Source organism: Actinosynnema sp. ALI-1.44 (genome assembly GCF_001984155.1).
Lineage (GTDB): Bacteria > Actinomycetota > Actinomycetes > Mycobacteriales > Pseudonocardiaceae > Kibdelosporangium.
On sequence record NZ_MTQO01000042.1, the window covers coordinates 1 to 115,343 of the forward strand.

Here is a 115,343-nt window from a genome sequence, read left to right on the forward strand (position 1 = left end):
GTGTGGTTGGGCTTCGCCCAGGCCATACGGAAGGAAGAAACCCCGAAGCACCAGTCTGTGTTCGCACACAAGCCGCCGAACCTCCTGTGCCTGCTGCACAGCCCAAAGCCGGACCCGAACCACCAAGCTGGGACACAGTGGACCGGAACCTGGAGACACCACCAACAGGCGGGGATCGATCAGGTTCCGGCCAAGCTCACGACGCCGCGCTCACGACGAGTAGCGGATCACGTGCAGTGCCATGGGTTCCTCGTCGAAGGACGGGTAGCCCTTTTCGGCCATGGAGTCGATCAGTCGCACACCGCTGTTCTCGTTGATCGCGATCAGCAGGTTGCCCACCGACTCCCGGCCGCGGAAGTCGTTGCGGCGGACCCACACCAACGCCCTGGCTCCCTGCGGGGCCGCTGCCACCTCGGTCAGCACCTCGCCCCAGCTCCCGTGCACTGTCGAGCCCAGTGGCGTGCCGAGTTCTCGCATCGTGGGCTCGAACCAGGCGGCTGCGCCGGGTGCGGGCGGGTCACCGATGCCCTCCTGCTCGACCTCCCACTGGGTCAGATAGGTCCACGGGTCGTTGTTCGGCAGGCCGAACGGGATCAGGCCCGCTTCTTTGGGCACGACGAGCGCGGCGTCCAGCATCTGATCACGCCAGTCGCCCGACTCCTGGAACCGCTGGGTGGTGCACGCGAACAGCCAGCCCCGGTTGGTCTCGTCCGCCGCGTCCGGCTGCACCACGACAACCGGTTCCTTGTAGGTGTGCTCCAGCCAACTGGTCGCCTTGTCCAAGGCGGCCTCCAGCGTCGGCGCGGGGTTTTCCCACGGCAGCGGCAGGAACTCGTGCCGCTCCCCCGCCTCCCGGTGGAAACGGGCCACGACTAGCTGCCCGACCTCCTCGTCGTTCAACCGCGCGAACGAACCCTTCTGGCCGTCGAGGAAGATCGCCTGGTCGCCGTCGTTGAAGGCATAGATCAGATGGCCGGTGAGATCTTTCCCGGCGTGCTGCCGTCGCAGCCACACCACCGTGCGCGTACCCGGCCCACCCTCCAGCAGGATCGACGTGACGTCCGCCCATGTCGAGCAGGTGGAGACCTCGGCGTCCGGGAAGTGCGCGGCCAGCATCCGGTCCCACCAGCCCGGCGCCTCGTCCATCGGTGTCCACGGCAACGCCGACGACGGACGGTGGTCGACAGCAGCGTCCGTGGCGACCACGCAGCCGCGTGCGTTGACCCGCCAGCGCCACGCCAACGGGTCGAAGTCCGCCGATGGCGCCCCGTTCAGCTCCTCGTCCAGTGGGTCGGCATTGGACACCGGGAACGGCTCGCCACCGTTCTTCGGTACGGCGATGGTCGCCGCCAGCATCGGCTCGTCCGACCCACCGGCATAGCCACAGCCGAACAACTGGGTCCGGTCGCCGTCGACCAGTGGCTGGTCGTCGGTGAGGGTGACCAGGCCCCCGTAGGTGCGGTCCAGCCAGTCGGCAGCCCTGCTCGAAAGAGTGTCGTTCATCGTCTACCTCGGTCAGTTGCTCGTCCGACGGACCCGTTGCCACCGCCATCACACGGACTCCACATCGGAGTCCTCCCGCACGTTCACAGCGTAGTCGAACTGGGCCTTGGCCAACTCCTCGCTGATGCCGAAGTGCACGACAAGGGCAGCCGGACTGCACGGTTCGCCACTGTCCAGTGCCGCACGCACGTACGCCAGCACATGGGGCATCACCGCGACTTCGACTGGGGTGAGCGCTGCCATTTCCGCCGTGAGCACCTCGGTTTCGGCTGTACCCCTGCTGACGTCGAACCGCGCGACGAGGTCATCGACCGAGCACCTGTCGCCACGCCGGAGGACCTCCGACAGTTCGGTCTGCACGGCGTTCATGATCGCCAGTCCCGCCAATACGGGCTCAAGGAAGTGGTTGTCCTCCGTCATGCCGTACCGCCGAGCCAGGGCCGCCCTGGGATAGCGCTCGCCGCGCGCCGCCGCTTCAAGCACATCGGCCTCGGCAGCAGCGACAATCGCGGACACGGCCTCCCTGGTTTCGTTGTCGTCGAAGCCACCTTCGTCCGGAAAATACCTCTCCTCGACGCCGCGGACGGAATACGGGCTGCGCAGATCGGCCGCGCTGCGCGCGTCCCGCATGGCAGCGGTGCGCTTCAAGTCCACAGCTCGCTCGAACGTCACGGTGAACATCTCAGTCAACTCCCGTGTGCCGGGTGGTCGTTTGGCGTCCGCCGCGTCAGCCAGGTACTCGAACACCGCAGCTTCGATCTGCTCAACCGCCCGTGTGCCCGGTACGCCGTAGTCCGCCGCCAGTTCCTCGACCGGGTACAGCTCGAATCGCTCCGCCCGCGCGCGGACATCGGCCCGGATGACAGCGTCGAGATGGCGGTTCACCGTTTCGGGATCGACACCGTGACGCTGAGCGAATGTCTGGACGTCCCGCGGTTCGTCCGGGTCCTTCGCGGCGACGAACGCGGCTTCGACCACCACTCGCTCGGCCGTCTCCCGATCGATGCCGTACTCGCGTGCGACGTTGTCGACACTGAGCGGCTTGTCCTGTGTCAGCACGTCCTCGCGGGCGGTGGCGACGATCTGATCGGCCGCCCATCGAACGGCGAGGTGGTACCGGTCACCCAGTTCCTTTGCCGTGTACGGTTCACCGCGATCGGCCGCCGCACGCACATCAGCCTTGGCTGCGGCGTTGACGACGTCCATACCTCGCTGGCGCGTCAGCCCGCGTCTACCCGCCACGCTCGCCACGTCGGCGGCTGTGTACAGCAATGTGGGGATCGACTCGGACTTCGTGCCTTCGTGGCGCAGGTGGTTGACGACCGCGGCTTCCACCTGGACGACGACCCACTCCGGCGTCCTGCTGTAGGTCCTGGCGAGCGTTTCGGACGTGATACCGAGGGACATTCCCGTCGGCCGCCCCATCCGTATCCGCGCTGCCGCGTCGACCACGATGTCGGCCTCTGCCTCGCTGAGCCCAGTCCGCCTGGCAATGACCGCGACGGGCGTGGCCAGGTCGATGAGCCCCTTCTCCATGGCCGAGACCACGAGGTGCGCGACCTGGAAGACCGCCCGTTCACGGCTGAGACCACGCTCGATCAGTCCATCGACGGTGCCCCAGCCCTGCCGCAGCGCATCGACGTCGATTCCTTCGTGGGGCGTGGATTCCAGACTTCCCGCGTGGGTGATCGAATCGTGCGCGGCCCGCGCGTGAGCCACACCCGCGGCGCGGATCTGGGCCTCGGCCTCCGCGACTCCGATGTGGTGCTCGTCGGCGAGATCCACGGCATCAGGGGTCTCGCCACGGTCTTGCGCCTCACGCGCGTGTACGAACGCAGCGTCCGGACCTGTCCGGTACTCGACAGCCTCCCTGGTGATGCCGTACCGCTGAGCCACTTCGTCAGCGGTGAACAGCCCGCTCGCCATGGCGGCACGCACCTGAACACCGATCTGCTCGAACGCCCACCGCCGGTTCTTCTTGAACTTCGTGGCCAGCTCGCCCGGGGTGCGCACACCGCCCGGCGTTCGCAGCTCGTCGATCGCGGCCGACCTGATCTCGTGCTCGGCCTCCACGAGACTTATCCCGAACATCCTGGCGATGTCGTCCGCGGTGAACGGCGCGCCCTGGTCGACAACCAGGCGCACAGCGTCTCGCGCGGCAGCGCGGACCGCGCTGCGAGCCGCTTCGGGGCTGATCCCGTACGTCTTGGCCAGTTCCTCGTCTGTGGGGCGTGGTTTGTGCGTGAGTCCGATCTGGTAGACGAAGGCCTTGGCGGCCGCGACAATCTGATCGCCCGCTTTCGCACGGCTGATCCCGTACATGCCCGCCAGCACCTTCGTCGACAGGGGCTGCCCCCTGCCTGCGGACTTGAAAGCGTCGGAGAACGCGTATCGCTTCAACTGGTGTTCGATGACAAGCGCGTTGGCGATCTGCAGTTGCGCCCACCGGAGGTTCATACCGTACTTCGCAGCCAACACCGCCGCGTCATACCGCCTGCCACGCCCCGCGGCCTCGACCACATCAGCATGCGCCGCGGCACTGATTTGGTCGAAAGCCCACCCAAGACTCTTGTTCTTGAACCTCGCCACCAAACCCTGCGCAGTCCGCGGCCGCCCAACCGCCGCCTTCTCACGCACCCACGCCCTCGCCCGCACCTCAGTCTCACCAGCGACACCGGGAACCATCTCCGACAGGGGTGCGAAAGCAGGGGAGATCGCCGGGTCCTTCAGCGGCCCCATCCAGTGCGGCTCCTCGGTGATCACGTCGTACGCCCACTGGACATCCATGCCGTACTCGGCGGCGAGCTCACCGGCGGTGATGGAACCACCACCCGCCACGACCTCGCGCACGTCCGCGATCGCGGCGACACGCACCAGCCGCTGCACCTCAGCCTGGTCGATCGAGTACTTCTCCGCCAGCATCTCCTGAACGAACGGCTGACGGGCGGCCGCGGCCACACGCGCGTCCAGGACCACCGCGGCGGACAAGCCACCGCTGACCCTGGCGGCCAGTCCGGCCCGCCGCTCCGGCGGAACACCACCCATGCGGATCGCGGCGATCGCCGCGACGACGACCAGTTCCCGGAACCGCCTGTCGCCCGATTCCTCGAACCAGCCCCGCAAGGCGCGGATGGTCTCGTCCAGATCGGCTTGCTCCGCCGTTCGCAGCCGCTCGGCTGCCGCGCGAATCGTCACATCCCGTGCCCACTCACGGTTCCTGTCGTGGTCACGGGCCAGCTTCGCGACGGGGTAAGGCCGCCCGCCCGCCATGGCCTCGACGACCTGCGCCAGAGCCGACGTATCCCCGGCGGACGACCGCGAGCCGCCCACGACACTGTCCTCACCGGACTGTTCGCGGCGACTCACCCGCTTGGCCGACGGCCCGCCCGAAACAGTGCCGGGTCGCTTCCGGTCGCCTGCGGCAAGCAGGTGTGCCCCCAACGGCAAGGTGCCAGTCAGCTTCGCCGTACCAGTCCTGCGGAAGTTCACGAACCCCACGACACCGTCCGGACCAACCCGGGGAATCCGCTCGTCCTGCGGATCCCCGAACACCACACGCCCACCAACCGACTTGACAACGACACCATGCAACAAATTGCCCGAACCAGGCAGGAACACCGCTCCATAAGTGTTCTCGTCCTGACCGGCCATATGATCGACCACCTGGCTGAACGAAGCAGCCACCGCGTCCCCGCGCGACGACTCCGCCAAGTGACCGATCGCCATCGGGCCACCCTTGCCGCCCCGCACCATCTCGCCCTCGACGATGGCCAACTCAGCCACGATCAACAACAGCAGGCAGTTCTCGGTGCTGCCCGGCCGCCCAGCCAGAAATGCCTCCCTGTTCCCACCCACGAACAACGGGAACTCATCCCGGAACGCCGCCTCGTTCTCCTCATCGCTCGAGAAAGACGCAGCCGTGACCACCAGGTCAGCGGACAGCGACGGCCACGAGCCGACGTGCGTCGCGTCCTGCTCGGCCTGCTGGGCCCGCGCGTCCCGCAGGATCCGCTGAGTCTGGTTCACAGCCTGGTAATCGGCCTCATCCATGACGGAATCGTCGTCGCTGTCCACATCGACGTCCCGGGTGTCCTCGATGTACGAGTCGGCCGTCACCGGGTCGACGCCGAACACACGGACGAGTTCGTCAGCGGTGAGCGGGTCGCCAGTCTCGTGGGCGGCCCGCGCCGCCGCACGGGCCGCCATCTGGATCTCCTCGGCCAGCGGGTAGGACAGGTCACCCGTGTCCGGGTTCCTCACCGCCGGAACGTTGTACCGCGTGTGAAGTGCCTCCGGGGTGGGCGGCGGAGCACCGGTTTCCAACGCCGCGAGCACATCGGCCCGTGCGAGAGCTCGGACCAGGTTCGTCGCCTCAGCGTCTTCGCCGGGGAAGTAGCGGACCTCGATCTGACCCAGCGAGTGCGGCTTGCCGCGATCCGCCGCCGCGCGCACGTCGAGACGAGCGGCAAGGCGTTTCACGGCCATGGCCTCGGCTTGTTCGAAGCCGAACTTCGCCCGCAGCACGGCCACCGGCTCCGGGGTCTCCGCCCGCGCCGCATCGTGTTGCTGTTCGACCGCGGCGCCCACGATCTGGTTGTACGCCCGGCCGAGGTCCACCCCGTACTTCGCTGCCAATTGCTCCTTGGTGTACGGCGCGTTCCGATCTGCCGCTGCGCGCACATCGGTTCGCATGATGGCGTCGACGTGACGATCCACTGCCTCAACGCTGATGCCATATCGCTGGGCGTGCGGTCCGATGACAAGCGGCTCCCCGGGCGCGCGAGCCGCGTCAGCGTCTGCCGACACGGCCGAGACAATCGCCTGCTCGGCCGTCGCGTGGCTGATGCCGTACTTGCGAGCAGCTTCGGCGACGGTCAACGGTGTGCCACCGTTGACCGCCGCACGCGCCTCAGCGCTTACGACGACGATGATCCGGTCTGTCGCCCACCGAGTGACAAGGAAGTACCTCGTGGACAGTTCGCCGGTGGTGTACGGCTGCGCGCGCTTCGCAGCCGCACGCACGTCCGCCTCGGCAGCGGCGTTGACCACGTCCACCAACTGGTCGGCGGGCAGCCAGGTTTCCCCCGCCTGCGTGCCCAGGTAGGCCACCGTCGTCGGCTCCAGATTTGCCCATGGCGTGAGCAAGCCGCGGCGTACGCCGCTGATCGCCTGGGCTTCGATCCGTCCGCGTGCCCACTCCGTTGTCCTGCCGTAGTTCCGGGCGGTCTCTTCGACCAACCCGGCAGCGTCGATCCAGTTCCTCCGGCCGCGAGCCAGAGCCTCCGTGACATCGAACTCCGCGATGAGGTCGACGAGGGCGTCGGCCTCCGCCTCGCTGATCCCGAACCTGCTGACGAAGTCCGCGGCGCGCGGCCAGTCGGCTTCGTCGTTGCCCGTGAAGTACTCCAGTTCGGCGTGCGCCATGTGGAGTATCGCCCGTTCGCGACTGAGGCCGAACTTCTTCATCAGGGCACCGACGTCGCGTCCGCCGCGGGTGATCTCTTCGCCAATGGCGATCCACGAGGCGGGTCCGTAGATCAACTTTTCCCGCGCGACGCGCATGTACGCCACGTCAGCCTCACCGATCTGAGCCGTGGCCTCCGCGACCGTGATGCCGAAGATACGGGCGAGATCCGCGGCGAGAGGTGTCTCGCCGCGGTCGAGCGCCTCGCGAGCGTGTACGAACGCCGCGGCCGGGCCTGTCAGATACTCGACTGCCTCGCGGCTGATCCCGTACAGCTCGGCCAGTTCATCCTTGGTGGACACACCACTGCGCGCATCCGCACGCACCAGAACACCGATCGGTCCGAACGCCCACCGACGGCTCGCGCCGAACGTTTTGGCCAGTGTGTCCGGGGTGTGGGGACCGCCGGTGGTGCGGGCGACCACGACCGCGAGCGCGGCGAACTCGTGCTCGGCCTCCACGATGCTGATCCTGACGCTCTCGGCGATGTGACGGAAGATGATCCGCTTGCCCTTGCCGAGGTCGTAGTCCATAAGGTCACGTGCGGCGTCCCGCTTGGCCTCCCTGGCCGATTCGAGACTGATCCCGTATCGCTCGCGGAGATCCTTGTCCGTGTACGGCGGCTCCTTGTCCACTGCCGTGGCGTACACATCGTGTTTGGCGGCTTGGACGAGCTGCCCGGCCGCCTTGTCGCGGCTGATCCCGCGCCGGTTCGCCAGTTGCTCCGGTGAGTAGGGCCGATCACCGGCCGCGGCCCTGGCGTCCTGCCGGGCAAGCTCCATCAACTTCTGTTCGATGGCAACCGCGTTGGCGATCTGCCGTTGCGCCCACCGGAGGTTCATACCGTACTTCGCAGCCAACACCGCCGCGTCATACCGCCTGCCACGCCCCGCGGCCTCGACCACATCAGCATGCGCCGCGGCACTGATTTGGTCGAAAGCCCACCCAAGACTCTTGTTCTTGAACCTCGCCACCAAATCCTGCGCAGTCCGCGGCCGCCCAACCGCCGCCTTCTCACGCACCCACGCCCTCGCCCGCACTTCGGTCTCACCAGCGACACCGGGAACCATGTCGTCCAGTGCGGTGAACGCGTAGGCGATCCCCGGCTCGTTCAGCGGCCCCGACCAGTGCGGTTCCTCGGCGACCACCCCATGCGCCCACCGGCGGCTGTGACCGAACCGCCCGGCCAACACGTCGATCGAGAGGGTCCCTCCGCTTTCACGCACGTCCGCGAGCGCAGCGACACGGATCAGCCACTTCGCCACCTCCAGGTCGATCAGCGGGTTCGCCTGATCATCGGGATGCTGGTACCTCGCGACCAGCGACTCCGGAGTGAGCGGCCGGTCCGTCCCCGCTGCCGCCCGCACGTCCAATACCGCCGCGGCGTGCAGCTTGTTCGTCGAACCGTGGAACCTGGCCTCCACTTCCGCACGGCTGAGGGGCTGCCCGGTAGCGGCTACCCGGCGGATCTCGGCGACTTCCGCGGCGGTGATCAGACCCGCGGCGGTTTTCGTGTCGATGTCCTGTTTTCTGAGCAGCCGGTACAGCGATCGGCTGGTGTCGTCGGACTCGCGTCGCGTGGCTGTCCGCAACAGCTCAGTTGCAGCGCGGATCACCACGTCCCTTGCCCACTCGCCATTCATGCCGAAGTCACGGGCCAGTTGCTTGATCGGGTAGTCCTGGCCGTCGGCCATGGCCTTGCGCACAACGTCCACAGCGGCGGCGTCGATCCGGTCCGAAGCCCATGCGCGGTCCTTGTGGTACTTGCCCGCAAGTGCCTGCACACCAATCGGCTGTGACTTGCGCGCCGCACGGCGGATCTCCGTCTGCACGTCCTCATCGACCGGCCCGGCGGCTGCCCGCCGCCGGTTCGAGCTGCTGGAACTGACCTGACTGGACCGCTCGGTCGACTGCCCGCCCAACAACCGGCGGACGAAGCTGGTTTGTTTGCCGCCGCCGGCCGCGAGGAGGTGCGATCCCAACGGTGAAGTGCCGGACAACGGCGCCGTACCAGTCCTGCGGAAGTTCACGAACCCCACGACATCGTCCGGACCAACCCGCGGAATCCGCTCGTCCTGCGGATCCCCGAACACCACACGCCCGCCGACCGACTTGACGACAACACCGTGCAAATGACCATTCGAACCAGGCAGGAACACCGCTCCATAAGAGTTCTCGTCCTGACCGGCCATGTGATGGACCACTTGGCCGTAAGACGCCGCCACCGCGTCTCCACGCGACGGCTCCGCCAAGTGACCGATCGCCATCGGGCCACCCTTGCCACCCCGCAACACCAACTGCTGGGACACGGCCAGCTCAGCCCCGACCAACAACAGCAGGCAGTTCTCGGTGCTGCCCGGCCGCCCAGCCAGAAATGCCTCCCTGTTCCCACCCACGAACAACGGGAACTCATCCCGGAACGCCGCCTCGTTCTCCTCATCGCTCGAGAAAGACGCAGCCGTGACCACCAGATCAGCGGACACCGACGGCCCTGGACCGGCGTCCTGCTGCGCAACGACAGTCGCGTTGTTGGCCGGCGGCGGCACGAACTCATCCAGGTCGGGCGCGATGTCGCTGTCCGGACCGTCGGCGGTGTCGTCGACAAGGGAGTTGGCCAGCCACGGCGAGATGCCGGTCGACTCGGCGAGCTGGTCACCGGTGAGCGGATCGCCGGCCTCGTGGGCCGCGCGTGCGGCTTCGCGAGCAGCTTCGAGGACCTCGTCCTTCGCCTCGTCCAGGTTCAGGTTGAATCGCTTGGCGAGTTGCCGTGGAGTGGTGGTGTGTGTGCCGAGCTCGACAGCCGCACGCGCATCGGCCCGCGCGGCGGCCTTGATCAATGTGTGCGCCACCCCGGCCGGGAACCGGAACTCTCCGTCCGTCGACCGGCTGGCCTGCAGGCCGTACTTCGCGGTCAGCGCTTCCGTTGTGTAACGCTCACCACGCCCCGCCGCTTCACGCACATCGTCCCGCACGGTGTCGTAGATCGCGGCCACTGCCTCACGGAGGTCGTGGTTGTTGACGGCGGCGACGTCGTCGTCGTCCCTGCGGAAGTGCCGTTCGTAGACCTTGAATACCGTGTGCGGGCTGCCGCGATCCGCTGCCGCACGAACGTCGGCACGCGCAGCGGAACGCTTCAGCTGCCAGGCCTCGCCAAGCTGGAGAGCGAACATCGCCTCCAGCTCATGCGCTGTGTACGGATGCTGGGATCCTGCCGAGTCGGTGATGTACTGCTGCGCGGCAGCCAGAACCTGCTTGACGGCACGCGCAAGCGGTACCCCGTGCTTCTCGGCGAAGGCCTCCTTCGTGTACGGCTCAAAGTGTTCCGCCGCCTGGCGCACGTCAGCCCGCATGATGGCATCGATGTGGTGGTCCACCAGTTCGACGCTGATGCCGTACCGGCGGGCATGCGTCTCGATGTCGAGCAGTTCACCGGGGACTCGGGCCGCCCGCGCGTCGACCAACGCGGTCGAGACCACTGCCATCTCGGCCAGCTTGGGCTTGACGTTGTACTTCCGGGCGATCTCGTCGACCGTGTACGGCGCGCGCGTGGCGCTGTTGGCCGCCGCGTGCACATCGGCGCGGATGACGGTGGCGATTCGCTCGGCGCCCCACCGCTTGCCGAAGAAGTACCTGGCGGACAGTTCCTCGGCGGTGTACGGCTCCCCGCGTTCCGCGGCCGCGAACACCTCGGCTTCGGCTGCTTCGTTGATCAGTTCGATCCCTCGCTGCCGGGGTATCCCGTAGTGAGAGGCCAGCTCGGCCAGATACGAGTCGGCAGGGGTTATCGGCTCGCTTCTGTCCTTGTTGCTGTACGTGTGTTCGTTCGGAGAGGCCGCTTGGCGCAACAGTGCGACGTATGCGGCGTCGATGCGTTCGCGTGCCCACTCCGGTGTCCTGTTGTGCCGCTTGGCGAACTCCTCGGCGGATACGCGTGGGCCCCAGCCCCTCTCCGTGAGCCGCAGGTAGTCGACCACCCCGGCTGTGTTGACCAGCACCTCTGCTTCCGCCCTGCTGATCCCGAACCGCTGGACGTAAGCCGCGGGCAGGCGAAGTGTGGTGTCGCCGCTGATGAGGTGCGCGATGAGGAAAATCGCGCGTTCCCGGCTGCCGCCGAGTTTCTCGGTCAGGACATCGACGTCGAGGTCGCCGCCTTGGATCTGCTCACCATTGCTCGTCAGCGAGCTTTCCTCGACGAGGATCGCTTCGCTCGCTGCGAGCGCGTGCACGTACTGCGCGTCTTCGCGCGCTCCGACCGGATCTGTCCGATGCTCGACGGCCTCGCGGCTGATTCCGTACCACGCGGCCAGCTCGTCGTTGGTGAACAGACCGGTTCGCGCGTCTTCGCACACCAGAACACCGATCTGCTGGAACGCCCACCGCCTGCTCCTGCCGAACAGCTTGGCCAACGCGTGCGGAGTACGTGGACCGCCCGCCTTACGCGCCTCGGCGAGAGCCGTGTCCCTGACCGCGTGCTCGGCCTCCACACGGCTTATCCCGAAGTCTGTGACGATTTCGGTGATGCTCAGCAGTTCGCCGTTGTCGGCGTGGCGGCGCACGACATCACGCACGGCTGCCAGTTTGGCTTGCCGCGCCGCCACGGGGTTCATCCCGAACTGGCGAGCGAGTTCCTTGCCGGAGTACCGGCCAAGGTGGGTACTCGCTCGTTCGTGCACGGCCGCGACGGCGGCGGCGAGGATCAGTTGGTTCGCCCTGGCGACACTGATCCCATGCCTGTCCGACAGTTCCCTCGCCGAGTACGGCCGACCGTCGAGCCCGGCGTCGAGTGCGTCGGACAAGGCACGAGCTGTCAGCTGTTCTTCGATGGCAACCGCGTGGGCGATCTGGCTGTGTGCCCATCGCGTGTCCATGCCGTACTTCGCAGCCAACGCCGCCGCGTCGTACCGCTCGCCGCGCCCCGCGGCTTCCATCACATCGACGTGCGCGACGGCCTGGATCTGGTCGTAGGCCCAAGCAAGGCGCTGTTCGAACTCCTTCGCCAGTTTCTCCGGCGACAGCGGCCGCGGGGTGCCCGCCGCCGCGCGCACCAGGGCCCGTGCCCGCGACTCGGTCGCCCCAGCAGGATCGGGAACCACATTCCCCACTGCCGCATGAGCCCTCGAGACGACCGGGTCCTTCAGCGGTCCGGACCAGCCTGGCTCCTCGTTGATCACCCGGTACGCCACCTGAGGTGTCAGGTTGTACCGGTCAGCCAAGTCGGCAGCGTTGACGGTTCCGCCACCTCGGACAACCTCACGCACGTGGACGAGCGCGGCGAGACGAACCATCCGCTCCACGTGTGCCGGGTCGATGTCGTACTCGCGGCCCACCACGTCCGGGATGAGCGGCCGACCGGCCGCCACGGCCTCGCGCACGTCCTGGAGCACCGCGGTGTCCACCTTGGACGCGTCGTCGAACCTGATGGACAGTTCCCGTTGTCCGTAGGGATGTCCCGTGGCCGCAGCGGCACGGATCGCGGCGACTTCGGCGGCGACCACAAGCCCCGCGGCGGTTTCGCTGTCAGCGCCCGAACTCGTGAACCAGTGGAGCAGCGATTCGGCTGTGTCCGCTGAATCGTCCCGGTCGGCGGCCTGCAACCGCTCGGCCGCCACGCGGATGACCAAGTCACGCGCCCACTCGCCGTGCTTCCCGTGGTCGGCTGCCAGTTTCCCGAGGGGATACGACCGACCGGTCGCCATGGCTTGGAGCACGTTGTCCCGTGCGGTGGCGTCGGTCCGGGCAGGGGGGTGACCGGCTCTCCCTCGCTGAGTCGGCTTGCCGAGGACGCGTCGCAAACCAGTGCCCATGCGGTTCGCGTCCGGCGCCCCGACAAGAAGATCCCAGTCCAGCAGCGGACCGCCCAGCCTGCCCGTACCAGTCCTCGCCATCTCGACGTAACCGACGACACCCTTCGGATCGACATCGGCGATCTTCTCGCTCTGCAGGTCCGAGAACACGATGGCGCCGTCGGGGCCGTGCTCGACGAGCACACCGTGCACCATGGTCTTGGAGACGTGCAGGAACGCCACTCCCCAGGCGCCTGGTGACTGGTTGCGGGTGTGCGCGACGATCTGCTCGTAAGTCGCCTTGACAGGATCTCGGCCCAGCACCTCTCTGAACCGGCCAACGGTCAACGGTTCGTCACCATCGACACCCACGATGATGCCCTCGGAGTCAGCCAAGTAGGAAGGATGCGGAAGGCTGCCGGGTTCGGCGCTCGGCTGGCTGCCCGAGGCCTCACGACGATACGGCGGCGGGACGTCCAAGTCCGCGTACGACGGTGGTGGCACCTCGGACTCATCAGGTTCATCGGACTGTTGTGCGGTCGCTGTCAGCGCGGCAGCGACTCTGCCGTCCTGTCGAGTGAGTGTCCGAGGCACTGCACCGCCACGCCCAGTCCGAGTGCGCCGGGGGTTGCCCTCCGGCGGTACCCCGACGAGAAGTTTCGGGTTCAACGCGGGAGCTCGCAACGGCGTCGAACCCAGCCTCGGCATGTTCATGTAGCCGACGACGTCCTCCGGACGCGGATGCAGCATCATGCCGCGCTGCGGATCGACGAAGCTGAGGCGCCCGTTGTCGTTGCGCACCAACACGCCGTGCAGCAAACCGCCAGGGCCACGCAGGAACGCCGCGCCCCACGCCCCCTCCGGCTGGGCTCGGACGTGCGCGGCGACCTGGTCGTAGGACGCGCGGACCGGCGTTCCCCCGGTTTCCCGCGCCAACGAACGGACAGACACCGGGACACCGGCGTCGGCGGGCACCGTGACACCGCCGGTCAGGGTCTTCTCGGCCGCGATCAACGACGGCCCGCAGTTCTGCGTGTGGCCCAGTTCGCGCTGCTGGTACTTCGCCGCGTTGACGCCCCATAGCTGCGGGTAACGCTTCCGGAACTCGGTACGAGCCGGGTTGTCGACCCAGATCTCCACCTCGGTCGGGCCGTCGGAGTGCACGAAGTGCGGCACCGCGTCGAACCCGAGGTGGCCGCGGGTCAGCCGGTCTGCGACCGGGACCTGGGACTGCACCAGCCCGAGGACCTTGTCCACTTCCCGCACGGTCGCGGCGAAGTCATCCCCGACCCGGGAGGAGTCCAGGTTGCCGTGCACCCGGTAGCGCACGGTCGGCCGTGCACCGGCGTCGCTGGTGTCCAGCGCCTCCCGCACGAGCGAGTACAGCTTGACCCGCTGGTCCACCGGCAGCCGCTGCATGTCGGTGGAGTACGTCACGCGCGTGGTGGGCCGGGTTCCGTTCAGGCCCGGGTCGCGGCGGGCATGCTCCAGCGCACTGAAGTACCCGCGCGCCGCCTGCCAGTAGGCTGCCGCGGCCGACTGCTCGGCTGTCGCCGACCGACCGTCGACAGCACCCGCCTCGGCGGCTTGCACGGCACGGAGCTTGCCGCGGGCGGTCTGCCAATCCTTGTTCCGCGTCGCCAACTCCCTGGTCGCGTTGACCAGTGACTCGGGCAGACGGTCAGTCCGGTCCGTGCGCCGGATGACGTAACCGCTGTCGAAGTCGACGTCCACCACGGCGGTGCGCTTGAAGCTGAGCTTGGACGTGGGCTCGGCGACGAACCGGAACCGGGCACCGTGTGCCCAGACACTCGTCATACCGTCCGTGTCCGGCTTCTTGGCGGACGCCGGGAGCTGGTCCTGTTCGGCCCCAGTCCGGTTCCCCCGTTCGTGTTCGGACTCCTGCCCGCCGAGCGGCCGCACCGGCATCGTCCACGTGGCCAGTGAGCCGAACGGGTTGCGGAAGGGGTAGTCGGTCGCGTTCGGCGCCTGCGGGACGCCCGCGGCGACAAGCGGCACCGCCTCCGCCTCGTACGTGTGGCCGGACTGGAGCGTCGTCGCCGACTCCCCAGGCGTCTTCCTGTCCCCGTCCAGCTCTGTCCGCGCGCTCGCACCGCGCAGTTCACCGTGCCCACTCGGCACCGAGTGCACGCCCAGCTTGATCCCGAGCTCCGGCGGCAACTCCAGCGGCACCGCGTCGGTGCCGTGCGTGCCAAGGCTTCCAGCGACGCGGCTGCTGGCCAGCTCGGCACGCAGCATCGCGCGCGTCATCACGTCCACCGACCCGCCCGCGGCCGTGATGGCCTGTTCCGCGGCGAGGACCAGGTCGTCGACATCGCCATGGAAATCGACGACCCGGTAGTTCTTCTGGTCCTCCGGCAGCTTCTCGGTGATGTCGGCGGCCCGCCACTGCGCGATCGCCCGCTCGTCCGCCGCCACCGCTGACCGCTGGGCGATCTCACCGCGCCGGGAGGCCCCTCCGGTGGCGGCGATCGACGTGTCCTCGATCGGGGTGTGCGTGATGACGGTGCGGGTGACCGGCGCCGCCGCGACACGTTCGCCGTGCCGTTCGATGCGCACGTCGAAGAGCATCTCCGTGCTGTGCTCGACCATCGCACCACGCACCGTCTCGGTGCGCGTCTGCTCGACGGTCCGGTCGTGCTTGGTGCTCAGGGTCTGCTTGAGGAACTGGAACATGTTCCCGACACCGAGACCCACGTTGCTGTACGGCGCGCCGTGTGCGCCGGGGTGCGCCTTCGCGTTGTCGACGGCCGAGTCGTTCTGGAACATCCCCGCCGGGATGAAGATGGACGCCACCTGTGCCACCACCCGGCTGAACTTGCGCTCGGTGCCCGCGAGGAACGTCGCCTTGGTGGTCTTGACCAGATCGCCGTGTCTGATTCCCGTCGGCACGGGTGCGCTCAGCGGCTGGGCGCTCATCCGCAGCTCGTAGGTTTCCCCGTCGATCCGGTACAGCCTGCGCAGCAGAGTCACGGTGCCCCTGTCGCGCAGGTCTCCCTGCGACGCGTGTACGTCGACCAGTGCTCGCTCGCTCTCGCGGGGATTGTCGTGCTCGGTGTCCAACGACGAAGCGGGCAGCAGCTTGTCGGCCGTCTCCTGGCCGACGGTGCGCACAAGGTGCTCGTACAACGGCTGGATGCGATCGGTGAGGTCGATCGCCTCGATGACGTCGTCGGACGACATCGGGGCACCGATGGGCACGCTGTCCGGCACCGGGCTGAGGTCGTCCGGCCCCGTCGGCAGGTTCAAGTCCGGCACCGGCTGCGGTGCGTGTGCGCGGCGCGCGTCCTCCTGCGCCTGCCTGGCGCGGATCTCCTGCAGTTCCTTGTCGTCGACCAGGACCCGCACCGCTCGCGGCAACTCGAACCGCTCCGCGGCCCGGCTGACCGGCTTCGAGGAGAACAACTGCCACGGGTCGAAGTTGCCGCGGCGCTTGACCTCGACGGCCTGCGTGACTTCCAGCGTGGCGCGCACGAGGTGCATCCGACGTGGCTCCCCGGACAGCTCAAGGCCGTGGGAGAACGTGGTCCGGTGCCCCTGCTTGTGGCTGAAGCTGCTCACCCACAGGCCGAACTGGTGGATGATCGCCCCGAGGCCACGGGTGACCGTGCCGGGCGTGTGGTTGACGGTGTCGCTGGGGAACACGATGACCGGTTCGACCGCGGGCTGGGCGCTCCACGTGCTGCCGCGCTCGCTGCTCGTGGTGTCCTCGCCGATGACCGACTGGTTCGGCCGAACCCACATGGTGTCGAGCACTTCGAGGTCACGCAGCATGTACGACCTCGCGGCAGCGGCCTCCGAGTCGGCTCGCCTGCGGTGCCAGCGCAACCGGCTCCGCTCCCGCGAGGCTGCCTCGTCGATCACAGCGGCCACGTCTCCACCCTCGAACTGCCAGATCGGATCACCGCCCGACGCCTGGTCGAGCAGCGAACGCAGTGAGGCGCTGACGTGCTTGAGCCCGTGAACGCGCCCGACGATCCGCAGGTCGCTGAGCCTGCGGAACGGGCCGTGACCGAGTTCGGCGCTCCGGTTGGTCGAGACGTTCTCCAACCTCGTGCGGTTGACCGGTCGCACGTCGGCGTCCAGGTCACCGTGTGAGGCGGGCAGTTCGATGACGACGTCGACGGTGACCTTGCCCGCCTCACGCCCCTCCGCGGCGGCTGTCTCGTCCACGATCGTCAGCGGGTGCAGGTCCGGCGCGTGCCTGCCGGGGCGACCGATTGTCACGGCTTTGACCAGGTCGTTGTGCTGTCGCCAGTGAGTGCCGGACGCGGTGAGCTCGATCTTGGCCCGGTACCGGCGCATCGGCTCGGGCAGCACGTCACCGGACTCGTCCAGTTCCTTGCCGCGGACATCGCCGCTGGACCGTTCCGTCCCGTGGGCGAATCCGGGCTTGGACAACCTCTCGTGGTTGACCTTGAGGATGCCGCTGAGCTGTGCGGAACCGCCCAGCATCGCGTACACGCGGCCGATGATGCCGCCGCCGAACAACCAGGCGCGGCTGCGGCTGAACGTCCCGGTCGCCTTGTCGGTACGGGAGTCGGCCGTGATCGGCACGTCTGCGGGCCCCAGGTCGACGAGGTCGCCGACGAGCCGCGCGGTCACCTCGGTCGTGACGTGGTAGTCGTGGGCGCGCCCGTGTTCCGGTTCGAGCTCCTCCACCAGTGGTTCACCCGCGACGAGATCAGGCGCCCCGCCCGCCAGCCGACCTGCGGAGATCCCGTCGCGGACCTGCGCCTCCCTGGCGAGTTTGCGCTCGTCCTTGCCCGAGATGCCATCGGCGAGGGCCTCGTCGCCGAAATCGGTGACGAACTTGGTGTCCCGCCACTTCCACCGCTTGTGACCGGGCAGTTCCGCCGTGGAGTCCCGCAGGATCCTGCCCAGCTGCTCCGCGGCCTCGTCCAGCTGCAACGCCGCCGAAGCCGCCGCCTCGACCACTTCCTGACGGGTCGGGGCTGTGTCCAGCACCGCGGCGGCGTCGATTCCGGCGCGGGCGGCGTCATCGGACCTCGACCACTGGTAGGCCTCGAACGCGCTGGGGAAGGTGACCGGCGAGTGCCCTGGCTTGCGGAACTCCAAGTCGTAGACGACGCGGTTGCGTACCACCGAGACGGTGCCGGAGCGGGTGGTCTCCGCTCCCGTCTCGTGGCCGTAGCCCTGCTCGTGGCCCCGGTCGTGCCCGGCGGTCACGATGCCGCCGCCGCCGACCGTGATCATGCCGATGTCGAACCCGGGTCCGGCGGCGATCGAGAAACTCGTGCTGTGTGTGGCCTTGTTGACGCTTTCGACAGTGTCGAGCTTCGACGTCACCTCCTCGTACGGCACGCCGTCGATCGTCTCGACGTAGGTGACCCGCCGGGCGACAGCGCGCATCTGCACGCGCCTGCTCTTGGTGCTCAGCAGCCGCTTGAGCGGATTCCCCTTGGGCAGCAGCTCGTTCGAGTCCACCCAGCCCGCGCCCTTCGCGGCCTGTGCCGGTGTCACAGCCATCTCCGGCAGCAGTCGCTCGACGTTGCCGGGGCTCGTGAAGTCCCGCAGGACGCGGCGCGATTCCTTGTCCAGCCCGCCGACGTGCGCCAGCAGTTGACCGAACAGGTCACGTGCCCGGGAACCGCGCTGACGCAACGGTTTTCCGTGATAACGGCCATGCACGGCGTCGCGGACGTCGCCGTGCTCGACCACGAACGTGGGCAGCGCCGACGGCACCGCGACCGCACGCCCGGTGTTGCGCAGCCCGACGGGCACGCTCACGTTGACGGAGACCGGGGTGTCCGCCGGGCCGATGGCCTGGCCGACCTTGATCTCGTGGCTGTTCGGCTTTCCCGAGCTGTCGAGCAGCACCAGGGTGAACGTGACCGGAGCGCGCACCACCCGCATCCCCTGGAAGCCGATCTCACTCGTCGGCTCGGTCGGGAGCGAGTAGCTGACCCGCACCTTCCGCGAGTTCGTGCGCGAGTCGCTGCTGGAGACGCCGGGCGCCGTCGAAGCGGCGCCGTGGCCGCTGATGAAGACACCGGGGATCATCGGAACCACGAACAGCAGCTTCGCCAAGGGGTTGCGGCTGCTCGACGTACCGGCCTTGACCTCGCGCTCGTGCTCGGTCGTCGCCGACGCTGCCGGTGCGTCCGCCTCGACGGGCGCGGCGGCGGACATGTCGACGTCGGCGCGGATCAGGATGTGCTTGCCGCCGAGGCTGATCTCCCTGCCCGCGCCGCGGAACGACTCGACGTCGTTCGCCACGGCATTGCGCAGGGCTTCGATCTCCTCCGGCGTTCCTGTCGCCAGGCTCGTGGCCACGTCGACGACCCGCTCGACGCCCCGGGTCTGGGCAAGCTGTTTGCCCACGCCGAAACCACCGCGGTTGCGCAGCGAGTAGCGCGGCAGCCGCTGCCACCAGTGGCGCGGGGCGGGGCCGGTGCTGGTGTTCTCGGCAACCGCGACCTGGACCTGGTGCTGGTTCCCGACGGGCGGCTCGGCTCGCTCACCGTCTACTTCGGACTCGAAAGGCTCCGTCACCTGCGGCAGGATCGCGTCCGACGTCTTCGGCCAGAACCGTACTTCCTCAAGAGACCGGATCGGCACGAAATCGTGTACCTGCGAGCTGTAGACGACCGCCTGCCCGTCGATGTTGTGCACGGTGAAGAAGTCCGCACCGAACGCACCGTAGCCGCCGAACACCAGGCCATGCGCACGACCGGGTTCCCGAGCGGTGACATACGCCTTCAGGTCGTCGAGGCTCATCTCAACCTCGCCCGACAAACGCGCTTCCGCCACCCGGTCCCGGTGCACCGGCCCACTCGGCGCCGCGGCGAACTCGGCCGCCCGATCACGATGCGCATCGGCGTTCAACATCTGGATCGACGACGACAGGCAGTTCGTGGAGTGCCCGGGACGGCCCGCGACGAAGTTCGCCCGGTTGATCCCACGCCCGTGCGCGAAGTGCTTGTCCAGGAACTCCTGCTTGCGAACAGGGTCGTCTACAAAGGTCTCCGCCGACACCACACCCGGCACCGCGTTGGTAGCCGACACCGGCACACCCACCGGCGCGGCGCCGTAACCGCCCGTGCGGCGTGACCTGGCACGACCCGGGGGCTCGGGCTGCGGCGGGCGCGAGGACTCCTGCTGGGACACCCGCTGGGTGATGCGCTGGACCTCGCGCTGCGTGAAGCGGGTGTTCGCCCAGCTCTCCACCTGCACGCTGTCGTCGCCGGGTGCCAGAGTGGCGGTCACCAGTCCGCCGTTGTCCAGAACGGCGAGGTGCCCGTCCGCCAAGGTCACCATCGGCCCGTCGCCCGTGGTCACCGCGAGTCCCGGCACGCTCTCAGCGAACTGCCGGGCAAGGCGAAGACCGGCGCCGGGTGGCGGATCGCCCTGCACCAGCAGGAAAAGCGATCCTTCGCTCGCGTCGATCAAGCCACGCATGGCCCGCGCCATCGTCGCGCCGTCCACCCAGATCCGTTGACGTCCACCGACACCGAGGTTCAACCCGAACCTGCCGTCCGCCCGGACGTTGACGCCCCAGATCGGCGCGTCGACGACAACGGGCGTCTCGGACCGCGGCCGGCCCTCCCGGTGCCGCACGGCATCGGCGGCCGACTCACCCGGCACCGTGAACACCAGCTTGATCTCGTGGTCGGCCACACCTGCCAACCAGCCCCGCACATCGCCCAAGATGGCGTCGTCCGGAAGATAGCATTCCCTGTCCGAGTTGTCCGGGACGAACCCGGTCACCGACACACCGCTCCCCCCGGATTCGACCGCGTTCCCTGCGTCGTCCAGCCCCGAGTAGGAGCGCTTCCCCTGCGACTCCGCGCCCTGACCAGCGGGCTGCTCCGAGCTGTCGACGTTCACCGACGGACGCGAAGCAGTCGATTGACGGAGCTGCTGGGCGGCGGCCCGCGAGAGACGGGTGCTCTCCACGCTGCGCACCACGATGGACTTCTTGTCGTGTGCCCACCGGACCGCGAGCATTCCGTGGTTGTCCGCCACAGCGATGGACCCACCGGCCAACGTGGCGATCCAGCCTTCGCTGGTGTACACGGTGAGTTTGTGGTTCCGGCGCACCATTTCCTTGGCGAGGCGCACGCCCGCGCCGCCTGGGTCCCGCACCGCCAGCAGCAGCACGTTCTTCGTGCCGTGCGCGATGCTTTCGGTGTCCGTGAGCACCTTCCCCGCTCTGTCGGCGTCGACCAGGATCGGGCCCGGCCTGTGTTGCTCGGTCGGCAGCGAGTACGTGTCACGCCCGGCGGCTTCGACCGCGACGACCATGGTGGAACCGGGGAGCGGCCAGGTCCGCACCACCCCCTCCACCGTCGCGGCTCGCTCCGACGCTTCGAGCACCGACTCCCCCGGCAGCGTGAGCAATACCTCGACCGACCGGTCATGAATGCTGCTCAACCAGGCCTGCAACCGGTGCCTGACACCCCGGTCCTCGAGGAAGGTCAGCGCGCGCAGCTCGGCTTGGACGAGAGTCCGTCGATAGAGGTCGTTGCGAATGAACCGAACCGGCTTGCCATGGGAGTCCGTTCCGGAGTACTTCGACGGACCCCCACCCCATCCTGTCGGCTGGCCGATCCCCACCGTGCCACGCCGCGCCACCGCCCCACCGGAGAGATCCACCGGTGCGGTCACTTGCGTAAGCAGCGAGTCCGACGTCTTCGCGGAGAACCACACCTGGAGCGGAGATCCCACCGCGGCCATCCGGTGGGACTGGGAGTCGTAGTAGGCGACATCCCCGTCGATGTTGTGCGCGGTGAAGAAGTGACCACCGGCGTCGCCGTAGTCCGCGTACACCAACCCGTGCGCACGACCGGGTTCCCGGCCTCGCACGTAGTTCTCCACGTCGCTGTAGCCGTTCTCCTGCTTCGCCATGGGCGGCAGTCCGGATTTCGCGATCTGGTCACGGTGCACAGGACCGCTCGGAGCGGCGGCGAACTCGTTGGCTCGGCCACGGTTCGCGTCCGCGTTCAGCGTCTGGACCGCTGAGGGAGCGCAGTTCGAGGTGTATCCGGGAATGCCCGCGGCGTACCTGTGGTGGTTGACGCCTTTGCCGTATGCGAAGTGCTTGTCGAGGTACTCACGCTCGCCTGCCGGGTCATCCGCGAACGTCTCCGCCGACACCACACCCGGCCGCGCGTTGGCGGCCGACAGCGGCACTTCCGCTGGCGCGGCACCAAAACCGTACCCGCCATACGGATACGAGTCCGTGCGATGTGGCCTCCGATCAGGTTGATCGCCACGAGTCTGCCCCAACCCGTCGAACGGGTTCTGCGTGCGGAACCGCTTCCGCAGTTCCTCCAGTTCGCGCTGGTGGTCGTACCGCCGCCGCGCTTGCTCGTCCGACAGCACCTCGTACGCGGCCTGGACGCGCTGGAACTCCTCTTGGCGTTTCGCCTTGAGATGCTGGTCCTGCACCTTGTCCGGGTGGGTTCGCAAAGCCAGCTTCCGGTACGCCGTCCTGATCTGCTCGGTCGTCGCGTCGGTTGCGACACCAAGCACTTTGTAGTGGTCATCGGGGCCGCTGGAAGGCTCCTTCGCCGCTGTGTCGCTCTGTCCCGACGGCTCCGGCCTGGGACCAGGTCCGGCGTCGCCGGGCCGGTTCGACGGCCCTGCCTCGGGGTTCTCCGGCCGCGGCGGTGACGGAGCCGGTCGCGGATGAGCAGCCCTCGGCGGTGCTTGGGGACGTGGCGCTTCCTGTGCACGGATCTGCGCGATCTCGTTCAGTGTGAACCGCGTGTCAGCCAAAGACTCGTTGTGGAGGAACTCGGCGCCGCGCGTGTCGCGCGTCATGTAGACCTGCGATATTCCACCGTTGTCCAGCACGACGATGCTTCCGCCTGCCCCCATCGCCATGTGGCCGTTCCCGGTGAGCACCCGGAGTTTCGAGTTCAACTCGACTATCTGCGTGGCCAACCGCCCACGGGGGTCGCCGGACAACAGCAGCACGTTCTGGACTCCGTGGACGGCCACCGCGTCCACCACGATGCTCGCGGCCGTCGGCCGGTCCACGTCGACGCGAACCATCCGCTCCCCGACGGCGACGAACACCGAGGGACGTTCCGAGGTGTTGTCGATCGACACGACCAGCGTCGACTCGGGCAAGGTCCACACCGTCGACGCGCCGGGCCACACGTCAGCTCTGGCCATGGCGCTTCGCACAGTGTCCTCGGGCAGCGTGCGCACCACGCGAATGGTGCGGTTGGGAACTTCGGCCAGCCAGTCCCGCACGTCCCGCACACCGCGTCCGACCAGATAGGTGATCGCCTTCAGGTCGGCCTCGCCGAGGAACGCCTTGACGATGTCGTCGTACCCGAAGACAACCTGCCCCTCGGCATCCGTAGCCGTGTACAACGGCGAGCTGCTCGGCCGCGGCGCGCGACTCGACGCCCTCGCAGTCGCGCGACGCGACGGGCCCGCCTCCGGCCGCGACCGGCCACCGCGATCACGTTCCGGCCTCGGCGCAGGCTGGGGACCGGACTCGGACCGCCTGTGCCGCCGGGGCGCCTCCTGCGGCCCGGAGTCCGCCGCCCACGGCCGGGGCGCGCCACCGGAACGACCGGACGGACCGGCTTCGGCACGCGGCGGAGGCGGTGTCCTCTCGAACTGGTTGATCGCCGCCACTTCAGCCGGGGTGAAGCGACTCGCCTTCCAGGTGAAAGCTTCCAGTCGCTCCCGTCCGCTCCTGCTACCCGGGACAGGCACCATGCTCACGGTCATCATCCCGGCGTTGCCGAGCACGGCGACGTACCCTCCGGGTTCCCGGATGGCCACCATCGGCCCCTTGCCGGTGTGCACCGTGAGGGTGGGATTGGCCTTGACCAACTGCTCGGCGAGGTGACTCGCGGCCCTCCCGCCACGGTCGCCCGTCACCAGGAGGAAGAGGCTCTTGCCGTCCATGCCCCTCGATCCGCCCACCAGCCGCGTGACCGCCTCCAAGTTCACCCAGACCCGGCGTGAACCACCCTTGGAGTCGACCTGCACCGCGTACCGCGCGTGCCGCTCGGTGCTCCTGCCTTCGATCACCACTATCTGCGTGTCACCGAGATCCCAGTCCACGACGGCGTTCTGCCGCGTGGTCCGGCCGTCCAGCGCGGAGGACACGCCCTCGGTGGGGATCGTGCGGACGATGCGGACCTTGCCGTCGCGAAGTCCCTGGATCCACTCGTCCGCCGTGGAGTCCGCGGTCCGGTATGAGATCCCCTTCACCTTGAACGCACCGGTCTGGCGAGTGGTCTGCACGAAGCTCACGTCATCGCGCGTGAAGTTCACCACGACCTTGTCGTCGTCCTTGCCGCTGTAGACGTGCGGGGCCTTCGGCGGACGTCCCACCAGGTCCGGTCGCTGTTCGCCGGTGGTGTCACCGGGTACCCGGGCCGCCCGCGTGTCATCGGCCGGAAGTGCGACGATCTTGTCCTGGTGCGGTGTGAACCACACCTGCACGTCCGACCCGCGCGGATCGAGCCACTGCCCAGTCGTGCCGTCGAAGAACTCGACCAGGTCCGTCCGCGGGTCGTGCACCACGTTGATCGTGTGGCCGACGCTGTCCTCGTCCGGCCCTGTCAGCACCGAACCCTGACCGCCGCGCAACTCGGTTCGCATGTAGTGCCGGACACCGTCGTACCCGCCGCGCATCGGCAGGTACATCCCGCCGACGGCTTTCTCGACTCTGGCCGTCCGCACCGGGCCGGGTGACGGTTGTGCCTCGACCGGCCGTGGCACACCGTCCGACGAGGCCTTCCACGTGTTGTGCGTCGCCACCAGCGCGGGACCGCAGTTCTGCGTACGACCGGGTTGGCCGTAGCCGAAGTTCACGTGCACCAGTGCGGGGAACACGAGGTCCCGGTACCCGGTCTCGGCGAACTCGGCGGCGAACGGCTTGCCCGCTGCGAGGCGCGCGGCGTCCGCTGCCAGCAGGTCCCGGACGGGGTCGAGCACCGACGCCGCGTCGTCGTCGTCGGTGATCCGGTCGAGATCGGCGAACGTCTGGCCGCCGGTCTGCATGTGATCGAACACCAGGGCCAGCGCCCCACGCTCGGGCAACCTCAGCCGGTCGCGCTGACGAGCCGCCCACCCCGGATACCGCTCGACCACGTCCGCGAGGTCGACCTTGCCCTGCTCGTCCCGCACGACAGCGACCGAACGCACGAAAGCCGCGATCTCCCGGGGATCCGCCACCAGCCGGACCGAACCCGCGAACAACTTGTACGGGTCCATGCCGATCTCGGTCGCGAGGCTGCCCACATCACTGGGTACCCGGCGGATCACTTGGGACAGTCCCAGAACCGTCCGCACGTGCACCCGGCCGACCGCGTCCAACGCGCTGGTCAGGTCGGCCGGTTTGAACCACGGCTCGGTCCTCAGGTGTGAGAACCTGCCACCGTCCTTGACCAGGTAGTCCGGCGGCAGCTTGTTCTTGCTCGCCCAGTCCCGCACCCGCGTGTCCGAAGCCTTCAGCCGAGCCAGTTCGGCTGGCGACAGCTGCTGGTCGGCGAGGAAGCGGAACACGTCGGCACGCGTCCACCCGAGTCCGTCCGCCACCCGGTCGGCTCGCCGTTTGATGTCCTTGATCACCTGCCTCAGCGCTCGCGACGGGTGGCCGTCGACGATGAGATCCTCACTGCTCCCGGCACCGATGAGGTCCTCGAAGGACACCAGCGCACGCGAGTCCGCTTTCAACTGGACAGTCAGGTGATACCCGACGTCCCAATCGAAGCCGTGGTCAGTCGCCCACTGCGCCAGATCCACCGGGACGCGACCGATGGCCACGCTCGCCGCGCGGAAGTCCCGGAAGTCCTCCGGCGTGAGCGAGATGTGCAGCTGGGACAGGCCATCCAACACCTCGGCGTAGTCCAGCCACGGTGTCTCGCTCACGTCCTTCGTGATCAGCTCGTCGGTCAAGCCCATCCTGGTGCCCCACCGCTGCCGGACCAGTTCCACCAACTCCGACCGCAGGGGAACGACGAGCGCACGCGCGTCGTCCTCCGACATCGCGGTCAGGTCCGCGAAAGTCCGGCCCTGCTCACGCATGCGCTCGTCGACGTGCGCGATCGAATCGTTCGCCGACAACCCCAGGTGGTCCCGGATCTGCCCAACCCACCGCGGGTACTCGCGCTGCACCTCGTCGACGTCAACACGGCCCTGGTGGTCCAGCACCGCATCGCCCGCGGAACGCACGTACGCCGCGACGTCCGCCGGGTCCGCGTTCCACCCGAGTGCGACGTTGAACAGGTCCGCCGGACGCATGTCGACCGCTGTGGCCAGCTCGGTGATGTCGCCGGGTATCCGCCCTGTCAACCGGCCGAGTCGCAACACGTTTTCCAACTGCTTGACGTCCAGTGTGTCGACCGCCTGCGCCAACTGGGCGCTGTCGACCCACCACTGGCCCCGCAGGTCCTTGAAGTCAGTCGAGATCGCCGCGACAGCGAGGTAGTCCGGCTGGACGTCGTTGTGCTTCGCCCACTGCTGGGCGTCCTTCACCAGCGCGGGTATCCTCCCCGTTCGCCGTCCCTCCGGCTGTGCCCAAGGCCGCACCGAATCGACGTAGCCCTTGGCGGCCGTCATCTCCGCCGACGACGGCCGCTTCTGGTCGAGGTACTCGTAGACGTCGTTCTCCCGCCAACCCAGCCACCTGGCGAGGGCGGCGACCAGCTTCTGTACGCGTTCCTGTTCTTGTTCCTGGCTCGAAGGGCCCACCGGGTTGAAGCTCGCGATCAGGCCGGGGAACGCGCGCACGTGCTCCGGCCGGATGCCCATCGCGGTGACCAGCCGGTACAGCCGGGCGGGATCGACGCGCAGTTCCGAACCCACTTCACGCAGTCGCGGCAGCTGCCCGATGCCTGCGGTGTAAGCACGCATCCGGCGGACGATGCTCGGCTTCGTCGACAGTCCCACTGTGGGCAGGTAGGCACGGACCTCGGCGGCGGTCGGCGCCGAGGCGTGGACATCCGCCAGTTCGCCCTTGCTCCTCGCCAGTGCGATGAACTTCCGCGCGTAGCTCGGTGTCATGCGGCGCAACGAGTCCAAGGTCACCGGTGACTGCCGCTTGCGCAGGAGCGCGGCGACCGCGCCGATCGACTCGTCCGGCAGCAGGGCCAGGTGCTCCCGCAGCCGCTGCTCCCAGGCCGGGTACTCGTCGACCACCTCGAAGAAGTCGACTTCGTCGTTCTCGTCCCGTACCAGTGAACCGTTCGAGCTCACGAACGCCGCCAGGTCCGCCGGATCGGTGTTCAGCTGGGCCGCCGCACCGAACAGTTCGATGAGCGGCATCCCGCTGTCGCGCACCAGCCGGCCGCCGTGGGCCATCCACGTCGCCACGCGTTGCGGCGTCGGTCGCAGCGTGGAAAGAAAGCTGTGCACGTCCAGGTGGTCGTCCCAGACCAACCACTTGCGCAACACCTGGACCCGGTCGCGGATGGCGCTCTTGAGTTCGGCGTACCGGGACGTGGTACCGCCGTCGCTGCCGAAGGTGCCGTGTGCCGTGCGCAACAGGTCACTGAACGCCACCAGCCCGCGCGCGTCGATCCTCAGGTCGAACGTCAGGCGTTTGACCAGCCGTACCGGCACTCCCAGCCGGGCTGCCTCTTCGCCGACGTCGCCGGGATTCACTCGCATCGACCGCGCGATTTCTCGCTGATCCTGGAAAGCCACCGCGGTGAGTTCCGAATCCGCTGTGACGAGCGCACCGACGATCCGTCGGTAGTCGACGAACGGCCTCTGGGTCTGGTCGGCTTCGATCATGTCGGCGGTCAGCCCGAAGCGTCCCTCCCACCGCTGGTTCACCAGCGTGCGCAGTCTCGGCCGGACGCCGTCGACTTCCTGCCGCGCCTGGCTTTCGGGCATCGCGTCCAGTGCCGCGAACGTCTGCGGGCCGCCCGCGCGCCGCAGGTGGCGCGACACCTCCGCGATCGAGTCGTTGCCCCCGAGACCCAGCCGCCTGCGCTGACGCGTCTCCCACTTCCGATGCCCGGCGACGACCTTCGCCTTGTCCAGGCTGCCGTCCGTGCGCCGCACCGAATCACCGGCCGACTGCACGAAGGCCACCACGTCGCCGGGGTCCACCTCCAGTTGCGCCGAGACGTCGAACAGTTCGGCGGCGTCCACCGCGATCTCGCCGGCGAGTGCACCGATCTCGCCGCGCACCACGCCGGTCGTGCGTGCCAGCGTCAGGATGTCCGGCAGCCGGCTGATCCCGAGCGAGTCGACGGCCTGGCGCAACTGGTCCGGGTCGACCGCCGGGTCGCGACGCATGGCCATGAACTCGTCGGGGCTCACCACCGCGGCCATGAACCGGTAATCCGGCCGCACGTCGTGGGTCGTCGCCCACGCCCGCGCCTCCTGGAAGAACGCGCTGCCGTCGCGGTCCCACGGCCGCCAGGTCCTGGCGAATCGCCTTGCCTCCGCCAACTCCTGCACGGTGGGGCGGCGATCGGCGATGTACCGGAACACCTCGGACGCGGTCCACCCCAGCCGCCCGGCGAGCAGCCGGACGTGTGTCTCGGTCTCCTCCTTGTGGTACTCGACGGCGTCGCCGTCGGAATCGTCATCGGAACTGTCGTGGCCGGAGCTGTCCGACTTGAGCGCGTCGACCAGTCCGGGGAACATCAGCAGCGCGCGCGGGTCGGCGCCCATCCGCTGTGCGACGCGGTAGAGGTCGTAGACGACGGTGATCCCGGCCGACGCGGCCAACTGCGGCAGGTCATCGGGCATCCGACCGATCCGTCGGCTGAAGTCCCGCGCCTCGCGCATGTCGTCGGGCGTCTGCGCAAGGCGCAGCGTGGGCAGCAGACGGTACAGCGCGACGTGATCCAGCCACGGCGCGTCCCGTTCGTCCGCCTCGATCAGTGCCGGGTCCAGCCCGACCTGCTCGGCGGTCCGCTGTCGCCGCATCCACCGCGCCGCAGCGGCGTCGTCGCCGGGCAGGTCGGCGAACGTCTGGCCGTGGTCGGTCAGATGTCTGAAGACCCGCGCGATCGACTCGCCTTGCACCATCCCGAGTCGGTCTCGCTGCCGTTGCTCCCACTTCGGGTACTGCGCCACAACCGCGTCCGCCAGGCCTTGCGTCCCGGACTTGACTGTCACGTACTGCGAGAGCAGGAACGCGCGGATATCCCATGGATCCGTCTTGAGCCGCAGGGCCACGTCGAGCATCTGCGGTGGGGTCAGCGGCTGGGTCCGCATGCTGCCCGCGTCGGCCGCCCGGGCGAGGTTGCGCGGGATCCGGTTGAGCGCAAGGCTCAGCTCGATGGCCGCCCGCTCGTGCTCACGCCCGACACTCTCCACCAACACGTCGAAGTCGGACTGGTCGAACCAGTTCTTCTCCCGCAGCGTCTCGAATGCCGCCATCTGCTCCCACGACGCCTGCGACGCTGACGAGGACGACCGGCCGGACTCGGTGGTCTGGCCGCTCCACTCCCTGGCCGCGCGCAGCAGACCGGCCCGGTCACCCAGCTCACGCGAGGACGGCATCCGCTCGCCGAGGAACCGGAACACCCTGGTGTAGTCCCAGTCCGGTCCCAGAGCCACCGCCAGGTCGGCGACCAGCTGCTCGGTCGCGTCACGGGTCCTGCGTTCCGCGCGCAGGCTCCTGACCAATTTCTCGGCCGCCTCACGGCTGCGGCGCCCGGATCTCCTCTCGTCGCGGTCGAGCGACGCCACGAGCTTGTCGACCGCCTCGCGGCTCTCCCGGTCGAGCCCCACCCGCGCCTCGCCCTGGCTGAGGTGCTCGATCAGCTCGTCGATCGCCTGGCGGCTGCTGGTGTCGAGCCCATCGTTCGGGCCGAGGCGGTTGAGCCGCCTCGCCACCTTCTCCACCGCCTCGCGGCTCTCGCGATCGAGCCCCGACCACGTCCCGCCGTCCTTGAGGCTGCGGATCAGGCTCTTGAACGGCAACAGCCCGCGCGGGTCGGCGTGCAGCCGCGCCGTCAGCTTGAAGAACTTGTCGGCGGGGACACCGGCCTGCCTGGCGATGTCCGGGATCTCGTTCGGCAGTCTGCCCAACCGGACGGCCAGGTCCCGCACCGTGCGGAAGTTGTCCCCGTCGACCTCGACATCCACATCGGACAGCAGCTTCACCGCGCTGCCGTAGTCGAACCACGACGTCCGTCCGGCGTCGCGCACCACAGTGGCTGGTTCGATGCCGGGGATCTGCTTCGCCCACCAGCCGTTCATCCACTGGTCCGCCTCACGCGGCCCCAGTTCGTGCGCCGCATGGCTGAACAACCACATGACCCACCGCGGGCGCACGACTTCGTCCTCGTGCACCTGGAAATGAGTCCTGGCATGGTCGCGCAGCTGCTTGGCGAGATCCCGCGGACTGATCTTCTCCTGGCCGTAGTCCGCCGAGTGCAGGAGACCCGACAGCCAGTCCAGGTGACGCGGATCGACCTGCAACTCGTTGGCGAGGTCGGCCAAGTACCGCGGGCTGACTCCGAGTTGGACGGCCAAACCCGGCACCTCCGCCGGAACCCTGCCGTGGCGCTCGCTCATCCGCAGCACGTCGTCCACCGGCACACCCGCACGGACCAGCTTCTCGACATCACCGGGCACGAACCAGGGTGACCTCGCCAGCTCGGCAACCGTTCGCTTGCTGATCTCCAGCCGCTTCGACCAGCGCTCGACCATGTTCGAGGACTGGTACGGCAGGTCCGTCCAACTGACGGCGGCCAGCCGGTTCGGCTCGAGCGGAGCGTTCGTCGTTTCCGCGTAGCTGGGCAGCCGGTCGTTGCCCTGTGCCGTGAGCAGTTGCCTGACCACCGTGTGAGTTTCGGCGTCGCCGTGCAGGATGAACCGGCCTGGCCGGTTGTCATGCCATTCCTGCAACTGCCTGATGGTCGGGTTGGCGCTGCTCACCTGCGATCCGGGTCGGTAGGGGCGGACCTGGCTGCTCAGTGCTCGCGCAGCGCGGTACTCGCGCAACAGCCCCGCGTACTCGATCGCGCTGTCGCTGACCTTGAAGTGCTGCGTCTCCGTGAGGAACCGCTCGGCCAGCGACCGGAAATGCGCACTGCCGCGCACCAGTTTCGCCAGCGCCAGCACCGGGAAACCCAACCGGGTGCTCAACTGCACGTAACGATCGCGGTCGATGCCCAGCTGGGCCAGTACCATTTCGAGCTCGCCGACGATCCGCCGCGCCTCTCCGCGTGCGTCACCGGTGACGAAGCCCGGCGGCGCCGCGATCTGCTGGAAGTCGTCGCGCAACGCCACCAACGACTCCGGCCGGTCCACTCGCAGCAGCCTGGCCACCTCGTGCACGACGTGACCGTTGGGCAGTCCGATGTCGTGCGCGAAATGCTGCAGGTAACGAGGGTTCTGCCACATGGCGGTGGCAACGGACCGTGCGACCCGATCCGCGTTCGCGGGATCGCGCATGTGGGCGACGCGCTCACTCAGACGGCCGTCGGCGTTCATCCGTGCGATGACCGCCGTCGCGTAGTCCGCGTCGCCCGCTTCCCCGTCGTAGTGTTCGACCCCCGCCGTCGCACGACCGATTTCCTCACGCAGCAGCGCCAACGTCTCCGGCCGCTCGATCCGCAACTGCGCGGCCACCTCACGCAGCATGTCGCTGTCCGGCAGCCCCAGATCCCGAGCCAGCGCGTTGAGGTACAGGTCGGTGTCCCGGGAGCGCGCGACCACATCCCGCACCCGGCCGAAGTGCTCGCGTGCGAAGTCGTTCGGCAGGTCGTGCACCAACTCCAGCGGCACACCGGCTCGGTTCAAAGCGCTGAACGCAGGCAGATCCCGTGAGCTCCAACCCATGCGGTCGGCGAAACCGGTCAGATAACCGAGGTCGTGGTTCGTCCGTACCCCGTACGGGTGCAGGTTCTCCCGCAGCCTGTCGGCGAGATCCGTTCCGGTCAACTCGGTGGCGTCGTTGTCGGCCTGACGCAGGACCTCCACCAGGTGCGGGCCCAGCACACGCACCTGGCGCGGGTGACCGAACACCCCTGGCATCGCCCGCACGAGCCGATACACCGGCTTCGGGTCGGACAACCCTATGTCCCGCGCCGCGTCGATGAACGCCGCAGGTGTTACTCCCAGCGCCACCGACAGCCGCACCAGACGCCGCGGCTCCTCCCCGAGGCCTTCCGCCATGCTGCGCACGACCGCCGGATGCGACTGCCCGTCCGGCACAAGCTTGGTGAACTGCGCGTACCGTTCCGTGCTGACCCCGAGCGACCGCGCGTCGTGCTCCAGCGCCCGCTCTTGCCTGCTTTTCGACGACGAAGCCGGATGCCGCCGCGGGTCCGGCCGCGGGTCCCGCGACTTGCCCGTACCCCACCCGGTGGGGTCCGAACTGCCGTTGCCGGTCAGGTCGGGCCTGCTGCCCACCGGCGTGTACACCGGCGTGAGGACCTCATCTGACGCGTGCGGCGAGAACCACACCTCGACGGGCGAATCCGGCCAGAGCTCACTGCCCTCCTGGTCGTCGTCGCCCAGCAGTTTCCCGTCGCGTTCGACGACGGCGAAGAAGTGCCCCCTCCCACCGCCGAGGTCCGCGTACACAAGCCCACGACGGCCTTTCCCGCCGTTGAGGTACGCCTGAACGTCCTGGTAGCCGCCAGCCTGCTTGGCCATCAGCGGCAGGCCGGTCTTCGCCACCTGGTCGCGGTGCACCGGACCACTCGGTCCGGCCACGAACTCGCTCGCCCGGCCGGGATGCGCGGCCGCATTCAGCGTCCGGATGGCGCGCGGCAGGCAGTTCGTGTCGTAACCGGCGGTGAACCTGGGCTGGTTGACACCCTGCACGCGTGCGACGTAGTCGTCGGCAGTCGAACCACTGAGCTGATCACTCGTCGGCTGGTGCGGGCGGAAGCTGAGCTTGCCGTTCTCGACGACCTGGTCGACGTGCACGTCATCGGTGACGGGATCGCCGAACGGTGTCAACGTGACCGTCTTGCCGTCCGGTGTGTGCACCACCAGGTTGGCACCGATGTGGGCGGCGACGAACTTCCCGACCGTGTGCACGGCGTTGGTCGCTTCGCTGCTGCCCGCGTCCGTGCGGTCGCGTTGCACGAACGCGTTGAACAGGTCGCCGTCGTGCGAGGGGTTCGTCGCGATGTGCACGCCGATGCCGTGCGGGTCCCTGCGGTCGTTGGCGTTGCCCTTCTTGTCCACAGTGGGCAGAGCGGAGCGCATCGCGGTGTCGATGACGTCCTGCCGCAACCGGTTCGCGTCCGTCCCGTCACCGATGGCGTCGGCGACACCGTGGTAGAGGCTGCCGACTGCCACGTCGGTGCCCGCCGTGCCGAGAACCTCGTTCTTGACGTAACCGAGGATCCGGTTCACGACGATGTCTTGACGCGCGGTAGCCATGTTGTGCGCGGCGACCACCTTGTGCTGATCGGGCACACCCGCGGTGACATCGGCGACACCAGTCGGGGCGGACAACGCCATGCTCAGGTTGTTGTGTTCCTGATCGCCCAGCCAATGTCCGTGCTCGTCGGACGCGGGCCGCCAGTTCGCCGCCGTGGCGTCGGACGGCCGGAACGGCTCACGGTCCACGTGGTCCAGAGCGGGGAACTCCGCACGGTAGGCCGAGGGCTTGGTGCCCTCCTTGTCGGCCCTCAGCCCGTAGAACCGGTTGGGCACCGTGTTGAGCGCGACATGCGACTGGAGAACGGTCTTTGTCTTCTTGAACTCCTTGGCCAGGCGAGCCAGGTCCGTTTCGACCGCGGCACCCACGTAGTCGGCGTCGAACGACTTGCCCCGGATCGGGTGGGCGAGGTTCTCCGCGTTGGTCCGCAGCGATTCCGTACGCGATTCCGCGAAAGCGAACAACTGCTCCGCGTTGGTGACATTGGCGGCGACGTCAACGCGTGCCATGGGGACCAGATCGTCGTGCGCGTCCGTGGCATCTGAGGTGTCACCGCCACGTGCGTACTCACGAGCGGCCATTTCCTTCAGCCGGTCACCGGCCAGGTGGAACATGTCACCGCGACGCGGATCCGGATGGCCGTTGGCCACGTCCAACGCGTGGATCCGGACCTGGGCGGCCAACTGGGCACCGGCATTGTCCAACAGCTCGTCGAGGATGGTGTTCGAGCTGACGTCGTTGCCGTCGAGGAAGTCCTCCAACGACTCGTTGAGCTCCCCGGCCAGTTCCTGGCGTTGCTCCGGTGACAGGTCATTGATGAACTCGGTGACCGTCGGCTGATGGGTGGCGGCCAACTCCTTGGCGTTCCAGAAGGCGATCGCGTCCACGAGGTTCGCGGCTTCACCGCTGGTCGCGCTGAACCAGATTCCGCCGACTTCCCTGAAGTCCTTCTTCCTGGTGTCCTTGTTGCCGATCTTGTTGTCGTCGTTGTTGTCGGCGAGCACAGGGAGCGCGTCGAAGAAGAGGTTCGGTTCCGGCGTGTACGGCAGCAGCGGGTGCGTCGACGCCAACCGGTCCCTGACGCGCATGTCCTCCGCGATCTTGCCGGTGAGCTCCGGACTGCCGTCGACAGTCCGGTAGCCGCCCGCGAACAGCAACGGCCGCGTCGGCCGACCCTCAGGCGCCTCGGGCTTGAACTTGTTCTCGAAGTGGTTGAAGACGTGCGCACCGGACGGAACCGCGCGTCCCCCGATGTCGAAGTCCTGGACGGAGATGTACGGGTGCATGCCCTGTCCGACGAAGGCCTCGGACAGCGTTCGGGTCGGCACGCTCCCGAGCGTGTCGTTGCGCACCGCCCCGAACGGGAAACCGCCCTTGCCGTCGAAGGTGAGACCCACCACGGCCACCGGGTGTTCGATACCGCCGATGAGCGTCTTCGCCTTGGCCAGCGCGGTGTCGATCTGGTCCGCGCTCTTCTTGCCGTCCTTCGCGTTGATCCCGAACACGAACCCGACCCGGCCGTCGAACCCGCGAGCCCCGCGCATGATCGACTCGACCACAGCGGGAATCTGCTCGACCTTGCCGTGCGGCAGGATCGCGTTCACCACGAACGCCATCGGCCGGTTGTCGTCCACCAGTTCCGTCAGCGTCTCGATGTAGTTGTCCGCCGTCACCGACGTCGCCGGGCCTGCGGTGAACTCGTCGAACGCGCTGTTGGTGTGGCCGAAGTCGAGCCGGAGCTTCTTCAGCTGGGTGCTCGGCGGGGTGTCGTCGATCGGATCGTCGACGCGCCGCCGTTTCCTGGACGACGCCTCCGGATCCGTGCCGGGCGGTGCGCTGGGCGGCGGTACCTCGGCTTCCGGCGGCGAGGGGTAGTTGTCGGCAGCCGACAAGTCGGTGTCGGAGGTGCTCCAGAACTCCTTGCTCCGGTTCTCGATGAGCCACAGGTTGCGGGGCTTGAACGTCATGTCGTGCTGCTCGAGGCCCTCCGTCATCGGGCCGTTGTCCGGCACGACACGGCCTTTGCCGTCCTGGTGCTGGAAGACGGGCCTGACGTCGTCCTTGGACAGGTACTCGTCGAACATGCCCTGGAAGTGGCCTGCCTCGTGGCCCAACTGCCGCACGGTGGCGTCCACCGGCCAATGCAGCTGGTTCACCCGAGTGCCCGGTTCGCCGACCTCGACCACGCCGTGCGCCTCGGCCCGGTTGGTCACGAACTCGACGGACACGTGGAACTGGCGGCCGTTGGCCATCCGGTAGCCGTGGTTGTACAGCTCGTCGACGCCGGTCTTCGCGCGCTCCCGCAGCGCCTGGATCTGCTCGGGCGTGGCATTGCCCTGTTCGAGGTACAGCTTCGTGGTGTGGTGCTCCACCGGCACCTTCACCCGCACGCCTGGCTGCACCTCGTGCTCCACCTCGAACCGGCGGACGTCGTAACCGATCGGTCCTCGCCACGACGGCGTGCCAGCCGTGTTCAGTGCGCCCTGCTCACCACGCACGTGCCCCGAGATCGGCTGCGTCTTCGCGGCCTCTTCGATCACCGTGGACGGAGCCGCGTCCTTCTTCGCGTCGAACCAGGACGCACTCGTCGCGGTGCTGTGCCGCCACGACTGGTCGTTCAGGATCACCTCGGACGGGTGACTGGCAGGCCGATCGAGGGTCCAGTCGACGTACACGTCGGCGCCATCACCGCGACCCGGCTCGGCCGTCGCGGCGATGCCGTGCTTGAAGAGCTCGTCGGCGACCACATGCGCGTCGGCACCCGTCACCATCACGACCGGTGGCAGGTAGCCGTCCTCACGGCGCGTCTCCATCGAGCTGGTGAGCACCTCGACCAACGAGTCCATCTTGGCCCGCTGATCCACGTCCGACGTGAAGTCGAAACGCGCCTCCGGTGCCGGGGACTCGAGCCGGGTCGACCCGACAGGTGGTGTGTTGCCGGACGGCGGGCTCCCGGCAGGCGGTGCCGAGACCGAAGACGGCCCAGCGGGCTGCGCGGGCAGAGGCGGCGGCACAGGCGGGGGTGCCGAAACCGAGGTGTTCCCCGACAGCACAGCCCCAGACGGCGGGGCGGCGGGCGGTGAGGCGGCGGGCGGTGGCACTGAAACCGACGTGTTCCCCGACAGCACAGCCCCAGACGGCGGCGACGAACCCACAGGCGACGTCGACCCGGAGGGCGGCGCAGCAGCAGGCGGAGCGGACACAGGAGGCGGCGCCGAGACAGGCGCGACGGGAGGCGGAGCAGCAGGAGGAGGCGGAGCAGCAATGGGAGGCAACGCCGAGGCAGGCCCAGCCGCGGGAGGTGGCGCGGCAGCGGGCGGTGAACCGATCGGCGAAACCGATCCAGGCGGCGGAGCCGAACCCTGAGGAGACCCCACAGGCGGCACGGCAGCAGGAGGCGGCGCCGAAACCGGTGTCACCGCAGGGGGTGAGGCCGCAGGCGGTGTCGGCACCTGAGGTGTGGACCCCACGGGAGGCTGCGAAACCGGGGGCGGTGAACCGACGGGCGTCGATTGGACAGGTGGTACCGGAGCAGGTGAGGACACTGGCGGCTGACCGGCCACCGGAGGCGGCGAGCCCACAGGTGGCTGCCCTACCGGAGGCTGTGCGGCCGGAGGCTGTGCGGCCGGAGGCTGTGCGGCCGGAGGCTGTGCGGGCGGTGATCCAGCCGGTGGTTGGACGGGCGGCGGTTGCTGGCCGTTCCACACCTGCTTGGGTGGTGCTTCGCCACGCGGTGAGTACGGCGGCGGTGCCTCGACAGGCTGGTACGGAGGTGGTGGGGCCTCTTGCCGATCCGGTGTGTCGCCGCCGACGGGCCCCTTCGAACCTGGCACCTTCGACTCGGTGACGAGCGGCGGCACCTTCGAATCCGGCCCCGGCCCCGGCTGCGCCTTCGAATCCGGTCCGGGCTGCACCTTCGAGTCCGGCTTACCACCGGTGATCCTCGTGTCCGGCCCGCCCTGCACCTTCGACTCGCCACCGGGGACCTTCGAGTCCGTCTGGCCGGGCGTCTCCGGGCGCGGCATGTTCGGTCCGGGGCCACCGTGCTTGTTCATCATCCACGGCGGTGGCGCGCCGTGCTTGTCGATGTACCGGTTCACCGCGTCGATCTGGACTTTGCGCTCGATCGAGCTCGTCGCGGAGCTGGACACCCACGTCTGGAGCATGTCGAGGTTGGCAAGGCCCTCGGCACCGTAGAACATGCCGATGCCGATCACTTCGGCGGGCATCTCCGTGAGCGCGTCGAGTTGTCCCGTCCCGATCGGCTTCTTCACGAAGTTGTCGAGATCCTTGTTCAACTTGATCAGCCTGTACGCCGGACCGTGCAGGAGCCTGGTCAGCCCGCCGACGACGGCCTCGGCGAAGATGGCCTTCACGTCCCAGCCGTCCTTGCGTCTGCCGTTCAGCGTGGTGATCCCCTGCGGCAATGAGGCTTCGGCTCCTTCCTGGAGGGCCTCGTTGAGGGGACCCCATGCCTTCTTCAGCAACCCGCTGAGCGTCCGCGCTTGCTGGTTGGCGATGTTCGCGAGCTTGCTGACCGCATCCCGCCCGGAGGCGATCCACTCGGGGATCAACTGCGGCCACCCCAACGCCAGGCACGCGGCGATCCCGGCCGCGAAGATCGCGAGCGCGGTGAGGATGCCGTACTCGGCTTCCTCACCGTTCAGCCCGAACTCGTCGACCAGGTCGGCCGTGTAGGCCGCCGCCAGGTTCAGCGCCTCGACCGGGTCGGTGATTCCCTTGATGTGGTTGGCGAACGCGTCCGCGGTCTGGCCGTTGATGGTGCCCCAGACGCGGCCGCTCAGTTCGTTGACGCCGCCCGTGATCCCGCTGAGGTTGCCCGCGTCGTCCCGCATCTCCTGGGCGAGGGCGTACATGTGCTGCGAGATCACCAACGGCGGCTTCTCGGCCAGGACGTACATCGAATAGTAAATGGGCGCCCAGAAGCCGTCCCGGGGGATCTGGATCTCACCCATCGTTCACCACACCATTCGATTCGCCGAACCCGGCCGGATCACTCGCCTACTTGTCGTAGCGGTAGTAACTCGGTTTCTCGTTGCCCCGGATTTCCATGAAGACCTGTTCGTTGTACGGCCTGTCCGTCGCTTCCGGATTCACCGTGACGAGGAAGAGCCGTTGTTTGCCGTCCACCGGGTACGGCGACGACACGTTCGGGTCGTTCGGGTCCTGGAGCGTCAGGCTGTCGGGGCCCAACGGGGTGATGCTGGAGTAACGGTCGATGCCGATCCACACCACACCGCCCGGCAGCTCGGTCGCGCTGACGATGCGCTGTCCCGGCTCCAAGGGACGACCACCGACCATGGGCTGCTCGTTCTCGCGCAGCGCGTGCAGGCCCAGCGCGGAAATCATCTCCGGTGACCGGAACTGCAGGCTCTCCCTGTCGATTCCGCGCAACGGGTAGGACCCGGGAAATGGCCGCTGTGACTTCACGAAGTTCTTGTTCGGTTCCACGCCGAGGTTCGGTTTCTGCGGTGGTATGCCCTTTTTGGACGGTACCGCGCCGCCGCCGTCCCGCGCCACGGCTATCTTGTTCGACACCGCCTTGTTGAACGGTGTCTTCTGTCCGTCGGGCGCGTCCCCGTCGCTGCGCATCGTCATCCCGACAGGCGGCTTGCCGTCCACATAGTGTTTCTTGGTGCTGTCCGCCGGGCCGTTCTCCGCCGCGGTCCTGAACCTGTGCGCCGCTATCTCGGCATCGTCGCGGGCGGCGCCGTAGATCCGCCCGTTCTCGTTGAGGCCGTCGCCGACGTAGCCGATCCGCTTGGCCTGGCTGTCGACGCCGTCGACGAAGATCTTCTGGCCGTCCTGGAAGTTCGTGAAGAACTCCCTGCCCACGTCGTCGTCACCGAAGCTCGCCTGGTACCGGTAGCCGAGGTCGCCCGACGTGCGCTTGAGCGAGGTCAGCCGGTCCTTCACGTAGTTGTAGCCCTCGCCTGTGCGCGACAGGCTCTCCGGGTCGACCCAGAACTGGTTCATCTCGTCCTCCGCTCAGCCTCGGTTCAGGCGTTCCCGCAGCAGTGGTGGCAGCCTGGACTCGTCCGGCGCCAGGTCCTTGGCGCTGACCTTGCCCTCCAGCGCGGCTTTCAGGTCCAGGCCGGGCGGCATCATCGGTGTCATGATCTCGGCGAGCTGGTCGTTGAGCTTGGCCCGCGCGTCGGCGATCGTCTTCATCACCAGTGCGGACAACTCGTTCTTGGCCAACCGGCGGTACGCGGTGGACAGGAAGTTCAGCTCCGTCAACACGCCCTGCGGGCCGACCGTGACCGACAGCTCGCGGCGCGGGGACACCGCGGTCGCCGAAACCTCGCTGATCCGCTTCTGCATCTCCGCGAGGTTCGTCACCTGGCGCTCGTACTCGTCGCGCAACATCTCCACGTTGCGGCGATCCACTCCGGACATGCGACCTCCTGACAGTGTTCCGATCAAGTCAACGCCAAACCGGCGCCATCTCGCTGGGCGAGGGCGCAACGGGAGTTGTCCGGGCAGCGCAACTGCCCGGACCGTCATCTCAGCCGACCGAGGCGAACCCTTCGACGGCCGGAACGAGCCCGGCCAGCCCGGTGACGTCGGCGACGGCTAGCGTGCGCGACGCGGCCAGCCTGGCCAGGTGCCGGGCGAACTGGTGGACGCCGTGCACCGTGCACTCGCCGGACTGCTCGATGTGGCCACGGATCGCGCCGCGCACGTCGTCGGGCACCTCGTGGCCGCGGTCGCGCAGGTACCGGACAGCGATCGTGGCAAGGTCGAGTGAGGTGTACGCCTCGATCTCCCACCATTGCCCGAAGCTGTCGCGTACCTGCGGCACCCTCCCGAACAAGCGCTCCACACCCGCGCGGGTTCCGGTCAGCACCACCACCGGGTCCGCTGTGTGCTCGCGCAGTGCGGCCAGCAGCGCCTCTGCCTCCTCCTGCTGCGGCTCTCCCATGGCGTCGACGTCCACGACGATGACTCCGCCTCGCGCGTCCTGAAATGCCTTGCGAGTCAACGTCTCTGCCTGCCCGGGCCATTCGGGCCGCAGGTCCTCGGTGAGTGAGGTGTACGCCACCTGACCGATGCCGACCAGCCCCAGCTCGGACAGTCCCTGTGCGTAGAACCGGGCCAACTCGCGTCTGCCGCTGCCTTTCGGGCCGGTCAGCACCGCGTTGCCGTACTGCCCCAGCGCCCAGCGCTGGTTGCGGCGCTCGCACAACGACACGAGCGCCGCGATCGCCGACTGGCGAGGCCGGTCCATCCCGATCAGTCCGGACAACCGCCGTCCCGCCAGGCTGTCCCGCACGGCCGAGGTGGGATCGTCCGAGGGGTCGGACGAAGCCGTCTGCTCGACTGGCATCTGTTCCAGCATCGCGATCTGCGGCGCCAGGTCCTCAGCGGTCAACCTGCTGAAGTCCGCGCCTCGCGTAGGCGGGGCCACTGCGAGCCTCGACGCCTGGGTCGAGATCATCGCCTCGAACAACTTCCGCGCCACGCGGCCGTTTCCGAACGTCTCACCCTTGGGCACGCGGGTGAAGTACTCGACGAGCGCGTCCACCGCGTCGTCGGTCAGCTCGTAGTAGTGCTTGCCGCAGAGGTTGCTGGTGATCGTCACCAACTCGTCCACGCTGTAGTTCGGGAACTCGATCGTGCGGGTGAACCGGGAGGCCAGACCGGGGTTGGACTGGAGGAACTTCTCCATCAATTCCGAATAACCCGCGACGATGACCACCAGCTCGTCGCGGTGGTCCTCCATCATCTTCATCAGTGCGTCGACGGCTTCCTGACCGAAGTCCGGACCGACACCACCGGTCGCCGCGGTCAGGGTGTACGCCTCGTCGATGAACAGCACCCCACCGAGCGCCTTGGTGACCAGCTCGGTCGTCTTGATCGCGGTCGAGCCGATGTACTGGCCGACGAGGTCCGCACGGGCGGCCTCGATCATGTGCCCGCTCTTGAGGATGCCCAGTTCACCGAGCACCGCGCCGTAGAGCCGGGCGACCGTGGTCTTACCGGTACCAGGAGGACCTGCGAACACCAGGTGCCTGCTCATCGGCGGCATCGGCAAACCCATCGCCTGCCGCATCTGCGACGTCCTGATCAGGTTGATCAGGCTACGCACTTCCTGTTTCACACCATCGAGCCCGATCAACGAGTCCAGCTCGGCCAACGGACCGTCCAGCACGGCACCACCAGCCTCACGCAAACTCGTTTCCACAGGTACCGGTTCGTCCCGAATGGACGGTGATACCGTAGTGGCGCCGTCGGTGACCAGGTTCTCGACCACCGCCCGGTCCTCGACGGACGGACGCCGGACCGCCTCGCCACCGCTGTTCTTCACCACGCACTGGCTCAGCCGCACCGGTTGCGTGGTCTCCAGGTGCACACCGTTCTCGGCGCTGTCCAGCACCTCGCACTCCACCAGCTCCGCCTTGCCGCCGTCGGCGATGCGGATGCCGTGCCTGCCCGCGCCGCGAACCCGGCAACGGGTACCGACGAGCCTGCCGCCATTGGCGACACTGATGCCGTCGACTGTCGCGTCGACGATCTCGCTGTCCCGCAACGAAACCTCACCGGCGCCGACGTCCAGACCGCCGCCCCGCAGGAGCGCCGAGGTCAGCTCGGCGAACCCTGTGCCGGTGAGCACGACGGCCGCGTCGGCGCCCGCGGCGATCCGCACGTCGGTGAGTGTCGCGCGGGCCGATCCGGCCAGTTCCAGCGCGGCCGCCGGGCCTGTTTCGATGGAGGTGTCGTCGAACGCGACCGAGCCGTCATGGACCAGCACGCCCGCACCCGTCGTCGCGGATGCCCGGAAACGGGCGAAGCGAGCGGTCGACGTGGTGGCCACGGTCCCGATCGCCTCGGTGGAGCCACGCACCGCGGTGTTCTCGAAGTACGGCGAGGCTTCGGCGTCCACGACGAACCCGAGCGGTGAATCCTCGATCGTGCACTCGATCAACCGAGGCGACGCCTGACCCGTCACCTGCACGCCGCAACGACCGGCCGAGGTGAAGGTGCAGCCGCGCAGCGACGGCTTCGTGGTCCCCGCGATGTGCGCGGACTGCGCGGCGGCACCGGCGAAAGTGGACTCGGTGATCGTGATCGAACCGGTGCTGGTCAGGTAGAGGTCGACGTTCGCGCCGTCCCGCACGGTCAGATCGTTGATCGTGAGCCTGCCCTGCTGCTCGGCGACGATCGCGGGCTTGGCCGACTCCGTGATCGTGCCCTGTTCGACCACGCACAGACCGCGGCCGTTGACACAGATACCGTTGCCACCCGGCCGCCGTACCTCGACCCGCCGCAGCGTCAGGAAACCGTCCTCACCGACCACCGCGGCGGAGGAGGCCACGTCGGTCACGACCGTGTCCTCAACAGTGCTCGGGGCGGCGGACGTGATCACGATGCCCGCGCCGCCCGCGTTGCTCACCTCGCAACCACGAGCGGCCAGCGAACCAGTCCCCCGGGTCAGCAGCGCCGCCCACGACGACCCGGTGACCCGGCAGCCGTCCAGCGCGACCTCCCCACGCCGGACGTCGATCGCGGCGACCTCGCCGTCCCCGCAGGACAGCCACAGGTCGCGCAGTTGCACGCCTTCCGAGTCGACGATCAGCACGCTGTCCGTGGCCGCGTGCACCTCGACCGTGCCCGCGCCCTCGTCGGCGGTGATGCTGACCGTCCGGGAGACGACCAGGTTCTCCTCATACCGACCGGGCCGGACGCTGATCGTCGCGCCGTCGCGGGCCGCCGCGAGCGCGGCACCGATCGTGGGGTACGCCCCCGCCCGGTCGCCGCCCACTACCAGCAGATTCATCACCCGTCACCCTCTCCGACCAGTCCCGGCATGGCGCCGAAGCGGGACGCGGCCGACTCGCCGACAGCGCCCTTGAGCGGTGCGCTCGCCCAACGTTCGACGCACTGCCGCAACGAGGTCAGCCCCAGTTCGTCCAGCGATGCCCGCGTGTCGACGCGGCCGTTCTCGTCGATCTCGGACGCGGCGAGCTCACGCAGCAGGATCCGCCCGCGTGTGCCGTCCGCCTGCGGCCCGGCCAACTCCAGGATTTTGAAGCTGGTGCCGGGCACGAACACCACGCGGTTGTCGACCTGGTCGGCGCCGCCGGGTTCCAGCAACCTGGTCCGGCGGGCGGTCATCGACCACACCAGTACGTCGGTGTCGCCCTGTTGGTCCGGACCCGGTTCGGTGAGCGCGTGGATGAAGCTCCAGTCGGTCACCAGGTTGCGCTGGCGGTAGAGCTGCCACTGCGCCTCGGCCGGTGACGCGGTGAAGATCGTCGCGCCGCGGTGCGACGGCAGCCTCGTCAACCCCGACACCACGCAGCGGGCGAACGGCACGTGCGGCCCGTTGGCAGCCGTGCGCAAAGCCTGGTCGATCGACTCGCCACGGGCCGAGAGGTAGAGCTGCACGGCCACCGTGTCGGCCAGCACGTCGGCGGACGAGCGGGCGTCGCCCTGGAACCCCGGGTGCTCGGAGAGGATCCGGGACACCGAGTGCGCCATCGTGTCGAAGTCGCGGCTCAACGTCTTGCGCAACCACGCACGCTCCTGCGTGAGGTCGTGGCTCGCCAGCGCGGAGGCCGCCCGCTCGGGCGTCGGCTGGCGTCGCACGGGTTGCTTGCGCTGTGCCGCAGGGGCTTCGTTCTTCGGTGGTGCCGCAGGCGGTTGCGGCGCGACGGGTTCGGCGGTGGTCGCTTCGCCGACCGGTGCGGGAGGTGCCGGTTCGTCGAAGCTCGCCCCGACCGAGCTCTCCAACCGGATCGCCATCGCCGACGCCGGTCCGGTCACCGCGGGCGGTTCCGGCACCGCAGCGGCCTTGTCAGCGGCGGCCTTGTCGGCAGGGGGTGGGGACGGGGCCACTGTCGTCATCGCGACCGTGCGCTCGGCCGGGCCCTCGTCCAGTGCCACCTCGGGAACCTGGCTCTCCACTGCGGTGCTGACAGTCACCGACCTTTCGGCCAACGGGCTCTCTGCCGACGAGTCCGCGAGGACGGCCGCCAGGCGGACGGTCTCGGTCGACGACCACACCGGCTGGTCCGACGTCGGTTCCAGCTCACCCCGCGCGGGACCGATGACGCGGACCACGCCCCGGCCCAGGTCCGAAGCGGGCACGAGTCGGCACCGGACGCGGGTCGCGGGATCCAACCGGGCCAGGACGTCCTGCGCCAACAGCCGCATCCGCTCGGACATCGCGCTGTCGGTGGCGTCGAAGGCGAGCAGCGCGACCTCGTTCTGCCATGGTTCGGCACGCACCGCGTCCGCGTTCTGCGGGTCCTGCCGTGGCCGCATCCACAGTCCCGACTGGACGACCTCGAGAACCGCGTCCGGGGTGTACCAGTAGACCCCGGGGGTGACCTGCTCGACGCCTTCGACGGGAACGCGGTGGCTCAGCAACTTCGGCATGGAGCGGAACTCGGCGTCGGATTTGGGCGTGTACGCGAGCTCACGGGCAAACGGTTGCCACCCCAGTCCGCCGTCCTCGCACACGGTGTAGACGGCCGGGACCGCGGGCGAACCGACCGGCATGCCCGGGTAGCAGACCACTCGCGCGCCCAGCAGGTCCGCGAGCGCCTGCCCGAGCGTGTCGCCGTCCGACACGCGGACAGGTCCATATTGGACGAAGCGCACCTTGTCGCGGACGCCCTCGTCAAGGCGCTGCCAGAACCGGGACACGTCGTCGAGCGACAGCGCGGGCAGGCCAGGGCAGCCGAGCACGATGGTGAGCGAGTCCGGCTGGCACGGCATCCCGCGCACCAACTGCGACCAGTGCCCGCTCAGGTCCGCGTCACTGGCCGCCGGGTGGATCCACACCCCACCGGGAATCGGGTCGGCCATGCCCGCCGAACTGGTCGCCCACGCGTCGACCGCGCCGGAATCCCACGACGGGCGGGGGAACCGCTTCGCGTCCCACTCCGGGGCGCGGCCCGGCCGGAACTTGACCCAGCCGCTGCCCTTGCCCGAGTGCACGAACAACGTCCCGCCGGTACCGCGGAATATCGCACCGTCCGGCGCGACGACCGTGCGGCCGATCCGTTCCGACAGCCACTGGCCGGTCAGCGCGGTGGCTTCCCGCGACCGCCCGCCGATGATCAACCGGACCCCTCGCCGGTGTCTTGGCAGCAGTTGCGCGACCGAGTCCCACGCCGCGACCGGCATCCCGGCAGGCAGGTCGACGACGACCATCTCGTGTTCGGTGTCCGGTGCCACGGACATCGCCAACTGCTGCGCCTCGGCGGACATCCGGTCCTCCGGGCACACCACGAGCGCGTTGCCAACCGTGTGCTTGGCAAGCGAGAACCCCGCGTCGCCACGGCGACGCCTGCGCAACGAGGCCAATGAGGACCGTGCCGACATCAGTTCATCCCTTCTCGCTGGCGGCCGCCGCCGCCTTGCTGAGCACCGGACCACTCGGCACCCCGGCGAGCATGTCGCCAGCCATCGGCCGAACCGGTGCCCCGGCCAGCCCCAGCGCCTTGATCGATTCGTCGTCCGGCATCAGGTACTTGCGGCCCTCGTCGGTGATCAGGTACCGGTCCGGCACCTTCCGGCCCGCCGGGACGGGCAGCGCCCCGACGATCACGCCTGCCCCGGGTCGCACCTGGACGCTGTTGCCCGCGAGCGCACCGCCCGCGGCGATCGCGATCTGGCTTTCCACCTGCGCGCCGACGGGAGTCTGCCGCAGGCACAGCGCGTTCTGGCCGTGGTCGAGCCACCGCGAGCGGCTCAGGTCGGGCAGCCGCTTGAGCAGCGACTGGTCGCTGGAACGCGGGGCCGAGGCGATGGCCGCGGTGTCGACGCGGACCGGCTGCGAGCCGGTGGACGCGGCCAGCAACGCGAACTCGGTCGCGCTCACCGGCGCGATGCCGTCCGCGCGCAGGACGAACCACTCCGTGTCGCCGTTGCCGGCCTGGTGCTCGAACAGCTGGCCGACCTTGCGTGGCTGACCGCCGACCGGGCTTCCAGGCGTGCCCGCCCGGTCGATCGCGGCCGGGGCCAGAGCCGGGCCGTCCACCAGCGCGTTCAGCCACGCCTGCGGGGCGGGCACGGGCCGCGCGGTGGCCATGCCGAGCGCGACGGTGACGATCGGATCGTCCACTTTGAACTTCATACCGCGCCAGACCACGTACTGGCTCCCGGCAGCGGACTTCACGAGCAGGTAGCGCTCGTCGGGCAGCGGCACGGACGGGACGACCGGGTCGAAGAGGACGTTCGGCGCGCGGTCGGCGGACACCGAGTCGTCCCACGAACCCGGCAGGCAGGTCAGCCAGCTCGACCCGCCGATGTCCTGTGCCGACGGCAACGCCTGCGGCGCGTTCGGGATCCCCAGCACACTGCCGCGTGGCGCGTCCTTCATCGACGCCTTCGACACCATCGCGACCTTGGAGTTGTTGCCCAGCAGCTTCGCCGACGCGTAGTTCAGCGTCGGGTGCAGCCTGCCGTCGACGTTGACCAGCATGATGCCGGTCTCCTTCTCCACGACGGTCGCACCCTTGGCCTGCCAGTCCCTGTTGCCACCGGGCACGATCGCGCCGTAGGCGACGAAGCCGATGGCGATCAGCACCGCCAGCAGCACACCGACGATCATGCCCACGATCGCCCGCCGCGCGGGGATCTCGGGGCTGGCCGGGTCGGCGAGGACGAGCGCGGAGCTCATCCGGCCCATCATGAACTGGTAGGCGTTGAGGTGGTCACGCTGTGTCTGCATGGCCCGCCCTCACCCGAACAGTCCGCGTGCCCACGCGTACACCCCGAGCAGCTGCAACAACAGCGGGACGATCGCGAGTGCCGTGCAGGTGTCGAAGATGTTCGCCAGGTGGCCCCAGACCGGCAGCATCCGGCGGCCCACCGGCCGCAGCGCCGCCTGCATCAGTCCGTAGAGGACGAGCAGGAGGCCGACGAGCAGGACGATCCGCCAGCCCGGCGTGAACATCTGGGCCAGGTCCAGCGCCACCAGCGCCAACCCGATCGTTCCGGCCGCGGTGAGCGCCAGCCGCTGCCATACGCCGAGGAAGTTGCGCGCCCGCAGCAGAATCGCGCTGGACACCACGGTCACGAGCGTCCACCCGATCCATCCGGGCACAGCCAGGATGAAAGGGAAGGCCGCGGCGAACACCACGCTCGCGCAGACCATGGTGACGCTGACGTACCGGTCGGCCGTCGCGGTCCGTACAGCCACCTCGTGCGCGGGAGCTGGGTCGACGTCCTGCTGGAGGTCCTCGGCGTTGCGCGGCAACTGCGGCCCACGGAGGTAGGCGATCCGGATCGTCGTCTTCGGCGACCAGATCACCACACCGAACATCACGGTGGCCAGCACTCCGGCGACCTGCCCGACCGTCCACTCGAAACCGAGGCCCATCCACACGCCGCAGATCGTCGCCACCGCGACCAGCAGGACCGTGGCGAACGGGGCGAACGGGATCCCGTTCGCGGCGAACTTCCGCAACGCCAGCAACACGACCGCCACCAGAGCGGCGCCCGCGGCGCCGACGAGGATGCCCATGGGGGTCGGCGACGCCGCGTCCGGCACGCCGTCAGCCGCGATCACCCCGGTCAGCCCGGCGAAAACGCACCCGGCCAGCCCCCACAACCGCGACAGCGCCAGGTCGTCGAGCGTACGGGCGACCACCGTGGAGATGATGACGAACAACCCGCTCAGGCCACCGGCGAAGCCCGCGTGCAACGCGGTCGGCCCGTCGTCGAGCAGGGCCAGTCCGACCACCGCGACCAGAGCACCGGACAGCACCTGGAACAGCACGCGGTTGTACTCGGGCTTCCACCGGTCACCGCGCTGCACGACGGAGGTCGCGATACCGTCGGCGAGGTCGTCGAAGTCCAGCTCCGGCAACGGGTTGTCGGCCGGGCGCAGGTACAGCTGCTCGCCTTCGAGCCAGTCGAGCGTCTCCGGTGTGCCGTCATGGTCGAACGCGGGCTCGCCCAGCCGTTGCAGCACCCAGGAACCCTGCTGGTCGGCGGGACCCGGCTGGTGCTTGCGGGTGTGGCTCAGCAGCACCGGGACCAGGTCGGCCACGGTCGTCGAGACCGGCACCGCCAGGTCGACCTTGCCGTCCGGCCCGAAGACCGTGATCCGGCACAGCTCCGCGACACGCACGCTGGTCACGAGCCACTCCTCTCATACGCGTCGACCGTCACCAGTCCGGTCTGGATCAGTCCGATTCCCCGCCGGGTGACGAGCTGGGCACGGCCGGGCGGCAGCTTGCGCGGCGGCGCCTCCCCGAGGAACTTCCCCTCCTCCTTGGGGTACGACAGCAGCACGCCGGGTGTGCCCAGCTCCCACAGCCTGCGGATCACCGGGTCCAGCATGGCGCGCATCGCGCCGGACGTGCTCCTGGCGATCACCAGATGCAGTCCGATGTGGACGCCCTGGGGGATCATCGACAGCAACGGTTCCAGCGGTGAACTGGCGCCGCCTCGGCCGAGCAGTTCGTAGTCGTCCACGACGAGGAACACCTCGGGACCGCTCCACCAGTCCCGCTTGCGCATGCGCTCGGACGTGATGTCCTGTCCCGGTACCCGTTTCGCCATCGACCCGACAGTCTGGTTGGCCAGCTCGAACAACGAGTCGGCGCTGAACCCGTAGCCGACGCCGTACTCCGCGGGCACCTCCTGGTCCAGGTCGCGGCGGGTGTCGCCGAGCACGATCTTGGCCTCGTCCGGGCTGTAGCGGCTGCGGATCGAGCGCAGCACCAGGCGGAGCAGGTTCGTCTTGCCGGTCGCGCTGTCGCCGAACACCATCAGATGCGGTGTGGTGAAGAAATCGTGCCACACCGGCTGCAACCGCTGTTCGTCGTAGCCGATGCACACCTGGAATTCCCGCTGCGGCGCCGGGAGTTCCGTGGCGGGCAACTGGGTCGGCAACATCCGCACCGGCGGCGCGCCACGTCCCGGCCAGAACGCCCGCGACTCACCGCAGATCGCTTTCGTCGCCTCGGCCAGGTCATCGACCTCGGACGACCCGTCCAACCGCGGCAGAGCGCCGATGAAGTGGAACCCCTCGGCCGTCATCCCGCGACCGGGCTGGGTGGGCACGGTCGCGGCCTTGCGCGAGCCGACCTCGGACTCCATCGAGTCGCCCAGCCGCAGCTCGAACTTCGTGCCGAGCAGGTCACGCAGCCACGGCCGGATCTCCGACCACCTGGTCGCGCTCAACACCACGTGGATGCCGAAGGACAGGCCACGCGAGGCCAGCTCGCCGATCTTGGTCTCCACGTCCATGAAGTCCTGCTTGACGGTGAACCAGCCGTCCACGACGAGGAACACGTGCCCGAACGGGTCCTCCACGTCGCCACGGGCCCTGGCCGCGAGGTAGGCCGTGATCGACTCGAACCCGTGCTCGGCGAACAGTGCTTCCCTGCGCTCCAGCAACTGGTCCAGCTCGGCGATGGTGCGCACGACGCGGTCGTGTTCCATCCGGGTCGCCACCGAGCCGACGTGCGGCAACCCGGAGACCGACATCAGGCCACCGCCGCCGAAGTCCAGGCAGTAGAACTGGACCTCCTCGGGGGTGTGCAGCAGCGCGAGTCCCAGCATCAGCGTCCGCAGCAGTGTCGACTTGCCGCTCTGCGGCGCGCCCGCGACCCCGACGTGTCCGTCGGCGCCCGACAGGTCGGCGACCAGCAGGTCCCGCAACTGTTCGTAAGGCCGGTCGACGACACCGACCGGGACGCGCAAGGCACCCCGGCTGCTCGGGTCGTCCGCCGTCATACCGCGCACCGGGTCCGGCACCACCGAAGGCAGCAACCCGTCCAGGCTGGGTGCTTCCGACAGCGGCGGCAGCCAGATCTGCCGCGCGGGCGGACCGGCTCCCTTCAACCGGCTGATCAGGACGTCCGCGAGGGAGGGCGCGTCCGACGGCGTCTCCTTCTCCGGCTTGCCCTCCGGCTGCTCCTCTTCGTCCTCGGTGGACCGCAGGGCGTGCAGGGTCGGGTACGGCTGCGTCCGGAACGGCACGACTTCGGCGTGCGCCTTGCTTTCCCCGGTGGCGACCGGCCCGCCGCTCGGCGCGCAGGGCCCGGAGACGTAGGCACCCTTGAACCGCACCAGGTTCGTGTTGTCGAACTTCAGATAACCGTTGCCGGGAGCGGACGGCAGCTCGTACGCCAGCGCGGCACCGATGACAGCACGCGACTCCATCGACGAGAACGTCCGCAGCGCGATCCGGTACGACAGGTGCCCCTCGACGCGGTGGATCCGGCCTTCCTCCAGCCGCTGGGAGGCGAGCAGCAGGTGCACACCGAGGCTGCGGCCGAGACGGCCGATCGACACGAACAAGTCCATGAACTCCGACTTGCTGGCCAGCAGCTCGCTGAACTCGTCGACCACGACCAGCAGATCGGGGAACGGCACCAGCGTCGCGCCACCCGCACGCGCCTTCTCGTACTCGAACGACGACGGGAAACCGCTGGCTCGCAACAGCTCCTGCCGTCGCACCAGCTCACCGTTCAACGCGTCCTGCATCCGGTCGACCAACGGCAGCTCGTCGGCCAGGTTCGTGATCAACGCGGAGGTGTGCGGCAACTTGTCCATACCCAGGAAAGTCGCGCCACCCTTGAAGTCGACCAGGACCATGTTCAGGATCTCGGACGAATGGGTGGCGGCGAGCGCACACACCAGCGTGCGCAGCAACTCGCTCTTGCCGGACCCGGTCGCCCCGATCAGCATCCCGTGCGGACCCATCCCGGCCTGCGCGGACTCCTTCAGGTCGAGGTCGACGACCTCGCCGTCCTCGGTCACGCCGATCGGCACCGACAGCCGCGACCGCTGAGCCGCGCGGGTACGCCACTTCGCGGCCACGTCGAACGTGTGCGGGTCGCGGATACCGAGCAGGGTGGTCAACTCGAAGTCGTTCTCCAACGGCTGGTCCACGATGTCGACCGCGCCGCTCGTCCGCTTCGGCGCCATCAGCCTGGCCAACGCCTCCGCCTGCACCAGGCTCAGCTCGTCGCGTTGGGCGGTCCCGGTGTCCTCACCGGCGGGGAACCGCACGTCGTCGCCGTCGACAGTGAGGCGGAGAACCTTGGGACCACCGGGCATGTTGCCGGTCGCGTCCAGCAGCACGAGGTTGCGCAGACCACCGTTGAGCAACCGCGACGACTCGGGGATCTCCACCCCGTGCGCCACGATCACGATGAACGGCTCGACCACACCGGGTTTGCTGCCCGGTTCGTGGTCGCCGCGGTCGGTGATGTCGTCGCCGAGCACGTCCATCAGCTCGTCGTGGTCGCAGGCGAGCATCCGCAGCGGCCCGGCCGCGTCCATCGACGTCGGGTGGGCGTTGTGGGGCAACCACTTGATCCAGTCCCACTCCGGCTGACCCGCCTCGCTGGTCAACACCGCCACCCGCAACTCGTCCGGCGAGTGGAACGTCACCAACTGCCCGACCACCGCACGAACCAACGCCACGGCCCCGTCGCGGTCACCCGCGAACTCGACGCTGGTGAAGCTCCGCAGCCCCACCGAGATCGGGATGCCCGACACTGTGCGGTACGCCTCACGGAAGCGTCGCAACGAAATCGCCGACAACGGCTCCAAGTCCTCGATCGGCTTGGTCGACGGCGCCGTGTACTCGACGGCCGCCGCCTGCGTGCCCAGACCGATCCGGGCACGGCCGAAGTCCTCGTCGTTGGCCCGGCGTTCCCACAACCGCGTACTGTCCACAACCGACCACAGCCACGACGGCGACGGGTGGTTCCACACCACCGACTGCCGCTGCTGATCCGCGGCCTGCCGTGCCTTCACCCGCAGCTGCGCGATGTAGCGGAGGAAGTCGCGGCGTTCCGACTTCATCTTCCGCTTACGCTCGGCACCAGCACGGCCGATCTGACTCAGGCCCATGGCCAGCAGCCCCACACCCATGGCGCCACCGATCATGTACATCACCGACGACCGTGTCGACGACGCGAACAACATCACCATGGCCATCGAGCCGATGCCCATCGGCAGGAACATCGCGGCCGACCGGAAATCCATCGCCGCGGGCTCCGCCATCACCGGCGGTTCCTGCAACTCCACTTCGCCGTCGGGCATCTGCGGCCCGGCGGCCCGCGGGGGCCGCTTGACCGTGACGGTGCTCATTCCGGTGCCTCACTCGTGTGCAAGTGCCTTGTCATCCGATCACTCCGGACGGTGGCACGGCAGGCCCGCTGCCCCATGCGGCATCGTCCCGGACCAGCAGGTCCGCGCTCGATCGTTCCTTCTTGTTCTCGTCGTCGTCCTCGGCCTCGGCGGCCTTGGCTTCGGCCTCGGCCTTGGCTCGCGCCGCTTCCCGCTCGGCCAACTCCTCCGGTGTCATCTCGGGGCCGCCACACATGAGTGGTCTCGGCTCCTGCTCCATCGCGCTGTTCTCAGCCCATTTGGCCTTGCGCCAGGTGTCGTAGCCGGGATCAGGTGCGGGACGGCCTTCCCACGGTTCGCTGTCGCGCAACGCGTAGTCGGGAGCCTTTCGGTCCCCTTCCCGCTCACCGTCGGCAGCCGTGGTGACCGGGAACGGCACGAGCCACGGCAGACCGCCCGCGGGCACGTCCCACGCGCTGGTGTCCTCCCCGCCGTCCGGCCGGATGACCGGAACGTGGTCCTCCGGTGGCTCAGGGATTTCGTCGGGTTCGTCGGGTTCAACGGCGGGAACGGACGGCACGACCGGCACAGCGGCAAGGGGCAGCCAGTCCCGCTGGCCTGCCGCTGACTGGTCCGCGGTGGACGGTGTGCTGTCCGGCCACGGTCCACCCGCGACGGTGCCCTTGGGGGCGTCGGGGTCACCGGTGTTGGTGTCGTTGGTGTCCCAGGGGTGGTCGCCCGTCTCGATCAGGTCGGCGGTGTTCGTGCGCTTGGCGTCCGGACCACCCGTGCTGACCGGGACCACGGGCATTCCACCCGGCACGGGCACAGCGCCCCCAGGCGCCTCCGGCCCGCTCGTCTCGGAACCGTTGCTCAGCCACGGCTTGTCACCGCCGTGGAGCAACCCGGAGGCGTCCGAACGCTCATTCCCCTGGTTGTTGCCACCCGCGGGCGGCTGCACCGGGGGAACCATCGGCATCCCACCAGGCAGCGCCACAGCACCGTCAGGTGCCTTCGGCTCACCCAAGTCGGGACCGCTGCTCAACCACGGCTGGTCGCCGCCGTCCAGCAACCCTGAGGCGTCCGAACGTTCCGAGTTCGAACCCTGACCGGCAGGCGGCTGCACCGGCGGCACCATCGGCATCCCACCAGGCGGCACCTGCGGCACACCAACCTCGGGACCATCGCTCTGCCACGGCTTGTCGCCACCGTCCAGCAGACCGGAGGCATCCGAACGCTCGTTACCGGAGCCTTGACCACCAGCAGGCGGCTGCACCGGCGGCATCATCGGCATCCCACCGGGCGGTGCCTTCGGCTCGCCAGTCTCAGGACCATCGCTCAACCAAGGCTTGTCGCCACCATCCAGCAACCCAGAAGCATCCGAACGCTCGTTACCGGAGCCTTGACCACCAGCAGGCGGCTGCACCGGCGGCATCATCGGCATCCCACCAGGGGGTGCTTGTGGCCCACCGATCTCGGGCTTGTTGCTCTGCCACGGCTTGTCGCCGCCGTCCAGCAGACCGGACGAATCCGAACGCTCATTGCCCTGGTTGTTGCCGCCCGCAGGCGGCTGCACCGGCGGCATCATCGGCATTCCGCCGCCGCGGTCCTGGTTACCTCCTGGCGTCGGGCCGCCGCCGGGTGGCGACCACTGGTTCGGGTTCGATCCGGGCGGTGGCTGGCTGCCAGGTCCCTGACCGACCGGAGGTGGCGGCGCGCTGCCACCGGGCGGCGGCACACTCCCCCCAGGCGGTGGAACCTTGCCCCCAGGCGGCGGCACGCTGCCACCGGGTGGCGGCACCTTGCCCGGTGGTGGGACGTTGCCCGGCCCTTTGCCGTCCCCACCTGGGTTCTGCTGCTTGTTGCCGCCAGGGGGCGGCGGCACAGGCGGGGGCACGGGTGGCGGCGCCTTGGGCGGCGGCGCGATGGGTCCGGGGCCTCCCGGACCGCCACCAGGCGGCGGCACGCTGCCCGGTGGTGGGACATTGCCCGGCGGCTTGCCACCGGGAGGCGGCGGAGCGGGTGGCGGCTTGCCACCGGGTGGCTGCTCCATCTGGTTCTTCATCTGGGGTGGCGGCTTGCCACCGGGCGGCTGCTCCGTCTGTGTTTTCACCTGCGGCGGCGGCTTTCCACCACCGGGTGGTGGCGGCGCCCCGACGGGCGGCGGCACCGGCGGCGGCTTGGACCCACCGGGCGGTGGCTGGGTCTTGTTGTTCGGCGGTGGCGGCGCGTTCTGCTTGTTGACCGGCGGAGGCGGCCCTTGTTTCCTGTCAGGCGGTGGCGGCCCCTGCTTCTTGTCCGGTGGAGGTGGTCCGTTCTTCTTGTCCGGCGGGGGTGGCCCGTTCTTCTTGTCCGGTGGCTGGGGTTGCGGTTTCGGTTGGGGCTGCGGCTCCGGTTTCGGTTTCGGCGGCGGGGGACCACCCATGCCCGGCGTGATCGGCGTGATCTGCTTGACCGGGTCCGGTTCGAAACCGTGGTACTTGGCGGAAAGGGGCTTGATGATGTTCCGCATCGCGGTGTTCATCGACTCGACGAGTTCCTTGTCGTCGCTGATCCGCACCAGGTTGTTGTCCATGAGGAGGTCGGACCCCTGTTGCGCCCGCCACTGGGCGACCTGGGCGTAGTAGCGGTCGATCTTGTCCACCTCGTTGCGAGCCCAGTCCAGCCACTCGCCGTCGTTGTAGAGTTCGTTGACGGCATGGAACTTGGCGTCGGAGCCACCGAACCGGTCACCGTTCGCTTTGATGTTCTGGGCGAGGGTCTGCATCTTCGCCAGGAACTCGTCGGCGGCCTTGCCCTTCCACGAGCCGTTCTCACCAGCCACGGCCTTCGCCTGGGCGACCAGGTTGTCGGCGACCGAGTGCAGCGTCTGCTCGACGTTCGAGAAGATGTAACTCGCCTGGTAGAGCGTGCGCGGATCGACGATCTTGTACGCTTTCGCCCACAGCGCGTCGGTGGACAGCGCGGCGCCACCCCACAGCGCGGCCTTGATCTGCTTCCAGTGCCAGGTGCCGACGTCCTCGTTCTCCGAGGAAGCCTTCCCGTCAGCCTTGGCGAAAATGGCGTGCTCGTCGACCGGATCGGACTCGAAGATGCCGTTGTCGAAGCCCTTCGCGCCGCCCTCTTCAACCTTGTTGCCTTCGGGCATCGGCCGTCACAACTCCCCTGGAGAACACATCTGGACGAAAGCAGCCGGACTGGAGAAACCGGCTGGACTACTTCGGCTTGCCCGTGTTGTTGTTGATGTAGCTGAACGGCTCGTTCATCACAGCGGTGAGCTTGTCCGCGGTGAGGTTGTTCAGCTTCTCGACGGAGTCGTACTCCTTCACGAGCTTCAACACCGTTTCCTGGATCTGCCGGAACTCGATCTCGAGACCGTGCAGGTAGCTGTCGGTCTCACCCTTCAGGCCCGTCGCAGGCGACGTGCCATTCACCCTTTCACGCAATTGAAAACCCTTGGGAAAAGCACCAGGAAGAATGTTCACATCCTTCAGGTGTCCCCGCGAATGAGAGATCATGTCACGCAGGGCGAGCATGTTCGCCGCGAACTTCTGCAACGCCGCCGTGTTGACGCTGACCGCGTCCTTGCCGACGTTCTTCCCGTCAGCGCCACCGGGCACCGGCGGCGGATCTTCCTTCTTGTACTTGCTCGGATCCTTGTGCTTGTCGTGCGGCCCCTTGCCATCCGGCTCCGGAGAGTGCTTCGGCCCTTCGACCTCACCCTTCGCGTCCCTGGAGAACAGCGGGTCGTCCTTGTGCTCCTCGGTGACCTTGTCGAGCTTCGTCCGCGTCGTGAAGACATCCTTGAAAGCCGGGTCGTCCTTGGGCTGGAACCCGGCCTTCGCCATGCTGCCGAGCGCGTGCAGCAGATCCCGGTCCCGCTCCGTCAGCCAGCCCTTCTCGACGAAGACATCGACCTTCTCCCAGTTGATGTTGTTGTTCTGCTTGTAGAGATCGCTGGCTATCCAGTAGTCGAGTCCAGCCTTGCCTTCAGTAGCCACGAGCACACCTCCCTGTGGATGTCAGTGCGGCACGGGGGCCACCGGGGGCCGCGCCGCCCGGTGGCCCGGCCGCGTACGCCGGATCGGCGGGTCAGCGCCCCGCGCCGTTCCAGATCTGCTGGGCGCGCTGCTCGGTCGTGCCGTAGTTGTCCGAGATGGACAACAGGGTCTGCCGACCGGCCTCGAGGTAGATCGGCATCTGCTGGGCCTGCTGGTTCCACTCCGCCTTCGCGGCGTAGTAGGCCTGCTGCGCGGCACCGGTCCACTCCGCCAGCGTCTTCTCGACCTGGGCTTCCATTTCGGTGAGGGCGGTCTTCACGCGGTTGTTGATCGCGTTCATCTCGTCGAGGGTCATGTCCGCGACGTTGAAGTCGAACCTGTAGTCGGACAACCTTCATTCCTTTCCAACCGACCCGGAACCGGGCGACGGCATTGGGAGTCCTGTGCGGAGGGAGATCAGACGCCGGGCAGGGTCGAGGCGAAGGACTTGGCCGAGTCGGCGGCGTGACCTTCGGCGCTCACGTAGTCCTTGGTGTTGACCCCCATGACCTCCATCATGTTGATCAGCTTGTTGATGATCGCCTGGAAGGACTTCTCCCAGTTGTCCATCGCCGCGTTGAAGCTGGTCGACGCCTGTCCGGTCCAGCTCGTCTGGAGGGTCGACATCATCGAGTTGACCCGGTTGAGGTCCTGGGTGAACTCCGTGGCGCGGTCGCTGAAGATCTGCGCAGCCTGCTGCATCCCCGGCTGCGTCGTCTGAACCTTTGGGAAGCCTGCCATTAGGGAACTCCTCCGGTTGTTGGCGGACCCGCGTGCATGGCCGTACGACCAACCCCCTGGGTGCGGGCGATCACCAATCTGACAGCGGAGCAGTCCATCGCCCAGTCCAACCGCCTTCCTCTGCCCGAACGGATCTCGCGGTTGCCCGTTCTGACACGTCACGCTTCCCCACGAGCAACCCGATGCCTGAACAGGCGTTATACATAGGGAAGGTTCTGCCCGAATGGAGCGAGAGGTGTCGAGGGCACATGACCCTGAGTGCCGGTCGCGACTCGGTGCGGGTCCAGATCGAGAACAAGGTCGTGTCCCTGGTCAACGTCGAGCGGGCCAGGCGCGGGCTCGGCCGGTTGCGGATCGACGAACGGCTGCGCCGCTCGGCGCGGGGGCACAGCGAGGACATGGCGGAACGGGACTACTTCGCACACCAGGGCCCACGGGGCTTGTCGCCGTTCGAACGGATGCTGGCCGCGGGCGTCGAAGAACCCGCCGGGGAGAACATCGCCTGCGGGCAGGACACCCCGGCACAGGTCGTGCACGCCTGGATGCAGAGCGTCCCGCACCGCCGCAACATCCTGCACAAGGACTTCGGCACGATCGGGGTCGGCCTCTACGTCCACGCGGGGATCCCCTGGTGGACCCAGAACTTCGGCTATTAGGGCACGTGGGCGGGCTCGGGCAGGACCACTGAGGTTAGGCTCGCGGCATGCCGAACACGCAGTACGAAGACCTGCTCCGACACGTGCTCGAGACGGGCACGCGCAAGGGGGACCGCACCGGCACGGGCACGCGGTCGATCTTCGGTCACCAGCTGCGCTATCGGCTCTCGGACGGCTTTCCCCTGATCACGACCAAGAAGGTGCACTTCCGGTCGATCGCGTACGAGCTGCTGTGGTTCCTGCGTGGCGACGCGAACGTGACCTGGCTGCGGGACAACGGTGTCACGATCTGGGACGAGTGGGCAGCGCCGGACGGTGACCTCGGCCCGGTCTACGGCGTGCAGTGGCGGTCGTGGCCGACGCCGGACGGCGGGCACGTCGACCAGATCAGCGATGTCCTGCGCACGCTGCGTGAGAACCCCGATTCGCGGCGGATCATCGTGTCGGCGTGGAACGTCGCCGACATCCCCAGGATGGCGCTGCCGCCGTGCCACGCCTTCTTCCAGTTCCACGTCGCCGACGGCAAGCTCTCGTGCCAGCTCTACCAGCGCAGCGCGGACCTGTTCCTCGGCGTGCCGTTCAACATCGCGAGCTACGCCCTGCTGACCCACATGATCGCCGACCAGGTGGGCCTGGAGGTCGGTGACTTCATCTGGACGGGCGGGGACTGCCACATCTACGACAACCACGAGGACCAGGTCCGCACCCAGCTCAGCCGGGACGCGCGGGAGTTCCCCACGCTGAGCCTGAAGCAGGCGGACAGCCTGTTCGACTACACCTACGAGCACATCGCGCTCGACGGCTACGACCCGCACCCCGGTATCAAGGCACCGGTGGCGGTGTGATCGGCCTCATCTGGGCCCAGTCGGCCAACGGCGTGATCGGCCGCGACGGCACGCTGCCCTGGCACCTCCCGGAGGACATGAAGCACTTCCGCACCGTGACCGCGGGCACGACCGTGCTGATGGGCCGCCGCACGTGGGAGTCGCTGCCGCCCCGGTTCCGGCCGCTGCCCGGCAGGCGCAACCTGGTGCTGTCGAGTACGACGCAGGAGGGCGCGGAGACGTTCCCTGACCTGGAGCAAGCGCTGGCGGCGGTCTGCGGGGACGTGTGGGTGATGGGCGGCGCGGCCGTGTACGAGGCAGCGCTGCCTCGCGCGCAGCGGATCGTGATCACCGAACTCCGGGAACACTTCGACGGTGACACGTACGCACCGAAGGTGGACCGCGAGCCGGACGTCGTCGGGCCGTGGCAGGAGTCGTCGACCGGCCTGCACTACCGGTTCCTGAACTGGGGTTAGGCTGAGTACGCGCCCGACTTGATGTCCTCGAGCAGGGTCGGGCCGGTCGGCGTCCAGTCGAGCAGTTCGCGGGTGCGGGTGTTGGACGCGGCCGCGTCCAGTCCGAAGAAGCCGCCGATCCAGCCGAAGTGCGCCGCGACGTCCTCCGCCGCGACTGACACCGAGGGCACGCCGAGGTAGTCGCCGATGGCGGCGGCGATGTCGCGGGAGGGGATCCCGCTCTCCGCTGTCGCGTGCACCCGTGACCCGGCGGGTGCTTTCTCCAGAGCGAGGCGGACCAGGCGGGCCGCGTCCGTGCGGTGGACGGCCGCCCAGCGGGTCGAGCCGTCGCCGATGTACCCGGCCGCGCCGCGCTCCGCCGCGATCTTCGTCAGGACGGCGGTGAACCCGTAATCACCGGCGCCGTGGACCGTGGGGGCGAACCTCAGCGCCACCGGGCGTACCCCGCGGTCGGCGTACTCCAGCGCGAGGTTCTCGCTGCCGCCGCGCGGCGAGTCGGGGCCTTCGTGGGGTGACGGGTCGTCCTCGGTCAGCAGCCCTGAGGCGCTGGTCGTCACCCCGGAGGCGATCAGGAACGGCCGGTCGCTGCCCACCAACGTGTCGAGCATGCGCTGGACGACGGCGCGCTCGGCGCGTCCGGCACCTGCGACGTCGGTGAAGTCGTGTTTGAACGCAAGGTGGATCACGCCGTCGGCGGTCTCGGCGGCCGCGGCCAGGCTGTCGGGCGAGTCCAGGTCGCCCTGGTGAACGGTGGCGCCCTTGGCCCGTAGCGCCTCCGCTGCCTTGTCGGAGCGGGCGAGGCCGATGACCTGGTGGCCGCGGGTGAGCAGTTCGTCGGTGACAGCCGAGCCGATCCAGCCGGAGGCACCGGTGACGAAAACGCGCATGTGAGCTTCCCTTCGAGCTATGTCAGCGACTGACATCAACAGTAGCACGGTTCATGTCAGCGGCTGACATCACTAGACTGCCGGATCATGAGCCGCTGGGAACCGGACGCGCGAGGCCGGATGATCGGTGCCGCGATGGACCTGTTCGCCGAGCGCGGCTTCGACCAGACCACCGCCAGCGACATCGCCGAGCGCGCCGGAGTCACCGAGCGCACCTTCTTCCGGCACTTCAGCGACAAACGCGAAGTCCTCTTCGGCGGCTCGGAGGTCATGGAGAAGACCACCTACGACGCGACCCTGGCCGCCCCGGCAGACCTCACCCCGCTCGACGCCGCAATGGCCGGAATCACCGCGGCCAGCAGCCTGATCGGCGACCGGCGCGACTTCACCATCCGTCGCGCCCGGCTGATCACGGCGAACCCGAGCCTGCACGAACGAGAACTGTTCAAGCTCGCCACCCTGACGACAGCGGCCACCAACGCACTGCGGGAGCGAGGCGTCCCCGAACTCATGGCCAGCCTCGCCGCCCACTGCGCGGCGACCGTCTTCGCCGTCGCGTTCGAGCGGTGGGTGGCGAGTGCCGAGCCACTCAGCCTCGACGAGGAGATCAAGCAGACCGCGACGGTGTTGCGTTCGCTGCTGTGACCAAGACCGGCCGCAACGCACGGGCACCAGCGACGATCTGACCGCACAGCAAGCCAAGAACCAGTACGAGCGGACCTCGCCACGTCCCGGTGGAGCTGTGCAGCAGCCCGCACACCAACGCGCCGACTCCCGCGATCAGGTACCCCGCGCCCTGCACCAGCGCCGACAGCGCGGTGGTCAGGTCGACATCGCTGCCTGCCCGCATCGGGATCGCGGCCAACGCCGCAGCCAGTGAGCCGAGACCGATCCCGACCCCGATGGCGTAGGCCCATGGCGCGAACGCGGGCGCCACGAGCAACCCGGTCACCCCGGCCATGGTCGGCAAGGTCAGGCAGACCACGAGCGCGGTCTGGTTGTGCCACTGGTGAACCCATTGCGGCACAAGCCACATCATGGGCAGCCCCATCGCCATCGCCAGGGCGAGGCAGGACCCTGCCACCTCGGGCGACAGTCCCGCGTCCCGCAGGATCGCGGGAAACCAGCCCATCACCAGGAAGGTCACGGACGAGATGAGTCCGAAGTAGAGCGTCAAATTCCGTGCCGCGGCCGAGCGAACCAGCGACCACGGCCGGACCGGGCGTGGGCCAGGGTTGGCGAACACCGGGCTGGTACGACGCCAGATCCGCACGGTGAAAACGGCGATCGCCGCCCATGCGGCCAATCCCACCTGCCACGACCACGTGTTCACGATCAACGGCGTCACCAGCGCCCCGACCGTGCTGCCCAGCCCCAGCGCCAACGTGTAGCAGAGGCTGAACCTCCTCGGCGAACCATCCGCCAGCACGGGGATCAGCGTGCCGACCACCGCGATCGCCAGACACGCCAACGCCGTTCCGGTCAACAGCAGAGCCGCGTCACCCAGGACTCTCGACAACAACGCGACCACCAGCGTGCCCAACGCCAAGGTGACCGTCCGGTGCACGCCCCACCGCGCGGTGAAGAACGACGTCATCCACCCACCGACCCCGATCGCCCACAGCGGCAACGCGACCAGCACCGCAGCCGTCGAGCCGTGGGCGACAGGGACATCCGGCAAGGACGCCCCGAGACTGGTCACCGCGGGCCGGAGGTTGAGCGCCAGCAGGAAGATCACCACCGCCGCGACCGGGGTGGTGTTGGTAACACGGGTATCGACCATGTCGCACGCTCCGCCTCGCCGGTGAGGTTCGGAGCGGTCCTGCCCCGTCCGCAGAATGCTGGCCAAGCCACCGCGGACAGACATCGGTCACATGACGTACATCTTCCGTTCGCCTGTAGTTCGCCTGTCAGATCGGGATCGACAACAACTCACGGCCACGATCACGCGTCCAGATCGCGGCCAGCACCGGGCTGACGAGCAGGGCGACCGGGGCGATGTGATCGACGGTCCGGGGACGCCACCGCGGCATCGCCTCGATCACCGCATGCCACAGCGCTTCCGGGTCGTCGGCGTGCTCGCCCAGCGCACGTTTGACCAGCATGTCGAATTCTGGGTTGCCGTAGTTCGGTTCCGTGTGGTCACGCCGGATCTGACCTGCGTCGATGGCCTCCCGGATCTCCGGCCGGTCACCGATGAGTGCCGACTGCAGGATCGAACTCCGGTATCCCGGAGACCTCTCCTGCTCCACGAAAAGCCACGGCAGCAACTCGTCGGTGAACAACGGGTCGGTCAGGAACCCCTCAGGCATGAAACCGGGGCGCAGCAGCCGACTGAACAACATCCCCGCCTGGTAGTCGTTGCCCAGCACGAGTTCGAGCTGGGCACGCAGGACCGTGGCGCGAATCCTGCCGAACTCCTCGGCCTGCGCGAGCACGGCACCGGCTCCGTCGACGTCACCCGCGAGCGCGTCCAGCCGCGCCTGTTCGACCTTGGCGTCCCACGAATCTCGAGTCGTCCCCGGGGGCTTGAGCATCTGGTGGAACTCGGCGTACAGGTCCTGCATCAACGCCGTGAACGACGCGAACCGAGACGGCGCCTCGGCTCGCCACGTGAACAGGCTGTACGCCGCCCACTCCCCGGCCTCGTCGACGTCACCCGGGTCGAGGAACAGCACTCCGGCGTCCGCTTCCAGCGAGATCATCAACCCGCGGGTGAACTTGTTGTCATCGTCGGGTTCGGGTTCTCCTTCGAGGCCTTCCCAGTCCCCTGCCCAGAACGGCTCGATGTCACGCAGCCAGCCGAGGTTCGAGGTGTCACGCAGGCGCCAGACGAACATCCCGGCGTTGCGCCAGCCGTCGGTCGTCAGCAGGAATTCCCGGTACGAGGGCGGGAGCCGCACACCCAGCCGGTCCTCCGCGGCGACGACAGCGGCCTCGTCGGCAGGCTCGAAGCCCAACCACTTGTCCCGCACCACCTCCGGCACCAGGTCTTGGGGGTCGGCACTCCGAACCCACTCCTCGCTCCACAGCCGCAACCACGGTCCCCAGTTCACGGCTGCCATTATGGCCTGTGCGACAAGGTTTTCACCGGGCACCCCGCCGGCATCGCCGTCCCTGTGGGCACGCCGGATCGCACCGATCCGGGCAGCAAGAGGCGCGACCGGGTCGACGACGTCCTCGCGCACGTCAAGAAGGCGCTGGCCCTGGTCGACGAGCTGATCGAGTTCCGCCACTCGGCGTACGGCTCCTTCCAGGACGTCCGCCGGTGGACCGTGGCCGATCTCGAGGTCGGCGCCCTCAGTACCGCGGTGAGCGACTACCAGCAACTCATCAACGACATCCACAAGGCGGCCAACCCGTGGCAGCGGTACCACACCGAGCTGCCGCAGCACGGGCAGGAACTGTTCACCCGGTACCTCGAACCGCTCGCCGGGATGGCGGTCCGCGGTTTCGGCCTCGACGAGAAGGTCATGGCGGAAGTCGGGTCACAGCTCCAGCGCCTGATGGCACCGACCGGCCAGCCCAACGACATCGAAACGCGGGCACTGCGGGCGGATCTGCTGATCGTCAACGGCGATCCGGAGCCCGCACTGTCCGAAGCGGACACGGTCCTCGCCTCGGCGCCCGGCAACCCGGTCAGTCACCTGCTGGTGGCCGTCGCACTCGTCAACCAGCTGGGGCGCGCCCACGCGGCGGTCGACCGGTTCGACCTCGCGATCACCGAACTGGACGAGGCGGCACAGGCCTTGCCGGACGACTCGGGGGTGTTCGACCGGCTCGCGGACACGCTCAGCGACATCGGCCTGTTCGACCCGGCCGCGAGAGTGGCCGAGCACGTCACCCGGTTGGCGCCCGACGAAGCCAACGCCTGGAACGAACTGGCCTGGGCGCTGCGCCACCACGACGTGCCTGACCTCGAACGTGGAGACAGCGATCCGCGAGGCGTGCCGACGTGACCCGGACCGATTGGGGTACCGCAAGAATCTCGCCGACCTGCTGCGGATGACCGACCGTGACCGCGAAGCACAGGCGATCTACGCGACCGTCCGGTATGAGGCGCACGCCCGACGTGCTCGTTGATCCCGTTGCCGGACCGGGATCCCCAGGTTCGCCGTGGCCTGCTCATCGTGGCCCGTACCGACCTGCTGCAAGCACGTCAGGACTACCCGCACCTGGCCGACGACCGGATCGACCAGGTGCTCACGTTCATGTCGGACACGATCGACGCACTGCCCGCGCCACCAAGGATCGGGGTGCTGCAGACGCTCAAACCCGCGTGACGACCTCACCGTCACGCACATCGGCGTGCACGGTCACCGGATCCGAGCTGGTGCCCCGAGCCCGGAGCACAGCGACCGCCACGGGCTCGGCCAGTGTCGTGCGGATCGCGCGCCGCAGCGCACGAGCCCCGTAGACCGGGTCGAACCCCTTGGCCAGCACCAGGTCCGCCACGGCGTCGGTCACCTCAAGGCTGATCCTGCGCCTGCTGAGGCGCCTGCTCAGCAGGTCGATCTCCAGTTTGGTGACGGCGTGCGCGGTCGTCTGGTCCAGTTCGGTGAAGACCGCCGTCTCGTCGATCCGGTTGAGGAACTCCGGGTCGAAGAAGTCACGGATCGCCGCGTGCAGCACGGTCCGGTCACCGCGAGCGGCCACACGAGCACCGGCACGACCGCGTCGCCACCAGACGCGGCCACGGCGGGCCAACTCGGCCGACCCCAGGTTGGACGTCATGAACACCAACGTGTTGCGGAACGAAAGCGTTTGCTGCCCCGAGGCCAGCCGCAGGGTGCCGGAGTCGAGCACCTGCAGCAACGCCCGCAACACCGTCGAGTGGGCCTTCTCCACCTCGTCGAACAGCACGATCCCCGGCCGGTACGCGTCACCCTCCACAGTGGTCCGGTCGAACAGGCTGTACGCCTCCTTGCTGCCCGCGTACCCGGGTGGCGCGCCGGAGAACGAGGCCGCGTAGTGCTCCTGCGCCAACGCGTTCATGTCGATGCGGCACAGGTCATCCGGTCCGGCGCGCAGCTCCGCTGCCACGCGCCGGACCAGTTCCGTCTTGCCGACGCCGGTCGGGCCGACCAGCAGCAGGTTCGCCAGCGGCCGGTCGGGGTCGTTGGCGCCGACCGCGCTGAGCGACAGCGCCCGTACCACGGCGGCGATCGCCGTGTCCTGGCCGAGTACGCGGGAACCGAGCCGTGCGGCGAGGCGGTCGGGGTCGAAGTCACGCCGCGGGGGTTTGTCGTTGTTGCGGCTCTGGTGCTGCTCGGCGAGGAACGGCATCGCTGGTTCAGGCCTCCATGGTCTTCTCGACCGGCAGGGTGCCGACTTCGCAACCGGCCACGCCGACCGTGTCCCGGGTGATCGCTTCGACGGTCTCGCGCGCCTTCTGCGCGTCGGTGACCCACAGCTTGTAGAAGTCGAACGGGCAGTCCGCCACACCGAGGTCGCCGTCACCGGCCGCGTGCACACCGGAGTAACCGCGGTGCAGGAGCTTGAACAGGTGGTTCTGGGACTGGTCGTAGCGGCGGGCGTCGCGGATCGCCGACAGGGACAGCTGCGCGTACTGGATGCCGTACTCCTCCTCGCCGGTCTCGCCGAGCGTGCGGCCGTCGAAGCCGATGATCGAGGAGTGGCCGAAGTACGAGTAGACGCCGTCGAACCCGGCGGCGTTCGCGACGGCGACATAGGTGTTGTTGGCCCACGCCATCGCTTTGGCCATCAGCACCTGCTGGTCCTTGGCCGGGTACATGTAGCCCTGGCAGCGCACGATCAGCTCGGCGCCCTTCATCGCGCAGTCGCGCCAGATCTCCGGGTAGTTGCCGTCGTCGCAGATGATCAGCGAGATCTTCATGCCCTTGGGGCCGTCGGTGACGTAGGTGCGGTCACCCGGGTACCAGCCCTCGATCGGGCACCACGGCAGGATCTTGCGGTACTTCTGGACGATCTCGCCCTGGTCGTTGATGAGCACCAGCGTGTTGTACGGCGGTTTGTTCGGGTGGTCCTCGTGCTGCTCGCCCGTGATCGAGAAGACGCCCCACGTGCGGGCTTCGCGGCAGGCGGCGGCGAAGATGTCGGTCTCGTCGCCGGGGACGGTCGCGGCGGTCGCGTACATCTCCTCGGAGTCGTACATGATCCCCTGCGTGGAGTACTCGGGGAACACCACGAGGTCCATGCCGGGCAGGCCGGACTTCATCCCGACCAGCATCTCGGCGATCTTGTGCGCGTTGGCCAGCACTTCCTCCCGGTTGTGCAGGCGCGGCATCTTGTAGTTGACCACCGCGACGCCGACGGTGTCGGGGCTGGCGGAAATGTCTCCGTGACGCATCAGTTCTCCTTGACCAGAACGGTGGAACGGTTGGTGGCGGGTGTGACGTCCCGCGCCAGCCACGCGGCCGCGGCGACGAGCAGCACAGCGATGACGGCGGCGATCACGGCCGGAGCCGCGCCGGACGGGTAGGCGCCGGTCAGCGCGAGGAAGGCGGGCAAGGTGCAGGTCGGCTGGCTGAGCAGCACGGTCGTCCAGCCGGTGAACCTGGTCAGGCCGGTGCGGCGCAGGCCGAGGACGAGGAAGAAGAGTGTCCACAGCAGACCCCACGCCAGCCAGATCACGCCGGAGGTCGGGTCGTCGAAGCGCCAGAACGAGATCCCGGCGTACACGACGGTGGTGACCGCGACGAACAGGCTGAACCAGCCGAGGCCCTCGGGGTCCAGGCCAGCGAGGTTGTTGATGCCGACGTAGAGATACGTGAAGCCGAACAGGTACAGCCCGGACGCGCCGAGGATCGCGTCGCTGTTCCCCCCGGCCTGGATGATGAGCACGGTCGGCGTCACGCACAGCAGTGCGCCGACGAACAGGTTGAGCACGGCGGCTGACCGGGCAGGGATCCGATCGAGCAGCATGAGGCCGTTGATCAGGAGTACCGCACCGACGTACAGCTGTCCGACGTAGTTCACCGCCCCCTCCGATCGTTTCAGGCGGAATAGATTCACATGAAACTAAATGGGGGCGTGGCCGTCGTCAAGACGTCCCCGCCTTGACACCAACTATTTCCATCCGAGATATTTCCGCCTGAACCAACCACGAGGCGGTGCACGGTGACTGACCACCACGTACACGAGATCGAAAATCTCACACTGGCCTGCGGCAGGACGCTGAGGCCCGCCCGGATCGCCTACCAGACCCACGGGACCTTGAACGCCGACAAGACCAACGCGATCCTCTACCCCACCTGGTACTCGGGGCGACACTGGGACAACGAGTGGCTGATCGGCGCAGGCCGGGCCCTCGATCCGGCCCGCTGGTTCATCATCGTGCCCAACATGCTCGGCAACGGCCTGTCCAGCTCACCGTCGAACACCCCGGTGCCCGACAACGGCCCGGCCTTCCCACCGATCCGCGTGATCGACAACGTCAACGCCCAGTACAAGCTGGTCACCGAGCACTTCGGCATCTCGACGCTCGCACTGGTGCTCGGCTGGTCGATGGGAGCGGGCCAGACGTACCAGTGGGCGGTCAGCCATCCCGAGATGGTGCAACGGATTCTGCCGTTCTGCGGGTCACCGCGGACCGCGCCGCACAACCGGGTCTTCCTGGACTCCCTGCGAGCGGCGCTGGAAGCTTCCGCGGGGTTCGACGGCGGCTGGTACACCACCCCACCCGCGCAGGGACTGCGCGCGTTCGCGCGCATCTACGCGGGTTGGGGTTTCTCCCAGGCGTTCTACTGGAACGAATGCTGGCGGGAGTTGGGCTACAGCTCACTGGAGGACTTCGCGGTGGGCTTCTGGGAAGGCTTCTTCCTGGACAACCGCGATCCCAACAACCTGCTCACGATGCTGGACACGTGGTGGCACGGTGATGTCGGTGCGACGCCTGGTTTCTCGTCCACTGAAGAGGCGTTGGCGTCGATCCGGGCGACCGCGATCGTGATGCCCGCCGAGAAGGACCTTTACTTCCCGCCCGAAGACGAGGCGTGGACGGTGTCACAGATGACCAACGGCGCCGAGCACCGCGTGATCCCCGGCGTGTGGGGGCATTTCGCGGGCGGTGGCGCACCTGGCCGTGACCCGCGCAACGCCGACACGACGTTCATCGACCAAGCCGTCGCCGAGTTGCTGGACCGCCCGTCCGGCATCTGACGGGTTACTTGGACTCGACCTCGCCGCTCAGGTCGGCCCAGGCTGTGCTGCCTGTGTTGTCGAGCGCGAAGAAGTCGAGGAGGTAGGCGGAGATCGCGTCCGCGACAAGGGCGACGCGGGCGGGATCCTCGTCGGTGGTCTCGGCGACTTTCTCCCCGGCGACGCCGCCCAGCGTGTGCTCGCCCTCGGCGATGGCGAGCAGGCTCTTGGGAGCCGGGCTGAGGCGGTAGGCGTCGGTGAACCAGTCCGGCCCGCGGGTGGACATCGCCGACTGGTCCTTGCCGCCCGCGACGACCAGCGCCGGTGCGGTCATGGTGGAGTAGTCCGGCCGCATGAACGGCAGGTGTTCGGCGGCGAACGGGGTCAGCGTGTCGCCGGTCCCGGTCGCCGCGATGAGCACACCGGCCTTGACCGCGGGATGGGTGAAGTCCTCCCCTGCCACGCCGTCCGCGTCGAAGACACGCGCGCCCAGCAGCGTGCCCACCGTCTGAGCGCCCCAGGAGTGACCGACGGCCGCGATCCGGTCGTGATCGACGCGGTCGCGCACGCCGACCGCCGCGAGGATGTCGCCAAGGTTGTCGAGGATCGCGTGCAGATCGGCGATGCGGACGCGCCAGATCGTGCCGAAGCGCGGGTCGTCGAACCCGATGCCGTTGCGACGGGAGTCCAGATGCGTGGGCTGCACGACGACGAACCCGGCTGCGGCCCACCGATCGACAAGCGGTTCGTATCCGTCCATGGACCACGCGTTGCCGTGTGAGAACACGATGACCGGGAGTTCGTCCCCCGAGACGGGGCTGGTGACCTTCACCTGCAGTTCGACGTCGCGATCAGTCGTGGCGACGGTGATGGGCTTGACCGCGACGACGCGCCGGTCGCCCAGGTTGACGGACATGATGACCTTGCTTTCAGATTAACGGAACGTTGTTCCGCTAATTTAGCGGAGCAGTGTTCCGTTTGCAACCGAGGTGCTCGGGTGACGCCGTCGGGATGACCGGCTGAGCCTGCGCCTACGAGCGGGGGAACTCCGCGTGGATGTCGCCGTCGAACAGGCGCCAGTAGAAGGCGTTCATCTTCGCGGCGGCCGGTGAGTGCCGGGCCAGGATCGCGGCTACGACCGGCGGCACGTCCGCTGGGATGTCGCCCGCGGCACACCGCAGCACGTATTCATTGCGGGCGACTGGGCCGCCGGTGGCAGGCGTCGGTACCCCGCAGACGTCGGTCACCAGCCAGTTGACCAGTCGCATGGCCGCGTAACCGGCATCGTGGGCCGCGTGGCGTTCGACGAAGTCGCGCTCGGCGTCCGACAGGTCGAAACGCGGCGACGTGGCCAACCCGAAGTCACAGAGGTGGATCCGCTGCCCGTCGGTGCGCAGGTTGCCGAAGTGCCCGTCCATGTGCAGCAACTCGCGGTCACGCAGGAACGCCACGATCTGCGCGAACTGGCGCTCGACCGCAGCGGCCTTGCCTGCCGGATCCTCGCGCAACCAGTCCACTATGGAGTGTGGGACGTATTCACAGAACAACACAAGGCTGCACGATGCGGCGGCCAGCGCTTCAAGACGGGCACGCACGGCCGGACTGCCGCCCAGAGCGGCGACAACCGCGTCGTGGTCAGCGTGTTCAGCCGCGATCGACGAACGGCCGGGGAGAACCCGCCAGTGGTGGAGCACCGGGAACGACTGCGTCTCACCGGCGAGGACAGCCTCGGTGACGATGACGTTCGCGACCAACTCGCGCCAGGCGTTGAATCCCGGGCTCACGACGCCGTACTGGCAGAAAACCGGCAGATCGAACAGGTTGGCGGTGGAGCCGGGGTTGGCGAGTTCGCGATCGGTCAGCGGGATCCGCTTGGCGAACACCGGCACGCCGCCGACATCGAGAACCACCGAGCCGCCGCCAACACCCACATCGTTCGCTCGCCCCTTGGCCAGCAACGCGGCGAGCTCGGTATCGTCGCACGAAGCCAGGAAAGCCGAGAGTTCGTGGTGCCTGACAGCCGTCATCACACGATCATGCCAGCTCAACAGGCTTGACGTCCCGTCCTACGTGGACATGACGGTCACAACCGGCGCCATAACCAGCGACACCCATGACCAGGCTCAATCCGAACAGGACAACGAGAGCAGCGGTCCAACTGCCGGTCGTGTCGTGCAGGACGCCGAGAAGAAGGGGCCCGGCCGCGGCGACGAGGTAGCCGACGGACTGAGCCATCCCGGCCAGAGCCGTGGTCTCACTGGGACCAGCGGACCGCAGGCTCTGGAAGCTCAGGGCAAGCCGTAACGATGTCAGCTATCGGCGCAGGCGATCCTTGAGCCACGTGTCCCACGGGCGTTCCTTGTCCTTGGCGAAAGGCGCGTCCATGGCCAGCCCGCGCGGGAAGAGCACTGCCGCTTCACCGGCGAAGCTGATTCCGATCGCGAGCTGGTACGGACGCGCTTCAGGGTGCATGCCGAGCTTCACGGCCACCAGCCCGTAACCCCCGGAAACCGCCACCCCCAGCACGAACAACGCGAGGCTCCACTTGGTGTACTTCTGCCAGAGTTCACCGTCCTTCTCGTAGAGCCTGACCGTGGCGCCACGTGCGGCGCCGAAGGCGAGGCCGATGACGCAGCCGCCGACCAGCCAGGCGATGTCGGAGCCGGTCAGACCGTCGAAGTTCACGACACCCACCACGCCGATGGTGATCAGCACGATGGGTGGCGCGAGCAGGTCACGCCAGTTCAGCGGCTCACCGAGGACCCTGAAGACCAGGACCACGACACAGCCGATGACCAGGCTCGCGAGCAGCCAGCCGTTCACTGTGGACTCCCCTTCCCCTCGGCACCGATTTAGCACGGCCGTGCTATATTAACACCGTGCCGAAGATCGTGATTCCGGAAGACCGGCGCAGGGCCGTCAGCGAAGCCGTTGCCCGACTGGTCAGCCAGGAGGGGATCGACGGCGCGAGCCTGCGCAACGTGGCCAAGGAGGCCGGGCTCGCCATCGGGTCGGTGCGGCACTACTTCGCCAACCACGAAGAGCTGATGATCTTCACCATGCGGGAGCTGGGTCAACGAATCGGCGCACGCATCGCCGCGCACGTCGACCAACTGCTCAACGCGGGACCCGAGGTCGACCGCCGAGCACTCGTCGAAACGCTGTTCGCCGAGTTCCTGCCGCTCGACCGGACGAGGTCTGACGAGGCCGTCGCGTGGCTGGCCTTCGTCGTCGCCGCGCGCACTCGTCCGGCATTGCGGCCCACCGCCGAGGAACAGCACCAGTTCGTCCGCACTCTCATCGACCGCACCCTGCGAGAGGCCATTGCGCGTGGCGGCCTCCCGCAGGATTTGGACGTCGAGGTCGAGACTTTGCGGCTGTCGGCGTTGCTGGACGGGTTGACGCTCCAGGCGCTCGTCTATCCGGAGTCGACCACGCCCGAGCTGCTGCTGGCCACCTTGCGCCGGAGCCTGGCTAGTTTCGGTACCTGAAGAGGATCCGGCCGCGGGTGAGGTCGTACGGGCTGAGCTCGACGAGCACCCGGTCATACGGCAGGATCTTGATGTAGTTCTTGCGGATCTTCCCGCTGATGTGCGCGAGCACCTTGTGCCCGTTCTCCAGTTCCACCGTGAAACTGGCGTTGCGCAGGCATTCGAGGACGATGCCTTCGATCTCTATGCCGCCTGATCTGCGTGCCATGGTGTCCTCCTTTCGCCGTTCAGTGCCGAACCAGTTCGATGTTGCTGCTCACGCGCTGGGCACCGGCGCCGTCGAACAGCGCGATGGCCGCATCGTTGGATTCGTTGACCTCCACCCAGGCCGATTCGATTCCGCTGCGGCGCAAGGAGTCCAGCACGTGACCCAGCAGCGCACGCGCGATGCCGCGACGCTGGTGCTCGGCTTTGACGGCGATCAGCCCGATGCGTGGCTGACGGGTCGCCGCCGCCACCCGGACGAGGCCGACGTATCGGCCGGAAGATGTTGCCACCGCGTACTTCGAGGGGTGGATCGCTGGGCGGGGCAGGATCTCGGCTGGCATCTGCTGCCAGCCGACCGTGGCTTCGACCTCGGCACGGATCACGCCGTCCAACTCGCGGAGAAGGTGTTCCTCCGACTCACCCGCCGCCAGGATCGTCACGCCGCCAGGGGGTGATGACACAGCCGCAGCCGTGGGCAGGAGGTATTCCCATTCGCGGCGCCGGATCGTGAACCCGGCTCGCTGCCAGCGGGCGGTCAGGTCGCCGTCGGCTTCGTCGACCACCGTGTACAACGGCGACGGCAGATCTGCCAGCATCCGGGTCGCGAGGAGGTCGAAGACCTCCTCGTGCCACGAGTCGATGCTGAGGAAAACGCGGCCGTCGGGTCGGGTCGTGGCGTCGCCGTCGGCGACTACCCGGTCGTTCGCCACGGCCTGCCACTGGTTGTCAGTGACCCGCGTGACCACTACGTCCGTTTCCGACGGGAAACGCGCGGAATTCATAGGTTGTTGCCTTTCGGGAGCGCATTGTCGGCGCTCCCGGCGACACCTGGATCAGTCGCGCGACCGTGACGAGGTGGGGAGCACCCACGTCGAAACATCGTTCATGGGACTCACCTCCTCCAGTGGTGTCACGGCTTCGCGCACGTTACACGCCGACCACCGCCGCGCCCAGTCATTTACTGGCGGTGGAAGAACGCGCTGATGTCGGCGGCCAGCAGCTCGGGTTCCTCCATCGCCGGGAAGTGGCCGCCGGACTCGAACTCCGACCAGTGATCGAGCTGCCCCGCCGGGTCGACCAGGGCGCGGATCGTGTCGTCACCGGCGAAAACGGCGTATCCGATCGGCACGGTCGGTCCCCACGCGGCCTGGTCCCCCTCTTGGGCGGCCATCTGGCGGTACACCTGCATGCCCTCGTAGACCGCGTGTGCCGAGGAGATCCCCGCCTGGGTGAACCACGCGATCGTCACGTTGGTGAGCACCTGGTCGATGTCCACCTTGTCCTGCGGCAGTTTCGACGCCGGGAATGTCCACTCCTTGACCTTCTCCACGATCCACGCCAGCTGGGCGATCGGCGAGTCGGTCAGGCCGTAGCCGACGGTCTGCGGCCGGGTGGCCTGGATGTGCAGGTACCCGAGACCGTCGAGCTGGAGCTGGTTGAAGTGCTCGGCTCGCTGAAGGTCCCGGCCGGACAGGTTCCCGGTGTCGATCGGCGGCCCGAACGGCATGGCCGGGGACGTTCCGCTCAGGTGCACGCCGATGACGTTCTCGGCGGCGACCACGGGCATCAGCAGGGACACGCCTGAGCCCGCGTCGGTGCCGTGCACGGCGTAGCGGGCGTAGTCGAGGCGGCGCATCAGCTCCGCCCACGCGCCCGCCACCCGGAACAGGTTTCCCCAGCCCGGTTCGTTGACCGGGGTGGAGAAGCCGTAGCCGGGCAGTGCCGGGACCACGACGTGGAAACCGGCTTCGGTCAACGGCTGGATCACCTGGGTGAACTCGAACGGCGAACTGGGCCAACCGTGGGTCATCAGCAGCGGCACGGCGTCCGGCTTCGGCGACCGCACGTGCAGGAAGTGGATGGCCTGGCCGTCGATCGTGGTGGTGAACTGCGGGATCTCGTTGAGCTCGGCCTCACGGGCCCGCCAGTCGAACTCGCCGATCCAGTACTCGGCGAGCTCCTTGAGGTAGTCGACCGGCACGCCCCTGGCCCAGTCGCCGCCCGCGGGGTGGTGTGGCCAGCGGGTGCGGGCCACGCGGTCGGTCAGGTCGTCGAGGTCGGTCTGCGGGATGGCGATGTGGAACGGCCGGATGTCCTGTGTCATGGCAACCACGCTATGAGCCAATGCGGCAAGGATCGTTCCGCGTTTACCGGGATACTTGATCTCATGACCACGACAGCTGCCCGGCTCCTGCGTCTGCTCGCCTTGCTGCAACAACCGCGGGACTGGACGGGTCCGCTGCTCGCCGAGCGCTTGGACGTGACTGCCCGGACGATCCGCAACGACGTGGAGCGGTTGCGTTCACTCGGCTACCCGATCACGGCGACGCCCGGTGTCGCGGGCGGGTACCGGCTGGGCGCGGGTGCGTCGATGCCGCCGCTGTTGCTCGACGACGACGAGACGATCGCGGTCACGGTCGGGTTGCGGACCGCGGCGAGTGTGTCCGGGATCGAGGAGGCCGCGGCGCGCGCGTTGTCCAAACTGGAGCGGATGCTGCCTTCCCGGCTGCGTCACCGGGTCGGCGCGCTGCAGGACGCGACGGTCTCGATCCCCCACAAAGGACCGGTGCTGGACACCGACGTGCTCACCGCGATCGCCACGGCCATCCGTATGAAGGAAACCTTGCGGTTCCACTACCAGACCCACGACGGCACGCCGAGCAGTCGTTCCGCTGAACCACACCAGCTCGCGCACACCCGTGGCCGGTGGTACCTGCTGGCGTGGGACACCGGACGCGGCGACTGGCGTACGTTCCGTGCGGACCGGATCACCCCGCGCACACCCAACGGCCCGCGGTTCACCACACGGCAGATCCCCGGTGGTGACGTCGTGGAGTACCTACGGGAGAAGCTCGACACGTCGATGTGGCGATACCGCGCGAATGTCACCGTGTACGCCCCGACCGAACACGTCGTCGCCCGGCTGCCGCCGAGCGTGGTAGTGGAACCCGTGGACGAACGCACGTGCCGCGTCGACGTCGGTTCGGACAACCCCCGGATGCTGGCGCTGTGGCTGGGCATGCTCGACGCCGACTTCGAGATCACCGACTCGCTGGAGCTGGCCGAGGAGCTGACCGCGATCGCCGACCGCTACCAGCGCGCGACCAGGTCCATATTGGAGGGACGGTGATCAGCTCGATGTCCGATCCCCGCCAGCAACGGCCCGGTCCGGCCGCCGACACTGGCAGCCGTGAAGACGCGGTCCCTCGTGCACCAGGCCATCGAGCCCGGCATCCTGTACTTCGGCACGCCGGTCGTGCTCGTCTCCAGCGAGAACGAGGACGGCACGGCGAACCTGGCGCCGATCTCCTCGGCGTTCTGGCTCGGCTGGCGGGCCGTGCTGGGCATCTCGGCGAAGTCGCACACCACCCGCAACCTGCTGCGTACCGGCGAAGGAGTGCTCAACCTGCCGTCGGACACGATGGCGGCGGCGGTGGACCGGCTGGCGATGACCACGGGTTGCGACCCGGTGCCCGCGGGCAAGCTGCGTCGCGGCTACTTCCACGTCGCCGACAAGTTCGGTCGGGCCGGGCTGACCCCGGTCGCTTCCGAAACGGTGACACCGCCGCGTGTGGCCGAATGTCCCGTGGCGATGGAGGTCGTTGTCGAGGCGGTGCATCCGGTCGCGGAAGCCGACGAGCAGCTGCGCGGCGGGATCGTCGCCGTCGAGGCGCGTGTCCGGCGGGTGTTCGTGCACGAGGAGGTGCGGCTGGCCGGGACCGACGACCACATCGACCCGGACGCCTGGCGCCCGTTGATCATGAGCTTCCAGAAGTTCTACGGCCTGACACCGCAGGTGCACCCGTCCACGCTGGCCCAGATCCCGGAACACCTGTACCGCGGCCCGGACATCGACCGGGCCCGCACGGCTCCCGAGAAGTCGGCTACCCCTGGATGAAGTGCGCGTGCGTTCCGGTGAGGGTGAGCATGCGTTCCAGGCGGGGCGGCCGGTTGTCCAGGTGCAACCGGGCGTTGGCCTCCTGGGCGCGGCGCTTGACCATCAGCAGGACCGACAGTCCCATCGAGTCGACGGCGACGACGTCCGCGCAGTCCAGGAACAAGTCGCGAACCTCGGGCACACGCGGCAACTGCTCGGCGATCAACGCGTCGAGGTCCTCGGCGTTCTCGAACGTCAGCTCGCCGCCGAGCCGCACCTCGAGCGTGTACGAGTCGGGGACGCTGGCGGTCGCGGTGAAACTCGGAGTCGTGGTCATGCCGGGTCCAGCGCTCGGTCGAGGTCGTCGCCCGCTTCCTTGATGAACCGGCTCGCCCGAGTGAAGTCCTTGAGTTGCAGGGCAAGCACGTCGAGCGCGGGCAGCAGGAACCGGCCGGACACGCCACGAGCGGCCAGGATGTCCGCGGTCCACCGCAGGAACCCGGTGAACAGCTCCACCGAGTCCGTGTACAGCGCGGTGGCGAGGAAGTCCACGATGTGCGCGATGTCCTCGGCGGTGCGGTCCACCTGCTGGGACGTGTACTGGCGCATCGCCGGGATCCGCTCGGCCAGGTCCGCCATGGTCTGTCTGACCAGCGACCGGGCCGTCCGGGCGACCATCGTGTACTCCTGGTCCGCGAGGTGCGGCAGGTCGTCGATCGGCTGGTGGGCGTTGACGGTCAGCTTCGGCAGGCCTTCGGCCAGCAGGTCCGCGGCGCTGCGGGCGTCCGGTGACCACGCGTTCGCGCCGAACAGCCGCGCGTACTCGCCGTTGCCGCCGAACGCCGCGCCGCCTGCGAGAACCGGCACGCCCGCCGCCTGACAGGCGGTGATGGTCGCATGCGCGGTGGGCAGCCGGGTGGCGATCGAACTGGACAACGCCACCGCGTCCGGCCCCGTCAGGTGCAGGTGGGCGATCAGGTGCTGGGTCGGTACCTTCGCGCCGAGGAATTCCACGCGCCAGCCCCGCAGCCGCAGGACTTCCGCGAGCAGACGGGCGGGTAACGCGTGCCATTCGCCGTCGATGCACGCCACGATCACGCGGCCGAGCCGTGGTTCGACCCGCGCGGCGGGGTGGTGGGCCATCGCGGCGATCACCCGGTCGTTGATGGCCGTCGCGGCGTGCTCCTGCGCGACGCTGATCCGGTTCGCCGCCCATTCCAGCCCGACCTTGGCCTGGACCGGCGCGATCACGTCGAGCAGCACGTCTTCGGCGGGCATGCCGCCGTCCAGAGCGGCGATCACGATCCCGGCGGCTGCGTACTCGTCACCGGCGACCACCGCGGACCACAACGAGTCGACCCGGTCAGCGGTGTGCGTCATGGGGCTTCCCGTTGACGTGGTGCGGTGATGGCGACGATGGCGATGTCGTCGTGGTGGTTGTCGCCGATCCACTGCTGCGTGAGCATTTGCACGCGTTCGACGATCGCTTCGCCGGGGATGCCCGCACATTCGGCCAGCACGTCCTTCAGCCGCTGTTCCCCGAAGTAGGCGTCGCCCCATGGGCCGCCTCGCGCTTCGGTGATCCCGTCCGTGTACAGCACGCAGGACTCGCCGGGTTCCAGGTTCACGACAGCTGTGCTGGCTTGCACCGTCGGCAGCACGCCGACGAGAGAACCCTGGGTCCGGGCCTCCTCGACAGTCCCGTCCCCGCGCACGATCAGCGGGGGAAGATGGCCCGCGTTGGTCAACCGCAGGCGGACGTTGGCCCCGTCGCGCACCGCCGAGGCGAACACGAGCGTGGCGAACCGCGTGTGGTGCGAGCTGAGCAGTGCGCTGTTGAGCATGGTCAGGACCCGCAGGTGATTGGTCGCCAGCGGCAGCAACGCGTGCAGCGTGTTGCGGATCTTGCCGGTCATCGCCGCTGCTTCGAGCCCTTTGCCGCACACGTCGCCGAGCACGATGAACGTCTCGCGACTGGTCTGACTCGCGGGATGCAGGTCGTAGAAGTCGCCGCCGACCCGTTCGGCGGCACCGGACGGCTGGTACCCGCCCGCGAACTCGATCCCGTCGACGTGCCGCATCTGGGGCGGGATCAGGTCGCGCATCAGGATCTCGGTGATGGTCGCCTGCTCGGCGTACAGGCGGGCCGCCGCCATCGCGGCCCCGGCCCGTGCCGCGAACAGCCGGGCGAAGACTTCCTCGTTCTCGGTGAACACCGCCCTGCTGGACGTGCGCAGCAGCACCAGCGCCCCGGCTGGCACGCCCTGCCCCGGCAGGGGCACGACCGCGACGGAGCCCACTGGGCCGAGGCCCGTCCGGGATGATCCAGTCCGCGACGCTCGCGGGGTCGATCCACCGCGACGGGACGGGCGGGAAACCCCTCAGCGCGACGTCCAGGCCGGGCACGGTCGCCGGGTCGGCGACCAGCACCTGACGTTGCGCCTGTGCGCCGCGGGCACGCCAGACCACGGTCAGCTTGTTGACCGCGGGCGGCAGGATCACCACCGCCGCGTCCGCGAGGTACTCGGACGCGAGCTGGGCCGTGATCTCCATGCAGCGGCCGAGGTTCATCGAGGACAACAGCAAGGTGGACGCGTGGGCGAGGAACGCCGTGCGTTCGCGTTCGACCTCCAGCAGGTGCTTGGTCCGCTGCTCTTCGGTCGCGTCGAGCAGCCACCACGCCACCGCGTCGCCCAGCCGGGTGGCGTGCGCCTGGAAGTGGCGTCCGGCGACCAGCCCGTCCGCCTGCTGGCTCGTGTTCTCCCGGTGTGCTCTGGCCAGCCACGACGGGACCACGTCGGCCAGTGCCATGCCTGGCCGGGCGGTGGTGAAGACCAGTTCAGCGGCCTCGTTGAGCTCCAGCACGTCCCCGTGCTCGTCCACGACGAGCACCGGCGAGGGTGCCGCGCGCATGACCGAGCCGTACTCGGCGTCGGCCAGCCGTGTCGACCGTTCTTCGAATGTGCTCACACCAAAACCCGCGCTCACCTTTCGCCGTGACCGGTTCAGACGCTACCCCGATCCACAACGGTAGTGGTGATAGAGCCCCAGTGGACGCGCTGACCTGGGGTTGTTCCGGTCAGGGCTGGTCGCCTGCGAGGGTCAGGGCCAGCCGCACGGCGTCGGCGCGGGAATGCAGGCCTGCCTTGGCGAACAAGTTGTTGATGTGGGTTTTCACCGTGGCCTCGGTGATGTACAGCTGCCGGGCGATCTCGCTGTTGCGCAGTCCCTGTCCGATCAGGTCGAGGATCTCGCGTTCCCTGGCCGTCAGCGTGTCCACGGTGGCTGGTCTGGTGCTCGGCGCGCGGGTGGCCAGGGTCAGCAGCCGGGACTGCACGGCCGGGTCGAGCACGGAGTGCCCGGCGTGGGCGCTGCGCACGGCCTGGATGATCGTGGCCCGGTCGGCGTCCTTGGTCAGGTAGCCGCGGGCGCCCGCGTGCAGCGCGGCGAGGATGGACTCGTCGTCCTCGAACGTGGTCAGCACCACGACCGGCAGGTCCGGCTGGGCGGCGTGCAGCAGCCCGGTGGCCTCGGCACCGCCCATCACCGGCATGTTCAGGTCCATCAGCACCACCTGCGGGGCGTGCTCGTCCACTGCGGCGATCGCGTCCTTGCCGTTGGCCGCCGTGCCGACCACGGCGATGTCCGGGTCGAGGTCGAGCATGACGGCGAGCGCGTCGCGCACCGCTGCCTGGTCGTCGACGACCAGCAACCGGATCGGGGTCATCGCGGCAACTCCAATCGCACCACCCAGCCGGGGCCGCCCGGTTCGGCGGGACCGGCGTACAGCGTGCCACCCAGCAGACTGGCTCGCTCACGCATGCCGACCAGGCCCATTCCGCTGCCCGTGGCGGACGGGGATGTCACGGCCCCGGAGTCGGTGACCGCAAGGCGCACCACCCGGTCGCAGTAGTCCAGTCGCAGAGTCACCTCGGCTCCTGGGGCGTGCCGGTGTGCGTTGGTGATCGCCTCCTGCGCGGTGCGGATGATCGCCTGCGTGATCTCGACCGGTACTTCGCCGGGGTCTCCGGTCACGGTGAAGCCTGCCGAGCTGCCCGCGGCGAGCTGAGCGAGGGTCTGGGCAAGGGGCAGCGTGTCCTCGCGCAGGGCGTGGATCGCACGGCGGGTCTCCCCCATCCCGGACACCGCCATCGCCCGCGCGCGCCGCACGGCTTCGTTGGCCTCGTCGTCCCGACCACCGCCGTGCAGGGCGTCCGCCATGTCCAGTTGCATCGCGATCCCGGACAGGGCGTGGCCGATGACGTCGTGGATCTCCCGGGCGATCCGGCTGCGTTCCTCCAACGCCGCCACGCGCCCGGCCTCGTGGGTGGCCCGTTCGGCCGCGGCGATCGCCTCGGCCCGGTTGCGCCGGGCGATGCCGCCGTAGACCGGCAGGCCGACCGTCAACGGCACCCACCAGACCGAGGTGCCGGGCAGACGCATCACGGCGACAGCGGCCCAGGTCATGACGAACCCGATGGCCGCCGCGGTGACGGCGAGGGTGAACGCCTGCCGCCTGGACAGCTTCTCCCCGGCGGCCGCAGTCGCCATGAACACGAACACCACCGCGGCCGTGTCCGTGGCCAGCGGGAACACCGTCGCGCCGCTGACGACGAACACCGACACCAGCACCACGCCGCCCCGGTCGGTGGGCAGGCGCCGCGGCACGAGACTGACGGCCATCCCGGAGACGATCGCCACCGCCACCAGGCCCCAGACCAGCCAGGCGAATCCGGCCGGTGGGCGGTCGACGAGGTGGATCACGCTGATCACCGACACGACGGCGAGGAGGAATGGGCGGCCCAGTTCGTCGACGAACCGGGCCGTCCTGTGGGTGCTCATGGCCTGGGATTGTTCCCCGCTGCCGGTGTGGTCACCGCTCGACGCGGGACGAGTCGAGCAACGACTTCAGCAGGCCACCCCGCCGGGCGGCGTTCTCCTGCACCCGGTCCAGCCCGGGGGACGTCCTGTGCGGCTGGCCGTCGCGGCCCTTCGCCCAGATGATCCGGCCTTCGGTCCGCACGGCCTTGGCCAGCACCGCCAGCCCCTCGGCCAGCAACCCGGCGCCCAGCGTGAGCATCATGCCGTTGCCAGTCGACTGCTGAGCACCCGGAGCGACCACCGCCAGCACGGCACCGGCAGCGAACTTGACCGCGATGTTGGCCACCCACAGGACGATGGTCACGGCCGTGTACCGCAGGTGGACCACGCCGTCCTTCTCGAACACCCGGGTGCTTGCCCCACGCAGCACACCCAGCAGTACCCCGAGGACAGTGGTGGCGACCAGGAACACGATGGACTCCGCCGTCTGCGGCTCCTTGAGCACGGTGAAGAACCCGATGCCGACGAGGACGGCGGGCAGCACCAGCATGCGCTTGGCCTCGACCGGTTCACCGAGCAGCCGACGGACCAGGACGTAGCCGATGACGGCCACGATCAGAACGATCTCAACAGGACCGCTCATCGGTCCCACCTCCCACGACGAACCAGGTCATCCGAACGCGGTCAACGCTAGGAGCGCGGCGGTTTCCAGTCGTGAGTCAGCGGCCGTATCCCGGGTGGAGATTCGTCTCCACCCGGACGACCCGGTCGAGCAACGCCTGGGCCTCGTCGTCGCGCCCGGCCGCGCGGTACGTCTCGGCGTACGTGCGCAGGCACTCGATCTCCAGTCGCACTTCCGCCAACGGTTCCAGCAGCTCGATGGCGCGCTGGTGTTGTTCGAGTGCCTTGTCGAGATCGCCCATGACGCGCAGTGCGACGCCGATGTAGTTGTGGCACCACGCCTGGTTGTGGCGCAGGTTGTTCTGCTCCGCCAGCCGCAGCGCCTCATGCAGTGACCGCAACGATTCCTCGGGATCTTGCGCGGCCAGCGCGACGCCGAGCGTGACAAGTCCCGTGATCCGCGCGGGCCCACCAGCCATGGCGACGGATGCGCGAGCGAGCTCGACGGCTTCCTTGGACTGTCCGAGTTGGAGTGTCACCCACCCGTCGAAGGCCAGTGCCTGTGCCTGTCCGCCCGGATGCCCGACCTTCTCGAAGAGGTCACGTGCTTGCCGGAAGTGCGTCCGCGCCGCGTCGGACTCGCCGAGATCCCGGTGCACGAAACCGATCCGCAACGCCAGACCAGCCGCCAGGTTGTCATCCGGCCCGCACTGCTCGGCCCGTTCGTACGCGGCGAGCGCGTCGGCTGGACGTCCCGCGGTCGCGTGCGCGAAGCCGAGGTCCGACAGCAGCGACGCCCGTTCCTGGCGGCGGTCGAGCCGGGTCGCCGCATCCGCTGCGGTTTCGAGCATGCGTGCCTGGTCGTCGGTGCCGCGGCGCCGGAAGAACCAGACGCGCATGGCCTGCGGCAGTTCGGCCACCACTTCGTCCGCACCGAGCCGGACGGCGGCGTCGAAACACGCGACCAGGTTGACGTATTCGAGGTCGAACCAGGCCAGGGCCTTCGCCGGATCACCCGGATCGGGTGCCGGGCGGTGCGGCGAGGGCAACGTCCGATCGTGGGCGACCGCCCGCGCCAGGTAGTGGGTCACGACTCGGCGCACCGCGGCGTCGGCCGCGGGTTCCTCGTCGGCGGCCAGGTCGGCCGCGTATCGCCGGATCAGGTCGTGCATCCGGTAGCGCCCCGGCGTGAGCTCCTGGACCAGGTGCGCGTCGACGAGTTCCTCCAGCACCGCGTCGACCTTGCCGGGCCGCGTGTCGGCGAGCACAGCGGCTGCGGACGCGTCGAAGTCGGCACCGGGCAGCACACCCAGCAGGCGGAAGATCCGGCGCTGGTCCCCGTCGAGCTGCTGCAGCGACATGCCGAACGCCGCGTCGAAACGGCTGGTGTTGTCCCGCAACCGCTCGGCCAGCACCGCGACCGTCCACCCTGGCCGGTGCCTGAGCCTGGCGCCCGCCATCCGCAGCGCCAACGGCAGCCCCCCGCACTGGGACACCACCTGGCCGACCGCTTCGTCCTCGTCGACGGCGAGCCCGGCCGCCTTGGCGAACAGGTGCGCCGCGTCGCCGTCACCCAACGGCGCCAGGGACACCGGCGGCACCCCGTCCAGGCTGACCAGGCGTGACCTGCTGGTGATCAGGACCGCGGACTTGCCCGCGCCGGGCAGCAGCGGCCGGACGTGCTCCGCGTCGACCGCGTTGTCGAGGACCACGAGCGCTCGCCGCCGCGACAGTTCCGACCTCAGCAGCGCGGCCCGTTCGTCCGCGCTGACCGGCAGCTGGGTGACGCTCAACGCGTCCAGCAACCGGCCGAGCGCGACGTGGGGTTCCAGGGGTTGCTGGCCCGGGGTGAAGCCGTGCAGGTCGAGGTAGAGCCCGCCGTCCGGGTACTTCGGCGCGAGCCGGTGCGCGACGTGCACGGCGAGGCTGGTCTTGCCGACACCCGCCATGCCGTCGATCGCGACCGCCCCCGCGGTCTGCAGCAGCGCTTCGACCTGGGCGTACTCCGCCGCCCGGCCGGTGAAGTCGGTCAGGTCCGCGGGCAGGTCGTTGCGGCGCGGCGGCGGTGCCGCGCCTGCCTTGGCCGCCTCGGCCCACATCGGGCGCAGCGGTCTGGGGTCGCGGCTCACGGCCCGGCACAGCGCCACGACGGCGTCCCACGGCGGGATGAGCTGGCCGTTGAGGTAGCGGGACAGCGAGGAACTGCTGAGCTCCGCCTGACGGGCGAGGGCGCGCAGGCTCAGGCCGCTCAGGTCCTTGATCCGTGCGAGCTGGGCGACCAGTCGTTCCTGGGAGCTCGACACGTGCGACACCGTACCTGTCCCGTCCCGCTCCCAACGGGTCGGCTCATCGTCTGCGCTGGTCAGAGACGTTTCGAGTGTCCCACGGTGTCCCACGGACGGCGCGCGGGACATCGCGCCGGTGGTCAGATTCTCCCTGTCAGCACCACCCCAGAGGGCGAAGGAGAAACGAGATGTCGACCGAGCGGATGCCCAACCCGGCGATGCTGGTCCCCGGGGCGATGCAGGCCCTGATGGACGTGAACAAGGCCGTCGCCGCCACCGGCCTGGACGGCAAACTCCTCGCCCTGACCCACCTGCGTGCCAGCCAGATCAACGGCTGCGGCCCGTGCGTGGCCGGTGGCGCGGGCCAGGCCCGTCACCACGGAGTGTCCACACAACAGATCGACACGGTCGCCGCGTGGCGTGAGACGCCGTGGTTCAGCGACGACGAACGCGCCGCACTGGCACTGACCGAAGCCGTGACCCGGCTCGCCGACCACGCGGACCCGGTGCCGGACCAGGTGTGGGACATGGCGGCCAAGCACTTCGACCACAAGGAACTGGCCGCGCTGCTGCTCAACATCGCGATCACCAACACCTTCAACCGGCTCAACGCCCCCACCCGCCAGCAAGCGGGCCAGTGGTGACCTCGTCTCTCCCGACCGAAACCGACTCCCGGAAGGAAAATCCCATGGCCACCGCGAAGAAGTACGACGGCTTCACCGAGGAAGAGCGCGGCGCGATGAAGGACCGCGCCAAGGAACTGAAGGCGACCACCCGGCGTGGCGCCAAGGCCGACACGGAGGCCGAGGTGCTGGCGAAGATCGCCGAGATGGCGGAGCCGGACCGGTCGATCGCCACCCGCCTGCACGCCGTGATCAAGGCCAACGCACCGGAACTGACGGCGAAACTGTGGTACGGCATGCCCGCCTACGCCCGCAACGGCAAGATCGTCTGCCACTTCCAGCCCGCGACGAAGTTCAAGACCCGCTACGCCCTGCTGGGGTTCGGCGACGAGGCGAACCTCGACGACGGCGCGATGTGGCCCGCCTGGTTCGCACTGGCCAAGATGACCGCGGCCGTCGAAACCAAGGTCGCCGCCCTGGTCAAGCAGGCGGTCAGCTGAAGGCCGACGCGACGGAAAGACTGTCCTCGTAGACGTGATGGCGGGATCTGGCTGGATTCCCCCTCAGTCCGTTATGGGTTTCCATCCTGCTGGTGTTCGCGTCCGAAGGCGATTACCTCGCAGGTCATGCCACCCAGACACGGAGTGGGCCGAGCACTGTGAAGCCGCTGGCAAGAGCGGGCTCGAGATCGTCACCGTGTTCGTAGCCGACAAGCGGGGTGCCGGGGAAAAACTCGGCAGCCGCGGCGACAACCGACGACCAGATGTCGCCGCCGAACAGGTTGGACACGCCGACCACGCCTGAGCTGCGGTTCAGGACGGCGCCACCGGAGATGTCCTTGCCGTCGTGCACAGCCAGCACCAGCACAGACGGGTCGCGCAGGAGCTCCGGCCGGAAGATGTCCGGGGTGTCCGCGTCGCCGTGCCACGCGGCCTGCCAGTCGCGGAGGTGAGCCGCCGTCGTGACCTGCTCGGCGTGGGGGCCCGGCGGTGTGGGCAGCCCCGCGGGGCGGTGGATCCACTGGGCCGTGAACAGTTCGGCGAAGCCGTCGGGGGTGAGGTCGAGGGTGGCGAAGCTGTCCTTGATCGAGCACCCCGGTGTGACCGTGTCGATCTCGGGGAGGACGTCACCCGGCACCGCGTCGGGGTGCAGCGTGACAGCGTCCGGGTAGTACGGCGGCGTGCGCTCGGCGCTGTGCCAGGCTGTCTGGCTGAAAGTGCCTGTTATGCCGTGGGAACGGCAGACTGAGGCGCACCAGTCGGCGTTGTTGCGGGCCGCCGCGGCATGGAGGGCATGCCGACTCAAGACACTCGGTTACTTCGCTGTCGTGCTCGGCACCTGACCGGCTGCCTGGAAGGTGACCGGGGGAACCACGTGGGCCTGTTTGGGAGGCGGGGCCGCGGTGGCGGTGGCGACGCTGAACGCCGGGAGTTCCTGCGCCGGAGCGGGGGCGGCGGGCTTCGGCTTCTCGACCGGCGCGGGCTGCGGGGCGTCGAGAGCCTTGCGGGCGCGGTTGGTCCAGGCCGTCCACATGGCGTGGTCGCGGTGGTCGGCCATCTGCGACTGCAGCGCGGACAGGATTCCCCGGACACGGGCGGCCAGCACCGGGTGCGTCGCCACTTCGGACCACAGGTCCGGTGTCGCCGATCCGCCGCGGACCGCCTTGCGGACGTGTTCGGTCAGGTCCGCGTGCGCCAGCCCGAGCCAGCTGTCGACCGTGGTCGAGTGATCGCGCATAGGGTCAACTCCAGGCAAAAAGATGTGGATGATCCGACGGCAGGACCGTCGGGATCATCATTACCCTGTCTAACGACATTCAACACGTGATGTTCCCGAATCACACCCGCTCTTGACATTTTCCCGGTCAGCCACCCGCGACCTGCGGCGATATGTCGGTTCCGGACGAGTCGGCGTACGCTCGACAGGTGCGACAGACAGCCGCGGTCGATGTCTACCGGTCCGACGGGGTTGATGATCACACACAGCGAGCGGTTCCCTACGCTGAGTCCAGCGAATACTTCTTGACCAGGGTGGACACGGCGGCATGAGGACAGGCGCGGGCTACTACCACGAGACAGCGTTCTACGACTCCGACGACAGCATGTTGGGGCTGGTCCTGCCCTTTCTGACCGACGGCGTACGTGCGGGCGAACCCACGTGGGTCGCGTTCACGGAGGCCAACGAACGACTCGTCCGGTCCGCGCTGCCGGACACTTCCGGTATCACGTTTCTACCCGGAGCCGACCAGTACTCGAGGCCGGCCTCCGCCATCAAGTCCTACCGGCAGATGATGGCCGAGCACGTCGCCCGAGGGGCCGCGCAGATCCGGATAGTCGGCGACGTTCCGCATCCGGGCATGGGAGTGCCGTGGGAGTGGTGGTCACGCTACGAGCACGCGGCCAACGAGGCCTTCAAGGAGTTCCCGCTGTGGGGATTGTGCCCGTACGACACCCGCATCACGCCCGCCGCGGTGCTGGCCGACGTCACCCGTACCCACCCCCACATCGCGCACGGCAACGGCCACCATACAGACAACCCGGCCTACCGCCCGTCTCACATCCCGACGACCACTGATCCGATCGATGAACTGGAACTGTCGGCGCCGCTCGGTGAGCTGGCCGACCCGTCCCCCGTCGAAGCCCGGCACGCCGCCGTCAAGGCCTGCGCGGGCACCCGGCTGACGCAGGCCCGGATCGACGACTTCGTCTTCGCTGTCAACGAAGCGGTCACCAACGCCATCTGCCACGGCCATCCGCCGGTGACCCTGCGGCTCTGGGCCGACGGCAGTCGCGTGATGGCCGCCGTGACCGACCACGGCCGGGGCCCCACGGACGCACTGGCGGGGATGATGCCCGCCACCAACTCGGCCACAGCGGGGCTGGGGCTGTACATCATGCATCTCACGTGTGACTACGTCGCCTTCAGCCGGGAGGGCGACCGGTTCACCATCCGGATCCTCGCGAAGTCCCCCTGACTTGGCAACCAATGTGGCCTTCGGTGCGAAAAACGCAACCAAGGCGGCATTCGTTGCGTCCCGGCACGCGTCCCTGGGCTGAGACGACCCTCAGCCGGGAGTCGGATTCCCCTACGGAAAATCTCGGCCTGCCGTTGGATGTACCGTTCGGCGCCGTGCACGAGACTTTGTCCATGACCAACGCATCGTCGGCGACCGCGCCCGTCGTAAGAGGACACGTTCGCCGCACGGTCGCGGTGCTCAGGCAGCGCTTGCCTTTCACCAGTACCGTTGTGCTCGCCATGCTCCTGCTGGCCGTCGCGTCCGGGGCGCTCTGGAGCGCCATGGAGGACCGTCCGGCGTTCCCCTTCATCGGCTACGGGGTGCCCTCGCTGGAGGCGGGCCGGTGGTGGACGGTGATCACCGGGTCGTTCTTCGCCATCATCCCTTGGTACTACTTGCCGATGGTGGGCAGCTTCGCGTTCCTCGTGGGCTTCGCCGAGTGGCGGCTGGGGACACGGCGCGCGATGGCCGTGACGATCGGTGGTCAGGTCGTGTCCGTGCTCGTCGCGACCTTGTTCCTCGCGCTGTGCCGCAACTCCGACTGGGTGTGGGCCGCGCGGGTCGCGGGCAATCTCGACGCCGGGTTCTCCGGCGGTGCGCTCGCCGCGGTGGCTGTGGCCAGCGCGACGCTGCGGGCGCCGTGGCGGTTGCGCGTTCGGGCTGGACTGTGCGTCTACGCCGGGGTCGCGATCATCTACGTGGGGTCGCTCGCCGACCTCGTGCACTTCTTCGCCTTGCTGCTGGCGGTCCCCCTGGGCAAACGGCTCGTGGGCGCCCGGCGGGCACCTCGACCGGTGGGGCCGAACGTGCGGGAATGGCGGCTGTTGGCCGTCGCCGGTCTGCTGCTGCTCACCATCGCCGAGGTCACCATGTTCTTCGTGCCCGGCACCGGCCCGTTCGGGTCGGCGGACGGGGTTTCGCTGTCGGCGCCAGAACTGGTGGTCCTCATCGTGCTGGCAGTGCCGGTGCTCAACGGGTTGCGCAAGGGCAGCCTGGTCGCGTGGCGCTGGGCCGTCGGCCTCTCGGCGTTCGTGACGCTGCAGGGCCTCGTGACCGCCGTGCTGATCGAGGTGGCCGTCCTGTTCGGCGGCGAGTACGACACCGTGGGTCTGCCGCTGTTCTTCGTGGACAATCTGCTGTGGATGGTCGAACTGATCCTGCTGCTCGTCGGGCGGCACGCTTTCCTCGTGCACCGGCGGCGTCGGTACACGCAAAGCCCCGGGGCGGCGCTGGCCCGCACACTGCTCGGGCGGCACGGCGGCAGCACGCTGTCGTGGATGACGACGTGGCCGTCCAACAAGTACTTCGTCCGTGCGGACGGTCGGTCTTATCTCGCCTACCGCCGTCACGCCAGGGTGGCCGTCGCGCTCGGCGACCCGATCGCGCCCGATGGCACAGCGGCGGACACGGTCACCGAGTTCGCCGCGATGTGCGAGAACTCCGGCCTGGTGCCGTGTGTGTTCTCCGCGACCGACGCCACCATCGCGGTGACGCGCGAACTGGGCTGGCAGCACGTCAAGGTGGCCGAGGACAACGTGCTGGACCTCCCCGACCTCGAGTTCCGAGGCAAGGCGTGGCAGGACGTGCGGACGGCGTTGAACAAGGCGGCCAAGCAGGGCATCGACTTCCGTCTTGTCCGGCTGGCCGACCAGCCGGAACCCATCCTGGCGCAGGTCAGGGCGTTGTCGGAGGAGTGGATGTCCGGCAAGGGCATGCCGGAGATGGGCTTCACCCTCGGCGGGCTGGACGAGGCGATGGACCCGGCGACCCGCGTCGGCCTCGCGGTGGACGCCGAAGGCAAGGTCCACGGCGTGACCTCGTGGATGCCGGTCCACACGGGCGCGGGCGAGGTCAGCGGGTGGACGCTGGACGTCATGCGCCGCAGCGCCCACGGTTTCCGGCCCGTGATGGAGTTCCTCATCGCGTCGGCGTGCCTGGCGTTCCGGGACGAGGGCGCCCGGTTCGTGTCGTTGTCAGGCGCTCCGCTGGCCCACAGCCACTCCTACGGCAACGGGGGCGGCCCCGCCCGGATGGTGGAGCGGGCGTTGGAGTCGCTGGGCAGGCTGATGGAGCCGTACTACGGATTCCGCTCGCTGCACGCGTTCAAGGCGAAGTTCCAGCCGCGTCGCGTCCCGCTGTACCTGGCTTTCCGCGACGAGGCCGACCTGCCGCGGATCGGGCTGGCGCTGAGCCGCGCGTACCTGCCCGGCCTTCGGCTACGCGAATTGACAAAGCTGGTCAGGAAACTGTCCAAGGGAGCACGTAGTCTGACACCGCCCGCTCGTCGTCCCGTACCTGCCGCCTCACACTGAGGCACAGCGCCCTACTCGCGTTCGACGCTCGATCACCCCATAGGTCATGGCGATATCGCCGTCCAACCCAGAACGGTGACGATTCTCTGCGACATCACGTCTCCTTACCCCAAGAAGTCTGTCAACCCTACGGTCCGCCAAGAATTGAATTCAATGCCCTCTGAGAGTGAAACGGCACGAGCGGATCGTCACCCCCACTGCTCCGTTCGAGCTATGGGGCGTGTCTAAACCTGCGATCCCGGGTGATGTCACATACGCTTTCACCTGCACAGAAGCACATCAGACGGGCGTGCCGCGAGGGTGTCACATCGCCGGCGGGGAATATGACGCATCGTGGTTCCCGGCCACGCGCGCACTTCACAAACGGGCGACAGCGAGCAGACGACGGTGACGTGTCACCGATTGTTTTCGAGGTTTGAAGCCGAAATCAGGCACTGTTCTGCAGATCTGACTCGTCGCACTTGTGGGTGCGTCAATGCACCCGATGGTGGGCGAAAGAATGGCTACCTTAAAGAGGCGGCCATATCCGGTCGCGACCATCAACCACTAGGAGATTTCGGTGCTTGCCTACCGATGGACGCGAGTCGCCCTGATCGGTCTGCTCTCGCTATGCCTACCCCTCACCGCCGGGACGGCCATGGCGGACCCGTGGGACCAGCCATCCGGTCACAACGAAGTAGTAGTGACCAACCTCGACGGCGATGACAACGACACAGCGGTGTCGAACATCTCTGCCAGCGACAACTGGATCGAGATCGCCAACCTGGACGGCGACTCCAACAGTACAGCGGTGGTGAACGAGGACGCTGACCACAACGCCACGGCAGTGGAGAACGCGGACTCCGACCACAACGCGACCGCGGTCTCGAACGACGACGCGCACGGCAACGCCACCGGAGTCGAGAACGAGGAGTCCGACCACAACGCGACAGCGGTCTCGAACGACGACGCTAACCACAACCTCACCGGCGTCGAGAACGAAGACGCCAGCCACAACGACACCGCCGTCATCAACGACGACGCCGACCACAACCTCACCGCCGTCGAGAACGAAGACGCGCACGGCAACGACACCGCCGTCGCCAACGACGACGCCAACCACAACGCCACCGCCGTCGAGAACGAAGACGCCCACCACAACAGCGCCGCCGTCATCAACGACGACGCCAACCACAACCTCACCGCCGTCGAGAACGAAGACGCGCACGGCAACAACACCGGTGTCATCAACGACGACGCCAACCACAACGCCACCGCCGTCGAGAACGAAGACGCGCACGGCAACGACACCGGGGTTCTGAACGACGAGTCAGACGACAACTCGACCGCAGTGTCGAACGAAGACGCTGACGACAACACCACCGCGGTAGCCAACGTCGACGCCCACGCGAACAACACCGCGGTCAGCAACGTCGACGCCGACGACAACGACACCGCCGTCGTCAACAACGACGCTGACAGCAACACGGTCGTGGTCAGCAACACCGAGGCCAACCACAACAACACCGCCGTCGCCAACAACCACTCCAAGAAGACGACCTCTGTCGTCAGCAACCTCGGCGCGCACCACAACAACACGGCCGTTCAGAACGCCCACACCAGCGCGTCCACCACGGTCGTGAGCAACAACGGCAGCCACGGCAACGACACCGCGGTAGCCAACAGCCACGCGAAGGACACCACCACGGTCGTTTCCAACAACGGCAGCCACGATAACTCGACCACCGTCAGCAACAGCGGTCACGGCAACACGACCGTCGTCAGCAACAAGGGGTGATTCACCACTTATTCAGACACACAGGCGAGTCCGGGTGGGGCGCAACCTCGGACTCGCCTGTTTCATGCGCGGACACCCCTCGGTCTTACCCCGACGGTGCGTCACGCGTGAAGTTCACACATTCGATGGCCCGTCTCAGCGGCCGTCGAACTCCTTGATCACCAGTTGTCGGCACGACTCGTAATCATCACTCGCTTACTCTCGAATCAATCCTCGAACACACACTCCGAGGTTCTCGTGTCATGACGCCGCGTCGACACCTGCGCCGCGAAAAAGGGCGGTCTTCTTGAACAGAGTCAATCTACTCATTCCTCTCGAGGGCGGGCACGGAATTTTTCGCCGACATGATCGAGTCAGAAAAATCTTGTTGGACAAGCAAAGGAGCGCCACGTCGGGAAGCGTCAGACCGTACTCGGACGCGCCTGCTCACTGCTCGCCGCCGGTATCGCCGCCGTCGCGCTGGCCTCACCCGCCGTCGCCGAAACGATCACCAGTACGTACGAATCCGGTTACGAGAGCGGCTTCGAGGGGTGGACAGCGAAGGTGTCCATCGGCTGACCCGCTTCGCCGGTCCGATCACGGGGTTGGCTCGCCGAACCCCGTGATCAACGGGACGTGCCGGTGAGAATGGTCAGCCCGTAGGCGGACAGGACCCGGTTGACCGGCAGGAAGTAGGAAGTGCCGCCGCTGGTGCAGTTCCCGCTGCCGCCGACCAATATGCCCTGAGCCTGCGTACCGCTGACGAACGGCCCGCCGATGTCACCGGGTTCCGCGCAGACGTTGGTCCGCGTCAGGCCACGCAAGGTGCCTTCGGGGAACGTGATCGTGTGGTTCTTGCCCTGGATCACGCCACACCGCCAGCCGGTGGTCGCGCCGTACCGGCACACCGAGGCACCGACCGGTGCCTCGACCGCGCCGCTGACCACCACTCGGTTGTCGCCAGGCGGAATCGACCCCACCAGCCGCCAGTCGGTGGTGTTGGTGACCCGGATGACGATCGCGCCGGTAGGCGGGAACGGCGCCGAGGAAACCACTCCGACCACGCGGCCCGCGCTGCGGATCGTGTCACCTTGCTTGCCGCACGCGGAACTGGCGATCAGGTAGCCGACATTCCCGCTGACCGCGGCGAACCCGGCAGTGCACCGGGAGACGCTGCCGGACTGCAGCACGCTTCCGCCGCCGAGCGGAGCAGGCGCTGCCGCCTGGGCAGCAGACGGCACGGCGAGGCTGAAGATCAGCAGGAACCCGAGTAAGGCACCGAATCGAGGCAGGGTCATGTGAGCCTCCGATGGCAGGGACGAGCTTCGATCGTAACCAGGCCGGAGGCTCGCTGTGGCGTCGATGTTTCCCAGTTCCGCACACAGGCGTGCGGTCGATCTAGTGGTTGCGAACGGAAGTTCGTCGAGACCCCCGACAGACTTCCGTTCGTGACCACTAGTCCCGGACGGCATCGATGAACTCGGCGAGCCGGGCCGTGTCGGCCAGGTACCGCTCGTACGGGAAACCCGCTCTCAGCAGGGCGTCCCGCAACTGGCCGTCCAGGGACCTCTCGCTGTCGTGGAACGCCTTGCTGCCGGTTTCGGTGAGGCTGACCAGACGTCGGCGCGCGTGGTCGGGGTCGGTGCGGATCCGCACGAGCCCGGCCGCCGCCAGGAGGCGCAGGGCCCGGCTGATCGCCGGGTCGGACACCGACAGCGCCACTGCCAGTTCGTGCTGGGTCACCGGCTGGATGTCTTCCAGCATGCCCAGCAGCCGCAACTGCCTGTAACTCAGATCACCCCGGGGGTTCGCGCGCTGCCGCATGACCTCCCCGAGCAGGAAAACCACGCGATGCAGCGAGTCTGCGAGTCCATCGTCCACGACCGGAAGCATACCTGAGTCTTGACTGGTTAATATTAACCATGCAAGATTCAGGTCATGGACACGATCACGTACCTCGGACAGACCTCCTTCCCCCTGATCTTCCCGGCCGTCGCGGTCATCGGAGCGTGGATCCGCACCCGCCACAGCCCGTCACGCCAGGCGGCGCTGGAGACCTGGCAGCGGTGGTGGGCAATCAGCGCCGTCGGCGTCGGCAGCGGGTGGATGGTCCTCGCCTTCCTCGGCGCGCCGGACATGATGGCCACCACCATCGGCTTCACCCGGACCCCGTTCATGTTCGAAATCGCCTTCGCCAACCTCGGACTCGCGGTGATGGGCTTCCGTGCCGCCTCAGCCACCGCCACCGCCCGTGAGCGCATCACCGTCGGCCTCGGCGCGGGCATGTTCCTCTGGGGCGCGGCCATCGGTCACGTCTACCAGTGGTTCGCCAACGGTGACCACGCTCCCGGCAACACCGGCGGAATCCTGGTCGTCGACATCCTCATGCCCGCGGTCATGATCATCCTCGCCCGCCGCGCGCAGCGGCTGGCCACCGTCGAGCAGCCCACCGCCGCCCCAGGACTCGCCCAGCCCCGCGCATGACGACCGCTCATCCTGACCAGCAGCTTGCTGCTGGTCAGAAGCATGTGGGGCGGCTGCCGCCGCAGGGCACCAGGAAACCCCGGTACCACCCATTCTCGAATCCGGCAGGCGCGACACAACTGCGACAAGAGCAGGACGGCACCCGGACACGGACCCAGCACAGTCGCTGCCATGACGGAAGTCCAGTCGACCACAGTCGCCGAGCGCAAACGACATCTGCCCGCGTTGGACGGGTTGCGGGGCGTCGCGATCATCGGGGTGTTGCTGTTCCACACCGGCCACCTGCCCGGCGGTTTCCTCGGTGTCGACCTGTTCTTCGCCCTGTCCGGCTACCTCATCACCGACCTGTTGCTGCGAGAGGTCGAGACGACCGGCACGGTGTCGCTCATCGCCTTCTGGGGCAGGCGAATCCGTCGGCTGCTGCCCGCGCTCGCGGTCATGCTCGCGATCGTCACTGTGCTGGTGTGGGCGGTCGGTCCGGCGGACCTGGTGCGTACGACGCTCTCGGACGGCCCGTGGGTGCAGCTGAACCTGGTCAACTGGCACCTGCTCGCGGAGTCGGCCTCCTACTGGGATCGGTTCGGGCCGTCTCGCGTGTTCGAGCATCTGTGGAGCATCGCCGTCGAGGAGCAGTTCTACCTCGTGTGGCCGGTGGTCGTGTTGCTCGTCCGCCGGGTGGCGTCGACGGCGGCCGTGGTCTCGGTCCTCTCGCTGCTCTTGATGATCACGCTGGTCGACGCGGCGGATCCGACGCGGGTCTACACCGGCACGGACACGCGTGCGTTCTCACTGCTGTTGGGCGCCATGGTCGCGACGCCCCCGGTTCGTGCCCTGCTGGCTCGGGTGGTCGGCCGGTGGGTGGGTGCTGTGGTGGCGTTGCTCGCGTTCGGAATCGGCGCGATGTGGCTGCTCACCGACGGAGTGAACTCGTTGTGGCTGTTCACCGGCGGACTTTTCGCGCACTCGCTGGCGGCCGCGTTGCTGATCGGGTTGTGCGCGCAAGCGCCACACGCGACCCGTTTCCTTGGCTGGCAACCACTTCGCTGGTTCGGGCTCGTCTCCTACAGTCTTTACCTGTGGCACTGGCCCGTCATCGTTCTGTTGTCACCCCAGGTGACTGGTCTGGACGGCTGGTCGTGGACGGCACTGGTGTGCGGGGTTTCGACAGGCTTGGCCGCGTTGTCGAAGTACCTGGTGGAGGATCCGGTCCGGTTCCGCGTCGGCTGGGCGCGTGGCCGACGTGGACTGTTCGCTTTCGTCGCGGTGATGATCGGGCTGGCGGCGTTGTGGGTGGCACTTCCCGCCCCGGACCCGACGACGGTGGACGTCACGAAGCTTTGATCAGCGGGCAGGTCCGTAGCTTGGCTGACTCGGCGGTCGGCAGGGTGAACCGGACCTGTACCCGGGTGTCCCTCGGTCCGCCGCTCTGCACGTGGACGGCCAGCGCCGTGCACACGATCTGGTCGATGCCGAGCGGGGTCACCTCGTAGATCGACAACGGCACGTCGAGCTGGATCAGACCAGGAGACCTGGTCACGTTGACGCGGGGCACGCTGCTGGCCCTGATTTCCGTGTGCAGCGGCGAGTTGCTGGTTCCCGACATCAACAACGACAACGCGTCTTCGATCGTGCCGAGGCGTTGACTTGGCCGCGGCTCCGGCGTGAGTTGTTCGTCCGCGTCGACGAAGTACAGCGTCACGCCCGGAGCCAAGCCCGTCGGCGCCTCGCCGCCGTCGGTCACACCGGAAGGCTGCACGCCACAGCCGACGAGCAGCACAGCTGCCAGCACCAGCCAGATCCGGTTCACGACGTCTCCTCCAGGTCACGCGGAAGCAGCAGCACGAACCGCGCGCCACCGGCGACGTTGCCCGCCATGAGATCGCCACCGTGCAGACGAGCGTTCTCCAACGCGATCGCCAGGCCAAGGCCGCTGCCCGGGGTGCGGGTACGGGCGGCGTCGGCCTTGTAGAAGCGGTCGAACACGTGCGGCAACACGTGTTCCGGCAGGCCGGGGCCGTGGTCGCTGACGGTGATCCGCACCTGTTCGGCGGACGCCGAGAGGCGCACACGCACCGGCGGTCGGCCGTGCCGCAGCGCGTTGCCGACCAGGTTGGCCACGATGACGTCCAACCTACGCCGGTCCAGCGGCACCGTGATCGCATCCGGCGCCACCAGGTCGACCCGGTCCAGCCAGCCCCGGGCCCGCAGGCAGTCCCGCACGGCGCCCGCCACGTCGACCTGCTCCACGCGCAGGTGGGCGGTGCCCGCGTCGAACCGGGACACCTCCATCAGGTCCTCCACGAGCTGGACCAGGCGGCCGGTTTCGGTGATCGCCAGCTGCGCGGACTCCTTCGCGTCCGCGTCCATCCTGTCGGCCGCGCCCTCCAGCACTTCCATCACCGCGGTCAACGTGCTGAGCGGGGTGCGCAGCTCGTGGGAGACGTCAGCGGCGAATCTCCTGGCGTCGGCCTGCATGCGTTGCATCGCCGCCATCGACGTCTGCACCGACTCGGCCATCTCGTTGATCGTGACGGTCAGTTCGGCCAACTCGTCGGCGCCTTGTGGTTGTGACCGCGCGTCGAGGTCACCTGCGGCGAGCCGACGCGCGGTGTCACGCAGCTTGCGCACCGGCCGCAGCACGCTCCCGGCGGCCACCAGTGCGAGTATCGCGGCCAGTGGCAGCGCCAATGCCGAGGTGACGGCGGCGGAACGCGTCAAGTCGCTGATCTGCTGCTCGACACCGCTGAGGTCGTGCACGGAGTACACCTCGATACCGGACGGTGTGCGCGCGCCGTCCAGCGCGGTGATCATGATGGGTGTGCCGGTCAGCAGCCAGGGCTTGTCGTTGGCGGTGATCCGCTGTGCGACGAGCCGGTTCCGGGCGCGTACGGCGTCGCGCAAGGCGTCCGTGATCAGGCCGACGTCGGTGCCGTCCGCGGACCGCAGATTCTTGTAGACGACCGCGGTGTCCCCGCCGACAGCCGCGCGCAGCCGGTCGAGCGCGGCCTGGTCAGGCGGGTAGATCAGCTCAGGTGTGTGTGCCGTGATCTGGTTGACGGTGGTTTCGGTGAGCCGCCGCTGTGTGCTGTCGACCAGCGCGATGCTGGCCGTACCGGCGCTCGACCAGGCCGCCGCGGTGGCACCGAGCGCGGTGACCAGCGCGAACACCACCAGCAGTCGGGTACGCAGCCCGAATCGCCTGATCACACCGGTCCGAACCGGTAGCCGAACCCGCGCACGGTCTGCACGTACTCGGGAGACGCCGGGCTGGCCTCGATCTTGGCGCGCAGCCGTTGCACGCAGTTGTCGACCAGCCGCGAGTCGCCGAGGTAGTCGTGTTCCCACACCTCTTCCAGCAACTGCTGCCTGCTGAACACCCGGCCGGGCGCCCGCGACAGCGTCAGCAGCAGCCGCAACTCGGTGGGCGTCAGCATCACCTGTTCGCCGTGCAGGGTCACCGTCAGCGCCACGGTGTCGATGCGCAGGTCGCGATGCGCGCGTACGCCGTCGGTGACGCCGTTGCCGCGGCGGAGAACAGCACGGATTCGCGCATCGAGCACTGTGGGCTGCACCGGTTTGACGACGTAGTCGTCCGCGCCCGCCGCCAGGCCGCCCACGATGTCGAAGTCGTCGCCACGCGCGGTCAGCATGACCACCGGGGCCGTGCCTGCCTGCCTGATCCGGCGGCACACCTCGATGCCGTCGATGCCCGGCAGCATCAGGTCGAGCACGACGAGGTCCGGCGTGGCCGAGTGGAACTCGCGCAGCCCGTCCTCGCCGGTCTCCGCCGTGCGGACGTCGTGGCCGTGCCTGGCCAGCGCCAGCTGGAGTCCGCGCCGGACCAGTGGATCGTCCTCGATGAGCAGTATCGCCGCCACACGTCCAGTATGGACAAAACGGCGCCGGTACGCGGATCCTGCGACACAACCGGGACATGACAGCGGAGCCGCCGGGACACGGCGACGGCATCGTCGGAATCATGATCACCAGACGACATCTCGCCATCGCCATGACCGGCCTCCTGCTGGCCACCGCCTGCTCCACCCAGTCCGCGGCCACCCCGGCACCACCACCGGTGTCCAAGGTGCTGTTCCTCGGCGACTCGATCGCGGTCGGTGAGGCGCTGCCGATGGCCGCCGCGTTCAAGGCCAGCGGGATCGGGTTCGAGTCGCTCGCCGCCGAGGGCGGCGGCAACGTCGTCGGGCCGTTCTCCGAGGAGAACTGGAAGACGCTGCCGGACCGGATCACCACGGCCAAGCCAGCCGTGGTCGTCTACCAGCTCACCACCTACGACTGGGGCAGCCAGCAGGAGCAGAAGGCCGCGTACGACAAGCTGTTGACCACCGTGACCGGCGCGGGCGCCAAGCTGGTCTTCGTCACCTCGCCACCGATCAAACCGGACGACTTCTACAAACCGCACATGGACGACCTGAACCGCGCGCCCGAGGTGGCCCGAGCGGTGGCGGCCGGCTCGCCGGACAACGCGAGCCTGCTCGACGCCACCGCGGTGTGGACCAGCACCTACCAGCAGACCAAGGACGGCAAGGCCGACCGCAGCGCCGACGGCATCCACACCTGCCCGCAGGGCGCCGCGCGGTTCACCAACTGGCTGCTGGCCGAACTGGCGAAGCTGCAGCCCTCCTTCACCCCCGCGGCCGCGCAGGACTGGGCCAACACCGGCTGGGCAGCGGACAAGCACTTCAAGGGCTGCTGAGCCGTGTTCATGCCCTGAGGTGCACGGCCGTCCCGACTCGCATCAGTTCGAGCCGGGTCGGCACCAGCCGCGGGAGGGCGCGTATCGGCCGCAGCCGGGAGCGGCCGAGGTGGTACTCGAGTTTCTGGTGTTCCACGTGCGTGACGTGGAAGTGCCTGCCGAATGCGGCGTCGTATTCGGCGCGGGGACGGTAGAAAGTTTTCTCGGCCAGGAATGTTCCCATCTCCTGCCACCATTCCTCGAAGGATGCCGTTTCTTTCGCGTAGTACGCGCGGGAATAGAAAAGCCGGGCCCACGCCGCGCGTTTTCCGGCAGGCAGCCGGTGGATGAGCGGAACACCGAGGTGGGCCTCTTTGACCAGCTCAAGGGTGGGGAAGAGGTGGACGTGGACCCCGCCGGGACGGGTGACGCGGGCGAGTTCGGCTATCGTTCCCCGCAGGTCCACCACGTGCTCGAAGACCTGGTTGGAGCAGACGAAGTCGAACGTGTCGTCGTCGAACGGCAGCGCATCGCCCGGCATGAGGAGCTTGATCCGCTCGCGTGTGGCCGGTGGGACGGTTTCGCCGTCGCGGGCGAAGATCTCACCGTCACCGTAGTACGTGTCCGCCCCCTGGAATTCACCAATACCCGCCTCGATGCTCCGCGTGATGATTCGACCGTTTCCGCACCCGAAGTCCAGCGCGGTGAGCACGCGTCCGCTCCGCGTGGCCAGTGCGGTGAATCGGTCGAATAACCAGTCTTCGTTGGGAACCACGTGCTGATCATTCCACAACGCACAGGCGTGAATGCGCGGTTTGACCGCGAATTCCGAGAGCGGAAACGGCGCTAGCCGTCGCGAACGGCGTAGTCGCCGATCCCGTGGTCGAGTTGACCGCCGACCGCCTGGCCGGGCCTGACGGGGTCAGCGCGATCGAACTCGGTTTCCCGCACGACTTCCATCCCGTCGTGGTCGCCCGCCGAACCAGCTCATCCGGATCCGCGACCGCGACCGCACGCAGCCAGGATTGGACCTCCGGGTTCGGCAACGCGTTGGTGGACTGCCGCCAGGCCGGGTTGAGGTCGAGCAGGTGGTCGATGATCGGGCCGACGAACTCCGCTTCGATCAGCCCGGCGACGTGCCGGAGCACCTCGTGCCACGCCGGGTCCGACCACCGGTGGGTGAAGATGTCGATGACGGCTCGTCGTTGCTCGACCGCCGAGGCGACCTGATCGAATCCGTCGGGCACCTGGCCCGGCTCGGGGTCCTGTTCATCACGCTCGGCTGTTGTTCGAGCTGCGCATAGTGGTCGGTTCCGGCCCGTACCTCGAAGAACACAGCACTCGGGCGGAACCGAGAAATGGGTGGGCCACGTCTTCCACGGGTGGGAAGACAATAACGCAAGAAGAATGCCTCCATGTGCATCGAACCCCTGCCGGGTGCGTTGCCTGACGTAACGTCTCCCCGTGATGGTGGCGCGGGCGTACGACGGTGTTCTGGTTCACGAATGGCCTGCCCGGCAGGCGCGGGCGGCTCCGGCCATTGTGGACACGGACCGCGTGCTGACCTACGCCGGACTCGATCAACGCGTCGACGACTTCAGCCGACGGCTGACGGCGGCCGGTGTGCGCGGGGTGGTCGGCATCCTGCTGCCGCACACCGCCGACCTGGCGGTCGCGGTACTCGGCGTGCTGCGGTCCGGCGCTGCTTACCTGCTCATGGACGGCACTGACACCGACGTCCGGCATGTCGTCACAACTGGGCTCCGTCTGAACGGTGTCGACATGCCTGTCACGGACTCGGCCCAGCCCCACTCCCGGCCCCACGACGACGAACTGGCCGCAGTGGTCGTCACCTCAGGGTTGCCCGGCGTCGGCGTGCCACACCGGGCGCTGGCCAACCACGCGTCCGCGATGCGCGAGCGGTTCGACCTGTGCCCGGAGGATCGAGTCCTGCAGTGCACCACGGCGATCGAGGCGATCTTCCCGACGCTCGCTTCAGGCGCCTGCGCGGTGCTGTGCCCCGAACTCCCGGCCGAGGCCCCACCGATTTCCTGGACGACCAAGCCATCACGGCGGCGAATCTGCCCGCCTGCCTCTGGCAGCAGTGGACCGCTTGCATCGAGCAAGGCACCGCGAGGGTCCCGAAGTCGTTGCGGTTGCTTGTCGTGGGCAGTGGGCGGGCCGAGCCGAAGTCCATGCGGGCTTGGTGCGCGCACACCGGCATCCCGGTCATCAACACCTACGGACTGACCGAAACGGCGACCACTTCCCTGACCTACGAAGTGGGCACGTACTTCGACAGGGACACGGTTCCGGTCGGCGTCCCGATCGACAACGTCCGGGCGTACGTGCTGGACGGCAATCTGCGTGAGCTCCCACCAGGTGTCCCCGGTGAGCTGTACATCGGCGGGGTCGGGCTTGCCCGGGGGTACCTGTCCCGCCCGGGACTCACAGCCGGGCGGTTCGTGGCCGACCCGTACGCCCGCTGCGGTCGTATGTACCGCACTGGTGACCGGGCCCGACGGCGGTATGACGGCGGCATCGAGGTGCTCCCCAAGAGCCCGAGGTCGAGAACCGTATCGTCGAGCCCCGCATCTGGACGACGTCGTCAGCAACGCCGACCTGCGGCCTGCGATCACCAAAGAGCTCACCGAACTCGAATCCTTGGTACGCAACTCACCGGCCGATGGCGGACAGCAGACTGACGGCTCGGTCGACGGACAGCGAACCCGGCTGCGGGGTGGGCCCCGGTGGCCGGGGCATGGCGCGCAGTGCGGAACCGTAACGGACCAGCGCGGCGAAGTCGGCGGGATAACGGCTGGTGTCCACGCCCATGAAGCGGACGTCCACTTCGGGAAGCCGCTTGCGCCACAAGCCGGGTTCCGCGATCCCCGCCGATCTGACGCCGTGCGGGAACAGTCCGATCCGGACAGAGCCGAACCGCCCCGCGGCCGACCGGAGGTAGTTGACCGTGACGTCCACCGCGGACTCGACGGCGAACAGCGTCCACAACGGCACCAAGCCCGCCCGCAGCGTCCGGACCGGATCGATCAGCAGGAACGACTCGACGAGCAAGGTGTCCGTCGCGACCCCGGCCGCACCGAGCCATTCCCGGTGCAGGTCGGCGATCGGGGCGGACAGGGCGTGGGTGTCGGGGTACCGCACGACGTGCACGGGGTGGCCGGTCGCCGCGGCGAGGCGTTCCACGTCGTCGAGCAGGTGCGCGTCGAATCCCCATTCCGCTTCGGGCGCGTCGGTGTCCGGCTCGATGCCGTGCCGGTCGTAGTCCTGTGGCCGGATTCCGCCCTGCGCTCCGACCTGGAACACGTGCCGTTCGGCGACCGTCGTCACCGGCCAGGTCGAACTGTCCGCCAGGACGATGATCGGGGCGTCCGGAGCCAGGCGCTCACGCAGGAAAGCCTCGTAAGCGGCCCCGAGAGCACGGCGTTTCACCCTGAAGTACGCCATCTGCCCGATCATCAACTGGTCCTGGTTCGCGTCGTGCATGTGGTGCAGTGCGATGTCCGGGTTGCGTCGCAACAACGCCGGTGCGGCGTCCGCGCCGAACTCCAGTGCCCGGTCCGGCCTGCCGGGATCGTTGCCCTTCCAGCGAACCGGGACGAGGAACGTCTGCGGCAGCCACGGGGCGCCGATCGCGGTGGCCAGGTGGACGGCGGCGCCGTTGGACGACCCCAGCAGCACTGCCGGGTACTTGTCCCCCGGGTAGTGACCGGTCACCCATTCGGCCACCGCGTCGAAGTCGACGTCGCCGAGTCTGTCCGGCGACACTCCCTCGGCGGCGCCGGCGACCGCGTAAAGCCGTTGGCGTAACGGACGCGGCAGCAGGTTGGCCGCGTGCAGGGTGGCCGCGAACGCGCGTCCCTTGCCGAGCCGGTCGAAGGGTTCGCCGCGCAGCCCGTGGGCCGTGCTGCCGAGCATCGACGCCGCGGAGTCGAACGCGGCGATGGCATCGGCGGGTTCGATGGTGTTGGGCCTTCGGTTTGACACAAAGGATGTCATGACCTCTCCGCTGCCGTGAGCACGTCGGCGAAGGCCGACGGCGCCTGATAGGGGAAAGCGTGTGCCAGCCCGGGTAGTTCGACGACGTCCGGAGTCAGGTGGCGGACCCATTCAGGGGTGCAGATCGGATCCCGCTCACCCCGGATGGCCGTTGTCGGACACGCGACCCTGCGCAAGGTGGTCTCGACGGCGTCGGCGAGCATCGAGTTGGTCAGGTGCAGCAGCCTCGCCGGGCCCGCTCTGCGCCATTCCGGTCGCTGGGTCCTGGTCAACGACCTGGGCTCGCGCTTGCCGTCGCGCATCCACCTGAGCACCGCTTTCGGCCATGTCCGGTAGCGCGGGTCCACTGTCGGGCTGCCCAGCACGAGTCTGCCGACCACCTCGGGCACTGTGGCCGCGACGTGCGCGGCGACCTGGGTACCGCACGAGTGACCGATCACCGTGACGTCGCTGAGCTCACGGCGCCGCAACCAATCCACGGCTACCGCCGCGAGCTGGGTGATCCCCAGGTGACGCGGTGGATCCTCGCTGTCACCGAAGCCGGGCGGGTCGGGCAACCATGCCCGGAAACCGCTGCCCGCCAACGCGGACACACTGTCCCTCAGGTACACCGACACGCCGAGCCCCGGCAGGATCACCACATCCCCGCGATCCGGCGAGCCCGCGGTCAGCGCGTGCACGTTGCCCAGCGGCGTGGCCGTCCACACTGGAATCAGCACGGTCAGCGGCTCCGGATGAGGCCGACCGCGCCCGCCACCACTGCCAGCGCCGCACCGGCCGCCACCGCGGGGTGCCGGACCAGCCACTGCTGCGCGCTGTGGGAGTGGGCCGCCGCGTCGAAGTCGCCGTGGGCACCGCGGTCGGTTCCGGGCTGGTCGTCCAGTGGCTGCCACAGGTTCGTCGGCTGGCGTTCGTCTCGCGCGCGGTCGGTCTGTTGTGCCGAGAAGCCGGTTCGCCCGAGGTAGCGGTCAAGCAGGCCGGGTGCCACCCGGTCGGCGACCAGAGTGGCCACTGTGGACATCCCGACCCAGCGTTCGCGCCTGCGCGGGCGCCGCGACGCGCGGACGACCGCTCGGGCTGCCACCTCCGGCTGGTAGATCGGTGGCACCGGCTGGGCGCGTCGTGGCAATCGGGACAGCACCCACCCGAACTGCGGGGTGTTCATCGCGGGCAACTGCACCATCGTGACCCGGACACCCGACTTGGCGTGCAGCAGTTCGCAGCGCAGCGACTCGGTGAACCCCTGGATCGCGTGTTTTGCTCCGCAGTACGCCGCCTGCAACGGGATACCGCGATACGCCAGCGCGGAACCGACTTGGACGATGACCCCGGCGTCCCTCGGCAGCATCCGCTTCAACGCCGACTGCGTGCCGTGCACGTAGCCCAGGTAGCTGACATCGGTGACCCTGCGGAACTCGTCCGGGGTGATCTCGGCGAACGGCGCGAACACGCCGGTGAAGGCGTTGTTGACCCAGACGTCGATCGGCCCGATCTCGCGTTCCACGCGGTCCGCCGCGACCTCGAGTGCGGCGTGATTGGCCACGTCCACCGAGATGGCCAACGGTCTCCCACCGGCGGCCCGGACGTCCGCCGCCGCACGGTCCAGGCCCGCCTGGCCACGTGCGATCAGTACGACCCAGTCACCGCGCCTGGCGAACTCGCGCGCCACCGCCCGGCCGACGCCACCGCTCGCACCGGTAACCACCACGACCTTGCCCGACATGACCACCCCACGTGCCTGCTCGACGACACCACGGGAGTACCCACGTCGATCGCCCGCCACGCATCAGGACGGGCACACGCCGGTCAGACGAGCTTGCTCATCTCGTGGTCGAAGTCGAACCACGCGTGCTCCTGGCTGGGCGGGATGCGCTCGTATGTCCGGTCCAGGAAGTCCGCGAGGTCGTCCGCGGCGGCTTCGAGGATCGCGGTGCCGCCCGGCGCGGACAGCTCGAACACCACCAGTGCCGGGTCGGCCGCGGGGGTGATCCGCAGGTCACCCAGGCCCGCCGTGGCGATCAGGCCGTCGGCCAGCAGGCTCCTGGCGAACACCCAGTGCACGGCACCCTTGCCGGTGTGGAACTCGGCGGTCACCGCGTACGGATCGCGCGTGTCGTAGCCCAGGTCGACCTGGATTCTCGCCGTGGTGAAGTGGGTCCGCAGGCCGAAAGGGATCGTGGCGTGGACTGTTGAGTGTGGACTGGTCATGGGAGCGACCCCCTCCAGGATGCCTGAGTGGTGTTCATGTCTACTCACAGGTAACACCATGACGACCCTGAATAATTGCGGGGAGTTGCCGATTTCACGCGAACGTGCCAGACAGGTTCACCCATGCGGGCGCAATGGCCCGGAATTGTCGACAAATTGGCTGCGCTACGTACAGTAGCGACGCGACTACCGCTGCCGGACGGCGTAAGTCAGGTGCGTAACCCTCGGGGAGGACTCCGCGCGGACCGGTTCCAGTGCCACGCGGCCCGCGTCGACGCCGTCGAACAGGCGGATCCCGGTGCCGAACAGCACGGGCGACAGCGCGATCGAGAACTCGTCGACCAGGCCGGCGTTCACGTACTCCAGGATCGTCGCACCCCCGCCCGCGATGCGGACGTCGCGGTCGCCCGCGGCCGCTCGGGCCTGGTCGAGCGCGGACTCGATGCCGTCGTTCACGAAGTGGAACGTGGTCCCACCCGGCCGCTCCCAGGGGTCACGCTTCTCGTGCGTCACGACGAAGACCGGCGTGTGGAACGGCGCCTCCTCCGGCCACGCGGGCTCGCCCGCGTCGAACATGCGCTTGCCCATCACGCTCGCGCCGGTGCGCTCGAACGTCTCCCGCAAGATGTCGTTGTCACGCCCTTCCTCGCCGCCCCCGCCGAGCTTCAGGTTCTCCCGGAAGAACCGCTGCGGGAACACCCACCGCTGCAGTTCCATCCACTGCCGCCCCATCAAGTCCTCGATGGCCTCGGGGGCGATGAACCCGTCCAGTGACATCGACACGCTGAAGAACACCTTGCCCGCCATCAGCCTTCCGTTCCCTTCCGAAGAATCTCGGCCACGTAGGCAGCCAGGTTGCCCAAAGTCTGCCTGCCGCCCTCGATCGCGTGGTATTTCTCGACTGCCTCGTCACGCAGTTCCTTGGTGGGGAACACCGTGTGCATCTCGATCCGGGTCGCCGCGCCGTCGGGCTCGAACGTCAGGACCGACTCGAAGGCGTTCGGGTCCTCGCGGGACTCACCGTGGAGCATCGCGATCCGCTCCGGCGGGACGATCTCGGTCCAGGTGATCCACTCGGCGTAGTCCGTCCCGTCCGGCCCGTGCATCACGAAGCCCCACTCCCCGCCGACGCGGAACTCGAACAACCGCGTGGTCGTGGTGAACCCCTCCGGTCCCCACCACCGCGACAGGTGCCGCACCTCGGTGAAAGCCTCGAACACCAGCTCCCGCGGGGCGTCGATGACCCGGGAGATGACGATCTCGCGGTCGGCCGTCGCGGATTGCGTTCCTTGTCCTGCCGTACCCATTCAGCTAATCCTCCTGCCTTGCCTGCTTCAGGTCCTGCACGTACGCGTCCAGCCGGTCGAAGCTTTCGTTCCAGAACCGCTCGAACCCGCCGGTCCACTCGTGGACCGGCCGCAGCCCGCGCGCGTCGAGGCCGTACAGGCGCTGCTTGCCCGCCTTGCGGTCCCGCACCAGCCCGACCTCCCGGAGCACCCGCAGGTGCTTGGACGCGCGGGGCTGGCTCATCCCCAGTTCGCCGGCCAACTCGGTCACCGGCCGCTCGCCGCCGCGCAGCAGCACCAGGATCTCCCGGCGCTGCGGCTCGGCGATCGCGTTGAAGACGTCCGACGTCGTCGCTGCTCGTGCCATGACGCCATCATATTCCCATATGGGCATGCGTCAAGTGACCACGAGCACAGCGACCACGATCAGGCAACTCGGATGTCGTCCGGGCGCAACGAGTCGGTCACCGGGTGTCCGTTGGGGGACGCCGAGCCGGGAACCGGCTGACGTCAGGCGCGGTCATCCTCGCCTCGCGCGGCCAACGCTTCACCAAGGTCGTCGGCGTGCCGCAGCGTCCGGACCAGGAACGGCACCGCGAACGCGATCACCGAACGGTCCGCGCCGCGTGCCTTGGCCGCTTCCCGGACCTGCCCGGCGATCAGGGACAACGTGCTCACCGCCTGCATCGTCAGCCCGGCCAGCAGGCCGAGGCGGTCCGGCCGGACCCCGAACCGGCGCAGCGGCGCGGCGGCTCGTTCGATCGACGAGACGACATCGTCGACACGGGTGGTGGCGGTGAACAGGTTCGCCACGCCCACCGCGGCCACGAGTCGCAGGCTCACCAGCCAGGCCGCGTCCAGGCTCACCAACCACCACTGCACCGCGAACAGCAGCAGCGCGATCAGGGCCAGCGAACGCGAGACGCGCCAGCAGTACCGCAACGGCAACCGGGCGACGGCGTATCCGGCCAGTACCAGCAGGCACACCCCGCCGACCCAGGTCGGGGCGCTCAGGACGAACACGCCGGTCGCGATCACGAGCATCCCGACGAACTTCACGCCGGTCGGTGCCCGGTGCAGCGGGCTCGTGCCTGGTTGGTAGCCGGTCATCCGACGAGCTTGCGGTAGTGGCGCAGTGCCGGTTCCGGTCGGTCGTCGGCCACCACGTGGCCCTCGTCCAGGACGATGACGCGGTCGAACCGCTCGAGCAGGTCGAGGTCGTGGGTGACCAGGACGACCTGCTGGCGCAGCGCTTCCAGACGGTGCACGAACTGACGTTTGTTGCGCAGGTCCAGCAGTGTCGTCGGCTCGTCGCAGACCAGCACGTCCGGTTCCGTCACCAGCATCGCGCACAACGCGAGCAGCTGCTTCTGACCGCCGGACAGGTAGTGCGCCGGGTGGTCGGCGTACCCGTCGAGGCCGAACTCGGCGAGCAGCTCGGCCGCACGCGCCGCACGCTCCTTTTTGGACAAGGTGGTGCGGCGCAGGGAGAACGCGACGTCCTCGCCCGCGGTCGGCATGACGATCTGGCTGTCGGGGTTGCTGAACACGAACCCGACCCGCCGCCGGACAGCCCGTCCGTCGCGGGCCGGGTCGAGCCCGTCGACCAGCGCCCGGCCCTCGGTCGGGTGCACGAGCCCGTTGATCGTCCTGGCCAGCGTCGACTTGCCGGACCCGTTCGCGCCGACGAACGCGACCCGCCGCTCCGGCAGCCGCAGGGTCACGCCGGACAGCACCCGGCGGTCGCCGTAGCTGTGGCCGAGGCCGTCGAACTCGATCACGGCACGACCTCCCACATCGCCGCCACACCCACACCGCCACCCGCGGACAGCGCCGCCAGACCGGAGTTCCCGGCCCGGTGGCGGACCAGTGTGCCGAACAACCGCACGACCAGCACCGCGCCCGAAGCACCCCACGGGTGTCCCAGCGCGATCGCACCACCGCCGGGGCTCACGACGTGCTCGTCGATCCCCGCGGCGTCCAGGCAGGCCAACGTCTGACCCGCGAAGGCTTCATTGAACTCCACGGTGTCCGGGGTCCGGTCGAGCACCTCGCGCATCGCGGGCACCGCGCCGAGGCCGAGCCGGTTCGGGTCCACGGCCGACGTCGCCGAGCCGACCAGCCGCAGCCCGGGCAGACCGAGCCGCCTGCGGACAGCCTCGCTGGTGACCAGCACCGCCGCCGCGCCGTCGCTGATCCCGCACGAGTTCGCGGCGGTGGCCGTGCCGCCTTCGGTGAACGCGGGCCGGAACCGGGCGAGGCGTTCGGCTGTGAACCTCGGCCGCGGGCGCTCGTCGCGCTCCACTCCCCCGATGGGCACGAGTTCCGCGTCGAAAACGCCTGCGCGTTGCGCCTCGCACGCTCGCGCGTGGCTGCGGGCTGCGAACGTGTCCTGGCGCTCCCGGGAAATCCCCGCCTCGGCCGCGACGAGATCGGCGGCGGGCCCCATGTCCGGGTCGCCGATGTCGGCCGGGGCGAAAGGCGCACGGCTGTAGGGCTCGGATTCCGTCCGCCGGATGCGATAGGGCGCGGTGGACGCGCTTTCCACGCCACCGGCGATGTACGTCTCGCCCTCCCCCGCGCGGATCAGCGCGGCCGCCATGGTGATCGCCGCCAGTCCACTCGCGCACTGCCGGTCGATCGTCGCCCCTGGCACCCCGAGCCCCGCCCGCAACGCGCCCACTCGCGCGGGATTCCCGCCTGGCCCGAAGACGTTGCCGAGGATGACATCGTCCACGGTGTCCAGACCAGCGTCGGTGAGCACCGCGCTCATGACCGGCGCGACGAGTTCGTCGACGGGGAACTGGCGCAGCGCACCACCCGCGGTGCCGATCGGTGTCCGCCTGGCCGCCACGATCACCGGGATGTGCCCGGTCATCACAGGGGTCATCACAGGGGTTCCGTGGTCAAGGTGCCGTCGGCCAGCATCCGGGCCACGGTGGCGCGGGCTGGTTTGCCCGACGCGGTGCGCGGCAGTTCCCGCACCGCCAGCCACCGCCGGGGACGTTTGCCCGATTCCAGGCCGCTGCGAGCGGCCGCGCGCAGCTCGTGCACGAGGCCGGGGCCGTCCGCCGTCGTTTCGGCCACCGTTTCGACCACCGCGGTGACGAGGGAGCCCATCGTCCGGTGCGGCGTCCCCACGACGAGGACGTCCGCGACGCCAGGGACCGCGCGCAGCACGGTCTCGACTTCTTCCGCGGAGACCATCTTCCCGCCACTGGACACCATCGCCGCCGCCCGGCCGTGCACCACGAGCACGTCACCGTCGAACGAGACCCGGTCACCCACAGTAGACCATCCTTTATGGACCTCTTCGGCCACGCCGCCGACGAGCCGGGCGCTGTGGGAAAGGGGCGAGTCGACCCACAGGATCCCGGCGCGGACCTCGATACCGACCCCGTCGACCGGGCGCAGACCGGCACCGCCGCGGTCGACCGCGATCAACGAGTGTTCCGCCGACCCGTAGTACGGCACCAGCTCGGCGTCCGGCAGCAGTTCGGCCAGCCGGGCACGGGTGGCCTCGTCGACGTGCGCGCCGCCGCAGATGATCGTCCTCAGTGCACAGTCGCGCCGGGCTTCCGGATGCCGGTCCAGGACAGCAAGGAGGCTCGTCAGCATCGCCGGGACGAGGTGAACCGTTGTCGCGTGCCTCGCGGCTTCGACGGCCGCGCCTGGGCTCCAGCGCGGCAGGAGCCGCACGTCCTGGCCGCACCAGAACGCGTGCAGCGCGCCGAACAGGAACAGCGACGAGCTGAGCGGCCCGGGGATCAGCACCGGCCCGGCCACCGGGCCGAGCGCGGCGAAGCTGTCCAGCCAGGAGTCCCTGGTCCGGGCGAGGACCTTCGGCCTGCCGCTGCTGCCGGACGTCGTCGGCATGAGGAACCACGTCCGACCGTCACCCGCCGGAGTCACCCAGTCGCTCACCGGATCCGGGCTCCCGGTCACCACCAGGTCCGGTGCCACATCGGTCAGCACCGCGGTGCGTTCCCGCTGCGTCCAGCCAGGTTCGACGACGAGCGTGGCGGCGCCGACCAGGTCCGCTCCGAGCAGCCAGGCCAGCGTGTCCGGCGCGTCGACCGCGATCCGCGCACCCTCGCCGATCCCCCGCGCCGCCAGCCACCGGGCGGCGCCGTGTGCTCGTTTCAGCAGCGGCAACGGGACCGAGCCGCCACCCAGGATCGGCGGCGTCAACCCGCGAGCCTCCCCGGCAACGCCCGGTGCAGCACGGCGGCGATGAGCGCGACTGCCAAGACCTTGGCCACGTCACCCGGGAGGAAAACCAGCGACTGCACCACGGCCGCCCGGAGATCGCCCAGGTAGAAGGCCAGGTACGGCACGCCGACGGCGTAGTCCGCGAGCAGGCCGAGCGCGGCCGCGAGCAGCAGGACCGGCAGGCCGGTGCGCTTGAACCGGGTCACGACAGCGCCGGCCACCAGCGCGGACAGGATCCAGCCGAACAGGAATCCACCGCTGGGACCGACGAACGGCGCGACACCGGCCCGTCCACCGGACAGCAGCGGAAGCCCGATCGCGGTCAGCGCGAGGAACAGCACGACAGCAGCCGTGGCCCGCCTCGCTCCGAGGACGACACCCGCCAGCAGCGGCCCGGCGTTCTGCAGCACGACGGGCACACTGCCGCCGCCGACGTACAGGCCGGGGAACACACCGAGCACAGCGATGAATCCCGCGAAGACCACAGTGGTGGCGAGGGCGGCCGCGGATCCACGCTTGGCCTCGGACGAGTTCTCCGTTGTCACAGGAGCAACCTAATGCCAGCCACGGCCGGTGATCAGCGCGGTGGTGGCGAGGGTCACCGGCGAACCCGTGACAGCACCGCATGGGTGGAAATCCACACGGTCGCGTCGTGCCCGAACACGCCATGACCCTGGCCCCGACGGGTAACGAACCGGGACCCCGCCATCCGTTCGGACTAGTGGTTACGACCGGGAGGTCGTTGGGGGTGTTCGGCGGATCCAGGTTTTCGCTTGGCCGACCGCGACTACGAGATCGGGCTTTCGGTCAGTTCGTTCGACGACGATTCCGTGCACTACGAACTCGCCGTTTTCCGGGGCACCGAATGCCTGGGCGTGGCCGACGCCACCGGCGGGCGTGGTGAACTCCCCACCGACTCCCTGTCCTCTTCGCGAGAAATTTCGAGCTGACCCCGTCGCCCACTAGGATCCACCGGGTGCGCGGCGGGGACAGGGAAGGACCACGGTGGTAGCCACCCAGGATGACGCGTTTCTGGGCGGACCACTGCGGGTCGAGGTCCTCGGCCCGATCCGGGCGTGGCTGGGCGACACGGAGATCCGGCTGGGCCCGACTCGCCAGCGAGCCGTGTTCGCCACGCTCGCGATGCGCCACCACCACGTGGTGACCATGGACGAGCTGATCAGGGCGGTGTGGGGCGACAGCGCGCCCACTACGGCGCACGGCAGCGTCCACACGTACATGTCCGGTCTGCGCCGCGTCCTCGAACCGAACCGGTCGATCCGTACCGCCAGCACGGTACTGCCGTCGGTGGAGCGTGGTTACCGGCTCAACCTGGCGCCCAAGGCGCTCGACGCCTTCACGTTCGAACGACTGGCCGGTGAGGCCCGTGCGACGCTCGAGCACGGCAGTCCTGTCGGCGCACTGGACATCGCCGACCGGGCACTGTCCATGTGGCACGGCGAACCGCTCGCCGGGCTGCCCGGCCCGTTCGCGACCACCCAGCGCCTGCGCCTGACCGATGTCCGGTTCGCCTTGTTGGAAGCCCGCGCGGAGGCGGGACTGGCCACCGGCAGGCACGCCGAACTGGTCGCCGAGCTGACCACGCTGGTCGCGCAGCGCCCGCAGCACGAAGGCCTGCGTGGTCTGCTCATGATCGCGCTGTACCGAAGCGGACGGCAAGCGGACGCGCTGGATCACTTCCACGAAGCGCGCCAGGCGTTGGCCAGTGTGCTGGGCGGGCGCCCCGGCGAACGGCTTGTCGAGATCCACCAGCAGATCCTGCGCAACGACCCGGCACTGGCGTTGGCGTCGCCGAGGCCGCACACGCAGTCGGTCAAGGCGCTGCGGCCACGCCAACGCGCCCGCGAGTTCGTCGGCAGGCAGGAGGAGCTGTCTCGGTTGGGAGCCGCCCTCACCGAGTTGACCGGTGGCCGAGGCGGTGCGGTGTGGGTCGACGGCGAGCCGGGGATCGGCAAGTCGGAGCTGCTCACCACCGGGCTGGCCGACCTGGACACTGCGGGCGTGCAGGTCGCGTGGGCAGCCGGTGACGAACTGGCACAACAGTTCCCGCTCCGGGTCATGCTGCGGGGCCTTGGCATCGACGCGGAGTCGGGCACGGTCGACAACTCGCCTACCACTGTCGACGCGATGGTCGCGCTGGTGCGTCGACTGTGTGACGACAGGCCGCTCGTCCTCGTGGTCGACGACATGCAGTGGGTCGACGACGCCAGCATGCTCGTCTGGGCGAAGCTGGCCACGCTGACCAGCGATCTGCCGCTGCTGTTGGTGGCCGCGTGCCGCCCGCTGCCGCAAACGCCTGCCCTGCAGGCCATGCGGAACACCGTGGCACGCGAGAACGGCACAGTCCTGCGGCTCCTGCCGCTGTCCGAAGGCGAGGTCGACCAACTCCTGCACGGTTTGCTCAACGCCATCCCGGGACCGGGCCTGGCGCGGCTGGCCTCGCGGGCGGCAGGCAATCCGCTCTACGTCGAAGAGCTGGTGGACGCGCTCGTGCGTGAGGAGGCCGTGCGCGTGGCGTCCGGCAGGGCCGACGCGAGCACGGCCCCGACCATGTCGCTCGCCACGGCGGTGGAACACCGGCTTGACTTCCTCCTACCGGCCACGGTCGACGTGCTGCGCCGTGCCACGTTGCTCGGCACCGGGTTCCGGATCCACGAACTGTCCACTGTGTTGCGTCGCAAGCCGGCGGAGTTGCTGACCGCCATCGAGGAAGCGACCACCGCGGGTGTGCTCGTCGCCGACGGCGAGCGGATGGCGTTCCGGCATCCGTTGATCCGGCAGGCACTCTACGACGGCATGATCCCCGCACTGCGCGGTGCGCTGCACCGGCACGCGGCCGAAGCCCTCCACCACTCCGGTGCTCCGCTCGACACCGTCGCCAGTCACCTCGCCGCCTCGGCGTCCACGATGGACCCGTGGACGATCGCGTGGGTGCACGAGCACGGTGAGCAGGTCGGCTCCCGCGCCCCGGCCATCGGGCTGGAACTGCTGCGCAGAGCGGTCGAGGACTGCGGTCCCGCCGATCCGCGGCTCGACGAGTTGACCGCGGGCCTCGCCAGGTTCCGGTACCGGCTCAACGAGTCCCCGGAGGACGAGGTCCGCCACATCCTCGCCACCACGCGCGATCCGGACCTCATCGGTGAGATGCACTGGATCCTGACCAGCGTGCTTTTCCGACGGGGCATGGACGCGCAGGCGGTCAGTTCGCTGCGCGCGGCCGTGGACACCGCCGGGATGTCCGCTCTCTGGCGCGCACGCTGTCTCGCGATGCTGGCCGGGATGGAGCGCCCCGCCATGGCCGAGACCGTCACCTGGAAAGCGGTCGAGGAGTCCGACCGAGTCGGCGACGCCTTCGCCAAGGGGTACGCGCGGGCGAACCTGTGGCTGCTCCGCTCGATCAGCCGCGACCACGTCACAGCGCTCCGGTTCGCCGACGAAGCGCTGACGGTCGTCGGCGAGGCCAACGACACGGACTCGACGCTGTCGCGCCTGCACGTGAGCCTGTTGGACAGTCGCCTCTTCAGCCTGCAGAACCTGGACCGGCTCGACGAGGCGGACGACACCCTGCGCACCGCCGACGAACTCGTCCGACGTCACCACCTGCCCGCAGCCCAACGGGTCTTCGCCGCCGTGCAGCACTTCTGGCGTGGCCGGTGGAGCGAAGCCCTGCCGGACTTCTCCGTGACCGCCCCGGGGAACTCCGACGTGCGGTTCCACGGACTACGGGCGAACAACCCGACGATGCTGGTGCTGCACGGGATAGCAAGCCTGATCGCGACCTACCGCGGTGACCAGGCCCAGGCGGGCGCACACCTCGCCGCCGCGGACGAGCTGCCCATCCTCACCGAGGCCGACCGGGAGAACTGCGAGTTCCTGGTCATCGCGGAGGCACTCGCCGCGGAACGGGACGGCCGTCTGGAAGCCGCGCTCATCGCGTTGAAGTCGTTCACCGACGAACACCACTCGCCGATGGCGCTGCGCCACCAATGGCTGCCCGACGTCGTCCGGATCGCTGTCGCCGCGGGCAAACCGGGCCTCGCGCAACGGGCTTCGGACGTGTGCGCGGTGGAGGCCCGTCGGGAGACTGTCCCGGCGCGGGCCGCGGCCGCGCTGGTTCGATGTCGTGGCCTGATCGACCGGGCGCCGGACGAACTGCTCGCCGCGGCCAGGCACTACCGCGAGGTCGGCAGGCCGGTCGAACTGGCGCAGACGTTGGAGGACGCGGCCGTGCTGCTGGCGGCGGCGGACCGCGCGGACGAAGCACGCGCCGCGCACGCGGAAGCGATCGCGCGCTACGACACGTTTGGGGCCGTGTGGTTGGTGCACCGCGCCACCAGCCGCCTCAAGGCCACCGGAGTCACGCCGCAGTTCCAGGTGGATGACGAACAGCCCAAAGCGGGATAGTCACCGGGGAGGGATATCCCTACCTCATTGTGGGGCTCGTCCCCTTGCCGTGACGGGTCGCGGCCAGCACTTCGCGCGCTGCGCGACACCGTCGCGCAGCCACTGGCCGACGCCGCATAGCGTTACGGTGAAACGGTTTCGAGCGTTTGACGCGCGGTCTCGACGCCGAACAGCGCGACGGTGAAGCAACCGACGGCGCACGCCACGGCCAGCACGCCGAAAACCGGTGCGACGCCGCCGTCAGCGCCGACCGCGAGCCCGGTGATGATCGGACCGACGATCACACCGAGCCTCGCGAACACGCCACCGATGCTCGCACCCGCCGCACGCGAGCGCGTCGGATACAGCTCCGGCCCGTAGAGGTTCAGCGCCAGGTTCACCGAGAACACGAAGATCGCAGCCGTCGCCACGAACACCATCACACCCAGGCCGGTCGCGGGCCCGACCAACGCCGCAGCTCCGAGAACCACTGCCCCGCCGAGCGTTCCCACGATGAGCACGGTCCTCCGGCCGAACCTGTCGACGGTCGTCGCGACCACGACGCTGCCCACGAGCCCGGCCATGGTGGTGATCATGGTGTACACGAGCGAAGTGTTCACGTCGAGGTGGAACACGCTCGTGTAGATAGTCGGAAGCCACGAGGACAAGCCGTAGTTCACCAGGAACGACACGAACCACAGCACCGACACCACCACTGTGCGGCGCAAATACCGGATGCGGAACAAGTCCAGCACGCTCGCACGGGAATCCGTCTCCGCTGTCGGCGGTGGCACGATGTCGGGGATCGCACCGAACTGCTTGCGCGCCACGGATTCGAAACGGCTCACCACCGCTTCCGCCTCGTCATGACGGCCGCGCGCGGCAAGCCAACGCGGCGATTCGGGCACCGTTCGCAAAGCGATGGCCAGGAAGACGGGCAAGGCGCCGATCACGAACAGAACCCGCCAGCCGAACGCCGGCACCACCCACACCGAGACGAGCGACGCCATCGCGAGCCCGGCGACGAACGCCAGTTCGTACACCAGGACGAACCTGCCACGCGTCTTCGGGCCGATGATCTCGCTGATGTACGTGGCCGCGACGAGCACTTCGCCACCGATTCCGA

At 68.6% G+C, this 115,343-nt stretch carries 78 protein-coding genes and 1 pseudogene (1 of these 79 running past the window's edge); 25 read left to right on the forward strand and 54 right to left on the reverse strand.

Going from position 1 to position 115,343, the window contains the following annotated elements; translation table 11 throughout:
* Positions 1 to 210: 210 nt before the first annotated feature.
* From ALI144C_RS16505 to ALI144C_RS16565, 13 genes are all read right to left on the reverse strand, one after another.
* Positions 211 to 1,503: a YrhB domain-containing protein gene (locus tag ALI144C_RS16505; protein ID WP_076988012.1), complete on the reverse strand. Its 1,293-nt coding sequence runs from the start codon at positions 1,501 to 1,503 to the stop codon at positions 211 to 213.
* 48 nt (positions 1,504 to 1,551) lie between these two features.
* Positions 1,552 to 38,058 (reverse strand): DnaJ domain-containing protein, encoded by a 36,507-nt coding sequence (locus ALI144C_RS16510; protein ID WP_076988013.1) that lies wholly within the window; start codon positions 38,056 to 38,058, stop codon positions 1,552 to 1,554.
* 46 nt (positions 38,059 to 38,104) lie between these two features.
* A complete protein-coding gene (locus ALI144C_RS16515) occupies positions 38,105 to 39,079 on the reverse strand; it encodes a hypothetical protein (protein WP_076988014.1) in 975 nt (324 codons plus the stop codon).
* 12 nt (positions 39,080 to 39,091) lie between these two features.
* Positions 39,092 to 39,502 (reverse strand): YbaB/EbfC family nucleoid-associated protein, encoded by a 411-nt coding sequence (locus ALI144C_RS16520; protein ID WP_076988015.1) that lies wholly within the window; start codon positions 39,500 to 39,502, stop codon positions 39,092 to 39,094.
* Positions 39,503 to 39,611: 109 nt separating this feature from the next.
* Positions 39,612 to 42,884 carry a right-handed parallel beta-helix repeat-containing protein gene (locus ALI144C_RS16525; RefSeq protein ID WP_076988016.1) on the reverse strand — a complete coding sequence of 1,091 codons (3,273 nt, stop codon included), beginning with the start codon at positions 42,882 to 42,884 and terminating at the stop codon, positions 39,612 to 39,614.
* The gene (locus ALI144C_RS16530; protein WP_076988017.1) at positions 42,884 to 45,439 is read right to left on the reverse strand and encodes a hypothetical protein; all 2,556 of its coding nucleotides are present in this window, start codon (positions 45,437 to 45,439) and stop codon (positions 42,884 to 42,886) included. Before ALI144C_RS16530 ends, ALI144C_RS16525 begins: the two co-directional genes overlap by 1 nt.
* Positions 45,440 to 45,443: 4 nt before the next feature.
* The gene (gene eccB / locus ALI144C_RS16535) at positions 45,444 to 46,790 is read right to left on the reverse strand and encodes a type VII secretion protein EccB (RefSeq protein WP_076988018.1); all 1,347 of its coding nucleotides are present in this window, start codon (positions 46,788 to 46,790) and stop codon (positions 45,444 to 45,446) included.
* A 9-nt stretch (positions 46,791 to 46,799) separates the two neighbouring features.
* On the reverse strand, positions 46,800 to 48,203 hold the full coding sequence (eccD, locus tag ALI144C_RS16540; RefSeq protein ID WP_076988019.1) for a type VII secretion integral membrane protein EccD: 1,404 nt from the start codon (positions 48,201 to 48,203) through the stop codon (positions 46,800 to 46,802).
* Positions 48,200 to 52,177 carry a type VII secretion protein EccCa gene (eccCa, locus tag ALI144C_RS16545; protein WP_076988020.1) on the reverse strand — a complete coding sequence of 1,326 codons (3,978 nt, stop codon included), beginning with the start codon at positions 52,175 to 52,177 and terminating at the stop codon, positions 48,200 to 48,202. Before eccCa ends, eccD begins: the two co-directional genes overlap by 4 nt.
* 31 nt (positions 52,178 to 52,208) lie before the next feature.
* Complete coding sequence (locus tag ALI144C_RS58675) at positions 52,209 to 55,304, reverse strand: hypothetical protein (RefSeq protein ID WP_076988021.1); 3,096 nt, start codon at positions 55,302 to 55,304, stop codon at positions 52,209 to 52,211.
* Positions 55,305 to 55,371: 67 nt separating this feature from the next.
* Positions 55,372 to 56,157: a hypothetical protein gene (locus ALI144C_RS16555; protein ID WP_076988022.1), complete on the reverse strand. Its 786-nt coding sequence runs from the start codon at positions 56,155 to 56,157 to the stop codon at positions 55,372 to 55,374.
* 91 nt (positions 56,158 to 56,248) lie between these two features.
* Positions 56,249 to 56,548 (reverse strand): WXG100 family type VII secretion target, encoded by a 300-nt coding sequence (locus tag ALI144C_RS16560; RefSeq protein ID WP_076988023.1) that lies wholly within the window; start codon positions 56,546 to 56,548, stop codon positions 56,249 to 56,251.
* Positions 56,549 to 56,613: 65 nt separating this feature from the next.
* Complete coding sequence (locus tag ALI144C_RS16565; protein WP_076988024.1) at positions 56,614 to 56,937, reverse strand: WXG100 family type VII secretion target; 324 nt, start codon at positions 56,935 to 56,937, stop codon at positions 56,614 to 56,616.
* 248 nt (positions 56,938 to 57,185) lie between these two features.
* Between ALI144C_RS16565 and ALI144C_RS16570 the strand changes: the two genes are divergently transcribed.
* From ALI144C_RS16570 to ALI144C_RS16580, 3 genes are read left to right on the forward strand one after another with little or no spacing between them, the layout of a single operon-like run.
* A complete protein-coding gene (locus ALI144C_RS16570) occupies positions 57,186 to 57,593 on the forward strand; it encodes a CAP domain-containing protein (RefSeq protein WP_202818970.1) in 408 nt (135 codons plus the stop codon).
* A gap of 47 nt (positions 57,594 to 57,640) precedes the next feature.
* Positions 57,641 to 58,438 (forward strand): thymidylate synthase, encoded by a 798-nt coding sequence (locus ALI144C_RS16575; protein WP_076988025.1) that lies wholly within the window; start codon positions 57,641 to 57,643, stop codon positions 58,436 to 58,438.
* The gene (locus ALI144C_RS16580; protein ID WP_076988026.1) at positions 58,435 to 58,893 is read left to right on the forward strand and encodes a dihydrofolate reductase; all 459 of its coding nucleotides are present in this window, start codon (positions 58,435 to 58,437) and stop codon (positions 58,891 to 58,893) included. Before ALI144C_RS16575 ends, ALI144C_RS16580 begins: the two co-directional genes overlap by 4 nt.
* On the opposite strand, the gene ALI144C_RS16585 is transcribed toward ALI144C_RS16580, so the two are convergent.
* Positions 58,890 to 59,780: an SDR family oxidoreductase gene (locus tag ALI144C_RS16585; RefSeq protein ID WP_076988027.1), complete on the reverse strand. Its 891-nt coding sequence runs from the start codon at positions 59,778 to 59,780 to the stop codon at positions 58,890 to 58,892. The genes ALI144C_RS16580 and ALI144C_RS16585 overlap by 4 nt on opposite strands.
* A gap of 87 nt (positions 59,781 to 59,867) precedes the next feature.
* On the opposite strand from ALI144C_RS16585, the gene ALI144C_RS16590 reads away from it, so the two are divergent.
* Positions 59,868 to 60,425 carry a TetR family transcriptional regulator gene (locus ALI144C_RS16590; protein ID WP_076988028.1) on the forward strand — a complete coding sequence of 186 codons (558 nt, stop codon included), beginning with the start codon at positions 59,868 to 59,870 and terminating at the stop codon, positions 60,423 to 60,425.
* On the opposite strand, the gene ALI144C_RS16595 is transcribed toward ALI144C_RS16590, so the two are convergent.
* Together ALI144C_RS16595 and ALI144C_RS16600 are read right to left on the reverse strand one after the other, a co-directional pair.
* Positions 60,388 to 61,563, reverse strand: a complete 1,176-nt coding sequence (locus ALI144C_RS16595; RefSeq protein WP_076988029.1) for an MFS transporter — start codon at positions 61,561 to 61,563, stop codon at positions 60,388 to 60,390. The genes ALI144C_RS16590 and ALI144C_RS16595 overlap by 38 nt on opposite strands.
* A 127-nt stretch (positions 61,564 to 61,690) precedes the next feature.
* Positions 61,691 to 62,836 (reverse strand): SMI1/KNR4 family protein, encoded by a 1,146-nt coding sequence (locus ALI144C_RS16600; protein ID WP_168211268.1) that lies wholly within the window; start codon positions 62,834 to 62,836, stop codon positions 61,691 to 61,693.
* Between the two features lie 63 nt (positions 62,837 to 62,899).
* Between ALI144C_RS16600 and ALI144C_RS16605 the strand changes: the two genes are divergently transcribed.
* Genes ALI144C_RS16605 through ALI144C_RS16610 form a run of 3 tightly spaced genes read left to right on the forward strand, consistent with a single transcriptional unit; the run spans position 62,900 to position 64,063 of the window.
* Positions 62,900 to 63,739, forward strand: coding sequence for a tetratricopeptide repeat protein (locus tag ALI144C_RS16605; protein WP_076988031.1), 840 nt, complete (start codon positions 62,900 to 62,902; stop codon positions 63,737 to 63,739).
* The gene (locus tag ALI144C_RS55475) at positions 63,705 to 63,863 is read left to right on the forward strand and encodes a hypothetical protein (RefSeq protein WP_168211269.1); all 159 of its coding nucleotides are present in this window, start codon (positions 63,705 to 63,707) and stop codon (positions 63,861 to 63,863) included. Before ALI144C_RS16605 ends, ALI144C_RS55475 begins: the two co-directional genes overlap by 35 nt.
* Positions 63,860 to 64,063 (forward strand): hypothetical protein, encoded by a 204-nt coding sequence (locus tag ALI144C_RS16610; protein ID WP_076988032.1) that lies wholly within the window; start codon positions 63,860 to 63,862, stop codon positions 64,061 to 64,063. Before ALI144C_RS55475 ends, ALI144C_RS16610 begins: the two co-directional genes overlap by 4 nt.
* Here ALI144C_RS16610 and ALI144C_RS16615 read toward each other — a convergent pair.
* Genes ALI144C_RS16615 through ALI144C_RS16625 form a run of 3 tightly spaced genes read right to left on the reverse strand, consistent with a single transcriptional unit; the run spans position 64,050 to position 66,740 of the window.
* Complete coding sequence (locus ALI144C_RS16615; RefSeq protein WP_076988033.1) at positions 64,050 to 65,066, reverse strand: AAA family ATPase; 1,017 nt, start codon at positions 65,064 to 65,066, stop codon at positions 64,050 to 64,052. The genes ALI144C_RS16610 and ALI144C_RS16615 overlap by 14 nt on opposite strands.
* Positions 65,067 to 65,073: 7 nt before the next feature.
* Entirely contained in the window at positions 65,074 to 66,111 is a 1,038-nt protein-coding gene (locus tag ALI144C_RS16620; protein WP_076988034.1) for an aliphatic amidase, read from the reverse strand.
* A complete protein-coding gene (locus tag ALI144C_RS16625; protein ID WP_076988035.1) occupies positions 66,111 to 66,740 on the reverse strand; it encodes an AmiS/UreI family transporter in 630 nt (209 codons plus the stop codon). The genes ALI144C_RS16620 and ALI144C_RS16625 overlap by 1 nt, the downstream gene beginning before the upstream one ends.
* A 141-nt stretch (positions 66,741 to 66,881) precedes the next feature.
* Here ALI144C_RS16625 and ALI144C_RS16630 point away from each other — a divergent pair, with 141 nt between their 5' ends.
* Positions 66,882 to 67,922 (forward strand): alpha/beta fold hydrolase, encoded by a 1,041-nt coding sequence (locus tag ALI144C_RS16630; protein ID WP_076988036.1) that lies wholly within the window; start codon positions 66,882 to 66,884, stop codon positions 67,920 to 67,922.
* A 4-nt stretch (positions 67,923 to 67,926) separates the two neighbouring features.
* Here ALI144C_RS16630 and ALI144C_RS16635 read toward each other — a convergent pair whose 3' ends face one another.
* Both ALI144C_RS16635 and ALI144C_RS16640 read right to left on the reverse strand, forming a co-directional pair.
* A complete protein-coding gene (locus tag ALI144C_RS16635; protein WP_076988037.1) occupies positions 67,927 to 68,817 on the reverse strand; it encodes an alpha/beta hydrolase family protein in 891 nt (296 codons plus the stop codon).
* Between the two features lie 115 nt (positions 68,818 to 68,932).
* Entirely contained in the window at positions 68,933 to 69,928 is a 996-nt protein-coding gene (locus ALI144C_RS16640; RefSeq protein ID WP_076988038.1) for a serine/threonine protein phosphatase, read from the reverse strand.
* Between the two features lie 49 nt (positions 69,929 to 69,977).
* Here ALI144C_RS16640 and ALI144C_RS55480 point away from each other — a divergent pair, with 49 nt between their 5' ends.
* A complete protein-coding gene (locus tag ALI144C_RS55480) occupies positions 69,978 to 70,205 on the forward strand; it encodes a hypothetical protein (protein WP_168211270.1) in 228 nt (75 codons plus the stop codon).
* Between the two features lie 9 nt (positions 70,206 to 70,214).
* On the opposite strand, the gene ALI144C_RS16650 is transcribed toward ALI144C_RS55480, so the two are convergent.
* Positions 70,215 to 70,724 (reverse strand): DUF1453 family protein, encoded by a 510-nt coding sequence (locus tag ALI144C_RS16650; protein WP_076988039.1) that lies wholly within the window; start codon positions 70,722 to 70,724, stop codon positions 70,215 to 70,217.
* A 56-nt stretch (positions 70,725 to 70,780) separates the two neighbouring features.
* On the opposite strand from ALI144C_RS16650, the gene ALI144C_RS16655 reads away from it, so the two are divergent.
* Complete coding sequence (locus ALI144C_RS16655; RefSeq protein WP_076988040.1) at positions 70,781 to 71,392, forward strand: TetR/AcrR family transcriptional regulator; 612 nt, start codon at positions 70,781 to 70,783, stop codon at positions 71,390 to 71,392.
* Here the strand turns inward: ALI144C_RS16655 and infA are convergent.
* The 3 genes from infA to ALI144C_RS16670 form a co-directional block, all read right to left on the reverse strand.
* The gene (gene infA, locus ALI144C_RS16660) at positions 71,376 to 71,600 is read right to left on the reverse strand and encodes a translation initiation factor IF-1 (protein WP_076988041.1); all 225 of its coding nucleotides are present in this window, start codon (positions 71,598 to 71,600) and stop codon (positions 71,376 to 71,378) included. The two genes, ALI144C_RS16655 and infA, sit on opposite strands and share 17 nt — an antisense overlap.
* 19 nt (positions 71,601 to 71,619) lie before the next feature.
* Entirely contained in the window at positions 71,620 to 72,381 is a 762-nt protein-coding gene (locus tag ALI144C_RS16665) for a GNAT family N-acetyltransferase (protein ID WP_076988042.1), read from the reverse strand.
* 176 nt (positions 72,382 to 72,557) lie between these two features.
* Positions 72,558 to 73,703, reverse strand: coding sequence for an epoxide hydrolase family protein (locus ALI144C_RS16670; protein WP_076988043.1), 1,146 nt, complete (start codon positions 73,701 to 73,703; stop codon positions 72,558 to 72,560).
* Between the two features lie 63 nt (positions 73,704 to 73,766).
* Here ALI144C_RS16670 and ALI144C_RS16675 point away from each other — a divergent pair, with 63 nt between their 5' ends.
* Both ALI144C_RS16675 and ALI144C_RS16680 read left to right on the forward strand, forming a co-directional pair.
* The gene (locus tag ALI144C_RS16675) at positions 73,767 to 74,729 is read left to right on the forward strand and encodes a helix-turn-helix transcriptional regulator (RefSeq protein ID WP_076988044.1); all 963 of its coding nucleotides are present in this window, start codon (positions 73,767 to 73,769) and stop codon (positions 74,727 to 74,729) included.
* 60 nt (positions 74,730 to 74,789) lie between these two features.
* Complete coding sequence (locus ALI144C_RS16680) at positions 74,790 to 75,497, forward strand: flavin reductase family protein (RefSeq protein ID WP_076988045.1); 708 nt, start codon at positions 74,790 to 74,792, stop codon at positions 75,495 to 75,497.
* Here the strand turns inward: ALI144C_RS16680 and ALI144C_RS16685 are convergent.
* Genes ALI144C_RS16685 through ALI144C_RS57470 form a run of 3 tightly spaced genes read right to left on the reverse strand, consistent with a single transcriptional unit; the run spans position 75,484 to position 77,776 of the window.
* Positions 75,484 to 75,813: an STAS domain-containing protein gene (locus ALI144C_RS16685; protein WP_076988046.1), complete on the reverse strand. Its 330-nt coding sequence runs from the start codon at positions 75,811 to 75,813 to the stop codon at positions 75,484 to 75,486. The two genes, ALI144C_RS16680 and ALI144C_RS16685, sit on opposite strands and share 14 nt — an antisense overlap.
* Complete coding sequence (locus ALI144C_RS16690; protein ID WP_076988047.1) at positions 75,810 to 76,856, reverse strand: cobalamin B12-binding domain-containing protein; 1,047 nt, start codon at positions 76,854 to 76,856, stop codon at positions 75,810 to 75,812. The genes ALI144C_RS16685 and ALI144C_RS16690 overlap by 4 nt, the downstream gene beginning before the upstream one ends.
* Positions 76,853 to 77,776 carry a PP2C family protein-serine/threonine phosphatase gene (locus tag ALI144C_RS57470; protein WP_237774172.1) on the reverse strand — a complete coding sequence of 308 codons (924 nt, stop codon included), beginning with the start codon at positions 77,774 to 77,776 and terminating at the stop codon, positions 76,853 to 76,855. The genes ALI144C_RS16690 and ALI144C_RS57470 overlap by 4 nt, the downstream gene beginning before the upstream one ends.
* Before the next feature lie 179 nt (positions 77,777 to 77,955).
* Between ALI144C_RS57470 and ALI144C_RS57475 the strand changes: the two genes are divergently transcribed.
* Positions 77,956 to 78,510, forward strand: a complete 555-nt coding sequence (locus tag ALI144C_RS57475) for a hypothetical protein (RefSeq protein WP_237774173.1) — start codon at positions 77,956 to 77,958, stop codon at positions 78,508 to 78,510.
* A 45-nt stretch (positions 78,511 to 78,555) separates the two neighbouring features.
* Here the strand turns inward: ALI144C_RS57475 and ALI144C_RS16700 are convergent, their stop codons facing one another.
* From ALI144C_RS16700 to ALI144C_RS16715, 4 genes are all read right to left on the reverse strand, one after another.
* Positions 78,556 to 79,203 (reverse strand): response regulator, encoded by a 648-nt coding sequence (locus tag ALI144C_RS16700; protein WP_076988048.1) that lies wholly within the window; start codon positions 79,201 to 79,203, stop codon positions 78,556 to 78,558.
* Complete coding sequence (locus ALI144C_RS16705) at positions 79,200 to 80,318, reverse strand: sensor histidine kinase (protein ID WP_076988049.1); 1,119 nt, start codon at positions 80,316 to 80,318, stop codon at positions 79,200 to 79,202. The genes ALI144C_RS16700 and ALI144C_RS16705 overlap by 4 nt, the downstream gene beginning before the upstream one ends.
* A 31-nt stretch (positions 80,319 to 80,349) precedes the next feature.
* Positions 80,350 to 80,940 (reverse strand): CcdC protein domain-containing protein, encoded by a 591-nt coding sequence (locus ALI144C_RS16710; protein WP_076988050.1) that lies wholly within the window; start codon positions 80,938 to 80,940, stop codon positions 80,350 to 80,352.
* Positions 80,941 to 81,016: 76 nt separating this feature from the next.
* A complete protein-coding gene (locus ALI144C_RS16715) occupies positions 81,017 to 83,221 on the reverse strand; it encodes an ATP-binding protein (RefSeq protein WP_202818971.1) in 2,205 nt (734 codons plus the stop codon).
* A 170-nt stretch (positions 83,222 to 83,391) separates the two neighbouring features.
* Here ALI144C_RS16715 and ALI144C_RS16720 point away from each other — a divergent pair, with 170 nt between their 5' ends.
* Both ALI144C_RS16720 and ALI144C_RS16725 read left to right on the forward strand, forming a co-directional pair.
* Entirely contained in the window at positions 83,392 to 83,847 is a 456-nt protein-coding gene (locus tag ALI144C_RS16720; RefSeq protein ID WP_076988052.1) for a carboxymuconolactone decarboxylase family protein, read from the forward strand.
* Positions 83,848 to 83,891: 44 nt separating this feature from the next.
* A complete protein-coding gene (locus ALI144C_RS16725) occupies positions 83,892 to 84,326 on the forward strand; it encodes an iron chaperone (protein WP_076988053.1) in 435 nt (144 codons plus the stop codon).
* A 124-nt stretch (positions 84,327 to 84,450) separates the two neighbouring features.
* Here the strand turns inward: ALI144C_RS16725 and ALI144C_RS16730 are convergent, their stop codons facing one another.
* Both ALI144C_RS16730 and ALI144C_RS16735 read right to left on the reverse strand, forming a co-directional pair.
* Positions 84,451 to 85,131, reverse strand: coding sequence for a hypothetical protein (locus tag ALI144C_RS16730; RefSeq protein WP_076988054.1), 681 nt, complete (start codon positions 85,129 to 85,131; stop codon positions 84,451 to 84,453).
* 9 nt (positions 85,132 to 85,140) lie between these two features.
* Positions 85,141 to 85,563: a hypothetical protein gene (locus tag ALI144C_RS16735; protein WP_076988055.1), complete on the reverse strand. Its 423-nt coding sequence runs from the start codon at positions 85,561 to 85,563 to the stop codon at positions 85,141 to 85,143.
* Between the two features lie 307 nt (positions 85,564 to 85,870).
* Here ALI144C_RS16735 and ALI144C_RS16740 point away from each other — a divergent pair, with 307 nt between their 5' ends.
* The 3 genes from ALI144C_RS16740 to ALI144C_RS56275 all read left to right on the forward strand — a co-directional run bounded on the left by ALI144C_RS16740 (position 85,871) and on the right by ALI144C_RS56275 (position 90,931).
* Positions 85,871 to 86,800 (forward strand): sensor histidine kinase, encoded by a 930-nt coding sequence (locus ALI144C_RS16740; RefSeq protein WP_076988056.1) that lies wholly within the window; start codon positions 85,871 to 85,873, stop codon positions 86,798 to 86,800.
* A 173-nt stretch (positions 86,801 to 86,973) separates the two neighbouring features.
* Entirely contained in the window at positions 86,974 to 89,154 is a 2,181-nt protein-coding gene (locus ALI144C_RS16745) for a DUF2156 domain-containing protein (protein WP_193441193.1), read from the forward strand.
* 559 nt (positions 89,155 to 89,713) lie between these two features.
* A complete protein-coding gene (locus ALI144C_RS56275; RefSeq protein ID WP_193441194.1) occupies positions 89,714 to 90,931 on the forward strand; it encodes a hypothetical protein in 1,218 nt (405 codons plus the stop codon).
* Positions 90,932 to 91,536: 605 nt separating this feature from the next.
* Here ALI144C_RS56275 and ALI144C_RS58680 read toward each other — a convergent pair.
* Both ALI144C_RS58680 and ALI144C_RS16760 read right to left on the reverse strand, forming a co-directional pair.
* Positions 91,537 to 92,208: a S1 family peptidase gene (locus ALI144C_RS58680; RefSeq protein ID WP_076988059.1), complete on the reverse strand. Its 672-nt coding sequence runs from the start codon at positions 92,206 to 92,208 to the stop codon at positions 91,537 to 91,539.
* Positions 92,209 to 92,365: 157 nt separating this feature from the next.
* The gene (locus tag ALI144C_RS16760) at positions 92,366 to 92,791 is read right to left on the reverse strand and encodes a MarR family winged helix-turn-helix transcriptional regulator (protein ID WP_076988125.1); all 426 of its coding nucleotides are present in this window, start codon (positions 92,789 to 92,791) and stop codon (positions 92,366 to 92,368) included.
* 57 nt (positions 92,792 to 92,848) lie between these two features.
* Between ALI144C_RS16760 and ALI144C_RS16765 the strand changes: the two genes are divergently transcribed.
* Positions 92,849 to 93,394 (forward strand): DUF6790 family protein, encoded by a 546-nt coding sequence (locus tag ALI144C_RS16765; RefSeq protein WP_076988060.1) that lies wholly within the window; start codon positions 92,849 to 92,851, stop codon positions 93,392 to 93,394.
* 171 nt (positions 93,395 to 93,565) lie between these two features.
* Positions 93,566 to 94,735, forward strand: coding sequence for an acyltransferase family protein (locus ALI144C_RS16770; protein ID WP_076988061.1), 1,170 nt, complete (start codon positions 93,566 to 93,568; stop codon positions 94,733 to 94,735).
* On the opposite strand, the gene ALI144C_RS16775 is transcribed toward ALI144C_RS16770, so the two are convergent.
* From ALI144C_RS16775 to ALI144C_RS16785, 3 genes are read right to left on the reverse strand one after another with little or no spacing between them, the layout of a single operon-like run.
* The gene (locus ALI144C_RS16775) at positions 94,722 to 95,201 is read right to left on the reverse strand and encodes a hypothetical protein (RefSeq protein WP_076988062.1); all 480 of its coding nucleotides are present in this window, start codon (positions 95,199 to 95,201) and stop codon (positions 94,722 to 94,724) included. The genes ALI144C_RS16770 and ALI144C_RS16775 overlap by 14 nt on opposite strands.
* Entirely contained in the window at positions 95,198 to 96,601 is a 1,404-nt protein-coding gene (locus ALI144C_RS16780; protein ID WP_076988063.1) for a sensor histidine kinase, read from the reverse strand. Before ALI144C_RS16780 ends, ALI144C_RS16775 begins: the two co-directional genes overlap by 4 nt.
* A complete protein-coding gene (locus tag ALI144C_RS16785) occupies positions 96,598 to 97,272 on the reverse strand; it encodes a response regulator transcription factor (protein ID WP_076988064.1) in 675 nt (224 codons plus the stop codon). Before ALI144C_RS16785 ends, ALI144C_RS16780 begins: the two co-directional genes overlap by 4 nt.
* Before the next feature lie 56 nt (positions 97,273 to 97,328).
* Here ALI144C_RS16785 and ALI144C_RS16790 point away from each other — a divergent pair, with 56 nt between their 5' ends.
* Entirely contained in the window at positions 97,329 to 98,108 is a 780-nt protein-coding gene (locus ALI144C_RS16790; RefSeq protein WP_076988065.1) for an SGNH/GDSL hydrolase family protein, read from the forward strand.
* 7 nt (positions 98,109 to 98,115) lie between these two features.
* Here ALI144C_RS16790 and ALI144C_RS16795 read toward each other — a convergent pair whose 3' ends face one another.
* A complete protein-coding gene (locus tag ALI144C_RS16795) occupies positions 98,116 to 98,862 on the reverse strand; it encodes a class I SAM-dependent methyltransferase (RefSeq protein ID WP_076988066.1) in 747 nt (248 codons plus the stop codon).
* 7 nt (positions 98,863 to 98,869) lie between these two features.
* Positions 98,870 to 99,334: a hypothetical protein gene (locus tag ALI144C_RS16800; RefSeq protein WP_076988067.1), complete on the reverse strand. Its 465-nt coding sequence runs from the start codon at positions 99,332 to 99,334 to the stop codon at positions 98,870 to 98,872.
* 220 nt (positions 99,335 to 99,554) lie between these two features.
* Here ALI144C_RS16800 and ALI144C_RS59055 point away from each other — a divergent pair.
* Both ALI144C_RS59055 and ALI144C_RS59060 read left to right on the forward strand, forming a co-directional pair.
* A pseudogene (locus ALI144C_RS59055) lies at positions 99,555 to 99,800 on the forward strand (AMP-binding protein); the annotation flags it as partial.
* Between the two features lie 302 nt (positions 99,801 to 100,102).
* Complete coding sequence (locus tag ALI144C_RS59060) at positions 100,103 to 100,792, forward strand: AMP-binding protein (protein ID WP_076988069.1); 690 nt, start codon at positions 100,103 to 100,105, stop codon at positions 100,790 to 100,792.
* On the opposite strand, the gene ALI144C_RS16815 is transcribed toward ALI144C_RS59060, so the two are convergent.
* The 12 genes from ALI144C_RS16815 to ALI144C_RS16870 form a co-directional block, all read right to left on the reverse strand.
* Complete coding sequence (locus ALI144C_RS16815; protein ID WP_076988070.1) at positions 100,764 to 102,107, reverse strand: hypothetical protein; 1,344 nt, start codon at positions 102,105 to 102,107, stop codon at positions 100,764 to 100,766. The two genes, ALI144C_RS59060 and ALI144C_RS16815, sit on opposite strands and share 29 nt — an antisense overlap.
* Positions 102,104 to 102,826: an alpha/beta fold hydrolase gene (locus ALI144C_RS16820; protein WP_076988071.1), complete on the reverse strand. Its 723-nt coding sequence runs from the start codon at positions 102,824 to 102,826 to the stop codon at positions 102,104 to 102,106. Before ALI144C_RS16820 ends, ALI144C_RS16815 begins: the two co-directional genes overlap by 4 nt.
* A 2-nt stretch (positions 102,827 to 102,828) precedes the next feature.
* Positions 102,829 to 103,830 (reverse strand): SDR family oxidoreductase, encoded by a 1,002-nt coding sequence (locus ALI144C_RS16825; RefSeq protein ID WP_076988126.1) that lies wholly within the window; start codon positions 103,828 to 103,830, stop codon positions 102,829 to 102,831.
* Positions 103,831 to 103,913: 83 nt separating this feature from the next.
* Positions 103,914 to 104,315 carry an SsgA family sporulation/cell division regulator gene (locus tag ALI144C_RS16830; protein ID WP_076988072.1) on the reverse strand — a complete coding sequence of 134 codons (402 nt, stop codon included), beginning with the start codon at positions 104,313 to 104,315 and terminating at the stop codon, positions 103,914 to 103,916.
* Between the two features lie 186 nt (positions 104,316 to 104,501).
* Entirely contained in the window at positions 104,502 to 105,122 is a 621-nt protein-coding gene (locus ALI144C_RS16835) for a dihydrofolate reductase family protein (RefSeq protein WP_076988073.1), read from the reverse strand.
* Positions 105,122 to 105,622 carry an SRPBCC family protein gene (locus tag ALI144C_RS16840; RefSeq protein WP_076988074.1) on the reverse strand — a complete coding sequence of 167 codons (501 nt, stop codon included), beginning with the start codon at positions 105,620 to 105,622 and terminating at the stop codon, positions 105,122 to 105,124. Before ALI144C_RS16840 ends, ALI144C_RS16835 begins: the two co-directional genes overlap by 1 nt.
* 4 nt (positions 105,623 to 105,626) lie before the next feature.
* On the reverse strand, positions 105,627 to 105,968 hold the full coding sequence (locus tag ALI144C_RS16845; RefSeq protein WP_076988075.1) for an ArsR/SmtB family transcription factor: 342 nt from the start codon (positions 105,966 to 105,968) through the stop codon (positions 105,627 to 105,629).
* Between the two features lie 143 nt (positions 105,969 to 106,111).
* On the reverse strand, positions 106,112 to 106,711 hold the full coding sequence (locus ALI144C_RS16850; protein WP_076988076.1) for an energy-coupling factor transporter transmembrane component T family protein: 600 nt from the start codon (positions 106,709 to 106,711) through the stop codon (positions 106,112 to 106,114).
* Positions 106,708 to 107,382, reverse strand: coding sequence for an energy-coupling factor ABC transporter ATP-binding protein (locus ALI144C_RS16855; protein ID WP_076988077.1), 675 nt, complete (start codon positions 107,380 to 107,382; stop codon positions 106,708 to 106,710). The genes ALI144C_RS16850 and ALI144C_RS16855 overlap by 4 nt, the downstream gene beginning before the upstream one ends.
* A complete protein-coding gene (locus ALI144C_RS16860) occupies positions 107,379 to 108,491 on the reverse strand; it encodes a thiolase family protein (RefSeq protein WP_237774174.1) in 1,113 nt (370 codons plus the stop codon). Before ALI144C_RS16860 ends, ALI144C_RS16855 begins: the two co-directional genes overlap by 4 nt.
* Positions 108,491 to 109,792: a class I adenylate-forming enzyme family protein gene (locus tag ALI144C_RS16865; protein WP_237774175.1), complete on the reverse strand. Its 1,302-nt coding sequence runs from the start codon at positions 109,790 to 109,792 to the stop codon at positions 108,491 to 108,493. Before ALI144C_RS16865 ends, ALI144C_RS16860 begins: the two co-directional genes overlap by 1 nt.
* Complete coding sequence (locus ALI144C_RS16870; RefSeq protein WP_076988078.1) at positions 109,789 to 110,358, reverse strand: biotin transporter BioY; 570 nt, start codon at positions 110,356 to 110,358, stop codon at positions 109,789 to 109,791. The genes ALI144C_RS16865 and ALI144C_RS16870 overlap by 4 nt, the downstream gene beginning before the upstream one ends.
* Before the next feature lie 228 nt (positions 110,359 to 110,586).
* Here ALI144C_RS16870 and ALI144C_RS55485 point away from each other — a divergent pair, with 228 nt between their 5' ends.
* Entirely contained in the window at positions 110,587 to 110,763 is a 177-nt protein-coding gene (locus ALI144C_RS55485; RefSeq protein WP_168211267.1) for a hypothetical protein, read from the forward strand.
* Between the two features lie 55 nt (positions 110,764 to 110,818).
* On the forward strand, positions 110,819 to 114,238 hold the full coding sequence (locus ALI144C_RS16875; RefSeq protein ID WP_076988079.1) for a BTAD domain-containing putative transcriptional regulator: 3,420 nt from the start codon (positions 110,819 to 110,821) through the stop codon (positions 114,236 to 114,238).
* Between the two features lie 122 nt (positions 114,239 to 114,360).
* Here ALI144C_RS16875 and ALI144C_RS16880 read toward each other — a convergent pair whose 3' ends face one another.
* Positions 114,361 to 115,343 carry the 3' portion of an MFS transporter gene (locus ALI144C_RS16880; protein WP_076988080.1) on the reverse strand. The gene runs 376 nt beyond the window's last position, so only the last 983 of its 1,359 coding nucleotides appear in the window; the start codon falls outside the window, past its right edge; the stop codon is at positions 114,361 to 114,363.

Excerpts from the sequence above, each read along its gene's own strand:
- ALI144C_RS16505 (WP_076988012.1), bottom strand. The coding sequence starts at position 1,503 with ATGAACGACACTCTTTCGAGCAGGGCTGCCGACTGGCTGGACCGCACC.
- ALI144C_RS16510 (WP_076988013.1), bottom strand. The coding sequence starts at position 38,058 with ATGGGTGAGATCCAGATCCCCCGGGACGGCTTCTGGGCGCCCATTTAC.
- ALI144C_RS16515 (WP_076988014.1), bottom strand. The coding sequence starts at position 39,079 with ATGAACCAGTTCTGGGTCGACCCGGAGAGCCTGTCGCGCACAGGCGAG.
- ALI144C_RS16520 (WP_076988015.1), bottom strand. The coding sequence starts at position 39,502 with ATGTCCGGAGTGGATCGCCGCAACGTGGAGATGTTGCGCGACGAGTAC.
- ALI144C_RS16525 (WP_076988016.1), bottom strand. The coding sequence starts at position 42,884 with ATGAATCTGCTGGTAGTGGGCGGCGACCGGGCGGGGGCGTACCCCACG.
- ALI144C_RS16530 (WP_076988017.1), bottom strand. The coding sequence starts at position 45,439 with ATGTCGGCACGGTCCTCATTGGCCTCGTTGCGCAGGCGTCGCCGTGGC.
- eccB (WP_076988018.1), bottom strand. The coding sequence starts at position 46,790 with ATGCAGACACAGCGTGACCACCTCAACGCCTACCAGTTCATGATGGGC.
- eccCa (WP_076988020.1), bottom strand. The coding sequence starts at position 52,177 with ATGAGCACCGTCACGGTCAAGCGGCCCCCGCGGGCCGCCGGGCCGCAG.
- ALI144C_RS58675 (WP_076988021.1), bottom strand. The coding sequence starts at position 55,304 with ATGCCCGAAGGCAACAAGGTTGAAGAGGGCGGCGCGAAGGGCTTCGAC.
- ALI144C_RS16565 (WP_076988024.1), bottom strand. The coding sequence starts at position 56,937 with ATGGCAGGCTTCCCAAAGGTTCAGACGACGCAGCCGGGGATGCAGCAG.
- ALI144C_RS16570 (WP_202818970.1), top strand. The coding sequence starts at position 57,186 with ATGACCCTGAGTGCCGGTCGCGACTCGGTGCGGGTCCAGATCGAGAAC.
- ALI144C_RS16575 (WP_076988025.1), top strand. The coding sequence starts at position 57,641 with ATGCCGAACACGCAGTACGAAGACCTGCTCCGACACGTGCTCGAGACG.
- ALI144C_RS16585 (WP_076988027.1), bottom strand. The coding sequence starts at position 59,780 with ATGCGCGTTTTCGTCACCGGTGCCTCCGGCTGGATCGGCTCGGCTGTC.
- ALI144C_RS16590 (WP_076988028.1), top strand. The coding sequence starts at position 59,868 with ATGAGCCGCTGGGAACCGGACGCGCGAGGCCGGATGATCGGTGCCGCG.
- ALI144C_RS16595 (WP_076988029.1), bottom strand. The coding sequence starts at position 61,563 with ATGGTCGATACCCGTGTTACCAACACCACCCCGGTCGCGGCGGTGGTG.
- ALI144C_RS16615 (WP_076988033.1), bottom strand. The coding sequence starts at position 65,066 with ATGCCGTTCCTCGCCGAGCAGCACCAGAGCCGCAACAACGACAAACCC.
- ALI144C_RS16620 (WP_076988034.1), bottom strand. The coding sequence starts at position 66,111 with ATGCGTCACGGAGACATTTCCGCCAGCCCCGACACCGTCGGCGTCGCG.
- ALI144C_RS16635 (WP_076988037.1), bottom strand. The coding sequence starts at position 68,817 with ATGTCCGTCAACCTGGGCGACCGGCGCGTCGTCGCGGTCAAGCCCATC.
- ALI144C_RS16640 (WP_076988038.1), bottom strand. The coding sequence starts at position 69,928 with ATGACGGCTGTCAGGCACCACGAACTCTCGGCTTTCCTGGCTTCGTGC.
- ALI144C_RS55480 (WP_168211270.1), top strand. The coding sequence starts at position 69,978 with ATGACGGTCACAACCGGCGCCATAACCAGCGACACCCATGACCAGGCT.
- infA (WP_076988041.1), bottom strand. The coding sequence starts at position 71,600 with ATGGCACGCAGATCAGGCGGCATAGAGATCGAAGGCATCGTCCTCGAA.
- ALI144C_RS16665 (WP_076988042.1), bottom strand. The coding sequence starts at position 72,381 with ATGAATTCCGCGCGTTTCCCGTCGGAAACGGACGTAGTGGTCACGCGG.
- ALI144C_RS16670 (WP_076988043.1), bottom strand. The coding sequence starts at position 73,703 with ATGACACAGGACATCCGGCCGTTCCACATCGCCATCCCGCAGACCGAC.
- ALI144C_RS16675 (WP_076988044.1), top strand. The coding sequence starts at position 73,767 with ATGACCACGACAGCTGCCCGGCTCCTGCGTCTGCTCGCCTTGCTGCAA.
- ALI144C_RS16685 (WP_076988046.1), bottom strand. The coding sequence starts at position 75,813 with ATGACCACGACTCCGAGTTTCACCGCGACCGCCAGCGTCCCCGACTCG.
- ALI144C_RS16690 (WP_076988047.1), bottom strand. The coding sequence starts at position 76,856 with ATGACGCACACCGCTGACCGGGTCGACTCGTTGTGGTCCGCGGTGGTC.
- ALI144C_RS16700 (WP_076988048.1), bottom strand. The coding sequence starts at position 79,203 with ATGACCCCGATCCGGTTGCTGGTCGTCGACGACCAGGCAGCGGTGCGC.
- ALI144C_RS16705 (WP_076988049.1), bottom strand. The coding sequence starts at position 80,318 with ATGAGCACCCACAGGACGGCCCGGTTCGTCGACGAACTGGGCCGCCCA.
- ALI144C_RS16710 (WP_076988050.1), bottom strand. The coding sequence starts at position 80,940 with ATGAGCGGTCCTGTTGAGATCGTTCTGATCGTGGCCGTCATCGGCTAC.
- ALI144C_RS16720 (WP_076988052.1), top strand. The coding sequence starts at position 83,392 with ATGTCGACCGAGCGGATGCCCAACCCGGCGATGCTGGTCCCCGGGGCG.
- ALI144C_RS16725 (WP_076988053.1), top strand. The coding sequence starts at position 83,892 with ATGGCCACCGCGAAGAAGTACGACGGCTTCACCGAGGAAGAGCGCGGC.
- ALI144C_RS16735 (WP_076988055.1), bottom strand. The coding sequence starts at position 85,563 with ATGCGCGATCACTCGACCACGGTCGACAGCTGGCTCGGGCTGGCGCAC.
- ALI144C_RS16740 (WP_076988056.1), top strand. The coding sequence starts at position 85,871 with ATGAGGACAGGCGCGGGCTACTACCACGAGACAGCGTTCTACGACTCC.
- ALI144C_RS16745 (WP_193441193.1), top strand. The coding sequence starts at position 86,974 with ATGACCAACGCATCGTCGGCGACCGCGCCCGTCGTAAGAGGACACGTT.
- ALI144C_RS58680 (WP_076988059.1), bottom strand. The coding sequence starts at position 92,208 with ATGACCCTGCCTCGATTCGGTGCCTTACTCGGGTTCCTGCTGATCTTC.
- ALI144C_RS16765 (WP_076988060.1), top strand. The coding sequence starts at position 92,849 with ATGGACACGATCACGTACCTCGGACAGACCTCCTTCCCCCTGATCTTC.
- ALI144C_RS16770 (WP_076988061.1), top strand. The coding sequence starts at position 93,566 with ATGACGGAAGTCCAGTCGACCACAGTCGCCGAGCGCAAACGACATCTG.
- ALI144C_RS16790 (WP_076988065.1), top strand. The coding sequence starts at position 97,329 with ATGACAGCGGAGCCGCCGGGACACGGCGACGGCATCGTCGGAATCATG.
- ALI144C_RS16815 (WP_076988070.1), bottom strand. The coding sequence starts at position 102,107 with ATGACATCCTTTGTGTCAAACCGAAGGCCCAACACCATCGAACCCGCC.
- ALI144C_RS16825 (WP_076988126.1), bottom strand. The coding sequence starts at position 103,830 with ATGTCGGGCAAGGTCGTGGTGGTTACCGGTGCGAGCGGTGGCGTCGGC.
- ALI144C_RS16830 (WP_076988072.1), bottom strand. The coding sequence starts at position 104,315 with ATGACCAGTCCACACTCAACAGTCCACGCCACGATCCCTTTCGGCCTG.
- ALI144C_RS16835 (WP_076988073.1), bottom strand. The coding sequence starts at position 105,122 with ATGGCGGGCAAGGTGTTCTTCAGCGTGTCGATGTCACTGGACGGGTTC.
- ALI144C_RS16840 (WP_076988074.1), bottom strand. The coding sequence starts at position 105,622 with ATGGGTACGGCAGGACAAGGAACGCAATCCGCGACGGCCGACCGCGAG.
- ALI144C_RS16845 (WP_076988075.1), bottom strand. The coding sequence starts at position 105,968 with ATGGCACGAGCAGCGACGACGTCGGACGTCTTCAACGCGATCGCCGAG.
- ALI144C_RS16850 (WP_076988076.1), bottom strand. The coding sequence starts at position 106,711 with ATGACCGGCTACCAACCAGGCACGAGCCCGCTGCACCGGGCACCGACC.
- ALI144C_RS16860 (WP_237774174.1), bottom strand. The coding sequence starts at position 108,491 with ATGACCCCTGTGATGACCGGGCACATCCCGGTGATCGTGGCGGCCAGG.